We start from the raw sequence: 115343 nt of genomic DNA, 5'->3' as shown, positions 1-115343 counted from the left end.
GACATGTATAACATTTTTGAAAGATAAGCAAATGTTAGCAATTAGGCTTGATGCTGAAATAGAGCAAAGATTGAATAACCTTGCTGAAAAAACTCACCGGACTAAGTCTTTTTATGTCAAACAGGCACTAATAGAGTATTTGGATGATATGGAAGATATATATCTGGCGGAGAAAGAATTAGAGGATATCCGATCTGGGAATAGTACAACTATTTCGTGGGAAGAGCTAAAAAAACGGAATAACTTATAATGTGGGCTGTCCAGTTTTCTACAAAAGCAGCAAAGTTATTTGACAAGCTAGATAAACCAGTACAAAAACAAATAGCAGCAGAAATTGATAAAATAATAGCTTTGGAAAATCCTAGGCAGTCAGGCAAGGCACTAACCAGCGAACTTTCCCGATTATGGCGCTACAGAGCAGAAGATTATCGTCTAGTTTGTGAAATACAAGACAACATATTAATCATACTAGTACTGAGGATTGCACACCGTAAAGAAATATATAAATAGCATCAGAGTTCTTGAAACCACCCATAGCGAAAGTCTTAGTATCCAATGCTCTATTATGGACATAGACGCACTTTTCTATCAACATATTACCCTTTGTATTTTTGCATCTGTCACTTAGCACTTCTTCGTAAAGTAAACTAATAGTATCATCAGTAATGCTGAGCCTTTTCGAATAAATATATTACCAGACAAATCTAATGGACTGACCGTTATATCTCAAGCCATGGCGGATAAAATAACCACAATATTAAAAAGCGATGTTGGTGAAAAGATTGGGAGATTAGATGAACTGAGTATTCAAAAAGTGGACGAAGCTATAAAGTTATGGCTTGGCTTATTCTAAAAGTTCCATAATTCTCAAATGGCAAACTTTTCTACTTGCATAATTTTATCAATCATTATCTGTGATGCAAACTGTAAACCATTAGTTTTATTCAAAATAACAACATCACCACACATTATACAACAATTCACTTTTATAATTTCATACTGGATTAAAGACCAGACTGAAATAGTTATCACCTCATTTTTACATCAGAAAAAGAAAAAATAGTATTCTAGCAATTAGAATAAGCGACATTCGCCAAGCTTAGAAATAATCCGACACTATACCGAAGCTTTAGGGCGTGGGCTAAGGATACAGCTAGTGCACCAATATAAGCAACTAAAACATCAAGCCGCTTCTTGTTCGACTTATGACCTAACCTAGAAAAAGACTGAGTAAGAACTCAGTTTTTTTTCTGATAAATGTACCTCAATCAACTTTACACTTTGTTAAACTATCAATAACTTGCTTTTTAAAAGACTGAGTAAAGCCAGAGGACTAAAATTTCCTATCCTCGGGGCAGAGCCCACGAGGTATTAAGGAAATTTTTCCTACGGAACCGTCCGTTGGCAATCTCTGGTCTAACGCTGCAAGCCGTGGGGAGTTTATCTGCAGAGATTAAAAACTGCATAAAATGACATAAATAGAAACAACACCCAACCTTTTTGGGTGGTGTTTTATAGCGGCAAGAGTTATTTGCAGAATGTCCTCTTACTACAAAGCTGACCACTAGTAAAAATGATAACACCTGTATCTATTGCTCTGGTGGCAAGCCACAGTAAGGTGCAACAACGGATGCACCAGTACTAGAACTACTAATGGGAAAGAGAGGAATACAAAATCTCCCAACGTAAATAGTACCAGGTGGATTAGTACGTATATCTTGTCCATTTGGAATCAGTACCACATAGAAGGCAGCACCAACAGCAGCCGTTGTATATCCATTCTCAGTACGAATAGGGTTTCTAAAAAAAATTCCAGGATCAATTTCTCCTTGTGATGAATCAGGAAGGTTATTTAATGTCAGACAAAAACCAATCCCTAGCCCTACCACAGGCAATAAACAAGAGCTATTTCCATTAAACCGATTGAAACTTCTTATCACTGATTGATAACCAGGTGCAGAAATACCCGCCACACGAAAATAACAAGCTACAGCACCACTAGTATTGTACATCTTAGTACAAGAATATCCTTGTAAAAAATCATGAGTAATCCAGAAATCTGTAATGTGAGTAGCCGGGAGCTTACTCACTGAAACAGTCTGGCTATGAACTACCCGTAACTCACTTGGCTTACTTCCACTTGCTGGCACAATCGATAGTATCTGCTGCGGTAAGGTATGCTGGATAGTCCCACTACCTGTTAGTTGATTAGCTAATGGGATTTTATACTCAACTTCAATCCGGCAGCCATTGGTGGCAGTATTGCAATTATTACTAGTAATCGTATAACCAGACTGGGGATTAAAGCGATAGCGATTATTTGCGCTATATCTACTACTATCTAGGTTTATCGCAAACTTAATCGTATTGCCGGGTTTAAATGTCTGACTAGTATTAGTGATTGCGCTCACCCGTGGATTGCGGTGATGCCGCACAGTATAATAGTAATAACGCTCATTAATAGGCTTATTACCAATCAAACCAGTTGAGTTACCAAGCTGCGCGGTACGCATTTCAAAGATTGTGTCGCCTATCATATCACGCAAGTCTGTAGATTTTAATTTACAAGTTATTTTATCTGGTGTTAAATAAGTGTATCCCTCACAACCACTGTATTTGCCCCCAAAAAGTGCGCCCATGCCACCGTCATTCATATATAAACCACTCGCATTAACTGGCTGATCAAAGCTTACGGTAATATTTTCTAGCTCTTCTGGGAAATACTCTTTTTGTGCATCAATAGCTCTATGTGCAGGTAAAACGGTAGTATTATTCTGATTGGGAGCCTTAAGATTCGCAACTTTATTTATATATACCGGATATTTAGTACTAAACATCCGAGTATCCAGCCCATCATCGCCTTTATAGCTAACGCTCTGGGTGATAGTTGCAGTCTGGTTGTTACCCTTCGCTTGATACTGGACAACACATTGCTGATTATTCTCAAGCGATTTGCCCTCGCACGAGGCTTTATTAATATCAAACGAAGTCGTATCGCCAGTCTCACTGAGGCGGACATCTTTTGCTGTTTGTGTCCCGATATTTTTGATAGTTATCACTTTACTACTAGCATTAGTTAGTATTGCAGGGGCACCGATAATCACCAGCTCAGGATAATTACCATAAAGTACGCTGGATTTGATCTCTACCGTGCGGCTACTACCATGGGTATCGCTAAACGTCAATGCTAGCTCTGGATTAGCTTCATGACTATCCAGTTCGATCAATGCAGTACAGCTATTATTAGCGGCATATTTACGGCTATTATTAGTCTTGCCATCATTTGCTTGATTATTACAGATTATCTGATTATAGCCCGTTGGTGCTACTCCATGCTGGCGGATCGCGACTGATTCAAAATCATCGGTTAGCTGAAACGGTATTGCCAGCGTATATTTATCCGAATTTACCACTACCGACTCGATATACTGATTAGTCAGGATTACGCCATCATTTGCTACCATCCCAGCATTAAATACCACTAGCTTATCTACCGTGTATGCTTTAGCATTACTGTCAGTATATTGCAGGCTAAAATCAAAATAGCCGCTAGCAACTTGTTTAGGTAGCTCAATAGTCACGACACAGTTAGCTCCAGCCTTAATCATCTTACAAGCAGATAGATCAATAAGATCGGTTAGCTGGGTTGCTTTTAGCGATTTTGCTAGCTGTAGCTTAGTACTAATATCATCTGCGCTATCTTCATCACTGGGGCTGATCCCCTTTAGCTGACTATTAGTTAGCTGCATATCCTCTTTAGTATGATTGGATAATACCAGCGCATAAATATCGCCACTGCCACTATGCGGGAAGACTGGCGTATTACTGATAGTTAGTTTATTTTGCCGTACTTGGCTATTTTCGCTACCACCGCCGACATTATCGCAGCCAACAAGTGCCAGCGCACTAATCAAGCTTAGGTGGATTTTAGATAATTTTTGCATGATGTTATAATTCCCTTGGTTTATTAGTTTAACGTTATACTGCTACGAATCGAGTTATAGTAAGCATCTTCAGTTGAGGCATAAGCTACTGGTAGCTGTTTATTACCTGAAGTATTTTTTAAAGTAAAGCTAATATTACAGCTTGCCTTAGCTGCCGGAGTATTAATTACACAGCTAGTTGCACCTTTGATATTTGAGTTAGCTGCATAATCAGGTACTATTATGACTGGATAGTTATTCATCCCAGTTAATGAAGCCGCAGAATAATTCTGAATAGTAAAAGTTACACTCCGGCTAGAGCCTGAACCAGTTTGCGATGTTGTCATCGTGACAAAAGGCAGAGTCTGGTAATTAAATACTTGGCTTGGAATTACCCGGCGCCGCTCTTTATTTATCTCAAGCGAGTACGTTGGCGCTCTAAAAGCCTGACTAGCAGCATTAGCTGTTGCCAGTGTATAGCTATAACCATTACTAATATCCGGATTTAAAAACTCATAGACTGCCTTACATGATGTAGTCAGATCAGTCGGACTACTGCTTTTACTACTAGTCGGGCAGGTAGTCGAGCTTGCTACCACGCCATAACCATAAGGTAAATCGCTATCATCGATAATAAAGCCTTTGGCAGTGCCCCCCACCGGAGCATACTCGACTTCAAGTGTCAGCTTATTACCCCAAGTAAGCGGAAAACTGCCCCCACTAGTAAGTAAGCTACCAGCGGTATTTAATGTGCCAACTGCCTTTGGTGCAGTTACCCGGATCGGTGAAGTAGTAGTCGCATAGTCAACCTGAATTGGTACACCATAGCCATCATTGGCACGGATAATCTGTTGATAAAGTGTGCCAGCTTCAGCTGTAGTACTGCTATAATGATAACGTACTACCGCTTTTTGCCCTGGCTTTAATGTAACTACTTGTCCCTGTGCGTTAAACCCATTTATACCAAAGCTACTTAATGGATTAGCGATTGCAGTCGTGCTACCCGGTAAAGTAAAGTTAGCTGGTAATTCCATCCGTAAAAAACGCGACAAATTCGGGTTAGTTACTGCACTGATGCCACTAATCAGATAATCAGCCTTACCACTATTTTCGATAATCACATCTTCGCTAACATCTCCTGTTACACCTTGTTCTTTTTCGAGATACACCCGCCCATGACTTAATGTCAATGTACCGACATTCGGTGGGGTGCCTGTCGCACTATAAAGAATCCCGACACTTTTATTTGGTGCGATAAAATCAGTCGTACTATTATTATCCGCACGAACCGCTTTTATCTCGCCTATTACAGCACTATTATTCGTTACGGCGGCTGTTGGCGCATAGCTTACATAGATATTGCAAGCTTCAGCACTTTTTAGGGTTTTATTGCTACATTCATCATTACGCGTAGTCATCCCAGCCGGATAACTAACATTCCAGTTAGTAACCTTGATTGGCTCTTTCCCGGTATTTTGGATCTGGATATATTCGGTACGCGCGGTTGCTGGATTAGTTACTGGCGTATTTAAGAAGTTTAGGCTACCTCTAATAGTATAGGCATAGTTTACTAAGCCATCTGGACGATTGGGATCAATATCGGTAGAAAGCCCGGTATAGTAGATAAAGGTTGTCTTAGCTGTTGTTGTCCCAGTTTCTCCATCATAGCGAATAGTGTACTGATCATGTCCGGATTGTGGCTGCTGGATGTTATTTAGCGATAAGCGTATCTCACAAATATCACCAGCTTTAGCAGTTTTACCAACTGAGGTACCGACTCTACCATCAAAATTACAATTACCGATAGTCTTCACTAATGGTGAAGTTACACTAGTTTGATTGATACTACCATAAACTTCGCTCGATAATGGCTTATAGTCTTCACCCCAGATACTTACAGGTAATACTCCGTTATTAACTACCCGCAGGGTTACACGATTATTCGCACCGGTAGCATTAGTCGCAAGTAGCGCCAGTGGTCCACCACTTAATACCAGTGATGGCCTATCTTCGAAATATGCCCGATTATTGATCCGATATTGATTAATTTGCCCATTGGCTTTTTTACCAGTTAGGCGAATCTGATTACTATACCCTGCCCCGGTAGCAGCAGGCAGGGTTAGAGTTGCCGTACACTGCGAACCTTTAGTTACCTTGCCATTACAATCAAGGTGTTTATCGAGTACCATCACATCCGAGCTAATATCTAGCTCGTTATAATCATCATCGGCGATAAATGGTAGCGTCAGGCTATAGTCATTGGTCGAATAGATTTCGCCAAATTCACCCTCGCTAACGATAAAGCCGTCGCGGCTCATTACCGTCGCTGAATAATTAATCAATTGGGCAGTATTATAAATCTTACCAGCTTCATCTTGATAGCTTAGCCTGATTAGCGTTGTTTCCCTAGGATCTTTGGGTGCTACTACTATACTACATGCCGCATCGCGGTATAGAATATTGCAGTTGGCGGAGCTATCGTCAATCGTGTTATTGTCGATTTCGGCACTAATCAGGCGTAGATCGTGGTTAGTATGATTATCGATACGGATTACATGATTACCACTAACCCCATTATTTACCGGAATAGTTGCTACCCGGCTAATCACCACTGCCGGAGCACGTAGTGGAGCTGGTGGCTTTATACCAACTATCTGGTCATTATTGTTGCGATTGACAGCTTCATTACCATTATTGCAGCTACTTACTAGCGCACTTAGCATAAGTAGTAAACAGGTTTTTATCTGAGGGGTAGTTAGTTTCATAATATAAATTCTCCATATCGCATCATATCAACTTGAAAATTGCAACTTATTAAATTAAAATTTTCAAATTTATTAGTTTAATCAAAACCACTGGGTTAAGTCATCCCGAAGAAAGCCGACTAAAGTTACTTTAGCCGGCTATTCTTAATCAATCAAAGGGAAAAATTGATTAAGGGTTAGTTACAGTTGTTGTAGAATCTACATTAAGATTCTTAAGCACTGCATTGTAAAGACCATCAGTCGTAGATGAGTAACGGAAGTTAACTCGTCTATTTGGATTACCACCATTAGCAGCAGGATTTACTGTGAAGATAATCTTACAGAATTTGGCACCAGCAACTGGTTGGTTAGTAGCAGTATCAATTCCACCTGGACTAAGTGCAATAGTCTGGTTAATCTGGCATGGCTGACTTACCGTTACATCAGATGCAAAATTTTGGATCGGAGTAACCATAATACCAGCGTTGGTCATACCTGTCAGATTATGTGCTGCATATTCATTTACATAGAAGATTGCTTCATATGAATTGCTTGTACCGATACGATTTACATAAGTCTGCACATCAGCAAAAGGTTTCACGCGGAAAGTAAACTCACCCGCTGGCTGTACACGCTTTCTTCCATTTGCAGTACTGATCATATATGCTGGAGTTTTGAATACACGTAGTGCCTGATTTTGTGTAGCTATGGTATAAGTATTAGCTGCACCAATACTATCACCAACAAATTCATATCTAACAGTACAAGAACTACCAGCTGCAAGAGTTGTTGGCACGCTTCCTTTACTTACAGTAGGACATGCACCAGTAGCTGGTGTAGTAGTATTAACCATGAAACCATATGGAATACTTGCATCGTCAACAATGAAGCGATCCAAAGCTTTTCCACTAGGTGCAGCATAGTCTACATCTAGTATCAGTTTATTAGCCTTAGTCAGGGCAAATGTTCCACCATTTGTCAAACCACCATTATTTTCATCGATAGTACCGATAACAGTAGGCCCTGTAGTTACTGCAGCGTCATCACTTACTTCATAGCCAAGAGTGAATTTGGCAGGTGTAGTCGAACCAGCATAGCTAAATAAATGATCTAGCGTATTCGCATCTTCTGCCGCTATACCTTGAGAATTACCATACGCATAAGTAACAACACCAACTTCGACACCAGATAATGATACATTCTGACCTGGCAATGTATGCCAATTAGCTCGATCAAAGGTAAATCCACCAGCAAATTTATTAGTCAATTGAGCACCACCAGCAGGAGACTGAGCCGTTGCTGGAATTGAAATATTCAAGTTTGCTGAATGCGGCTTCAATGCAACCGGTGTAGTAATACCAGTTACTTCAGTAGCTGTTGCCGAACCATTTGACTGAACAAACAGATTATACGTTAGAATACGAGTATCGCCTGTTGCCAGCTCAAATTTCTCACCACTACTACTAAGAATCAAGCCAGGTCTTAATGTTGGGTTAGCACTTGCACTATAAAATACCGAAAGAGTTTTAGTACTACCACTGAAGCTTGAATCATCAGCTCTAGTTGCATTAACAGTTGCTATAGCTGAACCAAAAGGTACATTAGCAGTAGGACGGTAATGAACATCGATTGAACATGATTGTTTTGCCTGAAGGATATTATTCGCAAGAGTACCAGTATCACAACCATTACGGTCGATTGTAAGCCCAGCTACCACTGGTAATGTAAACGCTATATTATGTAGTGGCTGCATACCTGTATTACTAATAGTAATAGTCTGAGTTTTACCATTAGTATTAGTGTCAGTATCAGTGAAGTCAAGAGTACCAGTTATTTGATAATCATGCGGACGCTGACAGGTCGGACAGTTTGGATCATAGCCAGATAAACCAGTATAATAAATGGTTGTGGTTTTGACAGTATTAGCACCAGCTTCACCATTATAGGTAATTCGGTATTCATCATGTCCATTTTGTTCCAAGCTATTTGGGTTCATAGTGAAACTAGCTTCACAAGCACTACCAGTAGGAGCGGTATGCCCTATTTTATTAGCTGTTGCACCTGTAAAGTCACAAGTAGCAGGATCAAAAGTTCGCCTAAGCGAAGTCACCGGATTTTCACCAGCATTTGCCTGCAAAATTACACCTTCAAACTCGGTAGATAATGCGCTATGTTTATCATTTATACCTGTTGCAGGTAAGACTCCATTATTGACAATACCTATTGAAACGCTATTGTCTGCACCTGGTGTATTATCTGCCTGTAAATGCACCGGACCTCTCGTTAATTCGAGTGATGGTCTATCATCGAAGTAGGCACGAGTATTTATGGTATAAATATTTACTTTACCGCTGGTAGTCTTACCGCTAATAGTGATTTTATTAGCATAACCTGCTTTTGGTGCAGCTGGTAATTTAAGAGTTGCTGAACATGCCGAACCTTTAGTTACCTTACCATTACAATCAAAGCTTTTATTTAAAGCCATGATATCTGAACTTACTGTGATTGACTGATAATCATCATCAGCTATAAACGGAATAGTAACAGAATAATCATTAGTTGAATGGAATTCTCTCATATTATCAGTATTAACAATAAATCCATTCTGGCTTGATGAAGATGAAGAGTAATTTACCAACTGAGCTGTGTTATAGACTTCACCATTATCATCCTTAAATGACAACTGAATAACAGTAGAACCATCAGCAACATCAGGAGTAACTGATAAAGTACAAGAAGCATCACTTTCTAGAGTTTTACACTGATCCATACCTACGTATGAATTATAACCAGTGCCACCTACTGCACGGCTTGCTTTATCTAGCGCCCGAGATAGTATCCCTTGATTCTTGCTATTCATGATTCTTGAATCAACAAAAGTCAACTTCTCACCAGTATGATTTTCTACACTTAGTTGAATCGGATGAAGCACACCACCATTAGTAGGCACAGTTGGTACACGGCTAATTGTTACTGCCTGAGCACGCTCATCTTCTACATTTACTGAATATCCACCACCACTAGAGCTGGTTCCACCGCCACACGCCGTTAGCGTTAAGCTTGTCGCACCGGCAATCAGTACAACTATTTTTTTAGGATTAAACATAAGGACTCCTTAAAGTTAAATTTTCCATTGGTAAAGTTTGCAAGATTAAATTCTCTCAAAAAAATTTTGTGATTTACCCCTCCGTCTCCGGAAGATCTTAATCTTCTAAACTTTGTCAAACTTAAAATATGTGATACTAACAAGTATCGCTAGCTATTTATTGCTAATTTATTACTATACTTGCCCTTATCACGGGAGCTATTGTATAAAAACTATACCCCATTTTTAAACCCCGTTAAAATCACACAAATTGATTTACCACCCAAATATTTTGGCGGGGTAAATTACAGGTTTTGTGAAAAGATTAAGGAAAATTCAGGATTATTAAACCCCAATTAATATACTGATGCAGATTTATATTTTAAGCAGATCTATCTATTAACGAGAGTTTGTGAAGGCAAATTAGGAAATGTTCTGAGGGGTGATACTAGCTTTGATAAAATCAATATGTGGGCATTTATTTGCCATTCCGATACCAAGATGAGTGCCATAGACACCTTCATTGGCTACAGAATTTACTTGCCAGTTTATATTATCATAATGTAGCCGAGTATTACAGCCAAATGCCAATTCGGTAATGGCAAGTCCACGCTCGAGCGCAGCATAGTCCATCGCAGTTAAAAGCTCCGTTTGGTCTTTATCATCAAGAATAAGGCTCCTTATCTGGTTATCTTCTATTAGTAAATATTTTTGCGATGCATTATTAATCGCAGCGATTAGGCGGATAAGCCTATCATGGTTGCGCTCACGATTAGCCTGATTCCCGATAGTGTAGATAACCCCATCAAAGCTAAATCTACCATCGCAGCAGAAGCTTGATTTATCGTGTTTGATATTAACTATTGAAGCCTCACAGATCTCAGCAAATGAATATTGCCAGCCGGGCTTTAGTATTTCATCAAAATTTGCTGTCTCTAGCTTTTCACTTAACTTTACAGCTAGCCTGTTATTATCATCACTCTGGATGATTAACGATGAAGAATTAGCTATTTGTGTGTAAAAACCTTGCCGCTTTATTAATAAGTCAGGCAAATCAAGATTAAAAAATTGTTGCAGTGTATAATCAATTGATGTAATATTATTATCAAATTTGATTGCCGAAAAAAGTAATAATATGCTCGCGAATTTTTGTTGCCAGAGCTGATTTGATTGTTGCTGAAATTCATAACTAGTCGGGATTACAAATGCTTTAGTGGCGGAATTAATAAAATCAAAATTTTCACTAAAATGGCAATTATTAAATCCTCTTTTATCTAAAAGATTGAGCACTTGGGTGCTATCGCTATAAATTGGAAGCTGATTATTCAAAAGCTCATTATATAAGTCAGTTAATAGCATGTCCCAAACCCTATCTAGTTATATCAGATTATTATTAAAGAAGGAAATTATAAAAACTAGTCCCGAATTACGTGTATGAAACAGATTTTATATAAAAATTGAATTTAGTCCGGGACTAGCATTATTAAATGCTAACTACCAGTAAAGGTTACCAGCATCAGTACGATCATTAGCAGGAACATCTTGCAATCTGTCCATGACTTAACTCCGTTAAAATCGTTAAACATATATAAAACCACAAAGTAGTCTTACTCCCAAATAATTTCACATTAAGCTGTAAAATCACAATAAGTTTAACCTAGAATTTTAGGACCATGAAACCAAATATTTATCCCGCCCAAATAGCTCTAGGTAAATAATTACAAGGTAAGTCATATGGTACCCTGGCAAAAACAAGGTAGGCAGGGGAAATTGATTTCAATATAATCATGCCATCAATAATTTAGAATAGGCAACGTTATGAAATTTACTTCTAATACCATGCGTATATTTGGATTTATGTTAATTTGTTTTTATTTGACAAAGGGGTTTGCAATGGATATAAGTAATAAAGAAGTACTTATTTTGATAGATTCAAGTGGCGGAAATACCTATAAACTGGCAGAGTCAATCAAAGCTGGTGTAGTAAATAAAGGGCTTCACGCGGTGATTAAAAAAGTGCCAAACAAGGTTGATCCACAAAACGATTTAAATAAAATACCTATTGCTACTGCCGATGAATTAGTTAAATACCGAGGAATTGCGTTTGGAGCACCGATTTATTTTGGAAATATTAGTACCAATATGATGGACTTTATGGCACAAACACTTGATATCTGGAAAAAGCAGGAGTTATCAAACGTACCTGCAACTGTTTTTATGTCTGGATGTAGCGGTAGTGGAAGTGAAACAGCAATTATTTCATTCTGGAATATTTTAGCAAGCCATGGGATGACAATTGTAACATTAGGTAACCCTTCCCTTCCTGACATTAATAAAGCTATCCCGCAGGGTAATACTCCATATGGCGTTACTACTCGATCTTGTATGCCTGGCGATGTTCGTCCATCTAAAGATGAACTTAAATATGCCTATTTTCAAGGACAAAAGCTTGCGAGTGCAATAAATTCCACCAAAATTCAACAAGATCCACTAGCTGCGCCAGCTAAAAAAGAAATAACAACAAGCAAGGTAGAAGAAAGATTAAATAAATTAGGAATAGTATTACCGATTACACCTAAACCAGTTGGAAACTATGTTCCATATAAAATAGTTGGTAATCTGGTATATATCAATCAAGTCGCTCTTAATAATGGAAAGATACTCTACCCGGGGATGATTGAAAGCACTGTTACTGAAAAACAGGCTAAGCTTGCCACACAGCAAACGATACTAAATATTTTATCTGTTTTAAAAGTTGCCGCGAATGGTAATCTGGATAATGTTAAACAGGTGGTTCAGCTATCAGGAACATTTAATACTCAGCCTAATTATACTAACCATGCTGGGTTAATGAATGAAGCATCCAACCTTCTTGTCAGTATTTTTGGCGATAAAGGGATTCATACCAGAGCGACATTTGGCGCAAATTCCCTACCGCTTAACTCGCCAGTTGAGATTCAGGCAATCTTTGAAATTAACTCTTAAGTTAGCTTATAGGACTTACTATTAATCAAAAACGAGCAGCAAAACATCAAGAACGGTATAATTACACCCTTATAGAGGCTAATCTTAAATCAAATTTATATTTTGGCAGCCAATTTAATATGCCAAGCTACCGGCCAATAGACAGGGAGTTTCTAAAGCCATGCAAGAAAACCTAGAACACAAATTAAAAAACCGACATATTCAGATGATTGCCATTGGTGGTGCAATTGGGACTGGATTCTTCTTAGGCTCAGCCAGTGCAATTCAAATGACTGGACCATCAATTGCTCTTGCCTATCTGCTCGGTGGAGTGATAATCTATGCTGTAATGCGGGCATTAGGTGAAATGACAGTTGATCACCCAACCTCTGGTTCATTTGTAGAATATGCACACCGTAATCTCGGTACTGGGGCTGGTTTTGTAGCGGGCTGGAATGCTTGGCTCCTTTTTACTTGTGCCTGCATGCTTGAAGTAACTGCGGTTGGAACCTTACTTGATTACTGGATACAGATACCCCATTGGATTACTTGTATTGTATTACTAGTTACCTTTGGTGGGCTTAATCTGATTGGTGTCAAATACTTTGGCGAAACAGAATTTTGGTTTGCTGGGATTAAGGTTGCAGTTATTATTTTCATGATAGTAATGGGAGCATATTTACTTTTTGCTGATCATGAAGTGCATCAGATTGCTGCTAATAACATTCATAACTATAAGGATGGGAAAGTATTCTTTAGTCATGGGCTACTTGGCTTTTTAAATTCATTGGTCATAGTCTGTCTCTCATTCTGCGGCTCCGAATTTGTAAGTGTTGCTGCTGGTGAAGCAGAAAACCCAAAGAAATCAATTCCTAAGGCAATTAATGGTGTAATTATTAGAATTATCTTGTTTTATGTTCTAACCATAAGTATAATCGTCTTAATGTATCCATTTGAAAATATCAGTGCAAAAACCAACCCATTTACAGATGTATTTGCTAAGCTTGGATTTAATCACGCGGCTGATATTATTAATCTAGTTGCAATAACTGCATCATTATCGGCATTAAATAGCTGTATTTATGTAGCAGCAAGATTTTTATACCGCCTCTCATTAAATGGTCAAGCTCCAAAATCATTTGCTAAAGTAAGTAAAAACCATTTACCGCGCAATGCAACACTTTTTACAGTGGGAATGGCTTTCTTGGTTGTTATTGCCAATTATACCTTCCCAGCCAACATCTTGCAATATCTATTTGCATTGATAACGGTTGCCATTATAATTAACTGGTACATAATTCTACTTTCACATATGATGTTTCGCAAAGAGCAAATCATGAATGGTAAAAGCCTTGATTATTTTATGCCTGGCTATCCATATGTGAACATGCTTATCATGGGCATATTATTCATTGTGCTTGTTGTTATGTCAAAAAATGATGAGATGTCATTAAGTGTTTACATTGCTCCAGCTTGGCTTTTAATTTTATCAATGATTTATGCCGCCAGCAGTGGTAAAAAAAATATGTATCTGAATAAAAAGTAACTACTCATATTATGTAACCCCTTAACTGCCGTAATATTTAGCAAGAGCAAGTCGCAAAGCGACGCGGTTTACATGAGAAGTAAATGAGGAGCTTTGAAACACAGCTATTGCGAGATAGTACGAGCAGTTACAATAAAACAAATTAATTAACCCTTAGGTAATAAACAAAATGCTAGAAATTGAACAAATAAATGAAATAGGTAATCTTGCGACAACGCTTCATACTCAGTTAAATGACCTTCGGGGGTTTCTTTGATTATGCTGGGAAAAAATCAGCTTTAGAAAAAGTTAATCTGGAACTTGAAAATCCAGATATCTGGAATAATCAGGAGCGCGCGCAGGAATTAAGCAGACAAAAGAAACAACTAGAAGCTGTAGTTAGTAACTTGGATGCTCTGGATAGTACAATTACTGGATGCCAAGAATTGTTTGAATTGGCAACAGCTGAGAACGATGAAGAAACAATTTTATTGGTTCAGGTAGATTTAAATGCTGCCAAAGATGAACTCGATAAGCTTGAATTTAGACGAATGTTCTCGCACCCAATGGATCCAAATAACTGCTTTATTGACATTCAGGCAGGTAGTGGTGGTACTGAAGCTCAAGACTGGGCTGATATGCTATTACGTATGTATCTACGCTATTGTGATCGAAGAGAGTTTAGCGCCGAGATATTAGAAGAACAATCGGGTGAGGTTGCTGGGATAAAAAATGCAACGATCAAGGTAAGTGGCGAATATGCATTTGGCTATCTAAGAACTGAAACAGGTGTACACCGACTAGTACGTAACTCCCCTTTCGATTCAAATAATAAACGTCATACTTCATTTGCAAGCGTATTTGTCTATCCTGAAGTTGATGATAATATTCAGATTGAAATCAATCCAGCTGATTTACGGGTCGATACTTATCGTGCTTCTGGAGCTGGTGGACAGCACATTAATAAGACAGATTCAGCGGTCAGGATTACCCACTTACCAACCAATACCGTGGTACAGTGCCAAAATGATAGATCTCAGCATAAAAATCGTGATGAAGCGATGAAAATGCTAAAAGCCAAATTATATGAGCTTGAGTTACGCAAAAAAGAAGCAGAAAAACAGAAATTGGAAGACAGTAAAACCGATATTGGTTGGGGACATCAGATCCGTTCATATGTTTTTGATCAATCAAGAATCAAAGATTTACGTACCAACGTTGAAATAGGTAATATTCGTGGAGTTATGGATGGTGATTTAGATCCATTCATTGAAGCCAGCCTAAAACAGGGTGTGTAAGCAGAAAGATGAACAACTCTAGCAAATATCAAAAAATTGCTTCAGGTATATTTATAACTGCCAGTGCATTACTGCTGGCAGGATGCCCTTCTGTAGCCTCAGTGATCCCCTCGTTTCTCCCATCTTTGGTTCCTTCAGTTAATTATAATACTTTGTCATTAACTAATCCAAACCAAATCCAGTGCTACCCGGGAGGATGGTTTAGCTCTGAGTATTGTGCGATACCAATTAACCGCTTTGTTGCGATTTCAAGTCATTACGCCAGCCCTTATGAGTCAAATCAGCTAATCAATTTTACAAGCCAGTATCAATCATTTGTCTTTGATCGTCTTGATGAAAGTCAAATTCTCGAAAGCCTTAATGTAGTTTTTATAAAACAATATCCTAGTGCCGATAAGTTTGCAAAATTACCAACTGCTGTTCAAAGCCTGTATATAAAGATGAAAGAAGAATATATTGGCTCTCATCAATTTCAAAAACAAATGGAAACATATATCTATTTGTATGCTTTAAGTACGATTGATTATGCAAACCAGATTTGTAGTGAATCAGCAAACTCCATTTCAGCACCTGATTCGCAACAGCGAGCTTTATATAAGGTGTTTAGCATGATGTTTACTAATGACGTATTACATCACGTAGCATTAAATGTTACTGGCAAATATAAAAATGAGGTTGAGTTATATAATAAAGTATATGATGCTATTATTGATCTAAATCCTTATCAGCTGGCAAATATGGCACAAATGACCTACTCAAATGTCTATAATAACAAACCTAGAATGATTGAGTCCGATTTTTATACAACTGGGACATCATTTGGTGAAATCGGTAGCTTTAGTTGCAATACCAGTGGCACAATGTGGCAAAGGTTTGGTTACCCATATTTTGGTAGCAATGTTGCTGGGCTCCCTTATTATGTTAATTTTATCAATAAAGATAATTTTAGTAAATATGATGATGATGAAATTCCTGTACAATAAAAGCTGACAATATAGTTTTGCAGTAACAGGAACCATCATTATGACTCAAGTCACTACCAAAAAATCAAAATATATAGCAATGCCAGATACTTTAGTTATTTTATTTGGTGTTGTGCTTCTTGTTTATCTACTAAGTTTTTTTGTCCCCGCTGGGAAATTTGACACTCAGAAAGTAAGTTATCAGGCAGATGGTGTAACAAAAACCCGCACTGTTCTTGTAGCAAGTAGCTACCAAGTTCAGAAAGATTCTAATGGTAATATTGTAAAAAATCCGCCTAAAATATTTGCTACTGATGGTAACCCCGGATTTCTTAACTTCGTTTATGATGGTATTACATCTGGAGATCGCAATGGTGGCGCGGTTGGCGTTATGGCGTTCATCCTAATTATTGGCGGTGCATTCGGTATCATTATGCGGACAGGTGTTATCGAAGCGGGGATGATGAAATTAATCGTCAAAATGAGTAATCGCAAAATACTGATTCTACCAGTAATGACACTTATTTTTTCTATTGGTGGCGCTGTTTTTGGGATGGGAGAAGAAGCCATTGCTTTTGCCCTGATACTAGCACCGATGATGGTAGCAATGGGTTATGATGCAATTACTGGAGTTTTGGTTACCTACCTAGCAACTCAAGTTGGATTTGCTACCTCATGGATGAATCCTTTTTCCGTCGCGATTGCGCAGGGAATCGCCAATGTTCCAGTTCTATCTGGCTCGATGTACCGAATTATCATGTGGGCAGTATTTACTTTAGCGATAATGATTTATAGTGTTATATATGCGCGCTCTATTCATAAAAACCCACAAAAATCGCTAAGTTATGAAAGTGATAATTACTTTCGTCAACAGATGTCAGAAATTGATGCTACTGCCCATTTTGGGATTGCATCATGGTCAATTATTGCGGTCTTGGTACTTGGTATGGTATGGGTAGTCTATGGCGTAATTGAGAAAGCATATTATATACCAGAGATTGCCACTCAATTTTTTGCTATGGGCTTAGTCATTGGTGGAATTAGTGTAATTGGCCGTATTAATGGGATGAATGTAAATGTTATGGCTAAAGCCTTTAAATCAGGAGCAGCCGATTTATTGCCAGCTGCACTGATAGTTGGAATGGCACATGGAATCATCCTAATGATGGGCGGTGGCGATGCAACTCAATTTACAATGTTAAATACAGTTTTAAATGCATCCGCAAACTTGGTCAGCGGACTTAATGAATACGTCTCAGCTATTGCGATGTTTTTATTCCAGTCAATATTTAATATCTTTGTTACTTCAGGATCTGGACAGGCTGCATTAACTATGCCATTAATGGCGCCACTTGCTGATTTAGTCGGGGTTGGACGGCAGATTGCAGTATTAGCATTTCAGCTTGGTGATGGTTGGACCCATTGTATTATGCCGACCTCCGCGGCACTAATGGGAACACTTGGTGTTGCTAGGGTTGAATATAGCGCTTGGGTCAAATTTATTTTCAAATTCTATCTATTTCTAATGGCTTTAAGCGCAGTATTCATAATCATTGCAGTTATGATAAACTATCAATAAAATAATAGCTATTATAATCGAGTAAAAGACTATTTTATTGACATAAATGCGGAGCTACTTAATTTCCACTCCCAGTTGGGAGAACCGATCTTGCCCGGATAATTAATTCGGGCATTGTCATCTAGTTCAAGAATATCCTGCATAGCAAAAACAATATATTTTGCCTGACATTTAGCGATATAAGCTAAGATCTTACGGATCAGATTTTTTTCATTTGCACGGAAATAACGTTTCACCTGCTTACGCTGCCATTTTTTTAGACTTCGATACCAACCAAGCAAAGTACTATTATCATGCGTTCCACTATAGACAACGCAATTTTGCAATGTTTCAAAACGGCTATTGTCCCCAAGCGCATTAAAGACAAACTGGAATACTTGCATCCCCGGCAATTTATAATGATCTCTAAGTTCCAATACTTCTGGGCGTAAATCACCCAAATCTTCAACCACGATATTGATATCAGGTAATTCACGGTAAATAGTATCAAATAAGGCATAGCCCGGCGCTTCTACCCATTCACCCTCGATAGCAGTAGGACAGCTAGCAGGTATTTTCCAATAGGTATCAAATGCACGAAAATGATCAATTCGGATAATATCAAACATTTGCATATTACCCTGTAAGCGCTCAATCCAAAATTTAAAATTGGTTTTCTCTAGCTTTTCCCAATTATAAATCGGGTTACCCCAACGCTGCCCGGTTTTAGAAAAATAATCAGGTGGCACGCCAGCTATATAGGTAGGATTTTGATTTTCATCAAGTAAGAATAAGTCTTGATTTTGCCAAACATCAAGGGAATCAAAGCCAAGATAAATCGGAATATCACCCATTATCTCGATACCAAGCGAATTAGCGTATGCTTTTAACGCTTGCCACTGCTGATAAAAGATGAATTGAATAAATAACTCATAATCAATTTCTGACTGATATTGAGTAAGACTAATAGTAGGATTTTTTATCCAGTCTTTATGTTCTTGTTGCCATAAATTCCATGGCTTAAAATCATTGAGCTTTTTAAAAGTCAAGAATACTGCATAATTGTAAGCCCAGTTATGAGTCTTGATAAATTTATCATACTCGGCTTTTAGTATAGCACTTGCCGTGAAATTCGCATATGCTTTCGCCAAAAACTGAGCTTTATGCTTACGTACCCCGATATAATCAATCGTCGAAGAATACGGCTGATAATCAGTCAAATCAGATTCAGCAAGTAAACCATCTTTTACTAACTGTTCCGGACTGATATATAGCTCATCACCAGCAAAAGAGGAATACGGCTGATAGGGGGAATTACCAAAACCAAGCGGATTTAGCGGTAATACTTGCCAGAGGTTATATTTCTCTTTAATCAGCCAATTGGCAAATTTGTAGGCATTGGGACCGAAGTCACCAATACCAAACCTCGAAGGCAAGCTAGCTATACCAAGCAGTATTCCTATCCGCTTCATTTAGATTTTCCAGATATCCCGGTTATATTCACCAATAGTCCGATCAGAACTAAAGAAGCCTGCTTTAGCGATATTAATCAAACATTTACGCTGCCAAGCTGATTGATTTTCATAATCAGATAATACCTGATCTTTAACCTGGATATATTCTTCAAGATCAATCAGAGTCATAAACCAGTCTTTATTTAATAATTCAGCGTGAAGTCGGTTAAGTTTTTCTTCATTCCCTGCTTTAAGCATAGCTGGAGAAATAATAAAATCAACTGCGGCTTTGATAATTTGGCTATTTTCATAGTATGAACGCGAGTGATAACCACTAGTACGGTATAGCTCAATAATCGTATCACTATCCTTACCAAAAGTATAGATATTATCTTTACCTACCAGTTCAGCAATTTCTACATTTGCACCATCCATAGTACCAAGAGTAACCGCACCATTTAGCATGAATTTCATATTACCAGTACCGCTAGCTTCTTTAGAAGCCAGTGAAATTTGTTCAGAAATATCAGCTGCAGGAATCAAACGTTCAGCGACACTAACATTATAGTTTTCAACATAAACTACTTGCAAATATTTATTTGCTTCTGGATCATTATTGATAATTTCCTGCAAGCATAAGATAGTATGAATCACATGTTTAGCAATGATATATGCTGGTGCTGCCTTACCGCCAAAAACAAAAGTAATCGGACGAGTAGGTAGTTTACCTGCTTTCACTTCAAGATATTTATGAATAATATAAAGCATATTCATTTGCTGACGTTTATATTCATGAATCCGTTTGATCTGCACATCAAAGATAGAATCAGGATTAACCTCAATGCCCTGCCAGCCTTTGATAAATTCAGCAAACTGTTTTTTCTTAGTATGCTTGATTGTAGCCAATGTATCTAATACCTTAGCATCATCTTTAAATGGCAATAACTTCTCTAATTCGGTTGCATCATCCTTGAATTTACGTGTGATTAATTCACTGATATAATCGGTAAGTTCCGGATTGGTTTCTTGTAGCCAGCGACGGAAAGTGATTCCATTAGTTTTATTATTAAATTTTTCTGGATAGATTTTATAGAAATGATTTAATTCACTATTTTTTAGAATCTCGGTATGTAGCGCAGCAACTCCATTAACGCTAAAGCCATAATGAATCGCAATATGCGCCATATGCACACGACCGCTATCATCGATAACCGCTACTGAAAGGTCATTATATTTATCACGCACCTGTTTATCCAGATACTTAATAATATCAATCAGATGTGGCACTACTTTTTCTAGATAATGTAGTGGCCATTTTTCCAAAGCTTCAGCCAGAATTGTATGATTAGTATATGCGGTAGTATTTTTTACGATCTCGATTGCATCATCAAGCTTCATACCTCTAGCTACTAGCTGACGGATTAATTCAGGAATAACTAGCGTTGGATGAGTATCATTAATCTGGATAATTGCATGTTTATGTAATTCACTAAGTGCAATTCCATTATTCTTGATTTCATCAAGGATATAATTAACCCCATTTGCCACCATAAAATACTGCTGGTAAATCCGGAGCAAATGTCCGGCCTCATCACTATCATCTGGATATAAAAATAAGGTTAGATTTTTTGCGATCTCATTTTTATCAAAGTTAATCCCATCTTTTACGATTGATGGATCAAGAGTTTCGACATCGAATAAACATAGCTTATTTACCCGGTTATTATGGTAGCCGATTACATCGATTTCATATAGGCGTGAATTTACACTAAAGCCGCCAAATTCAACTGTATAAGTAGTATCTGTTTTACGTAACCAATCAAAACCTTCAAGCCAAGGATTTGGCTCTTCAAACTGTGAGTTTGCCTTAAATTTCTGACGAAATAAGCCGTACTGATATTTAAGACTGATGCCATCACCCGGAATATCAAGCGTAGCAATCGAATCAAGAAAACAAGCAGCCAGACGCCCTAGCCCACCGTTACCTAAAGATGGCTCTGGCTCAAGGTTTTCAATTTCAGTAAGATTTTTACCGTTTTCTGCCAGCATATCACGGGTATGATCATATAGAGAAAGGTTAATCAAGTTATTCGATAATAATTTACCAATCAGAAATTCGCTCGAAATATAATAAACTTTACGATTAGCAACTTCTTGCTTACGTCCAGCAATCTGATTGCGGATATGTGTCAGTAATGCATGATAGATCTGTTCATTAGTTGCCTGACTTACCGGGCATTTTAAAATAGTTTCTAATGCTGTCTTAACCTGTGCTTTTATATCCATAGTTGCTCTTTTCTCTTTATAATTTTATTTTTATTAGTTAATATTTTTCTTAGAAGATTACAGTTTTGTTGCCATTGACAAAAATCCGGTCTTCCAAAGCTAATTTTAATGCGCGTGCCAAAACTACTTTTTCAACATCGCGACCCGCCTGCTGCATATCTTGCCATTCGTAGGCATGATCAACATGTATCACATCCTGTTCAATAATCGGACCTTCATCAAGATTTTCATTGACAAAATGCGCTGTAGCTCCGATAATTTTTACACCACGCTGATGTGCTTGCTTATAAGGGTTAGCCCCGATAAATGCAGGTAAAAACGAATGATGAATATTAATCATTTTATTCGGATATTGTTTGGTAAATTCTGGGGTCAAAATCCGCATGTATTTGGCAAGAACGATATAATCAATCGAATCAAACATGGCAAGAGTACTTAAAACCTTAGCCTCATGTTCTTCACGGGTAATATTATCCGCAGAAATATGATAATACGGGATCTCAAAATGACTACATAACGGGCGTAGAGTATTGTAATTAGAAAGAATCCCAACGATATTAGCATCCAGCTGCCCTTCGGCATAGCGAATCAGGATATCACCCAAAACATGTGCTTCTTTGGTTGCCATTAGGACGATGTTTTTTTTGCGCGTAAGTTTAATCGTAATGCTGGTCTCTTCTGGCATCTCAGCAGCTAGCATCTCATTCAAACGCTTAGCATCAATATCACCAGCAACGACTGTCCGCATAAAAAACTGGTTTTGCTCGTTATCGACAAATTCATTATTGCTGATTATATTTAGATTATTTTCATAAAAGATCTTGGCGGCTTTATATACCAGACCGGAACGATCTGGAGCCTGAATTAGTATCCGGTATTGATTCAAAATTAAGTTTACCTGTTAAAAATTATTCTGGCATCCATGGCAAATCAGTTACACCATATTTTATGCCTGATTGCTGCAAAGCTGTTATTCTATGATTTATCACATCTACTATGCTCTTTACGAATTTCAAACATTAATTTCTTAGTTATCAACTGATTTGAGAACATATTTCTTTGGCAATCTTGCTACAGGTAGTAAAAATTCGGATATTATCTTAAGCTGAATCTTGTCTAAAGATCTTTAATATCAGAAGAATTGATGACTTACCTTTACCTGAAAGCAAAGGTAATATTTTATCAAATCAGAAGGTTTTAAACTCAGGAATATTAGGCTATTCACCAAGATTTGCGGCTTTTTGTATGAAAATGCTGCAATTAGTTCAAAATTTATTCATTCAGAGGCTAATCTTTTAATGAAATCAATTTCATCATAACTAACGCTTAGTTTTTTTGATAGTGTAGAGTTTGGTCCAATTATGCGCCAAAATGGAGTAATGCTTGCTAAAGGTTTTCCACTTTTGTATTCTTCTAAAGCAGCCTCAACTACAATTCGGAGGAAAATCCCAGTTGATACAGGGCATGTGGCATCTGCATGATGACGTTTGGCAAGTTTCTGCCTCATCTCTAACGGCTCTATTAGCTTACCTTTTGGGATGCTACGGATAAACTCATCAATTTCTGGTGGTGAGGAAATTAGTAACTTACTACCTGCAGGAATACCAGCAAAATCTTTGTCGATAACTTTTACATGAGGTGGCTTACTACAATTCCTCTTTTCTACCCAGCTTTTCTTCTTTGAAGTTCGATATTGATTCAAAATTAAGTTTACCTTTTAAAAATTATTCTGGCATCCATGGCAAATCGGTTACACCATATTTTATGCCTGATTGCTGCAAAGCTGTCGTCACTTGCGAGCGATGATGGGTTTGATGATTGAAAAAATGAGTAACAAAAAGCCAGTTTGGTTTAGTAATGTATTTCTGGTAAGCATTACTAAAAAAGCTATATTCGGAGTCAAGCCATTCATCAGAAACCTGATTCGCCCAGTCATTAATCTGCTGATCAAGGTTAGTCCGCGCCTTAATCCAATCAGCCCTTGCCGGGTAAATTATCTGCCGCGGATTAGTATAGGTTCGCTTTTTGCCCGTAAAAGTCTCAAGCCAAATTGTATCACCATAGATTAAATGGTTTAATGTCCCACCAATAGAATCAAAAAATAACCCTTTTGGCTGCAGCCATATTTCATCATCCATCTTAGCAACGATATCGATAATATTTGCGTTTTGCCAGTGATTATATTTTGCCATTAATTGACAATATTTGCTATCTATCATTTAGGACTCCTGATTTATCTATCGGCTATCATTTTGCCAGATTTCAAATCCGCAATTGACAGTCCTTCAGTATATTGGCAATGTGGCAAATCCCTAAATGATTTCCAGCTACCACCCCATTCAAGACCGCACTTCTCGGCAATCTTGCCACAAGTAGTAATATTGTTGTTATTCAAAATATAAGTTTATCTAAATATAAAGGAGATATTTTATCAAACTAATACCTTTCAAAGAAAGGAATCTTAGACTATTCTCCCAAATATATCCTGTCAATGGATTATCTTTATATTAAGATAAAAACAACTTACTCTTTATACACATTAAACTCTTTAACGTCTAGGCTCAAACTAACCTGCTTAAAAAAGCTCTCCCACGATTTATAACACCTTATTGATATTTTTTGAGGTTTAATTTTTAGTTGTTCATATTTTTTAAGGTTATTTGAAAGTAGAGATAATGTATTATTGATCTGAGATATATTTTTATACGAGTGGAGAGTTGGAACTTTATCTGAATTACTGATGTTACGCAGTAAGTCTAGTAAGTTGTGTAAAATTTAGTCAAATAAATATTAAGACGAATCACTAATGGATATTTTTGACCTTTACACAGATTATTTACAAATAACACCCGGTCTGGCAACAGCTACGGGATTATCCAGTATACTGGATAAAGCAGTATCCCATGATCAGGTAACCCGTATGTTAGCTAATCATGAATCTGACAGTAAAGCCTTATGGCACACTGTTAAATCACTGGTTAGAGCACATGAACATATTGACGGTTGCCTAATATTTGATGACACCATTTTACATAAGCCTCATACTGATGAGAATGAGGTTATATGCTGGCATCATGACCATGCTACTGGTAAAAGCGTAAAAGGTATAAACCTGCTTACAACTTTTTACTATAGCCAGAATGGTGAACAACCATTAAAAATACCTGTTGCCTTTGATATCATAGCTAAGGATAGCTACTGTGAGATCAAGAGCAAATCTGAAGTATGCAAAAGCCCAATAACCAAGAATGAGCTAATGCGTAAGCAGATATTACAGTCACTAAAGAATCAGATCAAGTTCAGTTATGTTCTTGCTGATTCCTGGTATTCTTCCGTTGAAAATATGAAGTTCATACACCAGAGGAAGAAATACTTTATATTTGATTTAAAATCCAATCGCCTAGCAACCTTTGGCGATAGGAATAAACCTAACTGGACAAATATCAGTCAATTAGATTTGCAAGCATTCAAGCCAGAACGTATTTGGTTAAAAGATGTTGAATTACCGATACTTTTAATTAAACAGGTCTTTACAAACAAAGACAACTCAACTGGCATCAGATACCTTGCTACTAATAATCTGAATTTAACTAGTGATGACTTCCTTAACATCTATAAAAAACGATGGAGTGTCGAGGAATACCATAAGAGTTTTAAACAGAATACTTCGATTACCAAATCACCGACAAAAACTGTTAAAACTCAATGTACACACATATTTGCTGCAATTGTTTCTTATACCAAACTGGAGAGATACAAATTCAGCACTAAACTAAATCATTTTGCTCTAAAGAGCAAGTTATTCCTAAATGCAGCCAAGGCCGCTTTTAGGGAATTAGAATTAATTAAAAAGCAGCATGCCGAATTTGAAAGATCCAGCATGGCTGCGTAACATCAGTCAATTAATAAATCCACGTTGAATGTTTTTAGGAATTCTCGCTGAGTTGTCAGACCAAAAAATCCTCTCATTATTATTACGAGGAATTACCATACCAGATAAGAAGCTACTGTTCCATATATTAAAATCTGACACCATCAATTCAAATAAGGTTTCAGAAACCACAAATAAGTCTAAATCAGAATTAATATCAAATGGTTTTCCTGCTTGATTTGGTTTCAACGATTGCCCAATCCTTGCACTACCCACAACCCCAATATTTTTAACATTAACTTTTAATTTCTCAGAGATATAACAACGGATTGCTTCATAAATATATGGGCATTCTTTAAATGCAAATGGAATTCCCTCCGATAACCATTGTTGTGCAATCTGTTTTCTAGTTGTTATATTACCCTTGCAGGATATTTCTAATATAGTACTCGCCTTAGGGTATTGCCCTTAATTTCCTGTAGAAAAGGTGCAATATATTTATCTAGCAAATGGCTCATCTATTAACAAACCTTTTATATAAGTAGTTTATTCTGTTGTATATTTTGAAAGATTGATTTTTATTTTCAAATCTAGGCTCTGGATATTTTAATCTTGAAACTAATAAAACAGCGTCTGAAATTTCAATATTATTTATATCAATTTTTAATTTAATACATGCCGACTCTAAGCCTTCCATATTCCAACCAAAATAAGCTATTCGCATATACATAATCAAAATATCATCTTTATTCAAATAGGACGTTAAAATTATTGCCAACACAATTTCTCTGACTTTCCTGAAGACGGTCTGTTCCCTATCATTAGTTATCGTTCTTACAAGTTGCATTGCAATGGTTGATCCACCTTGTTTTTCGCGAACAATTAAACTCTTATATATAGACCTTAATAATGCAATGAAATCAACACCAATATGGCGCCTAAAGCGGTGATCTTCGGCTAAAAGTAACACATCAAAAAAATGATTTGGCAAATTAAGAATCTCATTATCAAATTTTGCCTGTCTATACTCTTTGACTGATTTTTTTAGTTTTTTCCAATTATATAAGATTCTCAACAATAAATGCCCTCTAAAAATCTTAATTCACTCTTAACTTTAACTCTATTGTTTCCATTTTGTACTTTTATAACCAGCCCTTGGAGGCATATTATATGAAAGAATTAAATGAATGCAGAAATTAATAAATTATTAACAAGCTATAACAAATCACAAAGCGGTATTCCTTATTCTAGCTGACAATCGAATGATAATAACCAAGCTACAGAAAGCAGCAAAAGATAGCCATATGGCTGGAGCTGCCTTATTTTGTGTAAAATGAATCAATTGAGTAGCGATCGCAGGGGTAAACCACCATAGATGGCAGTTGCGATACTATACGCCAGTGAAAATTAATTTTAACCTAGAAACTACTTAGTATTAAAAATCAACTTTATTTAAACATCGTAGTTACCAATTCATTTATCCAGAATATAGCTCAATTCCGTTACACCACATGAAAACTGCCGGGTCGTCAGTAATTTTAGCCTAATCCTGTCTTTAATATTTTTAAATAGCGGAATTCCATTGCCAAGAATGACCGGATTAACAAATAACCAGTAACCATCAATTAGATTCTTTTCAATAAGTGAATGAGTTGCCTGAGGACTACCAAATAATAAAATATCTGCACCATTCTGTTGCTTTAACTCATTAACCTTTTCCAAAAGATTATCATTAATAATAGTAGTATTCGTTAAGCCTTCATCTTTCATTGTTTTCGATAAAACAATTTTATGAACTGTACTATACCACTTTGAATGTTCAATATCATGTCTGCTGGCATCTGGCTTACTAGCAGCAGTAGGCCAGTAACTCTCCATCATCTGATACGTTATCCGCCCATATAACGCTGTATCCCCTTCTTTTATCCGTTTACCGACATGATCAAAAATTTCTTCATTAACATTAATCCAATCCATTTCACCATTTGATCCAGCAACAAATCCATCTAGTGATATATGCATAAACGAAATAATTTTTCTCATCTAACTTTCCTTATTATGAATTTGCCCTAAATTTTTGGCAAAATAAACCCTATTGATATTTAAGACTGATACTATCACCCTAGATATAAAAAGTAGTAATCAAGCAGCAAATCGCCCTAACTCACCATTACCCAAAGATGGCTCTATTCTACCACTACTTAAATTGTTAACGAGCTATAACAGTAAGTTTTTTATTGTCATTGCTACAATAAATTTTACCATTACTTAAATGGCATTCCTTATTCTAGCTGACAATCGAAGAATAATAACCAAGCTACAAAAAGCAGCAAAAGATAGCCATATGGCTGGAGCTGCCTTATTTTGTGTAAAATGAATCAACTGAGTAGCGATCGCAGGGGTAAAGCCACCATAGATGGCGGTTGCGATGCTATACGCCAGCGAAAATGAAATTGATCTGATTTCTTTGGGTACAATCTCGACTAATGCTATTACCATCGCTCCATTATAGCCTGCATAAAGTATTGAGAACCACAATTCCCCCACAATCACTGAAGAGTATAGATTACTTTTAGTCACGAATAATAAGACTGGATAAGCAGTAAGGATGAATAATGCACTAAATAGTAGTAATTGTTTCGCCCGACCGATTTTATCAGATAATGCACCCATGAGAGGTAGGAGAATAAAATTAGATAGTGCGATTATCAAAGTTAAAATAAACGCCTTACTCTCAGATAAACCTAATTCAATTTTTGCAAAAGTTGGGGTATATGCGGTGATCATATAAAATGATACCGTCGTTAACATCACCATAAATGAACATGCAACTAGGAAACCACAATTTTTAATCGCCGAAGTAATGATAGCTTTAAATGACGGGTGAATTTTTCTAGTATCAAACTCTCTACTTTCCTCAAGCTTACTTCGTTGAAGAAATAGGACAGGCAAGATCAAACAGCCAAATATAAAGGGAATGCGCCAACCAAATGATTCCATAAATGGCTTAGCAAAAATCTCATTAAGGATATATCCAAATAATGCCGCAATCGCAATTGCCATTTGCTGTGATGCAGATTGCCAACTAACAAAGAAGCCTTTATTATGCTTATCCGCAATTTCAGCCAAATAAACGGATACTCCACCAAGCTCAGCTCCAGCAGAAAAGCCCTGTATCAGCCTACCTAGTAGAATAATAATCGGCGCAGCAACACCAATAGTTGCATAATCGGGAGTAAGCGCAATCGATATCGTACCTATTGCCATTAATGACAAGGTAAGCAATAAACCTTTTTTACGCCCATGTCTATCAATGTATGCCCCTAATATTATCGCCCCAAGTGGGCGCATCAGGAATCCAGCACCAAAAGTCAGAAAAGATAAAAGAAGGGAAATATAGACGTTATTATTCGGAAAAAATGATTTGGCAATATAACTAGCGTATAATCCAAATACCATGAAATCATACATTTCAAAGAAATTACCCACCGCTACATTAAATACGTTATGTGCTCTTCTCATCACTTTTTAACCCAAAACTATTTAGCTTTCAAAACTCAACTTTTTCCAATATCACAGATAGCAGTTTACCTATCCAGAATATAGCCTAACTATCACTCATATTCAAACTATCGGAAAGTCAATAATTTTAGCATTATCCTACCGCAAAATAAGTGCTTTTGAAAGAGATTTAGTATTTTATACACTCAAATGGTGGTAATAGATTACCCCACAAAATTACAGCCGGATTGATATCGGTAAATATTACCCTAAAAGATGGTCAATATCGCGTAAAATAGCTATCGAATATAAACTCTTTTAAAGAAGGTTAAAATGTATCAACAAGTAATTGATTTTTGGTTTAAAGAAATAAGTAGTAGCCAATGGTGGGCAAAGGATCAGGCTTTTGATAGCCAGATTAAAACACGCTTTGGTAATTTACATAACCAAGCAGTAAAAGGAGAATTATGGCAATGGCGAGAAACGCCACATGGAAGTCTCGCAGAAATAATAGTAATAGATCAATTTTCACGTAATATTTATCGTGATAAACCAGAGTCATTTCTTTATGATGGGATGGCACTAGTACTGGCACAAACTGCAGTTAACAAAAAATTTGATCAGCTGTTAAACACCATTGAACAATCCTTTCTTTACCTACCCTATATGCATAGTGAATCAGCATTAATCCATGAAGAGGCGGTGAAACTTTACTCGGCAAGCCCAGGGCTTGAATATAACTACGATTTTGAATTAAAGCATAAACTAATAATTGACCGTTTTGGGCGTTATCCGCACCGAAATCAGATTTTAGGCAGAGTGTCAACTCCTGAGGAAGAAAAATTTCTCCTTGAACCTGGTTCATCATTTTAACATTGATTAGGAACAATTAAATTGAATTATAAATTTGTGCAAAATGGTACTGCTGAAACCTATAACCTTGCTGGTGGTGAAATTACTCGTTTTTTACTTACAGGTTCAGATACCGAAAATCAAGTGTCTGTGTATGACAGCATTTTGCCTAAAGGTAACTTTGCGCCAATGCACTATCATGAAATAGATAGCGAGATTTTTTATATAATAAATGGCGAAGTTGAATTTCGTATCGAGGGTGAAACGATTATTGCTAAAAAAGGTGATATCGTAATGGCTGGTGCTTTTGTCAAACGCTCATTTAAGGCTTTAACTGATGCGCATTTAATAGTAATTAACACTCCTGGAGGACCCTCAGAAGGTTTTTTACGCGATATTGCTAGGCTACAACCTGGTGAAACACCTTCAGCTGAATTACGTCAGAAATTTGCCGAAATCTACAAAATTCATATTGTTGAAAATTAGTAAATATGGGGCTAGCCAATAATGGTTACCCTACTTGCTATTACTTTCTTCCGACCATTTGTACCTTTTTTTGATCTAAGTCTAGTTGTTACGCCATTAATAGTCTGATAAACTGGCAAGATAGATAAAAGCTCGTTTGCTATTTTCTGATATCTATCTGATTGTAAATAACCTTCCAAATAGCCAAGCTCAATGTCTTGAGTACCTCTTCTTAATATTTTACGTTCATTATTCATGATTTAGCTCCTTGATTAGCTTTAACTACTATATAATTTGATTTATAAAACCAAATTATAATCAACTAATTAGCTTAAAATCTACAGAGAAAAACACAGCCCAAATTTTTACCCGGCTTTATTTATGGGGAAGCATTAGCAAGTATAATTACTCTTTTTATAATCTATATTTAAAATAATCTTACAGACTTTTAATCTAGTTATTAAATTAATAAAGACAATTGTTATATCATCAGTTTGGTCTGCACAATATGCGATGAGCTTTAACTACCCCTGATTTAACAGCATTAATACCTATAAAAGATGGAAAATTAAAATAAAGCAGTCAGACAGGTTAAATGTATTTCATCAACCTATTAATGGTAAAATCCTGCCTTAAAGTATATTATCTGGAATATTTAAATGTATAAATTAGCTGTAGTAGGAAATCCTATAGCACATAGTCTTTCACCAGTAATTTTTGCTGAATTTGCCAAAGAAACTGGCATTTCTCTTGATTATCAAAGAATTTGTGCTCCGATCGATGAGTTTGAAAGCGTAGTAAAGAAGTTCTTTGAGTCTGGTGGGCATGCCCTTAATATAACAGCTCCATTTAAGGCACGCGCCTATACAATGGCGAATAAACATCTTGAGCATACAATAATTCCGCAAACTGCAAATGTATTAATTCAGGATAATGGTTTATTACTTGCGGATAATACTGATGGACTTGGTTTAGTAGCAGACCTTAAAAGAAATAATATTAATTTAAAAGCAAAAAACATACTGATACTGGGGAGTGGTAGTGTAATCTTTTCGGTATTGCGTAGTCTTGAACTTGAACATCCGGCGCGGATTGATTTATTAATGCGAAATGTGGATAAACTCGAAGAGTTTATGACTAAATCACCACTAGTTGATGAATATCAGCCAGAACTAACATATGACCTAGTTATAAATACGACGCCAAACACACTGGACAACCAGCTTTTTTCTCAAGTAACAAACCTTAGTCAGAATGCCTGCGCTTATGACATGATTTATACTGCTAATAAAACCATTTTTATGCAACAGATGGAAAAAATTAACCCTGAGATCATTCTACTAAATGGATTAGGAATGCTTATCCAACAGGCAAAATTTGGTTTTCAGCGAATGTTTGCTATCGAGCCATCAATTGATAGTTTATATCCACTACTACAAGGAATAATTAATGCTTAGTTTTATTCAGCTGTTCATTGGCATGATATTTATACTGGTTGCAGCAATGGTTTTTTGTAATGCTTTAGAACACCTGGGTGAAAAACTTGGTATATCTGAAGGTGTTACTGGCTCTATTTTTGTTGCTGTGGGCACCGCCCTTCCTGAAGCTATTGTTCCGCTAATCGCACTATTTATGGCACCTAAAGGTAGTAGTGGCGCAGGCGATGAAATTGGAGTTGGTGCAATCATGGGTCCTCCACTAATGTTATCAACACTGTCCATAGCATTAATGGCATTATCCGTGCTTGGTAAACGTGGCTTAAGTGGTGCAATCCGTCCTGAAAAAAGCGGACTCAACCGTGATTTACGCTTTTTTACCTTTGGTTACTTTTTGGCGATTTTGCTAGCTTTTAGTCATAATTATTTTAATAATCAATTAATTAATGTACTTGTCATAATAGTTCTTGCATTAAGCTACTTTATATATGTATTACAAACGATCAAGGCTTCAAGCGAGCTGGTAAAAGAAGGTCATGCTACTGAAGCTGAAGATGAGCTTTATCTGACAAAATTGGTGAAAATGCCAAATAATTTATTCAGTGTAATTTTTCAAGCAGCTCTAGGTTTTGCCGGGCTTATTTATTTTGCCCATGTGTTTATTGAAGGTATCATGGGTACAGCTAAAATCATTGGAATTTCAATGTTTTTGCTATCAGTAGTACTGATACCAGTGGCAACAGAGCTGCCAGAAAAAGTAAATAGCATTCTTTGGATTAGAAAAGGTAAGGATACTCTTGCTTTTGCCAATATTACTGGAGCAATGGTATTTCAGGGTTTACTGTTACCGATCTTAGGAATTATTCTGACAGATTGGAAACTACCGCCTGAAAAAGCTGTGAGCTGTATTACTACTTTTTTTGCTGTTGCATGGCTATTTGTTCATGCAGGCAAGAATACTCATTATAAAGTTAAACACTTTGCTGTTAATGGTGGACTGTACTTATTAAGCCTTCTAGTTAGCCTAATGGTGTTTAAATGATTAATGAACAATTTACCCGAACTAGTATTTTACTTGGTGAAGAAGGTGTAGCAAAATTAGCTAGTAAACATGTTCTTATTGCTGGAGTTGGTGGGGTTGGTGGTTATGCTGTTGAAGCTATAGTGCGGGCTGGAATTGGTAAAGTAACAATTATTGATAATGATGTAGTTGATATTACTAATATTAATCGCCAACTAATTACCAATCTAAATAATGTTGGCAAACCCAAGGTTACTGAATTTGAAAAAAGAATACTTGAAATTAACTCCAAAATAAATCTAATTGTAAAACAGACTTTTATTAATGAAGATAATCTTGAAGAATTACTGGCAGATAAACCGGACTACGTGATAGATTGCATAGATACGGTAAATTCAAAATTAGCCTTGCTGATTTATTGTCTAAAAAATAAAATCTCAGTAGTCTCAAGTATGGGAGCTGGGAATAGAATCGATGTAAGTAAAGCTAGATTAGCTGATATCAGTAAAACTAAAGTTTGTGCACTTGCCAGAAACATTCGTTTGCGGCTACGGGAAAATGGAATAAAAAAAGGGCTAACTGTCGTATATTCTGAGGAAGAAGCATATAATAAACCCAAACCTAATCCAGAAGGCGGGAGACCAATAAATGGAACAATCAGCTACTTGCCAGCACTCTTTGGGATAATGCTTTCAGGTAAAGTACTTCAGGATTTGATTACTCATGAATAATTCCTTATACGATGTGATTATTGTTGGTGCTGGACCATCTGGCACTAGCTGCGCCTACAATATTAAGCGTCTAAAGCCTGATGCTAAGATATTACTTATTGATAAAGCTACATTCCCAAGATATAAACCCTGTGGCGGGGGTGTGTCACCCGAAGTTGCCAATTATCTTGATTTTCCATTAGAATCCGCAATAAATTATAAATGTAATAATGTTGTAATGGTTGCTAATGGCAAAGAAATAGAAAGCAATCAGCATGAATTATGGATGGTTCGACGCGAAGTATTTGATAATTATCTACTTGAAAAAGCCAAATCTACTGGCGTAGAATTTATTGCTAATTGTGAAGTTAAGGATATAATTAATCAAAATGATGATAGTACACTAGTTATAGCAGAGAATCAGCAATTTAGCGGTAAGGTAATTGTCCTAGCTGAAGGTGGGCGTGGAAAGCTAGCAAAAAGGCTTGGGATAGCACCGGAAAATACGATACTGGCAGCAATGGAGTATGAGCATTACTCTAATGAAGACCTTAATGGAAAGCTATATATCGATTTTGATTATAACGATAGTGGTTATGCTTGGAACTTTCCAAAAGCTGAGGGACTTTCATTAGGCATTGGTGGATTAATCAAGGGGAAAGAAAAAGGCAAGGTAACTCTTCCCAAAAAACTATCGACATATGTAGCAAAATTTGGAGTTGAACAATTTGATAAAGCTAATCTGCATGGTCATCCGATTGAGCTTTATAAGAAAAAACATAAATTAGTATCTGGTAGAATAGTTCTAATTGGTGAGATTGCCGGGTGTGTTGACCCACTAACCGCTGAAGGAATCAGGCCTGCAATAAAATCAGGGTATTTAGCAGCAAAAAGAATTAGTGAAGTAATAAGCGCTAATAATATAAGCCTTCTTAAAAAATATACACAAGATTTTCACTTGAATATTGGCAAGGATTTGGGGCGTGCCAAAATCATGTCATTTTTCCTTAATCGGTATATGCATCAAATTTTACCAATGATAACAACAGAAAAGGCAATAAATGGTTTTATGGATGTCTTTAGTGGTAAATCAAGCTATATCGAGAAGATAAGCTTCAGAAGAATTGTTAAATTATGTTTGCGTAGTTTAAGATCACCTAGCTAACTGACACTAGCGAGATTATTTGATTTACGTTAGTATAAGCTATGATAAAATCAACTTAGTTTATAATTGGAAAAACTAATGGCACATACTGTTCTTGCGCGAAAATGGAGACCCAAAAGATTTACTGACCTGATTGGGCAACAAAATACTGTAACGATATTAAAAAATATACTAGCAACCAATCGCCTACATCATGCATATCTATTGACAGGAACTCGTGGAGTAGGAAAAACCACTATTGCAAGAATTATTGCCAAAGCCTTAAATTGCCTTAATTTAGAAGATAATGAACCATGTTGTGTCTGTCAAAATTGCCAGCAAATTGATAGTGGGCGCTATGTAGATGTAATCGAGATTGATGCAGCTTCAAATACGGGAGTAGATAATATCCGTGAAGTACTTGAAAATGCGCAGTATGCACCAAGCAGTGGTAAATATAAGATTTACATAATTGATGAAGTGCATATGCTGTCAAAATCAGCATTTAATGCAATGTTAAAAACCCTTGAAGAGCCACCTGCACACATAATATTTATCTTGGCAACTACTGACCCGCAAAAAGTACCAATAACGATACTTTCTCGCTGCTTACAATTGAAATTACGTAATCTTGCTGCCAATGAAATAGAAAATCATCTCGACTGGGTTTTATCACAAGAACAAATCAGCTTTCAAAAGCCAGCACTAACAATATTGGCTAGTGCCGCCAATGGTAGTATGCGTGATGCTTTATCACTTACCGATCAGGCAATTGCATTTTCAAATGGAAATATCACTGAGACTACGGTACAACAAATGTTAGGTCTTAGCGATAATAGCGTCTTAATTGCAATACTTGAAGCCATAATTAATAAAAATAGCCTAGCTCTTTTCTCAATTTGTGAGAATCTTAATCTCGAGGGGGCAAATCTTGAGAATTTACTAGCTCAGTTGAATCATATGCTTTTTCAGATTGGAATTGCACAATTAGTTCCCAATGAAGATATTAAGCTAGAACTCTTGAATTTGGCGCGGCAAATATCAATTCAGGATTGTCAGTTATATTTTGAGATTAGTAGCCTAGGCATGGAGCAACTAAAAAAAGTAAGTAATAAATATCCATGCTTTACAATGACTATAATGAGAATGCTCGCATTTAGTATTGGTAGTAGTGCAGAAAAAGAAATCATTGTTAGTAATGCAAACTTTAAAAGTCAGGTAGTTAATGTTTCGACAAAGCATGATTCTCTTGATGATAAAGAAGCAACTTTACCAGAAAAAATAATAAGCAAAGAAATTGAAAATAATATCACTCTTGAAGAAAATCTACCCATATCCGCTCCTGAAGAGGTATCGCCAGTATCCTCAGCATTAGATGCAAACCCTATACCGGAAAATACTCCCCCATGGGAAACGGAAAGTCAAACAACAAGTAATCATGAAGACAGAATAATTGAGCAATCACCTATCATTATCAATGATGTACAAAGTGAAATATTACCTACAAATATAGCATCAGTAGATGAATTTGATGGAGATTGGCTAAAATTCACCAGTAGCATTGATTACAATAAATACCCAACTCACACAAGGATAGGAATGATCCTAAAAAACTCCCAATTGGAGAAATTTAGTGGTCATACCATTACCATTTCTGTTGACAATAAATTTAGAGAAGCTGTTAATCATGAATGTGTTGATATACTTGAACAGTTATTAGCAGAACATTATAAGCAGGACTATGATCTTGAATTTAATTTTGTTGAGACTCTTAAAGAATCATTAACTATTCAAAATGAAAATATTAAACGGGAAAAACAGCTATTGGCAGAAGAGGCGATTAATAATGATCCAATAATTCAGGATTTAGTTAATAACTTTTCTGCTAAAATAATCCCTAATTCAATAAAACCACTAGACTGATTATTTAAAAAAGGAATAAATATGTTTGATAAAGGACAACTGGCCGGATTAATGAAAAAAGCTCAGGAAATGCAAAAGAATCTTGAAAAGGCTCAGGAAGAGGTTGCAAAGCTTGAAGTTGAAGGAGAATCTGGAGCTGGAATGGTTAAAGTAACAATGACAGGAAAACATGATATAAAAAAAGTAACTATTGATGATGCGGTTATGGATGACAAAGAAATGCTGGAAGATCTGATTGCTGCGGCAGTTAATGATGCCAACCGTAAAGTCGAAGAACAAAGCCAGTCAAAAATGGGAGCAGCTACAGCAGGTATGCCGTTTGGCGGACTACCAGGTGGAATGAAATTTCCATTTTAATAGAGTTTTTGTCCCGGGCATTATCCCGGGATTTTTAATCAGTGCTTCAAATAGTTTAAATATAGACAAATATTACTAATGAATTCAGAAGTTATCGACAAGTTACATAATACAGATTCACCATATAAAAATTACTGGTTAAACCAGCTAAAAAAGCATGAACATAATAGTCAAAGACAGGAAAAACTGCTTGCTATTATAAATCATGAGCTAGAGGCAATTGATAAGCGTAAAGCATCAATTGCCAGTATCAAAATAAATTATCCGAATGAGTTGCCAGTTAGTCAAGCAGTAGAAGAAATAAAAGCTGCGATTAGCCAGAACCAGATAACAATAGTTTGTGGTGAGACTGGCTCGGGAAAAACCACTCAATTGCCCAAAATCTTGCTAGAACTCGGTTATGGAATAAATGGATTAATCGGACATACTCAGCCACGAAGAATCGCTGCTAAATCATTAACTTCACGAATAAATTATGAGTTAGGCTTAGCCAGTCAAGAAAATGCTCTGGTTGCATGCAAGATGCGTTTTCATGATCGCACCACCCAAAGTACAGCCATAAAATTAATGACCGATGGAATTTTACTGCAAGAAATCCAAAATGATCGACTATTACTACAGTATTCTGCACTTATCATTGATGAAGTTCATGAACGAAGCTTAAATATTGATTTTATTTTGGGTTATCTAAAGAAATTGGTATTTAAACGCCCAGATCTAAAAATAATTGTTACCTCAGCAACATTAGAAACAGATAAGCTAGTTAAATTTTTCAATAATGCCCCATTAATCAATGTAAGCGGAAAAACTTATCCAGTAGATATCATCTATCAGCCCCTTGGCGAAGGTGAAGAAAATGAAGGTCTCAATCAAGGAATTTATCAGGCTATTTCTGCCGCTTTGAGTATTGAGCGTGGACATGGACTGGTATTTCTCCCGGGTGAGAGAGAGATAAAAGAGTGTCTTAATTATTTACGTAAGACAGAATTACGTAATTATGAATTATTAGCACTATTTGCAAGACAGAATAATGAGGCTCAGGCACAGATATTCAATGACACGGGACGAATCAAGATTATTTTGGCAACCAATATTGCTGAAACATCACTAACTATTCCCGGAATTAAATTTGTCATCGATAGTGGTCTTGCCAAAGTCAAACGCTATAGCATTAGAAATCGGGTAGAACAATTACAGATCGAAATGGCAAGTCAGGCTTCCAGCAATCAGCGTGCAGGACGAGTTGGTCGGGTTAGTCATGGTTTATGTGTCCGCCTTTTTAGCGAGAGTGAATTTAAACTCAGAAAACAGTTTACCGAACCAGAACTACTAAGAAGTAATCTGGCAAATGTAATTCTCAGGATGTTAGCACTAAATATTGGGGATCCCCATGAGTTTGAATTTCTCGATCAGCCTGAGCAAAAAGCATTTAATGACGGTTACCGGACATTATTTCAGGTTCAAGCAATTGATGAAAATAATCAAATCACCCCGCTTGGGCGTAAATTAGCCCAAATTCCAACTGATGTACAGCTAGCAAGAATCCTTGTGGCAGCAGCAGAAGACTATGCCTCTTTAAATGAAGCACTCATCATTGTTGCGTTTCTTGCGATTCAAGATCCACGTGAAACTCCCCTTGAGCACCAACAGTTAGCACGAGAAAGGCATCAGCTTTGGGCAGATAAAAATTCCGCCTTTATCCAGATTCTAAATATCTGGCGCTGGTACCACAACGAATTGGAGCATAAAAAATCTAATCGCAAACTACAGGAAGCATGTCATAAACAGTTTATTTCGCTGGTTCGTTTACGGGAATGGCATGAACTACATCGTCAGCTAAAAGAAATAATGATAGGTCTTGGCTATAAACTAAATGCAAATGAAGCTGCTTATCGTGAATTACATAGTGCTATCCTCCATGGTTTTATTACCAATATTGGGCAAAAAGATCTTGTAGATAATCATTATCTAGGTACCAATAGCAAAAAATTTTATATCCATCCGGGTGAATTATCTGATTCTGCGAAATGGATGGTGGCAGGATCTTTAGTTGAAACCAGTCGTCTTTATGCGCGAAATTGTGCCCAGATTGAACCACAATGGCTAAATCGGATCGCTAGTCATTTATACAAATACACTTATTCAAGCCAGCGCTGGGATAAAAAACGTGGCGAAGTAGTGGCTACCAAATCAAGCATGCTATATGGTTTATTGATTGATAGCACTAAAGTCTCCTATGGGCTAATTAACCCTAGTGAATCACGTGAGATTTTCATAAAAGAAGGTTTAGTTCCTGCAGAGCTTAATAAAAAATATAGCTTTATTACGCATAATCAGAATGTTATTAACGAGCTTGAAAAACTTGAAGATAAACTGCGCACTTATTTTATGCTTATTGATGATGAATTATTTAGTTTCTATATAGAAAAATTACCAGTAGAGATTATCGATCAAGTTACTCTGGATAATTACATCGCAGCAAATGGTGATAACAGCCTTAGACTTGATAAAAATGAATTTATTGCCCGCATCAATAAAGATGGTGAAAAGCTCGAATTATTCCCTGATTACATGCTAAATAATGGACAAAAGATAAAACTAAACTATATCTTTGATCATGAAAATCCTGAAGATGGTGTAATTGCTAATATTGATTTAAGCCAGCTGGAACAGATTGAGGATAAACAATTTGAGTGGCTAGTGCCGGGGATTATTCGTGATAAGGTTAGTTTTTTAATAAAGTCACTACCAAAAACAGTGCGCTTGGCATTTAATCCATTAAACGAGTCCATAACAGAATTTCTAGCAGGAAGTGATACTAATGATAGTCTGATTAATCAGCTGATAAACTATGCCCAGACCAAGAAAATTGAGCTTGATTACCAGAATCTGGCAAAGATCGCTTTCCCTCATCACCTATGTTGTCATTTCAGAATATTTGACAATAAAAAGCTAATAAAATCCGGCGATGATCTTTCTTTAATTAGAACAGAACTTAATCCAGTACTAGATAAGCTAGTGGTTAAACAATCAGCAGGCGTACAGATTAATAATCTTTCTGGCTTTATCCCAGAATTTGCCAACCTTGGCAACAAGATAGAATTAGGTAAGATTAATGGTTATTATAGCCTGATTGTGGAAAAGGATGGTTCAATAACTTATGGTGTAGTGAGTAAGGTAGAACAAGCGCGATTAAGTACCCGGCGCGGATTTATAAACTTGGTTAAATTGCAATTAAAAGATCAACTAAAATACCTACAAAGTCGTAAATTGCCAGACTTTATGAAAATTAGCCTTACATTTAGCCCATTTTATACTAAGGATAAACTATCGGAAACTATTGCAAATTATATCGTTAATCAAGCAATTAGTGATGCTTTAGCGGATGAATTACCTAAGACTGAGGCAGTATATAATCAGCTAATTAGTAATTCACGGCAAAATATTTCTAAGCTTACTTTAGAGTTAAATAATGCTCTAAGTAAAACTGCGGCATTTTACCAACAAGTAAAACAGCAAATTGAAAATCATCCCTTAGCCGAAGAAATAGAAATACAACTAGACGACCTATTTTATGATAATTTTCTTAATTATACCAAGTGGCAGCATTTAGTCAACTTCCCTCGATATTTGCAAGCAATTATAACGCGAATTGATAGATATACTAAATCAGCAACAAGAGATACAATTAATGCTAATGAGATTAGTTCAATATATGATAAATGGTATAATTATGTCGATAAATTGGAGTCCATGCATAAAGTTGTAAAATCAGAATTATATGACTTTAGATATAAAATAGAAGAATTAAGGATTTCCTTGTTTGCTGAGGGGTTGAAAACTTTATACCCGGTATCTGCCAAACGTCTTTTGGGAGAACTGGAACAATTATATCTGGAACATCTAACCGCTTAAAGGAAGGTAATTTATATGCGTTTACTAATTTCTAAACATAATCTTGGTATCTGGGCAGCGAACTATGTGGCAAAGAAAATTAATGATTTCAAACCTTCTAAAGAGAAACCGTTTGTCCTTGGTTTACCTACTGGGTCAACACCACTTGATATGTATAACGAGCTTATCCGCCTAAATAAAGAAGGTAAAGTTAGCTTTAAACATGTAGTTACTTTTAACATGGATGAGTATGTAGGACTTGCTGAAGATCATCCTGAGTCATACCATTACTATATGCACCATAACTTCTTCCGCCATATTGATATTAATAAGAAAAATATTAATATTTTAGATGGTAATGCTAAAGATCTTGATGCTGAATGTGAAAAATATGAAGAAAAAATTGCCAAAGTAGGTGGAATCCATATCCAGCTAGGAGGTGTTGGTGAAGATGGGCATTTGGCGTTTAATGAACCAGGCTCTTCCCTTGCCTCTAAAACACGCAGTAAAGATCTTAACCTATCAACAATCATTGCCAATTCAAGATTTTTTGGTGGGGATATAGAAAAAACTCCTAAACTTGCCTTAACCATTGGGATTGATACAGTAATGCAGGCAAAAGAAGTCATCGTAATGGCGAAAGGGTTTAATAAGGCACAGGCAGTTTGTCAGGCAATCGAAGGCGCAGTATCTAGCATGTGTCCAATTACCGCTTTACAATACCACAAAAAAGCATTGATTATCTGCGATGAGCACGCTGCTTATGAGTTAAAATTTAAAACCATAAAATACTTTGAGAATATGCAAGATGAATATTCAGAAATGGAAAATGCTTGCGACTATCTGGTATAAAATTTAGAGAATTATGCGTAATAAAACAATATTTTTAATTCTGCTATGCTGGTTTGGGATTGCCAATGCCAGCTTTTTTTCCAATCTATTCGGTAGTAGCCACCACAGAAAAAGTAAAAGTAAAGTAAGCCAGCAAGTAGTAGATCCCAGTCAGGATAATTACCAACAGTTTTGTACAAAAAACCAGACCCCATATGGTTTTCAAATTCGTTGTCAAGCCGCAGATCTTGTTACATCTTTCAAACCATCTGAATCAGCGATTATAAAATGTAGCCAGACTTATAGAGGAACCAGCAATAAATTCCCAAATAGTGTAGCTCTTAGTAACGACTTTATTTCTAGCCTTAATCTATGTCAAGGTGCAAGTTATGGTCCTTTTACAGTTCCTTCTATATCAGTACTAAATGAAAGTGGGATCTTCGTTCAGAAAAATAGCCTTGTTACTTATTATGATGTTGCCTGCCAAGGATTATCCGCATATGAGAGTAATACTTATACTCACATGGCTCAACAAAATGAAAGCAATCTCGAACAACAAATTAATCTATGTGTAGCTCAAGCCCAGCAACAGCCGCAGATGAGGAATTTTGTTATTATGTTCTATATTTGTGCAGGGATAGCCCTGATTTCATTGATAATTGTAATTGTCCGTAGATATAAGCAAAGAAACCATTAGCGTAAAAATAATAAAATTAAGTTGCTATATGCTGCCAGCTAGAAATTGAAATCATCCAAATTATGACACAAAAGAATAATACGCTACTTAGCGTAGTAATGCCAATTTATAAGACAGATGAGACTTATTTACGCGAAGCAATTGAGAGTGTCCTTGCTCAAACATATCCGGATTTTGAATTTCTAGTTATCAATGATAGCCCAGAAGATGAAGCAAGATTAAAATCAATTGTCGATAGTTACAATGATAAACGAATTAACTGGATAACTAACTCAAGTAATTTGGAAATCGCCGCTAGCTCAAATATTGGAATTGATCATGCACAGGGTTTATTTATCGCCATGATGGATCACGATGATATTTGTATGCCGATGAGATTTGAAACCCAAATTAGATTTCTAATAAATAATCCAAGTATTGGTTTTGTTGGCGGACAAGCGGAAGGATTTTACCCGGATAAATCTAGCGTTCGTCTGGATTACCAGATTTCCTCATCAGTCAAAGAATTAAAGCAAAGCTTTTTTGATGGCGTGCCATTTTTAAACCCAAGCGTCATGTTCCGTAAATCAGCATTGGGTAATTTGAGATATGATCCAAATTATAAAGTATGTGCTGATTATGATCTATTTGCAAGACTTATTTTTGGACAAAATATCTTAGCAAATAATCTACCAGAAGTAATATTACACTATCGCTTTCATAATGCGAGTACCTCATTAAATCAATACCTACTTGCAGAAGAAGAGACTAATAAAGTTCAAACATGGATTTCAGAGCTTACTTTTTCTTCATAATAATTCCTTTAGATGCTAAATCTGACTTTTAGAGTTGAAGAATTCTATCTAAACACTAGGTTAGGTAACTCATAAGCATTATTTTTATACCATGAAAATATCATAATGAAATGGCTATTAAACTCCCAATTATTAAAATAACAAATCCACAATACTCTGTGGATTTGTTATCTAAATGACCTACAACTACTCTAGTGAGTTAAGTGATGGAAATATAAGCTATCCATTAGACCATTTGCAGGTCCACGAAGAATACCTGTACCATCTGGTATAGCAGGCTTACTGCCATTTCCACCATAAACAGTATAATCTTCTTTATCTAGATAACTAAATGCTCCATAACCACCATTATTGTGGCGGTTAGCACGCCATAACTGCCATCCAGTAAAGCCACCTTTTTCTTGACCTGGCTGCCCCAAAGCATGTTCTTCAAGGTAACGGAACATATACTCTAAGTCAGTTTGACAAGTTGGGTTATCAGCTGCACCAAATTCAGATAGCATAACCTGCATCTCATTGTCATTCATCCATTTACCCATAGTAGATAAATCCAATGCCTGAACAAAATTTTCATAGTTGCTATAAACATTACACTGTTCATATTTACCACTATAATTACTATCAAAATATTGATGAACTTCTATGGCAATATCTTTTACATTAATACCAGCTTTTTCAAGATTAGCTTTAGTAAATACTACACCATTTGCTTGATCATTAGGTTTAACAGCATCATCTGTTGGTACAAAAGTAGGCCAACCATGTAATGGATCCCAGAAGTTACCACTAAAGATAATCCGATTTTTCAAACCAAGTACTTGAATTTCTTTAGCACCAGCGACCTCAATATCAAATACTTCTTGTGTAGTTAAATATTGATCTTTTTGAGAGAACGGTTCATTAGCTAGACTAAACATTAATTGAGCTTTACCTGATTTATCAGTACCATGCTGTGAAGCAATATCCTGCAATGCTATAGCCAGTGTTTTCCATGTATCTGCAAATTCTTTTGCAGTTACAATATTACAAGTAGTCTTACCTACTGGTTCTGTTGGCTCATTTGTTTGCCCAATACTAAGATCTTCATTATTTCCAGCCTTACAATAACGTAAGTAAGTGTGCATATCAATGATTACGTTCACATTTGCATTCAAATACTTGCTTATTGTATCTCTTAATCCGGCTAGATACATTTCATTAATATGAGATTTGGCTGGATCTAGAGTTGTACTACTGATCAGATTATTATATCCGGGCTTATTATCAGCTATTAAGTATTCCCAACGAATTGGCAGCCGAAGCGTATTCATACCTTTTTCAGCAAAAGATTTGAATTCAGGTAGATCTGGACGCTGGAACATTGCATCACCAATTGTACCGTTATATTCGTAACCAGAGATATTAATACCACGATATTGCAAACCTGGAGCAGTTTTATAACTTGTAGGAATAGTAGGTAAAGTAACTGGCTTATTAACATTTTGTCCTGCAGAATAAGTTTGAACTTTTGATTTAAAATCCACTTTAAAGTTCCCGCTAGCATCCATAGAACAAGCAAAGGTATTAGTTCCTGAATCATATCCAGGTAATGCACAAGCATGAGTTTCTGGATTAAGATTAATCCAAGCAATGTACCCTCCCTGATTCATTGTACCTTCTGGCGTTTTCTCTAGACACCCAGGTCCATCTTGATAATCTTTAGAAGAACATACCAAATAGTAACAAGAATTAGCCCAGCCACTTCCTTTGTTAATCATAGCATAAGTATGCTCACCTGGCTTAACAGTTGTTGGGCAGCCTGCATTTGGCGCGTTATTTTGCAGATGCAAGTAGAAACTACTATTATTATTAAATGCCACACCACCCGGTGGAATAATTACAGGTTCACTTTCAATCTTCTCAAGGTTAATGGAAATTTCGCCATTCTTAACTACACTATAAGAAATAGGAGCAACAGCTTTATATCCAGTTGGAGTATTAACATTCAATACAATGTTATCATTCTGAAGTAATTTAAGGGTATTGACCCCCTCATTTAAAGTTATGTCATTATATAAATAACTCACACCCGCAAGATTATCTGTAAGTTTAACACCTAAAGTCTCACCATTAGCTAACCCGGATACATTAACCTTGACATTTGCATTTGAAGCTTTAGCAACATATGATACAGAACCAATGTCAGTAGTATTTGCTGCGGTAACTTTAATTGAGCCTTTTTTTATTGGATTAGCATAAGTACCTAATTTAGCATCAGCAAGACCGTAAGGAGTACTCAAGGTATATGTGCCTTTTTCAACTTTAGTAAATTGATCTGAAGTATAGTTATGAGTAGATGAGTAAGATGTTATGCTATTCTTCAAATCTACTTGAGTTGTAGTATACTGACTGATAAATGTTGAGGGCTTAATAATTTGATAAGTCACATTGCCGGTACTAACTTTAACTTTGGTAAAAGCAGCGCTTTCATTAATTGTAGCTCCAGATGTCAGATTAAATAGAGCACTAGCTGTAAAGCCTACTGTATAACTTTCATTCTGCGGTAAATCTTTACTATTAACTGCAAAGCGATAATCACTAGATTTCATATCCTTAATCGTATATTTTATAGTGTTATTAGCTTTACTATTATCAATCACGTCGATGACCTGATCAAAGTTACCATTTTGACCAAGTAAATGAACCGGAATGCTACATGATGTTGGAGCGACACAAATAGTAGATAATGGCTTAGTATTTAAGGTCAAGACAATCGTCCCGGGCGTTTCTGGAGTCGCCGTACTGGTGGTACTAAATGTAACAGTACCGGGATTAACGCCATTTGGGCTATAACCAAAGTTAAGTCGGGTAGTTCCGCCCGGCAGTAAATAAGCAGCCTTGTTTGCAGTACTAAGGGTTAGTTCCAGATCTTTATACCCACTACTGGCATTTGCTATCTGAGCAGCTGCCATACTTGCAGAAACCCAATGTTCCTCCCAACCAGGCATTGGAACAATTAAAGTACTGCTCTGCTCTAAGTCCCAGAGATTAAATAGACTAGGGTTTAAATCAGATTTACTACTTGACATATAAACCTTAGTCTGATCAAGAGTCTGATTTGCCTCACATCCATTTTTAAGAGTTACAAATCCACCAATATTGTCTGAACTTGCACTAAACTGTTGCCCAGCAACTATGATGCATGATGCTGATGGTGTACTATACTGCGCTACATCGGCAAAACTTTTTACTACCTGTTGCGCATCAGATGATGTAGAACTACCAGAAGCACCTCCTGCTGATGAGCCACTCTGACACGCAGTTAGAGATAAAGAGCTTATCCCTAATAATAAACATATTTTCTTATATTTATGCGTCATCTATATATTTCCCTTTACAAATAATTTATATAAAACGATCTCATGTAGAAAATCTACAAGGAGTGATTCTACGATTACTGAAGTAAACTAAAATAGTGGGTTTTTGTTCAGGTGATATTGCGATGCAACAGGATGATAAACATAAGAGAATTAACTTCCTTTTTTCTCATAACAGAGTAACCAAAGCATTCTGAAAAATTCTCATTATATTGTAACATCCGTTGCTAAATAAAGCATTTTTGGCATAATTTCAAGACAATAATAAGTCATGAAATAAAGCTTATGTTTATGTATCTTTAAGCAATAAATAAACACTCATGCAGGTTGTTATTGTGGATAAAAGCTAACCGCAATACCTGACAAATATCCTCCAAACCAATAAACAGAGGATGAAATACCACCAATAAGGGTGGTACCACTATATTGCACATTATAAAGAGTATAATTTGGTGATGTTATGCGAAAATAATTATCATAATATACTATGCCATATGAAACAGTATTGAAAATTAGGTTGTTGACGCAATTATTCAAGCTACCATTGGCAGTTGAAATAGAGCATACCCAAAGTTTTCCAGAGGATGGAATATAAGCATATCCACTTTGGAAGGCGATACCATCTCCTAATACATTACTGGTATTACAAGATGCTATTGATCCATTGGCTGGATTCATCTGGCAGACTAGCCCGAAATCAGAACTGGTAATTATATAAGCATAAGTAACCCCACCGATAGCATTAAAACTAATAGCATTTGCCGAGCTAAAACCAGTTGCATTAGTCTCTTGTGAGCACCCAGTTAAATCACCGGTAGTAGAAGAAATATTACAACGGAACACTTTATTTGCAGTTGATAATATATATGCATAGCCATTATAAAATGCCAAATCAAGTGGATTAGAAAATTGTCCAGCATTATTGCTAGAGCAGTTAGTTAAATCACCACTGATATTATTAATAGTACATTTTGTAATATCATTACCCATAGTATTTAGCACATACAAATATCCATTATTAACTACTATATGTCTAGGTTCATTAAAACTAACATTGGCACTATTACAATTAGCAATTGATGAATTACACATTAGAAGATATTTATTACCAGCAGAATTATTGCCAAAGATATATGAATAGAATTTGGTAGTATATAATGGTCGATTAGAACTGTTAATCAAGGTATTGTCTGGCGCCGAGATTGCGGCATTCAGAATAGAGTTTCCTTCAGTCGCAGTTGAATTAATCATAAAGTTGCAATTACCACCACTCCCTATAAAATTGATTACACAAGGAGTAGAGGCAGTTGCCACACTGGAATTTGAAGAATTAATTGACACTTGTGGAGTAGCAGCACTAAACCAGTTAGAGATGGCTGCACTGCCAGTCTGAGCTACGTTTGTTAGCATGGTCTGATATGTCAAATTAAAGCTAATACTAGGCTTACTAGAAATTACCTGTAAATCATTTGACAATGGTTTAGATGCCCCACCAGATCCTGTAAATTGGCTTTGTATGCCATAATTATAACTATAACCATTATCTAATGGAGTCGCTACATTTACATTTAGACTTGGTGACGGATATGCACTGGGATTTGCAAGTATATAAACCAAAGTACAGCTATCATCCTTGCTCAATGTTATATTTGTACAGTTATTTTGCAATGTTGTATAGTTTGCTGGTGGATTTGCTGCCACCAAAAAATTATACGCCACGGCACTTGCTGTATTAGTATAAGTTATAACTAATTGTAAAGCACCAGCATTTCCTGTCATCATGGTATCATTTCCCGGATTAAGATAACAATTTGTGCCCAATAAACCATCTCCACCAGTGCGGCTACTGCAACCGCTAGTATTTACAGTCACTTGAATATTTGGTATATTTGCTGCTGTTACACTATAAGCAAAATTTGGCAATGCTACCAGTTGATTCGTAACATGATAGTTATCGGTAAAATAAGCTGTATTATCAGCAAAATTACCACTAAGTACCTCTGTAGTTGATAAACTAATTGTTATATCACAGCTAGCATGTGCTGCTAAGGTATTGCAACTTAATGGTACATTAAATAAAATTCCATTGATTGACGGCAAACTAAAGCTAGTTAACGCAGTATCACCAACATTAGTTACAGTTAGTACAGCTGTTGGATCTGGAGTTGTATTTTGCTCAGCCGAAAGTGTCGTCACACTGGTGCTAAAATCCAATGCAGAAGCAGGATTTTCAACCATTATCGTACCGCTTAATGGTGAAATAGCATTAGTTGTGCTGGATATACTAGGTATAGTTGAAGAATTACTATAGACATTATAAGTAAAGCTTGGGGTAATTGTTAACTGGGGATAAGTGGTATTGTTATCAGTTGTTCCACTTGCTGTTAATTCCATATTAATATTACAGCTAGCTCCAGATGCCAGCGTAATGATACCACTACTTGCACTACATGGATTTGAAAGACCGTTAATATTCAAGTGGCCAGATATCGTACCCCCTCCGCCATTACTCACATTAAAACCATCACCAATAAGATTATCTAGATTAACTTTGATTGTCGTATCACCACCATTAGTTGCCGTAGTCTCATTGGTCAGGGTTATTTCAATATCAGTTGGAATTGCTGGAACTAGACTAGAGGGTAAAGTTCCACTAATTAATAACCCAGGGGTAACTACTGGCTGCATAGCAAGAGTTGCATCTACATTTAATACTGTAGAATGATTATTTATGCCATCTGAATAGTTAACTGTAATGCTGCCACTATCCTCATAATTAGCTAATTTTATTGGATAATTACCAGATATGATTAAATTACAACTGTCACCACTAGCTAAACTACCACTACAGCCACTTGCCGACAAGTACGGATCTGATGAAACGGCTTGCTCAAAAGTAACTACTGAAGCACTCATATTGCTAACTTTAACTGAAGCACTATAACTTGTACTATTAGTCCAGTTTAAACTAGGCTTTAGTATTGCTTGGTCGAAAGATATTATTCGTGGTGAAATTGCAGTTAAATTAATATTATAATCATCTGAAATATAGCTGCCAGCATTGGCGGTAAATACCCCTAATGAAGTCAATTTTTGTGGGGTTGCCGTAGTAGGACTATATTGAAGAATTAAAGTACAACTCTGACCAGTAGCTAAATTCTGAGCATTTAATTGCTGTTCAAATAAACTGCATGGGTGAGCACCACCACTGATATATGTTAATGTTATTGGCAAAGCTGGTAATCTAATATCACTAAGCGCGATACCACCATTATTAATTAGGGTTATTGTTGTGGTTGCAACTCCATTTATCATCGTAGATAAATTATTATTAGGGTAAAATGCCACGATCAAACTTGGTGTTGCGGAACCAATTACCCAATTTACATTACTACCTGCTGTTGCACTGCTACCGTTATGATTATCATAGGTTAACTTCAATAAACTATTTCCACTACCAACAGTATTTGAATTACTCAGACCAACCATTATATCGCAATTATTTCCTGGCTTTAAATTCATTGATGAATTACAGCTGCCCCCAATAAGTTTACATTTCCACTGCTGATAGTAATATTGCTAATACTTGCATCGGCATTACCATCATTAGTTACTGTTAACATTTTAGTTGTTGCACTATCAGTCAATCTTGCTTCAGATATAATCAAGTGACCCGCAAATATGGAACTAACATTTGTACCTACAGTTGTAGCAAAGCTTACTGACTGGTTATTATAATATGCACTAACCCCTCCAAAAATTATACTGGTATCTTCGCTTGGTGCTACAGGAGTATAGGCTAATAGAAAATTACAACTTGCTCCAACTAATAAATCATTATTCACACATCCATTTGGATCACTAATTACAACTCGTGGGTTCTGTGGAGTCATTATTGGAACAGTTAAACCAGCCAATGGCACATTCCCCGTATTTTTCACAGTAACAATACCATTTGGTGCATTTTGTGTCAAGGCATTAGTTGCTGATAAACTAATGGCTGCAGCAGCCACTGGCAAATTCGTAGATTTTTTATAATCGTAGTTTAAAATTGCCGATGTTTGCAAAGAAGATATACCATTATTATAAGGAACGGTTATTGTAATATGACCCGCTTGACTAATGCCTGATACGTTTGCAGTTATTTTGTATGAACAAATCTCCTGAGGATTAAGGGAGTGATTACTACAATTATCATCACTAAGGGTAAAAAGAGAATTTACTATGGACAGATTACCAATACTGGCTGAGGCTGTACCATAATTTTTTATATAAGCTATTGTACTATTTCCTTTGGCTTGATTATCTCCATCCAGAACCAGACCTGAATAGCCAGCCTGGAGATTAGCCACTTTAGCCGTCATTACATTTATTGTAGCACTTGAATATTGATTTCCTAATGCTTCAAGTGAGCCATCTTGGTTTACTTTATTACCAGATAACTTAATATTTACTTGTGTATTCGTTATAATTTCTGGAGTATTATTAGTGTAATTGATTCTAACCTGACATACCCCATTACTTGGTAGCGGATTCTCACAATTAGTCAATTGCCAGCTTACTCCTGCTGGTAACGAATTTAATAAATTTGTTACCTCTATTAGTGAGTTCGAATTATTTATTACGGAAAAACTTGAAGCAGCCAAACCATTGTCTAATACAACAGAAGTAGATACAGGTGATAACACAAGACTGTTATTACCATTGTCATCCGTTGTAATATATGGGTAACTAGAAGGGATTTCACTGGTAACTACTATACCACTCTCTGTCCGCCCCTGTAGTATACCACTTCCAACTTCATTAGCCGATAACAAAATCCGGCAGTCTGAAGCAGACTCAATACTAGTACAAGCACTTGCATCAACTATGCTAACAGGAGCAATGCTTTTCTTCATTTCCTGATTTGAAGTATTCTTACTCATAAAACTAGAAAACCAGCTTGTCATTTTAGTAGCTAGGGTTTCGTTTTGGGATGTATCAGTTACAAGACTCCAGGTTAAACCATTCACTTTTGTAATAGAGTAATTATGAAAATAAATATAGAATTTGGTTGGCTTACCATTTACTATAGGAGTAGGAGAAATTTGATCTGCTCTTATCATATAAGAACTAGTTATTGTACCATCACCACCTGCATTGTTAGCAATAGAGGTATTACCACCACAGGAGTTTAATACGAATAACACCATTATAAAGCATAGTTTAGAAATAAATTTAATTGCTGATTTCACGTAAAAACTTTCAATTAGTATGTAATTAAAATAAAATTTTTTAGCATTTCAGGTTATGAAATAATTATCTAATATCATTGTATTATAATTATAACCTTGTAAATTGCATAGTCTTCTTTTGTTCAGGGAGCACTGATTTATATATATTGAGAATCACATTACCACAAAGTTCATCATATATTTGCATTTGCTATTGGCTTAGTCAACCTGTATTTTAATTATATGGTGGTATCATAAAAATATGATCTGATTGCGGAAGTAGTTAAATTACAATAACATTATGTCAGCAGAAGGTGGTATAGAAAAACCCCGGGATTACTTAAATACCCAGGGTAGATAAAATACATTCAATTAATTTAAATTTTTAGATACGCTTACTATTTTACTCACATCCAACAATTTCTTTAAACCCTACTGGACAAATTACCATACTACCATCATCTTGAGCAACAGTATCACCAAATGGAGATGTATTTAATAATACTCGCACCATTTGGATTTTGCCATCATGGGTTTTGACTGGAAAATCAAACTTACCACCTTGGTCTGTATCTATTGAGAAATTTGTTATATGACGATCAATTACCTTATTTGTCGTAGCATCATGGAACCAGTAGGTACCACGAAGTGTATTATAATTTTCTGGGTGATATGAATGTTCCATGCTTACCACCCCAGGTATCCAGCTATTTTTCCCGGGAGTAGTATCATGTATTGCCATTGGTATTGTAAAGTCCTTATATTCAGCACCAACAAATTGAGTGACATTACTACTTTCAGGTTTAACGGAGATGTCTCCTGCCTCAATCTCTGGTGTACCATGAATTAATGTAAATTTACCACCAGACACACTTCCCAAATCAAGAGTAATAGGCTCAGATACAAAGTTATAAATAGTTGAATTACGGGTAGTTGGCTGGGTTACTCCATAATTACCATGTCCACTAAGACCTTGAGTTATTGGAGCGTCAGAAACTAAAACTACATACCCATTGCCCCCTTTAACTGGCAACGGACCACCATTGTAACTTGATGAAGGCTTATCTGTATTTTGAACATTAAACCATGCGCCGCCAGCATCCTCTATTTTCTCTGCGCTTCCTCCAATGCTGTTTCGTGCAAGGATGCGGATATATTCATTAGTAGGAAGTATCGCATTTCCACTCACAACAAACGATTTTGGCGGATAATTATTAGGATTCACTCGTTGCTCTAGTGTTAAAGTTGAATTATTATACCCAGCACCTGTTGTCATCTTCGTTTTACACTGTGTATTAGCTTGTATAATTTTTTTATATGGGTTCTTTATAAATTCTGAGTCAGTATAGCATTTAACATATAAATTTCCATGACCTTCATAATAAGCAGAAACAAGATAATCCGTTGAAGATACATTATCAATACTTCGTTCCCAACTCGTTCCCACTGCATTAGCAATATTAGGGTATATACCAATACACAATAATAACGACATGTAACAAGAAATTTTCATTAATTTTCCTTTGTAATTTTGAAATATTTTATATTTTTATATATGATGAATTATATATAGACCATTTTAAATACTACATCTTGGTTGAACATTATTTTCCCAGAATATAATGTCACCTTTAGTTGCCCCAATCTTAAAGGGCTGCTTATCATAATTTGGAGTGGAGGGATAATGATTAAATATTATTGGTCCACAACTACCTAAGCTAGTTCCACCATTTTTCCATTCCAGCTGTGCACCACCAGACGAATATCCATCAAGCCGATATGTCCCACTTATATTTGATCCCCAAGTAAATTGCACATTTGCATCAAAATAGAAGAATTCCCTATCCTTAACACCTTCTGCTGTTAGTGAGCAGATAGTGTGTGCCGGAATAAAATTACTTGCATTTGGGCAACTTATTGTAGCTGATGTACCTTCATGTACAGTAATCTTGTAAGTAATTGGAACATCCAGAGCATTGTAGATATGCCGTATAGGTCCTGAGATTGCCTGAGCATGGGAGATAAATAAGTAACTACTCAATATAAGTAGTGTCTTAGAGTAAAAATTTTTCATTCATTATTTCCTTTATTTAATTGAAAAATTATTGCTTAATTCTTTTGTCTAAGCGGGTGTTCTCTAATTTAACCATATAGAATTTCGATGTTCTACAGCACATTCAACTAGATAACAACCTTCACACAAAGGTTGTGATTATAATCGGAGTATTCCCTTTTTTAAAGCTGGGTTTTTGTTCAGTGTAAATGATTTAATTTATAGACAAATGAATTACCATGATCTGATAATATCAAGCTGATTTAATTAATAAAACACCTCAAAAAATACGCCTAACAAATACCTAAATATCGTGTTCATCATTAAATTTCTTAGGTGAATTATTTTCCCTATAATTATATCCACCACCAAAAGTTTGATATAGTGTTATTAAAGCTTGCAATTGCTGTAATTTGGTTTTTATCAGTTGTATTTTGGAATTATCAAGAGTAATTTTCGTAGGCAAGGTATCAAGCTTACTCATATAGCCTGCCTTATAATTTCTATAATTATTCAAGTAATCCATTTCTGACGATATTAATAATTTACTTGTCAAATTAAAATTAACTTGTGATTTAGAATATGTTGAAATACTATTATCAGCATCAATAAATGATTGCCGCACCGTCTGAACATAATTATAATAAGCTATATAATACTGCCCTTTTTTTTGAGCAATTAAACCAGATATTCCCAGATTAAATATAGGCATTAAAGCTTCAGCCTGTAGAACCCAGAAATCACCTGTTGGGTTTAGTAGTTGCCCCGTATTGCTATTAAGAGTACCAACAGGCGTAGTTAAATATATATGAGGGAAAAAATTTGCCTGGGCTACTCCAATATCAGCATTAGCAGCCTTGAGATTCTCTTCTGCTTGCAAAATATCTGGTCGTTGAAGCAATACGGTAGAAGGTAAATTGGGAAATATCAAATTATTTAATGATATATTATCAAAATCCTTGCCTAAATCCAGTTTGTTTGGATTCTTGTTTAATAAAAGTTGTAAAGCATTTTCTGCTAGTACAATATTGTTATTAATATCGGCTATTTGTAGTTCTGCGCGTTCAAGTTGTTGTGTAGATGACTCCAATTGTGAACCCGATATAATCCCATTCGTATGTTGTAATTTATTTAACCTAATTAATTCTTTAATATCACTAATAATTTGCTCCTGAATATCTAATTCTTTCTTAAGCGCAATAATAGTAAAGTAGCTCCCTACTACTTGACTTATTACAGATAATTGAGCCGCATCCTTAGCATATTTAGCTGCAGATAAGTTTGCTTTAGCAATATCAGTTTCTCTAAACTGTTTGAATATATTTATCGAATAAGCAGGTACAAGTCCCGCATCATAATAATAAAAATTTGCGCTACTCGGGACAGAGGAACTAACTATAGGATTATTTGATCTAGTATCAGAATTAAAAGTCTGCCCGACCCCACCTGCCCCACCCAAATAGATTGCTGGAACCCAGTTTAACTTTATTTTTTTTAATACTCCCTGAGCAGCTAAAATATTACCAATCGCAATCTGAATTGAACTATTATTATCTAAAGCTTGATTAATCAAATTATCTAAAGCTGCATCATTAAATTTATGCCACCACATTACTTTAGAAAAATTACTTTCATTTAATGTTTGTGCTGCGCTTTCATTACTTCTCCAAGATTGAGGAGCCTCAATATGAGGTTTATTATAATTAGGCGTAAAGAAGCTACAACCAACAATTACAAACATTGTTGTAGTAGAAATTATTAAAATTTTTAAAGAGTTCATCTTATTTCTCGGGTAAAACTGTGACTTTACTACTTGCTCCTACTCTTAAAGGAAAGTTTAAATCATTATTTAATTTTATTTTTACTGTAAATCGCTGAGGTACTTTTATCCAATTTCCCGTTGCATTTTGCGTTGGTAATATAGCAAAGGTACTACCACTGGCATAACTAATACTAACTACCTGTCCACTATATATATGTTTATACATATCAAGCTCAATTTCAGCTTTTTGACCAATTCTTATTGAATTTAATTGATCTTCTTTGAAGTTAGCATCTACCCACCAGTTATTATCATTAACGATGCTAAATAATGGCTTACCTGTGGTTACATATTCGCCACTATTTAAAGTACCTAAATCTACAATATAGCCATTTACTGGCGCAGTATATTTAGACTGATTTAAAGTAGAGTTGTTAATTTTCACTTGAGAATAAAGTGCTTTTTGCTTTTGAATAGCAGAGTTTTTTTCATCAATATATTGTTGCAGCAGTCGATTATCGATATCTAATTGAGTTCTAGCTCCCTCATTTTCCACAATCGAGTTTTGATAACTTTGTTCGGAGATAGTTTCATTATCAAAAAGAAGTTTATATCGTTTTACTTTATCCAAAGTAAATTTATAAGTAGCCCTATCTTTGATAATTTGGGCCTTTTGAGCAAATATTTGACTATCTATTTTTTTCACTTGAGAGATTTGCCCTAAATAATTATTATTTGCTTCCTCTAAATAGTAATTAAGCTTATCTGGTCTGATAGTAAATAATAAATCACCCTCACTTACCTTAACCCCATCAGAAACTACTAAGCTTTCTATATAGCCATTTACTTCAGAAGTCACATTAACTATTCCCGCATTTACATATGCATTATTTGTTGACGGATATAATCTTTTATAATGGAAAAACACAGCTAAACTATAAGTGACGATCAAACATAAGGCTCCACCTAATACAAAATACTTAATTCTATTTCGGAAAATCATAATACTTTACTTTCGTGCCTCAATAAAAAAGAAGGAAATACAGATTAAAATTACTGTTCCAAATAAGGTTAAAACGAAAAAATTTATATTTGCGAGCAAATAAGATTGCCTTTTAATTTGCTGTATGATCAATAAAATATTCATATCCTCATTTGGGCTGATATTTTGAAAAGTTTTTACAGAAAGATTTGCATTAATTGCCATATTATGCCAATAGAGCTGTTGCTGATGTGTTAGTATGCTGGCGGTAAGCGATGTACCAATTGAGTTCCCTAAATTTCGAAAGAAATTATGTATTCCAGCCGCATCATTATTATCTACTTTAGATAACCCAAAATACGCTATTTCAAAAATATTAATGAATACTCCCGCAACTCCTATCCCTTGTATTATTAAAATAAGCAAAAAATAATTCAAATTATAATTTGGTGAAATTCTAGTTAGTAAATATGTTGATATGCTAAGAAAGGCTACCCCCAGTAACATTATTACTTTAAGTCCAAATATTTTATTTAATCGAAAAAAAACTAAAGCACCCAAAAGTGCTGAGATACCCCTAATCGCAATTATTTTTCCGGTTTCTGAAGCTGAGCAATCATATCCTAATTGTAGTAAGGCGGGGAAATACACGAATGATCCAATCATTACTATCATATAAATAAATATAGCTACACAAGATAATGTATAGTTATAATAACGAAAAATCCTGAAATTAATTATTGATTTACCAAGTAATGCACGCCAACTAAAAAATATTAATGCCAAAACTGATCCGACAAAAACTGAAATTAATAGATTAGATTCAAACCACCCATACCTATTTCCTTTATCCAGCAAAAACTCAAATAACCCTACGGCAATAGCTAGGAATACAAAACTTGGAAAATCTATCCTAGTTTGTATTACACTATCTTTAGTAGCAAAAATAATTATTAATATTCCTGAAATGATACAAATCGGAATATTAATAAAGAAAATCCATCGCCATGTAAGAGACTCTACCAAAAAGCCCCCAAGCGAGGGACCAATGATAGGACCAAGTATCAGAAATAAGGCATGAATATTAAGCATTCTCACACGCAACTTTCCACTAAAGTTACTGGCTGAATAAGCTTGCGCCAGAGTAGGCAAGAAGGCACCACCAAGCCCTTGAATAAAACGGGCTATGACTAGTCCAGTCATATTAGTCGAAAGACCACACCCTAGAGAAGCAAAACCAAATATGAAAGTAGAAATTAACGCTGTTTTTTTAATTCCAAATTTATTTATCACGCTTCCACTCAGCGGAATAACCATAGCTATAGCTACCATATAGTTTGTCATGGTTAATGATACATCTTGTAAATCAGCATTTAAACTTCCCATTATGTGAGGGATAGCTATGCCAATGATTGTTAAATCTATTAATTCAGATAAAGATAATAAATTTAGTGCACAGGCAACTAGTAGTTTTTTATTTATCTTCTTCATATGATCATCCCCCTTACATTTAATAGCAGTGCTTTGCAATTGATAAGTAATATCAATAATAAAACTAAGAAGAAAAATATTATATGAATAATGACTTCAGCAATTGCATTCTGAGATAGTTTGGAAACTTTACAGGTGGAGATTATATGTCAGCAATGATAAAATTAAGCAGTGTGTATTTGTTCAGGCATGTCTTAATCTTAGAACTAACTAATAATATAAATTACACTCAGTTAATCGTGTGATATATGAATAAGGGACAAAACTATTATGTAATTAGATATCCATTAGATTAGTAATTTCAATCGAACAGTTGCTTAGTAATCTTGGTGGTGGTGAATCGCTAAAACCATATGCAACCATTTTATCATAGAGGCTTTTACGGTCATTAACATTGAATTTTACATACAGTTGCTCTGCAAAGACCTTATCAATATAGCTTTTGGAAATATTTTTTCCCTCAATTTGATTAATAATATTTGCAATGTCAGCACTAGCAAAATTAGCTAAAAACAAAAATGTGACTTGTTGTTCCCGTGGGGATAAACGAGGTGGAGGAGTTAATTTAACTTTATGTCTGGGTACTCCCAAACGAATATGAAAGGCATGAATAATTTTCTGAGTTAAATTCATTGCTTTCAAATGGAATGCACGAATTGCGAGACCAACACTTGCACCGGTATCCTTATTAATTAATGGTGCTTTATTGAAAATAACAGGTTTAAGCCCGCTTGAAAAAGCATAAATTTTTAAAAAAGTAACCTGATCAGGGCTTGATAAAACCCGAAGATCTTCATCATGTGAAGCTTTACAAAAAGCTTCTAATTGAGGAAACTTTAAATCCAAATCTGATTTGTCAATAATGCTGTCTGGATTTGAACCAAATACATCTTTAGCAAATCTCTCAGAAACATATACGTAATTTAAATTCATATCTTTAATTGCAACAAGATTATTGTCATTAAAAGTATTAACAAGAACATCTACGTATTTGATTAGATTATTTAAAAACTCTTGATCACTACTCAGTTTCATAATGGCACTTTTTATAAAATAGGATTCCGTACCAATAAATTTGGCAAAGAAAACCTAGACAGTATTTATTGTATCATACCTATATAAAGTATAAATAAAATACTGCCATGTATGTGCCAAGTCCAGCAATGGAACAATATGCATAATAGTTTATTGGAATTTGATAGTTGTTAAATCGTCCAAATTCCAATTATCTTAACAATGCTTATTTACATGCTTCAATACCTTCATAGCCGACAGGACAAACTACTATACTGCCAGGAGCGTCTGCAATGCTGCCTTTTTCATAAGGTGCAACATTCAGTAAAACCCTCATTTTATGTGCCACCCCATCTGGAGAATGAATCCAGTAATCAAATTTCCCTCCTCCTGTTGAAATATCATATATTGAGAAATTTTTTACATCAAGATCTATTAGTTTATGTGTTTCTTCATTATAAACGTGATACCCCCCAAGAAGTGTATTATCTATATTATCTTTCTTATAGTCAACACTTACCACCCCAGGTATTAAATTGCCTTTTATATCTAGCTTTGCTGGATCAATCTGAAATTCCTTTGAATCATGATTTAACTCAATACTGCTACCATCAGGAATAATCTCAATTTCTTCACTTTCAAATATGGCGGAAGAATTACTATATGTGAGCTTAATACCTCCCTTACTTACAAAACCATCAATTGAAATTTTATAAGGTGCATAGTTGTAAACAATAGCAGCTTTACTAGCTTCTATAGGCCATATAAGTTCACCTCCTATAAGCGGTTCATTGCTATGAAACCAAATATCACCACCAGCATAACCTACGTGAGTAGCACCACTAAAGAGTTTTAAACCATCGCAGTTGTAATCGGAAGAACTACCAATCGGTTGGGTACCCTTCGGGTATCCATTTAATGCCATGCCTCCGGCATCAATAACAGGTTTTGTCTTTGTGTACAGATCATATTGACAATTAAACCCATATGCAGTAGGGTCACTACCAGCAAAGGTACCTTTCAAATTGTATTTATGCCATACTGTATCTTGCCGCCCAATAAAGGCAATATAAGTTGAGTGTCTTGTATCTGTTGTAGTGGATTTTGTCTTACAAGTTTGCCCTGGAGCTATTGTTAGCATAGAGGGGTTTTTATAAGTAATACCGTTACAGGTAACGTAGTAATTCCCCTGATAACTATTCTCCACCCATAAACCAAAAGAAGTATCACTAGTATTGTAAATATTCCGATACCAGCTATATCCTCCAGCTGTAGCTAGCATAGGAGCTAGCGCTAACATTATCCCAGCCACTTTCAATTTTGTAATATGTTTTCTATTCATACGTATAAATTCCTTTTAAACAAATTATGATTTTGTAGATTCAAACACTATTCCTAAACAAAAAATAGACCTTTAATAGTTGGTACATCAAATCAGCTATTCTGACAATTAAATTTTGCCATTATTATCAACTATTCTCTCTCTAACTGAAAAATAGTATTACTCACTAGCATTCCTATTGTTGACCCAATCAATGGGAATAACAAATAGAAGATACTCCATATGTGTCCAGCTATAGCAACTGCAGGATTTAGTACTCCCATAGAATAATGATGTGCAATTATTATTCCAATAAATAAAGACATTCCAACACTAATGCCACTTAATTCTCGACTAATACCTGAATTTAAAACTGAAGCAACCCCAAATCCAAAAAAAGCCATGCCAACGATTTCACCAATAGAAGAAGACAAGGTATAATCTAGGTTAATATTTTGCAATCCATCGCTTCCATAAGCACTTACAAACAAAAATGCTGTAACTCCTGCTGCTACTTGTACCAAAATGTAGCAACTGGCAGTTTTAAATGGTGTTTTCCTAGTTACCATCAAACCAAACGTTATAGCTGGATTAATCTGACACCCAGAAATACCACCCAAAAGATAAACTAGAAGTGTAAGTGTTAGCCCAGCAATGACAGGAGTTGCGATAGGAAATGCGGGTCCACTCATTGAATTTAATATAACACTAGCCAAAATAAAAGTGCCTGTAAATTCAGCAATTAATTGACGAATAATTAATTTACTCATTAGATCCTCCAAAATTTAAAATTAATAATAATTAAGTGTAATCCAAAATGGCTGAGTAATTCCAGTCACCGTATAAGTACAATTACTGAAAGTGCCATCAATTTCAACCTCACACATGGATACTCTATTAGCACTACGATCAGTTACATATGCTATTCCGTCTCCCATTGTAAAGGCTAGACTTGTAGCAGACATAAAACCACTACCAATAGTATTGCAACTATTAAAAGTACTATCTCCAGAAACCTGGCACATATTCAAATTACTACCAGCATACTGTCCAATATATGCTCGATCACCTGCGGAATTAAAAACTACACTACTTGGCTCTGTAGCACTGACTGCTGCAATACAGACTCCAAATGAACCATCTCCCTGCACTGGACATGCCTGAACTTTCCCATCCCCAAAGCCACTACCCCATGTTGAAACGTAGGCAGTTGTTGCCGTATTATCAAGAGTAATAGCTAATGGGAAAATAAAGTTAGCAGCCGATACCGAATTACACATACCTAATAAATTATTAACTATCGGGCAGGCGTAAATAACTGAACTAGGTGAAACACTGCCTAAATATACCATCGTTGCAGTGGAATTCACTGTCATAATGCTGGTTCCAGCAGGTACACTTCCAATACTGTTACAATTACCTAAGCTCTTGTCTGCATTAATATCACAACGATCCAGTTCTGGATTCCCTCCTGCTGCCAGAATATATACAGCAGATTTATCTGCATTAAAGAAAGCTTGACTACTTGGACTATTAATAGCGGCTGTAGCATGGCAATTATTGAGGCTATTATCAGGATAAATATCACAAAGGGTAATTTCATTATTATCACGACTAACAATATACGCAGCACCTAAAATATTTATAGTTGTAAAGCGAAAATTAGTAGGAGGTAGATTATTACCAAAATTATCCGTAATTTGATTATTTAGCACTACATAATAATTAATATTCGGAGACAATGGGGTGGTTGGTGTAAAACTATAGGTATTATTCCCCTCATCTGTAATCTGACTGATGGCTACGATATCTTCATCAGGACTACCACGCCGTAATGTAATTGTTGAAGAATTAATGTTTTGTACCGCTTCGCTAAATTTAATTTTAATTGTAGGGGCTAATTCAACATCAGTTGCATTATCTAAAGGTTCAAGTATAGTAACATCAGGAGCAGTATAATCGCCTGTTGTAAATACAAAACTAGTCGGATTTAGTGAGTTTCCTTTAGAATTGGTTATTCCATTACTTAAGACTATGTAATAGGTCGTATTGTCAAGTAATGTAGCTTGGGGATTAAAAAGATAGGTGTTATCAGCACCAGCAACAATTGATCCAATTTGCACTAGCGGACCATCAATGCTACCAGAATGAAGAGTTACCGTACTAGAATCTACATTAACTATAGCCTCACTAAACTTTATTTCAATGTTAGGAGTGGTAGTAACTTCAGTGGCATTGTTACTTGGACTAAGCAAACTCACTTCAGGTTTTGTGCCGCTATCTGCTTGCAGAGTAGTGAAATAAAAACTGGTTTCTTTTAAATGATTTCCAGCCAAATCGGTAATTTGATCAGTTAAAACTATATAGTAAGTAGAATCAGGAGCTAAAGAATCTGTCATGCTAAAGATATAAGTGTTATTTTCCCCTGCAATTATTGTGCTAATGGGTATGACAGTACCATCTAAACTATCTTTATGTATAAGAATAGTTTGATGATTCACATTCTCTACCGACTCACTAAACCTTAATTGTATATTTGGATTTAATCCAACTACATTGCTACCATTTGTTGGCGCGATAAGTCCGACAGTCGGTTTAGTAAAATCACCAGTGGTAAAACTAAACTGTCCACTAACCGAAAAACCATTTACTGTTTTATTATCATCGGTAACGGTTATATAATAAGTGGTATTGGGTAGTAACGCAGATTCAGTGCTGAAAGAAAACTCTGTATAGCCTGTATTTGCAATAATGTCACTTATCGCTATGTCTCCCTGATGATCCATGCTTTCAAATGAAGCAGAAGTTGATAACCACACAGTATTAGAAGATACTGTTTGTGGATTCATTGGCTGCGAATACTTCAATACGACTAAAGGCGTTAGTGAGACATCTGTTTCTCCATTACTTACACCGCCACTAGAACTATCTAAACTAACTGTAGCTTGATTTACCATACATGACTCACATGTGGCAGTAGATGTCGTTGTTCCGCTACAACTAACAACAAAAAATGATAATAATCCAACTAAAAAAGGAATTAATAATTTTCTTTTCATTCAACAAACAGAGCCTCATTAAATATATAAAGATTTATTGTACTTAGTCTTAAATAAAACCATAATAATCAGCTTGGTATCATTAGCTAAGCCTAAAGTTTCACATTTTAACTTCTGTATGCTACCTCTAAATCTCGCCTTTTGTTTACCCTACATAAAAACACACCTCAATCAGCTTGAGAAATTTTTAAAAGAAAAAGCCACAAGATAATCGCGTGGCTCTTTATTTCTAAATAACCTATTATTAGTGCCCTCCACTACAGTTTCCTGCAGATGATTGAATATTCTGCCCGGCAAAATCGCGAAGAAATAATTGAAAACTTCCGGCTGTATTAGGAGCCCAGATCTGGCATGCTCCAGAAGCGTGAATACAATAATGATGAGTCTGACTGCCTGCTGCGCCAGAATTCCAGTCATTAACTTGATACGTACATACTTTACTTAATGTGTGTGGTGACCTAAATAGATAAACATCATACCAACCATTTGCAAGATCCCGGTATTGTTACGTCCAGTTGGAGTAAATTTATTATAGCTATTCGGATCCTGAGATGGACCTGAAGGATTAACTACTATCGCTTCCGGAGGAAATGGGTTCACTATACTCATTGAATTTGGCATATCTTTATAAGTTACATCTGATCCCCATGCATAAACATTTATACAAGCAAAAACGGTAACAAAAGCTAATAATAACCTTTTCATATTAATTCCTAAAATAAAATTTATTTAAACTAAATACTTCAATTCGACTGTCTAAACTACTAATCAAATATACGGAATGAAATTTATTCCCACGGATATAATGTGGCAAATTCATTACTACTATAAATTAAGTTTCCAGACGCTTCTAGTGCCGGATCATAAGTATCAGTTATTTTTTGCTGGATTAAAGTTAATGGTGTATTATTGGCAAGTACTGCTGGGTCAAAATAGGTATTTACAGTATACATGCAACCACTACTAGCTACACCAAAAGGACTACAATTTTGAGTACCTACACCAGCAGCAGTTACACTATCTGAAATAGCAGATAACCAACGCCATTGCGTAGGAATCAATGTTTCATTGTACCCATATAACTCTCCAAGAGCACCCGAACTAGCCTGACTGTATAATGCAGCACTATTTCTATCATCAGTCATGGAGCTTAAATCATCCCAAAATATCTGATTTGGATTAGGTGATCTAAGTTGATAAGCGGCAGCATAAACTGGGTTTGTACCTGTTCCCAAGGTACGTGGAATCGTGACTAGCGTATAAGGTGAGAGGTTATTATTTGCATCAATATTTGCTGGCAAATAAACAATAAAAGAACCAATTTCACTAGGAACATATTTTGAGGTGGTTTTTACTATATCTTTATATACAAATGCTCGTAATGTTAGGTTAAGAGCTGATTTAAGATTGGTAATTGGCGTTGTCAAATTATAATATGCATCAAAAATATGAGTAACTGTTTCATGCTCATCCAGCTGTGAACACTGAGTATCAATGTCTGCGTCATTAGTTGCGTTTATACACTTATTTACTTTATCTGATAAAGCATTTAAAGGAGCAACCACCGCACCACTATAATTCTGTGATAATAAGCCTGGATTAGCGGCATATGGAGTCAAACCAGCAATAAAATCTTGTGGTAAATGACTTAATCCACTACCAATGATATGAAAATAATCATTTGCAGTAGCTAAATCGCGTAGAACATTTACATTTCTGATAATGGCATTTTGATAAGTACCAAACTTTGAATAATTTAGGATATTTGCGGCATTGGGTGCAATAATCTTTAATTCATTATCAGTAGAAATAAAAGTTGCTTTATTGGCAAAACGTCCATAATCTAAATTAAACCATGCCTGCCAATTATTCTCATTTACTGCACCTACTGCTGCATTATATGATTGCTGGGCAGCTTGGGCAAGCATTGAAACTCCAGTTGAACAACTAGCTAATGCAGTATTACCGACACTCTCAATACATGAAGATAAATAAGGTGCAGCATTGGTTAATACATCAGCCTCAATCAGATTTCCATTTACAATAGTATTATTGGTTATACTTCCAGCCATCCAAGTTTGCCCCATCGAGAAATACAATGAAGTACTTAAATCAACAGCAGTTTGTTCAAAAGCAGAACCACTTGATTGATGTGTACTTAGCATGGCACTAGTTGCTACATTATATCCTTCTGATTCAAAACTATATGTTTGCATATATTTAATACCAAGCGTCAAGGGCAAGGATTGTACTACCTTATCTCCACACTGGGTATAGAACTGATTTGGCTGATTTTGTAGCAGGTTTTGCCCAATAGAATTAAGCCCAGTTACCTGTACATTTCCCATTACATACAAAGAGGAGTCAACACCAAGAGTCAAACCTTGATTCTCTTTACCAAATAAACTCGACATACTATATGAAGCAGAAGCACTATCACCTAGGCTATCAATAACACTTACCGCTTCTTTTGTCGAATAGGTTAGTCCAGATTGAGTAAGCAACTGACTTGCTGATAACGAAGCCGAGCCACTAGCCTGCGAACTGCTAGTGGAGAGGTAAAAAGTATAATTCCAACAAGATTGTGGTGCTAGTGAGTTTGTCGAAGAAACCCAGCCTACTGTATTTTGGATAGAGGATTCACTAGACAGCATTTTAGTTGAAAGATTTGAGTGTAAGCCAGTCATACTACTAGCCCCACCTTTCAGTCCAGTTTTATGAAGATCATCTGCAGCACTTAAATAGATAACATTAGCATTTATAGGTGCTACTTTAAGGGCAGATGTTTGCGTACCTGAAGTAGGTGGACTACTTTCAGCCACTGGAGTAACAGCTTTAGTGTCTAAACTAGTAGCTGTTGAATTTGTTCCGCCTCCGGAATTACAAGCAGTTAAAAAAGTAGATAGCCCCATTAAGACTAGTAAAAGATGTTTCCTTTTCATTATTAGAACCTTCCTAAATTATACAAAAATATTAACAAGATTAAATTTATTGCTAGCGAGAAGAATTATGACAATTTATAAATTTTCAAACAAGTCCTAATTTTTGGACTATACCCTGGCAGCAATCTATACCTAACTGAATCTGAAAGCTCTAGATCCAATATTTTTAGAATAAAATGATTCTGGAATCTGGAATCTCAGATTTGTAGCCATTAAATACTCTGATAAGGCATAGCTACTATTTAACCTTAACCCAAGCTTCTGGCAAATATAGTTCCTCTTTTTTATAATCGTATCAGCAGTACGTGGTTTATCTACTGGTCTAAATGTATTCATAAATACCGCAATCTGATTAGGCGTCCATTGATGAATAATTAGAAAGCAAATTTCGCGTTCGTATTCATTTAGTAGCTCCAATTTATTATCAATCAACGAAGTAGCCAAACTATTATTTGTCTGACAAATTCCCCAGATTCCAGAATTAAAAGAATATTGCGGCAGAATGTTTAAGGCATCAAGCAGATCAATTTCCTGTAGGGTAAGAACAATACCTAAAATAGAGTTTGTCTCTTTATGATGCAATAAACTTTTTTTGCACCGCCTACTTTTTAGTCCATCACCATAATGGGTAGTGTTTATTGTTTCAATCGTTTTATTGACATCCATCGACTTAAGCAAAATTTGATCCTGAGCTACAAATTCATTTGGAAGTCGACTATTAATATAGCTCGGGAATTCAGCATCCAGTTTGCCAATTACCTCACTCACAGAATTAACCCCAACTATGTGAGCATAGGTATCTGTCGAAATAATATGCCTAGACTGAATATCCTTGGCACTAAAAATCAGGTGTAGCTGGGAAGAAAGTAGTTGCATTGATTGCGATACGGATTCAATAAAGTCAAGGTGGGCAGAAGAGTACTCCTCTGGTAAAACAAGGTTATAATTATTCATATCTCACTTTTAACAAAAATAGAAAACCAATGACACCTGATATCAGGCGTGAGTCGAATTATAATTATTAGGCTTTTTTTTAGAAAGTAGATTTTTATTCAGGGTATGAATATTGGTTTAACTCTACCAAATAAGTAGATCCAAGCATCATCAAGGGTGCACAAAAACACACTTAACATGGCATAAAAGCTATCAATATAATTACGTGAGCAAAAATATACCTTTACTTTTTTTGCTGTAATTGTTACAATTTTTATAATCAAGCAAGGTGATGTTAGGTAATCAATAATGAAAAAATATTTTATAAAAGATATGAGTATCTCGTTACTGGGCACCGTTATTTTAGCTGCATGCAACACTAATATCGGTAGTAGCTCCAATGATGGAAATATTAATTCGTTAGCGGTAATTGCTCCCAAAACAATCTATAGTAAGCCAGGTGAGATAGGCTCAGCTTATGTAGTAATTAATAACTCAACTACAGTAAACCACAACCAGCTGGAGTACTCTTTAGGTAATTTAATTGGTGGTGGGAATGGCGCTAGTATAGAAAGCACCAGTGCAAAAAATTGTGCTTCGGTCGCCGCTCATAGCCAATGTAATATAAAGCTAACCATTTCAGATGAAGCAATGGCAGGAAGCCTAAGGTTTAATATCATTAATAATGACAGCCTGATAAATAAAATAAGTGAATCTAATATTCTTTCTCCAACCATAGGAGTGGAGCAAGCAGCGTATAATAGCCTGAATGGAGCAGATGGAATAACCTTAAGCTACTATCAGACAGTAATTACGGGTACGCCATATATATTGGTTAGTGGATTAGTAGCATCAGCCAATGCGGGTAACTTTAACAAAATAGTTCTCGTAAATGAGAATGGTGTAGAACTACCCAATCAAATATTAATCGGTGACATTAGCAATAAACAAGGTTCTACTTTTAATATATTACTTCCAGTGCCATTGGTCAGTAATATCACTCAGGCAATCAGAGTACAAACTCAGCAATTTATTAATGGTAATACAACTATAGAGTCAACAGCCACAACAAGTACAACACTAGCTACAAAAGAAAATCTCGGTATAGCTGAATTATTACCAACAGCGATTTATTTAACAGAAAGTAACCCAGATCAGATCATAACCATAGTTAACATCGGTGATACTTCGCTACAACTTGAGCAAATAGCATCAAGTAATGATAATTTTGAAATCCTATTTACTCCGTCTGCTTTAGCCGCTAAAAAGACGACTATCGCAACATTCAAACTTAAAAATAAAACCGTCCCACCAACTACTGGGAAGATAACTGTAACATATGACAATGGACAAAACCAGACAAGCACTTCCGGTGTAGTGGATCAAAATATTAACCCAACCGGACCATCCCCAACGCCAGCTCCATCTCCGACACCTGTACCAACGCCAAGTTATGGAGTTACAATTAGTAATATAAATGGAAATACTCCAGCAAATGTAATGGGGACAGTTCCAATTACATTTACTGCCCAAATAAGCGGTACTGCAATAGGAGCTATCTCAACGGTAACCGCTACACTGGCAAACTCAGTAACTGGAACAGTAATATCGGATCCAAGTCCATGTACACTAACCGTTGGTGGGCTCACGACTAGCTGTAATTTCACAGTAATTCCATGGTACACTGGATTTGAGAATAGCACAGTTGGCTTGATTGACCATGATCCATTCATACCTTCAGATACTAGTATCAGTCTGGTAGCAAGCAATATTGATACGATATACGGAGTAAATAATAATCAGATAGATTATAGTATAACTACACCGTATGTGTACCTTCAGGCAGTAATGCCAGGTGATACAATAACAGCTGGGACTGGAATTACCTACGGTAGTGGTGGTTCAGTTAATCCACGCTTTGTTGACGGTAGCCAAAATGGTGGTGGCACCTGCACCGACTCCAAAAAAGATAATCTGACTGGTGTTGAATGGCTAACTAATGCCAATGAAGTTTGCCCCAATAGAGCCTGCACATGGAGTGATACCGCAGCAGTTGGTAGTGCGCAAGCAGCAGCAATAAATTTTAACGCAGGAGGTGGGAAGTGTGGTTATACGGACTGGAGATTACCCACTGAAAAAGAATTATTAAGCCTATTTAATTACTCAGCAGCAGACAATGACACCGCTGCATGGCTTGCAACCCAAGGATTTACTGGCAATGATAGTGGCGCTCCAAACGGTACTGGTTATTGGTCAGCCACTGCTGTTAATTCAGTTAATAATAACTTAGCTTGGCTTGTTTTTCTACACAGCAGCACATATACTCCAGGAGTGCCTAGAACTGGCACGAATAATGCTTGGCTAGTGCGTGGTAATGTCACCAAGGTAGCTAAAGATATGCCTGGAGACAGCTTAATGGCTGGCATCGGTAAAGAATGGCCGACTACAAGATTCATGGTAGATGTCAGTGGTAATTGTATGATTGATAATCTTAGCGGATTGATGTGGCCAAAAAATTTTAATATATTAGGTACTGGCACGTGGGATAGCAGTGCGCTTGCTGGTTCTGCCCAGTATAAAATAATCCAAATGAATACTAATAGCAATGCTACCGGGTATCAGCTATGTGGTTATACTGATTGGCGCTTGCCAAATATTAATGAAGTATTTAGCTTGCTAAATTATGGTGCAGCCGGATCCAATACTTCTTTATGGCTTGCAACACAGGGATTTACTGGAAGCGGAAACAGCGGTACTACTCCAGCAAGCAATGGTTCTTGGACATCTACGACAGGTAGTTCAGGTGCTTATGCGGTAGGGTTAGGTACTGGGTCGCCCAGACAGTTTAGCATACCTAGTAGTAGTAATTGGAATGTTTTAGCTGTACGTGGCGGGCAGTAGCTAAATTTTATTTGTGTGCAATGTCCATAAATCACACATTGCACAAAAATTATCAAGTCCATACTTTAGTATGATCCAATCAACTTTCTAATTATTGTATTTGATAAATTATCTACACCCATATCTGTATAAAACTGAATTAATCCAGCTAAAGAATTAATATTTAATTTACGGAATATTTGTCGCTTTAAATACATTAAGGCTTCAATGTCAATTACTATCCCCTGCCTGGATAGATATTCTCCGATATCTTTCAAGGGTTTTCCTAAAGTCAGTAGCAGAAAAATTTTACTTTCAAGCTCAGTTAATCCCAAATTTACATCTTTAGTATATAATTTATCGCCAAAATTTTCAAATATTGTACTGATATCTGGAGAAATATCCATAGATACACCCAATATTGCTATTACTTTATTCTTTTCATCCAAAATTGGACTTTTCTCAGTCTTAATCATCATATAAGTACCAGCTTCATTAAGTTGTGGCATTAGATATTTTGAAACATGTTTTTGTTGGCTTTGGATAATAAATAAGTCATTTTCTCTAAATTGCTCCGCCAATTCATCCCACCCCAAATCATAATCTGACTTACCTATCATTTGAATCGGATCTGAGAAGCCACATTCAAGAGCAAGTTTATTACTTACTGCCATATATTTAGAATTAGTATCTTTCAGATACATACTCCCTAAAAAGTGTTCAACTACATAGATATAATGATTTATTATTTCAGATTTATGAGTGTACATAACTTTATTATCTCCGCCTCGGTATGATTACTACAAATGCCAAATCTTATTAAACTTTGATGTTTCGGTGTAGAAGGATAAGTTGCAACAGTAGCCAAAATTCCATGTTCTTTAAGATATTCTCCTGCCGTTATTGCCTCAAATTCACCACCGATATACCATCCACGAATACTAACTGCTGAATTCCGGTTAATAATTCGAATGTTAGGACTTATAATCGTATCAAATAATAATAAATTATCTGATACTGCATCCTGAAGCTGATAGATTTCTTCACTTAAATGTATCTTGGCAGAAACAATTGATGCTTCAATTAATGGTGTTGCCAGTGAGCCTGAAAAAATATAAGTACTACAGAATTTTTTAATAAATTCAGCCGCCTTGGGATTTTTAACTATGGCTAACCCGCCGTAAGTACCAAATGCTTTTGACAGTGAAGTAGTTAAAATTATACGGTCATCAAGAACATCTTCAAGAACCATCATTGCATAACCATTACCATGTGTTCCAAATGTTGACATCCCATGTGCATCATCAAGATATAAATAGCCATCATATTGTTTTATAAGCTCTACCAGCAGCTTAATATTAGCGGTACTGCCCATAGAACCAACACTATCACAAATTAAAATCGGTGTATTTCCTTCACTACTAGTACTCTTAATAATTTTTAGCAAGCTATCAACTTCATTAAAATCTACTAGCGAAACATTGCCAAATTGCGTCATCAAGCCACGATTAATCTGAATTGATGCATGGACATACTTATCTAGAATAAAATGGGGGGCTGACCTAATTTTAAAACCAGGTATTTCGCCAGAGCCTAATAATGGAATCAGCCCAAGATGAACAAGATGTACAGTTGAAAAACACACTGTGCTTGCCATAAAAACCTGGTTTAAAAGATTTTCTAACTCATCAAGTCCAGAATACTTCATTCGTGTCCTTGCTGAAGAAAAAGAGAAGCCGGCTCGCTCAAGATTCCTCGATGCAGCAGTAAGGATCCGTACATCTTGATCTAACCCCAAGTAACTACATGAGATAAATTCAGTATATTCATCTCCATTAGTTAAAGTAATTCGTTTATCTTTTTTGCTGACATAGCTTTGATTATTCAATGAATCAAAAATTTTATTCTGATATTCTTCAGCATTACGAATTTTAGTTTGCTGCCATGTAACTTCTTTAATTTTTTGTTCCTCCATAAGGAAACTACTTATTAAATTTTCAAGAAGTATAACAACTATATTCGCCACTGTCAACTGAACAAAAACACACTATTTTACTTATTATTTTTAATGATAGAATCCACATCTGACTATTGTGGATAAAAAAGATAGCAGCCACTATTTCTTCTTTAACGCAGTAGTTTTTCCTCTAGTCCGCACCATTATCCCTCTTGGTGCGGCTTTTTTATATATTGCTACCCTCTAGACTCTTCTATCTAGTAAAATCACATCTGAAATTAAAATTTAGTAGTTCGATTTTAAAGAAATAATCATGACCAAAATTAATCTATTGACTTTTAGCGACCATTCACGACATTTTAAAGAATGTGTCTATGTTTACCCAGTTGTTTCACGGCGAGCTCAAGGTGTATCACTTGGGATTAACCTAAACATAAATAATGCTTGTAATTGGCGTTGTGTTTACTGTCAAGTTGAGGGTTTAGTGCGTGGTAAACCAGATAGTATTGATCTTGACAAACTTGAACATGAGCTAGATGTGATGCTCGAGTGGATCATTCATGGTGATTTTATAATTACTCATGCACCAGCTGGATTACAACGATTTAATGATATTTGTCTATCGGGAAATGGCGAATCAACATTATCCAAAGATTTTATGGCAGTTACACAAATTATTGCTAAACTTCGTAAAAAATACCAAATCGGATCAGATGTAAAAACAATTCTAATTAGTAATGGTAGCGAAATGCATTTAACTGCGACCCAGGAAGGGTTAAAAATCATTGCCGAAAATAACGGTGAATTATGGTTTAAAATTGACAGAGTTAGTACCAATGGAATCGCGGAAGTTAACCAAGTGAATTTACATCTGGATGGTATTCTGGAACGGCTAAAAATAGCCTCAGCTATATGTCCTACGTGGATACAAAGCTGTTGGTTCAAAACAGCAAATATTGATCCCGCAAAAGAAGAAGTAGATAATTTTATTGAACTGATTCATAATATTCACCGGATGATTAAAGGCGTTTTAATTTATTCAACAGCCCGCAATCCAGCACTTCCAGAAGGAGATAATATAAGTCAGGTTAGTCTGGATTTTCTTGCTGAAATGGCAAATCGAATCGAAAGTTTTGGTATCAAGGTCAAATACTATCAATAGATGAATTTTGTTCAACCAAAAAACATCAAACCAATAGCAAAACATAATAAGACATTAAGAATTTCTGTCATGATTAATCCTGTTAAAAAGGTGTGTTATACATAAATTAACACACCGGGAATAGTGGCAAGCAAGATTATAAAAATCTCTGCCAGCCTGAATTATGCAATATCATAAAAACTATTGTTAGTCCAATTTAGTGGAGTACAATACTATTAGAATATCAGATAAATCTAAAACATGGAGTATAAATTAAATGGCTCTAGAAATAACTCTATTTAATCCTGAACTTATTCAAACAGGATTATTAATCGATGGTAAATGGATCAACACAAACCGTGATTTATTCCCGGTATTTAATCCGGCAACCAATGAAGAAATTTGCAAAATCAGTATAGCAACTGAAGAGGATTTGTTATTTGCAATTGACTCAGCTCAACTAGCCATGAAAGAATGGCAAAAATATACAGCCAAAGAGCGGAGCAAAATCATCAAGACATGGTATGAGTTAATCATTGCCAATGCTGATGACTTAGCCAAAATTTTGACTTTTGAACAGGGAAAGCCATTAACTGAAGCTAAAGGCGAAATTCTCTATGGAGCTAGTTATTTTGAGTGGTATGCCGAAGAAGCAAAACGTATTTATGGTGAAACTATCCCAGCAAATCAGCCTAATCAAAAAATACTGGTAGAATACGAGCCAGTAGGAGTTTGTGCCGCAATAACTCCATGGAATTTCCCAAATGCAATGCTTGCCAGAAAAGTAGCACCAGCAGTTGCAGCTGGATGTGCCATGATTGCCAAACCAGCTAGCCAAACTCCGTTATCTGCAAATGCCCTCGCCTATCTTGGATTAAAAGCAGGCATACCCGCTGGACTATTAAATGTTATTCACGGACACAGTGGGCAAATTGGTGAATTTTTCTGTTCAAATCCAGCTATCCGTAAGTTAACTTTTACTGGCTCGACCGAGGTTGGTATTTGGCTTTATCAGAATTGCGCCAACACGATGAAAAAAATGTCACTGGAGTTAGGTGGCAATGCGCCATTAATTGTTTTTGAAGATGCAGATATTGATATTGCAGTTGATGGCATCATAAAAAGTAAATTTAGAAATAGTGGTCAAACCTGTGTCTGCTCAAACCGAATTTTCATTCATAATTCAATCAGAGATACAGTAATTGAAAAACTAGGTATCGAGATTGCTAAACTAAAATTAGGTAATGGATTTGATGCCACTACTCAGCTAGGTCCACTTATCGACAATAAAGCAGTGATACACGCAAAAAGTCTGGTAGAAGATGCCCTTACAAACAATGCTCAGTTGATTACGGGTGGCAATATAGATATAAATTTGGGTGAGCTTTTTTTTCAGCCGACACTAATTAATTGTGAAACTACAAATTTACGCCTCTTTAAAGAAGAGATTTTTGCACCAATCCTTGCTGTCTATGGTTTTGATAGCGATGATGAAGTTATCAAGCTTGCTAATAGTACTCCTTATGGCTTAGCCAGTTACTTCTTTAGTCAAAATATCAAACGGATATATCATGTGGCAGAAGCATTGCAATATGGGATGATTGGGGTTAATACCGGAATCATTTCTGCTGAAAATGTTCCCTTTGGTGGCGTAAAAATGTCTGGGCTCGGACGTGAAGGTGGACATCAGGGAATTGAAGAATACCTGCAAACCAAGTATGTCTGTATGTCGCTAGTTTAACCATTGATTAACTTACAAAATCTTAATCAGATTAAATAGCGTTTGATAAGTATTATAAATAAGATGGCCTAAACCATATTAAGTAAGAAGCAAAATCAATGCCCTAAAAGCTTTAATCTGGTTAAGTATATGATACAATCACAAATTAACTCCAAAATAAGCTAAAATCCTGCTTAGTACAATAAAATCAGTCCAATTTGGAATATAAATACATTATGAAAATCAATAAATTAATACATACCCTATGTTTCACTAGTCTTCTGATTCTTGGTAGCTGTACCAAAAAAGATGGCTCAACTTCCACTGAAAACACTCTAAGGGTCGATGTGGGTACAGAATTACCTACCTTTGATCCAGCTCTGGCTGAGGATGGAAATACCTACAGGGTTATTAATGACTTATTTGCTGGACTGGTTGATTTTGATCAGGCAAATCGTCCAATTCCCGGGATGGCTAAAAGTTGGGAAATAAGCTCGGATGGAAAAATTTATACGTTTCACCTGCGTGATAATCTGAAATTTTCTGATGGCTCACCAATTACCGCAGATGACTTTGTTTTTTCATGGCGGCGACTTATTGACCCTAAAACTGGCTCATCATATGCATTTTTATTAAAGGATGTATTAAATGGTCAGAAAATTATTGATGGCAAGGAAAAACCAGAAAGATTGGGCGTTATTGCACTAGACCCAGAAACTTTTGTTGTCCACCTTGAACATCCAACCAATGCTTTTTTATCATATATTACGACGCCTAATGTGTTTGTCGTTCCACGCAAGATTATTGAAAAATATGGTCAAAACTGGACAAAACCAGAGCACATGGTAACCTCCGGAGCATATATACTAAAGGAACACGTTGTTAACGGCTATATATTAGCTACTAAAAATCCAAATTTTTATGAAGAAAGCTCAGTCAAAATCAAGAACGTAAAATATTTCCCGTTCACTGATACTAATGCTTCTTTATCTAATTTTAAAACTGGAGCATTGGATACAACTTGGCAAAATGTTCCAATTGATCAATATAAACAATTACAAAAACAGTTTCCTAATGAATTGCATACCTTCAAATGGGAAAGGATGGATTATCTTAACTTGAATTTCCAATTGCCAAAATTTGCCAACAACCTCAAACTTCGTCAGGCTCTAGCGATGGCAATAAATAGGGAAGATTTGACACAGAAAGTACTTGGTGCTGGACAAACCCCGCTTTACTCAACCGTAACACCAACTATAGAAAATGGCAAATATGCTGATTTAAATTATAGCTGGAGTAAATTGCCTCATGACAAGCAAGTTCAGATGGCAAAGGAACTATATAAAGAAGCTGGCTATGGACCAAACAACCCATTAACTCTCACCATCAAATATCAGACTAACGATTTATATAAGAAAGTTATGATTTCGGTGATGTCAATGTGGCAAGAAACATTGGGGGTAAAAGTTAAATTGGTAAATGAAGAAATGAAAGTTCTTTTTCCTGAACTTAAAAATGGAAATTACGAAGTCGCTCAGGGACGCTGGGGAGCTGATTATAACTCAGTAACTACTTATACTCCGCTTTTTATCTGTAATAATGGTAATAACCGCTCCCACTACTGTAATAAAAATTATGACACACTTATTGCAAAAGCTGAAGCAACTTCAAATCCAGCACAGCAGCAACAGCTTTATAAGCAGGCGCTCCAACTGGCAATGAATGAATATGCAATAATCCCACTATACGAACCAACACATCAACGCTTAGTAAATAAACGTGTAAAAGGTTATGATATCGATAGCAATTACCTAGACAATGTACAAACAAAATGGTTTAATCTGGATTTAGCTAAATAGTGAGACCTATTTTTAGGTAAAAAAGGTAGTTAATGAGAACTACCTTTTTTCTACTATACTGCTTATTGATATTTGTTTACCAGCTTTCAGTATAGGGAGCAAAACCCATTATCCCACTTACCTGATCAAATAACACTTGGTAGGTATTAAATAACTGATTTCCTGGATTAACCACATTACCAGACCTGACTGGTTGGGTATATTTCATTGGTTGGGTAAGTGGTAATGGCAATACCCCACTAGAAGTATTAATTGTAGCTGTTAGCTGGTTAGTTATGATACCATTCCCAGTAAGCACCATCCAATAAGGTACAGATTCAAGATAAAAATTACCTATTGCTTCACCACTGTCAAATACAGTTGAATAATTACTACTGCCAAAACCAGAACTTTCAGAATAAGTATATGTTACAGAGCTCTCAGAAGTCCCCCAACAAATATTTGACTCAGTAGCAGGAACATTGTAATTATAGCATGGTATCTGCTTTTGGCTTATTGTAGCAAATTTCCCAAGTTGAGTATTATTTAGCAAACCAAATGTGACATAACTCTCAGATCTATTTAATACCATCATTTGATTATATGGATATGGCAAAAATAATCTTGAACTAACCTGATTATCCATACGCATTCCAAGAACAGCATTATTCCCACCGCCTTGATTAACACTCCCTTCAGTCACAACAACGATGGGCGCATTAGCAGAAGTAGAAAGTACAGTACCTGATGTAGTAGTAAATTGAATAGTCCCATAGGCAAGATAACCAGAGACCTGATTAGTTCCAGCTCCATATGTTACAGGAATAATCTGACTAGTCTTCTGAATATTATTACCAACGTAACTTTCATTGATGACGGTTAATTCAGAACCAGTATCAATTTCGGCAATAATCTCAGGACCCCCACCGATACTTGCTTGAACTGCGGTTTTATTACCCGGTTCATAATTTAAAGTGGGCACAAAAACAACATCCTGATTTAAAACTGAATTGGAGCCACCTGTACCAGATGAGCAGGCAACAACTAAGCCTTGACAGATAGACAAAATAAGTAATAATCTTTTATCTAGCATGATTAATCTCCTAATTAAAATACCATTATGTGAATAATACTGAGATACCAATCGCATCACATGGCTATTCACGGCTATAACTATGTAAAACCATAATAGAGTATGACTTCATCAAAGGAACTTCGGATGGTAAATAGCTACCAATAGAGGTAGTTCCTGCTTCCTCATGATTTACAACCATATGCCATAGCTGATGATTTCCTAAAGGAGGCAATAAATCATTTACCGGATAATTATCAATTGCTGAAGCATTATAAATTACCACTATATCTTTCCATGAGTCATTATTAACATGATCCTTAAAATGACTGACAATAACACCAGAACGATCATTTTTTGCAATAAACACATTTACATGATCTTCGATTGATCGCCTATCAGTTATTCGGAATGCCGGGTGTTCCTTACGCAATTTTATAAGCCCCCGGATATAGTCAAATACTGACTTGAATCTGACCTTATCCTGCCAGTAAAAGGCATTAACTATATCACCACTTTGGTAACTATTATGATCACCATTTTTTGTCCTTAAAATCTCTGCACCACCATGAATAAACGGTATTCCCTGTGCTGTCAGTATAATAGCCATCGCCAAAAGATTCTGGCGAACAAGGCTACTTTCAAAAATATTTTGTGGCAAACCTAAGCGATATTTACCATTTACTAAATTGTGGTTCTGACTTTTTTCTATATGATCCCAAAGAGTGTAATTGTCATGTGCATCTACATAATTTATACTTTCAGATGGTTTAAAAGTCAAGCTATAAATCGAGCCTTTTAATCCTTCAACCACTGCCCAAGTTTTATCGGCACTATGTGGGTCTCCATTAACATAACCAATCCCCGGATCATTACTCCCTCTAATTGCATTACGAAAAATATCATTAAATATTGCAAAATCCCTATTTCGCTGGCGTCCTCGATAAGTCCCATTTGACAAAGGAGAATCACCTCCTTTCCAAGGTTCACCATAGACAAGGATGGTCGGATCGATATCATGTAAAACTTTAACAATTTTTTGGATGGTATCAAAATCGATTAATTCCATTAAATCAAAACGAACACCATCAATATTATAGTTCTTTACCCAATGTAACACCGAATCAACAACAAATTTACTGACCATAGGTCGCTCGGTAGCAAGCTCATTACCACAGCCCGAACCATTAGTAAATTTCCCTAATGAATCTGTCCGAAAATAATACCCAGGAACAATATTATCCATATTTTTGGTATCATACATATGGTTATAAACCATATCCATAATAACTCTAATTCCTTTTTGGTGAAGACTATGAATCATACTTCGAACTTCTTTGATTCTGAGGCTTGGGTCATAGGGATCAACAGAGTAACTGCCATCTGGAGCATTAAAATTTTTGGGGTCATATCCCCAGTTTCGATTATCAGGGTCGGTTAACCGACTTTCATCAACAGTTGCAAAATCAAAAAAAGGCAATAAATGAACATGGGTTACCCCTAATTCAACCAAACTATCCACACCTGTTGCAACATTGCCATTACCTGATGAAATATGAGTTCCAGACTGGGACATCCCCATAAATTTACCACGATATTCTTCTTTTACTCCACTCTCAGGCATAATCGTAAAATCGCGAATATGAAGCTCATAAATGATGCTATCTTCTTTTTGTGCAAGATAAGGACGACAGTCACTAAGCCAACCACTAGTCATAGTTGCCCTAGCATTTATATCAATCAAATACCCCTTATTGCCATTTAAGCCTATAGCCGTTGCATACGGATCAACTGCAAAGGTAATTCTAGTACTTTGCTTACCATTCTGATCAATGTCGTGAAAATGAAGCTTATACAAATAAAAAAAATGTTCCAGTTTACGTTCAATTATCGTTGAATGAACCCCACTTCTCACATCATACTCAAGATTAAACTTATGGCTAAACTCTCCTGTAGGGCTGTCCCAATTTTTGAATAATAGCAATTCCACTCTTATCGCTGTTGGCGCCCAGAGTTTAAAAGAAATATTATGTGAGAAAAATCTAACCCCCATATCATTTCCTGAGTAAGAATAGCGATTTAAGTAATCACGCAAAATAACTCTAGTAGGAAGAAATGTATTAGTTGCCCGAATTTCAATTAACTGCTGAGAATTTACTGAAGAAGGAAGGTTAGTAAAAATTACCTGCTTACGCTCATATTTTATGATAGCAATCACCCCATCTTGCTTAATGCTATCAATAAATAGTTCAAATTGCGTTCCAATTAATGGCTCATGGGAAAGATATGCCGTAATTTTGTCACTATCATCCATGACAGCATATTCAATCTTAGGATTAGTATAAGTAACAACATCTTTAAGTGATGTATAAATCTTATCATCACCATAAATAACATAGAAATTCCGCGAAGGCTTTTTTAAATTAAAAGAAGGCGTTTGTTCAGACCATTCATTACACCACCCCTCCCCCAGACCTTTTTACGAACAATTATATTAGCCATATCGCAATCAGCCACTATGCCAAAATCACTATGCCCAGCAAAGTTTACAACTTTCGAAGGTTTATCCTCATCAAATGCCCAGATGTCCCAACAAAAATTATTACCACTATAGATGTTATCCATTTTGATAAAGTGAACCCTGCTAGTTTCACGTGCTTGAGTTATAACCTTAAAAATCCTCTCCGCTACAGTATTATTATGTTGGTCATAACATTTTATTTTTATTTCTTCAAGCTCATCTGGATTATCTAAAATAAGTAGTTGTCCATTTTCACTAATTGTTATATCATTTGTCTTGGGAAACACTGCCCACTTTACATCCACAACTTCCTTGCGATTATGTGAAGAATTTTGTATCGCTACAAGATCAAGGGGAAAACCAACAGTTACTACATCCTCAGATGATTTTATTTCAGTAGCATAATTAATGGCAAACCAAGTAAAGTAGAAAGGCTCAAACGATTGATCTGACAGGGATAACTTAACCTCATTACCCTCACTGTCAATTAAAATATAAGTATATTCATGCCGCCCTGAAGATAGTTTTTCCCTGAATGACACATCTTTTATCATCCTAAGAACACCATCATTGTAATCTGGCTTCCAATTTAACCGATAATCCTCATGCTTTTGCCAGTTATTGAAATCACCAACTACATAACCATATAAAAACCCTTTAAACCGCAATTTAAATCTGATGCTATTAGATTCCGGGCTTGGTTTTATCGACTGTAATCCATTTATTTGCCTAAAGTTACCAAACTTATCTTGTCCCCACATAAACTATAACCAATGCCTTATCAAAATTAATCTAAAAACTTGAATACCGCGGCTGCCATTGGCGGAATTTTTATAGTAAGTCGTTGATTGAAAGAATGAGATGCCTCAGGTACAGTAAATAATTCTTCCTCAATATTTTGTCCGGAACCACCGAATTCTATTAAGTCGGAATTGAATATCTCTTTGTACTTACCAGCCTTAGGCACTCCAAGACTATAATCAAAATAAGTCATTGGTGTAAAATTAATTACAAACAGCAAAACCTCAGAATGATCATGATTGTACCGAATAAATGATAAGATACTTTGCTGATTATTATCGGCATCAATCCACTGGAATCCATTATGATCATGATCGCACTCCCAGAGCGAAGAGTGTTCCAGATATAGTTTATTAAGTGCTTTAAAAAAGCTTTGTGTTTGCTGATGTACAGGAAATTCATTTAAAACGTGCCACTGAAGTGATTCATTTTCACGCCACTCTACGAATTGACCAAATTCACAGCCCATAAATAGTAGTTTCTTACCCGGGTGTCCCATCATATATGAAGCATAAAGGCGAAGTCCTGCGTATTTATTCCACAAGTCCCCCACATTTTATCAATCAGAGCCCCCTTACCATGGACAACCTCATCATGAGAAATAGCGAGAACAAATTTTTCGGAGTAATGGTATAACATTGAAAAATTTATCTGATGATGATGATATTTACGATAAATCGGATCAAGATTTACGTAACGTAAAGTATCATTCATCCACCCCATATTCCATTTAAAATCAAAACCAATCCCACCATACTCTACCGGAGTAGTAATTCCCGCCCAAGCAGTCGATTCCTCAGCAATTGTCAATACACCCTTAGCATGGTGTTTTACCTGATAATTGAACTCTTTCAGAAAACCAATTGCCTCAAGATTATGGTTATTTCCGTAAATATTAGCTTCCCATTCACCATGACTTCTATCATAATCAAGATATAAAATATTGGATACTGCATCAACTCTTAATCCATCAATATGAAATTCATTAATCCAGTACATTGCATTAGAAATCAAAAAACTTTTTACCTCATTACGGCCCAAATCAAAATTATGTGCTCCCCAGCCTTTATTATTAGCTTTACGATAATCCTGATATTCATAGCAAGCACCACCATCAAAATTTATCAGCCCATGCTCATCTTTACCAAAGTGTCCTGCAACCCAGTCAAGAATAACACCAATACCTTCTTTATGCAGCCTATCAACTAGCTGTTTAAGCCCACGTAAATCGCCATGCCGTGAAGTTACCGAATAATAACCTGTCGCCTGATATCCCCATGATTTATCTAAAGGGTGCTCATGTAATGGCATAAACTCTACATGGGTATAACCCATTTCTTTAATATAACCCGGCAAGACTTCACTTAACTCTTCATAACTAAGAAACTTGCCATTATTAGTACGCCATGAAGCAAGGTGTAATTCATAAATATTTATCGGACTAGCATAAGGATTAATGGTAAGTCTCTTTTCCAGCCAATCGCCATCCGTCCATTGATACTCGGTATGTGAATTTACAACTGAAGCGGTATTAGGTCTTAATTCAGAAGTAATAGCATATGGATCAGCTTTATAGACTGTGTGATTGCTATGTTGATTGGTTACCGCAAATTTATACTTCATTCCATGCTTAACGTTTGGGATAAATACACTCCAAGTACCAAAATCACTAATTCGCTGCATAGCATTTTCATCGCGCATTTCCCAATGGCAAAAATCACCAATCACAACTATTCGACTAGCATTAGGCGCCCAAGTAGTAAATCTAACCCCCTCTACGCCATCCTCTGTTCTAACATGAGCCCCCATAAATTTATAGGCATTTAAATGTTTTCCTTCATGAAAAAGATATAAATCTACATCACTGAAACTATTTTGCCAGCTAAAAGAACTCATTCTCAACCACTCCTAAAATTTATGCATAATTAGTTTGATATTCTACCACAATATTTACCTCGATTATTTACTGCTGAAGTTTAAACATCATAAATATCATTAATCAACATACATTTTGGAATACTAACTGTTGTAATTTGTAGCATAAAACTCATGGCTAAGACATCTGATTCCACAATAAGCACCTCTTCTCCAAAAACTGGACAAATCACAAATAAACAAAAAATCAAGAGTCTTTTTATAATAGGGAGGCTATACATGCTACAATTATAGTCCTAAGAAATTTACCATAAAGCATAACCAAAATATAGAATATAGCTACCAGAAGAAAATTAGGATTTTCAAAATATTCTTCCGTTACCTATAGTTTATGGCTTAAAATTAGCTGGGTTACATTATTTGGGGAGTTTTTATGGCTATTCGCAAAATCACAGTACAAGCATATTCCGGTCAAAAACCTGGGACTTCTGGCTTACGCAAAAAAGTAACCGTTTTCCAGCAGCCACACTATCTAGAAAACTTCGTTCAATCCATCTTTGATTCCGTAGGAAATATTTCTGGACAAACAATTGTAGTCGGAGGTGACGGCAGATTTTATAATAAAACAGCAGTTAAAACCATTATTAAAATGGCCGCAGCAGCTGGAGTAAAGTCAGTCCTTGTTGGACAAAATGGAATCCTTTCTACACCAGCTGTCAGTTGTGTCATCAGGAAATATAAAGCTTTTGGTGGCATTGTCCTATCTGCTAGCCACAATCCTGGAGGTGAAGATGGTGATTTTGGGATAAAATATAATGTTAGCAATGGTGGACCTGCCCCAGAAAAAATTACCGACGCAATCTATGCTAAATCCCAAACTATAGAGAGTTATAACATAAGTGATACTGATGATAGCAAAATAAATCTCGATAGCATAGGAACTTATCAAGTAGAAAACACCTTGATTCAGGTAATAGACTCAGTAGATGACTATGCCGAATTAATGGCAACCTTATTTGACTTTAGCCAAATAAAACAGCTCTTTGCCAGCGGATTTACCATGCGGTTTGATGCAATGCACGCTGTGTCAGGCCCCTATGCAAAAAAAATTATTGAAGATATTCTTAAAGCTCCAGCTGGAACAGTAGTCAACGGAGTTCCTCTTGAAGATTTTGGTGGACTACATCCAGACCCTAACCCAGTTAATGCTGAAGACCTTATTTTTCATATGAATAAGGCTGGAGGACCTGAGTTTGGAGCTGCGTCAGATGGTGATGCGGATAGAAATATGATTGTGGGACCCAATTTCCCGGTTGCACCATCAGATAGCCTAGCAATATTAGCAGCAAATGCGACACTTATCCCGGGATATAAAAATGGAATTAGTGGAATTGCCCGCTCCATGCCAACCTCAACGGCAGCAGATAAGGTAGCAACAGCCCTTGGCATAAATTGCTATGAAACACCAACAGGCTGGAAATTCTTCGGAAACCTTCTTGATGCAGACAAAGTTACTCTTTGTGGTGAAGAAAGTTATGGCACTGGCTCAAACCATGTTCGTGAAAAAGATGGATTATGGGCGGTATTATTTTGGTTAAATCTTATTGCTGCAACAAAAAAATCTGTTGTACAACTAGTAAATGAACATTGGCAACGGTTTGGTAGAAATTTTTATTCCCGTCATGACTATGAAGCAATAAATACGGATAAGGCAAACCAATTAATGGAAGGATTAAGACGCCAACTTCCGGAACTAAAAGGTAAAGTTTTTGCTAACTACACTGTTAAGCTAGCTGATGATTTTAGCTATCTTGACCCAATAGATGGCTCGACATCTAGTAAGCAGGGTATTAGAATCATATTTGAGGATGATTCTCGAATTATTTTCAGGCTTTCTGGTACTGGAACAGAAGGTGCTACTCTACGCCTATATCTTGAGAAATATGAAAAAAATCCTTCAAGTTATGGCAAAGCAACTCAGGAAGCACTATCCGAACTCATATCTATTGCGGACAAAGTTGCAAAAATTAAAGAACTGACAGGCATGAGTGAACCAACAGTCGTAACCTAAAATCAGCTATATGCTAAACAAGTTAATTATCCCTTATTTTTGAATTATGTTTTTTGAAAGAGTGTCATTATGAGTAATCTGAATTTTGATCCCAGTTTAAGCCATCAGCTTACCAAACGTACAATGGCTCTAGTCTTAGCTGGTGGACGAGGCTCTCGTCTAAAACAGCTAACCGATGTTAGAGCAAAACCAGCAGTATATTTTGGTGGAAAATTCAGGATTATTGATTTTGCCCTTTCTAACTGCCTTAATTCTGGAATCCGTAAAATTAGTGTTGTCACTCAATATAAATCGCATTCGCTACTTCGCCATTTACAACGTGGCTGGGGCTTTTTGCGTGGTGAATTAAATGAATTTATTGATTTGCTACCAGCTCAACAGCGAGTAAATGAAGAACATTGGTATCGTGGCACTGCTGATGCTGTTTATCAAAATATTGATATATTAAAATCATACAATCCAGAATATATTGTAATTTTGGCAGGTGATCACATTTATAAAATGGATTATTCAATTATGATTCAGGATCATGTGGCTAGTTGTGCAGGATGTACGGTTGGCTGTATTGAAGTGCCAAAAGAAGAAGCGACTGCTTTTGGTGTTATGGCTATTGACGACACTCGTAAAATCACCGCCTTCGTTGAAAAACCAGCCAATCCACCAACAGTTCCAGGAAACGATACAGTTTCATTAGCAAGTATGGGAATCTATGTTTTTAATGCTAACTATCTGTATAAACTGTTGGAAGAAGATCTTGCCAACCCGGATTCAGAGCACGATTTTGGTAAAAATATTATCCCACACGTGGTAAGTGAAGGTAAAGCATTAGCCCATCCATTTGGCTTATCCTGTGTTCCTCGTGGCGATGGCATAGAACCATACTGGCGCGATGTAGGAACTGTTGATGCATTTTGGGCAGCCAACCTTGATTTAGCCTCAAATTGGCCAGAACTAAACCTATATGATAAAGATTGGCCGATCTGGACCCATCAAGAACAATTACCTCCTGCCAAATTTGTACCGGATGATAAAGGAACCAATGGTGTTGCATCTAACACCATCATTTCTGGAGGATGCATAATTTCTGGATCTAATGTTTCTCACTCAGTTTTATTTTCAAATGTAAGAGTAAAATCTTTCTGTACCATAAAACAAGCAGTAATTTTGCCTAACACTTATATTGGCGAAAACTGTAAACTTAGTAAAGTAGTGATTGACCGTGGCTGTGTTATTCCAGCTGGAACAATAATTGGTGAAGATGCAGAACTAGATGCAAAAAGGTTTTATCGAACTGAAAATGGTATTGTTTTGGTTACAAAACAAATGCTGGCTGATTTATAAAAAATTAGCCGTAGCTATTTTGTTTTTTAATAAACTCTCTGGGCTTTCTAGCCCAGAATTTTACTTATAATGTATCATTTATTGAGGACTTCTAATGCGCATCCTTCATGTTTGTAGTGAATTATACCCTATCTTAAAAACTGGTGGACTGGCTGATGTTGCAGGTGCATTGCCACTAGCACTCGAATCTTTAGGCTCTGAAAATAGAGTTTTGGTTCCCGGATTCCCCGCATTTATGGAGGGAATTAATGAAAAAGAAATTATTGCTGATCTAACAGATGAATTTGGTGGACTTAATGTTAAACTTCTTATGGGGAAACTACCCGGTACAAATATTACCGCATATATAATTGAATCGCCTGATCTATATGATCGCTCAGGTAACCCATATGCAGATAGCAATAATCAACCATATTCAGACAACTACCGCCGTTTTGCTCTCCTTGGATGGATTGCGGCTAAAATTGCTAACGATCTAGATCCAAACTGGCGCCCGCAAGTCCTACATGGTCATGACTGGCATGCAGGATTAGCTCCAGCTTATATCAAAGCCATGGAATTAACTCAAGGCGTTCAACTCGCTGGTTCAGTATTTACGGTACATAATCTTGCTTATCAGGGAGTTTTTCCGGCATATACCTTCGCTGAATTAAATTTGCCAAATCACTTCTATAATGTAAATGGCCTAGAATTTTATAGTCAGATTTCATTCCTCAAGGCTGGACTTTTTTATGCAGATAAAATTACTACCGTTAGTCCAACTTATGCAAAAGAAATACAAACTGAAGAACAGGGATGTGGTTTACAGGGCTTATTAAACACGCGTAGAAACGATCTTAGTGGAATCTTAAATGGGGTTGATGAAAATGTCTGGAACCCAGCTAAAGACCCTATAATTGCAGCAAATTATACTGTAAAATCGCTAACAGGCAAACAAAAATGTCGAATAGCATTGCAAGAATATGCAAAGATCGCTGTTCAAGAGGACAAACCAATCTTTGTAGTTGTTAGTCGCTTAACGGAACAAAAGGGACTTAATCTAGTTCTTGCTGGAATTGATGAAATTATAGAAAAAGGTGGACAGTTAGTTATTCTTGGTTCTGGTGATAAAGAATTAGAAAAAGCTTATAAAGCAATTGCCAAAAAACATAAAGATCAGGTTTCAGTCCAGATTGGTTATGATGAAGAACACGCTCATCGTCTAATTGCCGGTGGGGATATTATTCTTGTTCCTTCGCGCTTTGAGCCATGTGGATTGACTCAACTTTACGGATTACTTTATGGAACATTGCCATTAGTTCATAATGTTGGTGGACTTCATGACACAGTAACCGACTCTTCTTTGGAAAATCTTGCAGAAGATACGGCTACAGGCTTTATTTTCAATGAGTTTGAGCTTGATGCCTATAAAGCAGCTGTAAAACGTGCATTTGCATTATATAGTCGGAAAGCAGATTGGAAGAAAACCCAGAAAAGAGCAATGCAAAGTAATTTTGGCTGGAGCAATTCAGCTACTGAATATCTGCAAATTTATAAGCAGATAGCCAGATAAAAAAAAGATGCCTAATCAAGGCATCTTTTTTAATTAACGTTTAATTGCTGAATTCCAGCCACTCTCCATTTGGTATTTTCACCTTGAATAGGTTTCGTAAAATGCCACATTTCATTAAAATCAACCGCAGGTGACGTCGGTGATTCACTCACTTTACCGTAAAAGCGAACCGAAGCTACATAGTTATTATTTTCAACAGTTGATTGCATTAATTGACTATCTAACTGGCTAAAATCAGCCACATAATCATTTCCTGAAATCATTTGTTTTAATTCCTGATATAACTCTGGTGTCATATATTTTTCTACTTCACCAACATTTTCTGGAGTATTCATACTTTGGATATGTAGAAACATACCTTTTGCTTGACGCAGAAAATATTGAGATTCAACACCATCAGCCATTCGCTCCATTCCTGCCGGAATTTGCGACTGGATATTTCCTTGCTGCTGCGTATTTCCACCAACTCCTGGCTGAGGTTGTTGACTTTGCGGTGTATAAGCAACATTATCTTTTCTTATCCCGGGGATCTCAAAATTATTATTTACTGGAGCTGAACCTGTAGCTGTACCAAATGGATTCGATGCACCCTGTCCTTGAGGCATTGTCTTACGACGAAATATCATTAACCCAATGAACAAAAGCATCCCAAGAATAGCTATTATACCCCAAGGAATATTTGAGGTCGAAGACGGTGCTGCTTCTCTTACCACTTGAGAACTATTTGATTTGTCACTATTCATAGCTTTACCAAGCATATAACCACCAACAGCTCCGGCTGCTGCACCAGCGACAACAGCTCCCATGCCTGGACCATTACGCTGCTGTCCCGTTGGTTGAGCGGCATAACCACCAGCATTTCCTGAATTGGCTCCACTCTGACTATTTGAGTACTGCTGCGTATTTACATTACGCTGCATACCACTATTTTTGCCACTCCCCATTCTGGCAGCAAAAGCATTTTGACTAAATAAAATACTTCCTGTCAATAATATAATTCCAACTTTTTTTAGATTCGTATTCATTGCAACCATTTCTTTTGATAATTAACTACTCATCCACTATTATATAGCGATGTATCCATTTATTTCAAGCTATCAAGCTATTTAATTCCATACCTTCTCCAGTAATTCAAGATGTTCAACGCTGGTTTTAGTGGCTATTCGCCCTCGTGGGGTTCTTTGTAGGAGACCAGTTTGCATCAAATATGGCTCAATAACATCCTCAATTGTATCTGTTGATTCACCAATAGTTGCCGACAGATTATCAAGACCAACCGGTCCACCATCAAATTTATTGACAATTGCATCCAGAAGCTTGCGATCCATTATATCAAGACCAAGATTATCAACATCTAGCATTTTTAAGGCAGCATCCGCTACTTCCTTACTCACAACGCCATTACTCTTGATATCAGCAAAATCACGTACCCGCCTTAGCAAACGGTTAGCTATGCGAGGAGTCCCTCTTGAGCGAGAGGCAATTTCAAATGCACCCTGACTATCAATCTGCATGTTTAATAACTGAGCGGATCGTTTTACAATAATCGCCAACTCATCATTAGTATAAAACTCCAGCCGAGAAATAATTCCAAATCTGTCTCGTAGTGGATTGGTCAGCATCCCAGCTCTTGTTGTAGCACCGATTAAGGTAAAGGGAGGTAAATCAATCTTTATTGATCTTGCGGAAGGACCCTCGCCAATCATGATATCTAACTGAAAATCTTCCAAAGCTGGGTATAAAACCTCTTCAATTATAGGTGACATCCGATGTATTTCATCTATAAATAACACATCGTGAGCTTCAAGATTGGTTAGTAATGCGGCTAAATCACCAGGTTTCTCAAGAACAGGACCTGATGTCTGTCTAAGATTCACCCCCATTTCACGAGAAATTATATGTGCAAGAGTTGTTTTGCCAAGTCCGGGGGGTCCAAACAGAAGAACATGATCCAACGTTTCATTACGGTTTCTTGAAGCTTGGATAAAAATACCTAACTGCTCCTTGATCTTCTCCTGACCAATATAATCAGATAGTGATTTTGGACGTAATGCACGTTCAAGAGCATCCTCTGCTGGCTCAAATTTTTTAGGAGTACTTATCCGAGGTTCTGTTATCAAATTATCAGTTTTAATCATTTATTCAAAAATTTAAAGATTATTGAAATTATAATATTATACATCATATTGACATATTTAATGATCTAAATAAAAAAAAGCCGGGAAAACCCGGCTTTTAATAAAAATCTGCTATTACACATGAGCCTTGATATAATCAATAGCTTTTTGTACAGTTGTAATTTTTTCAGCTTCTTCATCTGGTATTTCACAGCCAAACTCTTCTTCCAAAGCCATAACTAACTCTACAGTATCTAGTGAATCAGCACCTAAATCTTCAATAAAAGAAGCATCATCTTTAATTGTTGCTTCATCTATTCCTAGCTTGTCAGCAACAACCTTCTTAACTTTAGCTTCAATATTTTCCATGTTTTGACCTTTCAAAAAAATGCTAATTTGGCTGCATCAATATAAAACAATTAGTAAAACTTTGCCATAAATGCAATTACTATAAGTCAGTATAATAATAGATAAAAACTTATTTCGTCAACTAAAATTATCATTATTTTATGACGCCCTACAAAATGAATAAATCCTGGAGGTAGTTATAGGTTAAAATAATTCCCTAGAAAATTTATTTTAGCTTAATTTATGCGCAAAAGTACGTTTAATCTTAACGACCACTTGCTACAGAAGAAAGTACCTATGACTGATAATTTAGAAATATGTTATTTAGACGAAGTAATTATTGAAGGCCAAACTGCAGATGGCAAAAAATTTAGACCAAGCGACTGGGTTGATAGACTATGTGGAATGCTTGCTCAATTTGAGCGACACAAAGTATCATACTCCCCATATTTAAGGCCAATGATGTTTAAAGATATGCAATGCGTAGCAATCAAACGTGAACTTGAAGACAAAAGCCCATCGGCATTTAGTTTTTTGATGCAGTTTGCTAATGATAACAAGCTAGTCGTTACTGATTGTGCCAGCTTTAAAGACAAGGCAAAAGCCAGCTAATGAAGATCATGGTACTAAATGGTCCGAATTTGAACATGCTGGGAACTCGTGAACCCGGGATTTATGGTGTGGCAACTTTACAACAAATTGAATCAAACTTGAAAAATACTATTAGCAGTAGCAGATACGAACTTGAATTTTACCAAAGTAACCACGAGGGCAATATTATCGATAAAATTCAAAATGCCTTAGACAATGAAGTTAAATTCATAATAATTAACCCGGCAGCTTACACCCATACCAGTGTTGCAATCAGGGACGCACTTCTGGCTACTAAAATACCATTCATTGAAGTACATCTATCAAATGTGCATGCAAGAGAACCATTTCGGCATCACTCATACCTATCAGATGTAGCAATTGGTGTAATTTGTGGATTAGGAGCTTATGGCTATACAGCAGCCATGACTTATGCAGTAAAATACTTACAACAACAGGAAGGAAGATAATAATGGATATCAAAAAAATCAAAGCAATCGTTGATATGATCAAGGAATCAGGGATTGCCGAACTTGAAATAACTGAAGGTGAGGATAAATTACGCGTATCTTGCGTAAGTAGCGTTGTTGCGCCAGTGCAACCACTTGCTGCTGCTCCATCAATTCATCAGGTTTCTATCCCTACTTCATTGCCACAACAGACTACAGTAACCCATCAACCAGAAGAAAATAAACCAAAGCAAATTGAAGGCGAAACAATTAATTCACCTATGGTTGGAACTTTCTATCGTGCCTCTTCACCTAATTCTAACCCATTCATTCAAGTTGGGCAAGAAGTTAAGGTTGGACAAGTATTATGTATTATTGAAGCGATGAAGCTTATGAACCAGATTGAAGCTGATAAAGCTGGAACAATCAAAGAAATTTTGGCTGAAGATGGCAAGCCAGTTGAATATGGTCAACCTTTATTTGTAATTGCCTAATTAATTTATCCAAATAAGGGAACTAAAAATGTTTGAAAAAGTTCTGATAGCAAATCGTGGTGAAATAGCTTTACGTGTTCAGCGGGCATGTAGAGAATTAGGTATTAAGTCAGTAGTAATTTACTCTGAAGCGGATCGCGATGCTAAATACGTAAAACTAGCCGATGAAGCAGTTTGTGTTGGTCCTGCTCGCTCAGCACAAAGCTATTTAAATATCCCATCAATAATAGCAGCCTGTGAAATAACTAATGCTCAGGCAGTACATCCTGGCTTTGGTTTCTTGTCTGAAAATGCTGAATTTGCCCGTAGGGTTGAAGAAAGTGGTTTTGTCTTTATTGGTCCAAGAGCTGATGCAATTGCAACTATGGGAGATAAGGTAAAAGCCAAAGAAGCAATGATTAAAGCTGGCGTTCCTGTAGTACCTGGATCTGAAGGTGAATTACCTAATGATGATAAAGAAGTTATCAAAATTGCGAAAAAAGTTGGCTATCCGGTAATCATTAAAGCAGTTGCGGGTGGTGGTGGACGTGGAATGCGTGTTGTTCACGAAGAAAGCGAACTAATTAATGCATTACAGATTACACGTAGTGAAGCTGAGGCAGGTTTTGGGAATCCTGCGGTATATATGGAGCGCTATCTAACCAAACCTCGTCATATCGAGATTCAAGTATTAGCTGATGAGTATGGCAATGTTATCTATTTGGGCGAACGCGACTGCTCAATGCAGCGTCGTCATCAAAAAGTTATTGAAGAGGCTCCTGCTCCAGGTATAACTGCCGCTGAACGCAAAAAAATCGGTGAAGCTTGCGTTGCCGCTTGTAAATTAATCAAATATCGTGGTGCAGGTACATTCGAGTTCTTGTATGAAAATGGAGAGTTTTTCTTCATTGAAATGAATACTCGCGTTCAGGTTGAACATACGATTACCGAAATGATCACTGGTATTGATATTGTTAAAGAGCAGTTATATATTGCGAGTGGTGAAAAACTTCGTTATAAACAAGAAGATGTTGTTCTAAATGGACATGCCATTCAATGCCGTGTAAATGCTGAAGATCCATTTACCTTTGTACCGTCGCCAGGCAAAATTGAAATGTGTCATTTTGGTGGTGGTAACGGTGTTCGTGTTGATTCACATGTTTATGATGGTTATACTGTACCGCCATACTATGATTCAATGATAGCAAAGCTGATTGTTCACTCTGAAAACCGACTGCATGCAATTAATAAGATGCAAGGATTATTAAAAGAAACTAACTTTCAGGGAATAAAAACCAATATTCCATTACATCAAGAAATGTTGTCTGAACGTGGTTTTGTTGAAGGTGGACAATCAATCCACTACCTTGAGAACTATCTAAAACAACGTAAAGGCTAATTTAGCCTGATACATAGTTGATTAAGCACGGATTTGTCCGTGCTTTTAATTTTATAAAAGAATAATAAAAAATGAGTTTTAAACAATTAAAAATCAAGGTTGATTCAGAAAAAGCAGATTTATTAGGTGATGCTTTTTTTGCTGAAGATGCCCTATCGGTAAGTGTTGAGGATCAATTTGAAGGCACTGAATTTGAAGAACCTATCTTTAATGAACCGGGTATGGAAGTTGAGAAACTGTGGCAACATAGTTTGTTAGTTGTTTTATTAACAGAAGATTGTGATATTGATCAAATTGTAAGTAATGTACAGAAAAAAACTAAGCTTAATTTTGATTATGAAATTGAAAATATAGATGATCAAGACTGGGTTAGATTAACTCAGAGCCAATTTGAGCCAATTAAGATTACTAATAAGTTATTTATTGTTCCATCATGGCACGAGCTTCCGATTGCTGATGCAACTGGTATCATTCTTGATCCCGGGTTAGCATTTGGAACTGGTTCCCACCCTACTACATTCATGTGTCTTGAATGGCTTGCAAAAAATGTATCAATCACCAATAATATACTTGATTATGGTTGTGGTTCAGGTATTCTTGCAATTACTGCTGCAAAGCTGGGTGCAAAAGCAGTAACTGGGGTTGATATTGATAAACAAGCAATCGAGTCAAGTCTTTATAATGCGGAAGTAAATCAGACTCAGGTAAATTTCTTCCTACCAGATAAGTTTAAACCCACAACATATGATATTGTTGTTGCTAATATACTATCTAATCCACTTAGAATGCTAGCAAGTGCTCTTGCAGGATATGTACGTCCGGGGGTAAAATAGTTTTATCCGGTATTCTTGATAGCCAAATAGAAGAAATGAGTGGTATATATCAGGGGTGGTTTGACATGCAGGTTTATAAGATTATGGAGGGCTGGGTTTGTTTAGAAGGGATAAAACGCTAATGCAGCGTAAAAAAGCGTTTGTTATGGCGGAAGAATATCTGGACCAAAGCAGCGACCTTAGTAATATCCGCGCAATAGCAAGTGAATTGCAACAAATAAATAAGGCACTAGCGAATTACGCTACTAACTTCCTTGATTTCTGTCACGCTGGAGCAATAGATTATCCAAATGATACTTTAGTTTTATATTGCAAAAACAATGCTAGCTTCCATCAGATAAATCAGCAGATCCCATACATAAGAACATATCTTGAAAATAATGGAATAAATTTTCATAAAATTCTAGTCAAGGTAAGACCATCAGCCTATCAGCCAATTAATAACAGAAAAAAAGCTAAAAAAGAATTAACAGATAAACAAAAAGAAATGCTCGCCAAATTTGCAACAGCAATAAATCGACCTGATTTGCTAAAAGAGCATCATGAAGCTAAAGAAGAACTTGAAGAAGGATGGGAAATAAAACTTTAATTTTCATCTTCCATTAAACATAATTTGCATCTTTTAGCAACAGATGCTCCAAATTGTAGAACTATACATGCCAAAAAAGTAGCAATCAATAACAAGCTGGCATTTTCTATTAGGCACATGTGCTATAATTTTAAATTCTAATTTTTATTGAGTATCACCAATGGCTAAACAGCAAGGACATCCAAAAGGTCTAATCTTTCTCTTTCTTACAGAAATGTGGGAACGATTTAGTTTTTATGGTATCTCGGGAATCCTTGTTCTTTACCTCACTAAAGCCTTAAATGTAAGCGCTACTGATGCAAGTCTTATTTCTGGTGCATATATGGCATTTACTTTCCTCGCGCCAATACTTGGTGGTTGGGTAGCAGACAAATTAATTGGCTATACTTGGTCGGTTATAATTGGTGGAATCATTATTTTTGCCGGAAATGTTATTCTAGCACTACCAACAGGTATCGAGGGAGTTTATCTTGGACTGGCAACTGTAGCTATTGGAACGGGCTTTTTAAAATCAACGGTTTCAGTATTGGTTGGTCAGCTCTACACTAAAGATGATAATAGGCGTGATAGTGCTTATACAATATTCTATATGGGCATAAATCTTGGTTCAATTCTTGCCGGATTAATCATTTCTTATGTTGCAGAAATGATTAATTGGCATTATGCATTTGTATTAATTGCAATTGGTATGGGTTTTGGTCTGGCTATTTTCATAACTGGTTATAAAAAAGGTGTTTACTCGGAAACCTCAAACATCGTTAATCAGGCAAATCTGAAACGGAAAATCCTTCTTTTCAATGGTGCAATCTGGCTCATTATTGGCACCATTCTTTGTATAACTCTGATTTTTATATTATTAAGCTCACCTGGTAATACCAAGATTGTTATTACAGCGATAAGTATTGGCATGCTTTTATATATTGCAATTCTGGCTTTTCGCTGTGATACCAAACAGGAACGTAATCAGGTATTATCAATTCTTATCTTCATAATTACTGCGGTATTTTTCTGGTCATTATATAAACAAATGTTTAATTCAATGGCACTATTTATTGATAAAGACATTGATAGAAGCTTTATGGGTAACGTAATTCCGACAGGAATGTTTGTACTAGTTCCTAATTCAATTTTCATTATTCTACTAGCCTCAGTATTTGCCAAAATCTGGATGGTACTTGAAAGTAAAGGTAAGAATCCATCTAGTCCAACAAAATTTCTAATTGGATTACTCTTTACTTTGGCTTCATTTTCGGTACTAAGTTTTGGCGCATACCTTGCGCAATCCTCTGGACAACCAAGCTCAATGTTTTGGCCTATCTTTGGTATTTTTTTACTTACCTGTGCCGAATTATGCATTTCACCGGTTGGACTATCAATCGTTAGTAAAATGGCACCAGAAAAATTTGCAGCATTTTTAATGGGATCATGGTTCTTGGCAAGTTCAATCGGTTCTTATATATCTGGCTTACTCTCAAGTCTAGTTACATTACCTAAAGGTGAAATTACCGTAGCAATTAGCTCCGAGGCATATTTTAGCCTTTTTTCAAAATGCTCGATAGGTATGGCAATAATGATTACAGTTTATACTATATTTCTGCCGTTGATAAAAAAACTTACTGGAGATAAATTACCACATCAGATAAAAGAAGATATTGAGCATTAACTTTGAATCTATTAATTACTCTTCAAGAGAGATTAACACAGAAATAATCTGAGCTCCAAGAAGGAAAATAATAGAAATAATATATAACCATAAAAGAAAAATCGGAATAGCGGCCAATGATCCATAAAGTATATTTTGAGCATTACTAAAACTTCGAATATAAACAGCAAAGCCAAACTTTGCCAACTCAAAAAGCACTGCTGATGTAAGTCCAGCAATAAAAGCTAATCTGAATGGTATAGGTGTGTGGGGAACAAATTTATAGATGAGACTAAAGGCAAGAAAAGAACTTAAATATTGCAAAAAACTAATAATGAAAGAAAATCTGGTAAAAGAATAAAGTGGTAAATAATGAGTTAATACTTCGTGTGCACCAAATAAAATAATCCCACTTAAAATTAACCCAGCAAAAACAGCCAAAATTAGTATCAATTTTAAACCAATATTCAGATCACTTTCATTAAACCCTAATAACTGATCCATACAATAACGCAAAGTATTTATCATTAATAATGAAGTAATAAAAAGAACTGCTAGACTGATAATTGATAAATCTAGCGAATGTGCTTGAAAATTCTGCATATAACGAGCAACCTGCTTACCAATAACAGGCAAATAATTGGTAAAAATCTGATTTTCATATTGCGTGTATATTTTAGCCGGAATAAATAAAGTAATAATACTGGCAATTGAAATAAAAAAAGGCGCAAAAGACATTAGAAATGTATATGCCAAGGAACTCGCTTTTTGTAAACCATCTTTCTGATAAAATCCATAGAAAATCTCAATTAAGATATAAATTATTTTTTTCTGTTTTGTCATTCTTACTTTATCGTACCATTTTATATATAAAACTGATTGTTATGAGGAGAATTTTAACTGAATCCGCTCTGACATTATCAAAGACACTTCTGCCCAATCCTGATCAGTAACCGCAAATACCAACGAATCACGCACCCTGCCAGATTGAGTAATTGCATGGCGTCTTAGTATACCTTCATGGATAAAGCCTAATTTTAGCATGGCTTGCTTTGATTTTTCATTAAGCGCATCGGTTTTCCATTGCACTCGATTAAAGCCAAGCGTATTTATCAGATAATCAATTAGTAGATATTTATTTAATGGATTATAGCCACTACCCTGATATTCTTTAGCTAGCCAGCTTGACCCCATCTCTAGACGCTTATGCCTGAAGCTAATTTCATATAAAGAACTAGTACCAATGATCTTTTTTGTTTTATTATCAATAATTACTAGTAATGCGAGACTTTCCTTCGCTACCTCGGCGAGCTTTTCATTAACAAAATCATCGCAAGTTGGATATTGAGTGAAAAACCAAGTAAAAAACTCTGAATCAAATATTGCCCTCAAACCATCAAGATCACTATCACGATAATTACGGATAGTAACTAATTCATGCTGAATATGAATATTCTGTAAGTTTTCAAAAGTAATCATTTAACATCCTAAAAGTGAACTTTCACTTAATAATAATTGCCCTAGCCTCGCGTTGGCTCCAAATTCCTTAATACCAATTTCAATGCAATATAACCAATAAACGAAGAAAAAGCATACATAAAAACAACCGCAATTGCCGCACCATTGATTGAATAATACTTAACCATCAAATAGGTAACAATAATATTTACTACTAGTATAAATCCCGTTAAATAAAAGCTAAGTCTGGCTTTACCCATTGCTGCAAGAATGTTACCATTAATAGTCCTAAATGATGCGATTATCCAGTACCCAAAACTAATAATCTGAAATGGCAAGATACTATCCTGATAACTCTTACCAAAGATTAATAAAATTAATGGCTTGGCAAGCAAAATAAGAAAAAAGCTAGTACTAGCACTAAAAGCAAACATTCTTAAAAAGATATAACGTGATAACTGTCTTATCTTAGCTGGATCATGCGCATTTTTGGCAAATTCAGGGTAAAAATAATTTACCGCAATATTTGGAATAAAATTAATTGCAAACGGAATTATCGTGGCTACTCGGTAGCTCGCAATTAATTGCGGTTCCTTAACTATATAACTGATAATTATTATATCTAATACAAATAACAGTCCAGAAAAAGCATTAGCCAGTGTGGTAAAAAAAGAATAACTGATAAATTGTTTTCGATTAATCAAGCTAGTATCTTTTTTGGCAAAACCAATAATAGCAGGAAGCTTAAATTTCCAACTTGAAAATATCAGCATAATAACATAAGCAATATAAGTAAAATAGATCAGTCCATAGAGGTGAAATAGCATAATCCCAACTATATTCGCTAATAAGAGTAGACTATTATTTATAATAAGAAAATAACCTTGTATTCGGTTTTGTCCACTGGCACGCAAATATGCCTGAAAAATATCAATATATAATCTGCCAACCGGGAATAATGCCATCGTCAGTAAAATTGGTCTGGCTGCTGGAATCGGCAAGGGAAAAATTAATGCATAAGCAATAATAACAATAGCAATAAGGAGATTGAAAAAAATCCCAACTTTGAAAGCAAACTGAAGAACGGCAACTCTTTCAGATTGGTCTTTTGACCTACTTACATATTGAAGTACTCCGCTTGCTGCGCCAAAGCCATTTAATAAGAGGAATAATGAAATAATATTAAAAGCAAAGGTATAGACACCAAAATCATGTTTCCCTAATAGTCGAACATAGATAATTGAGCCACAGAAAGTAATTAAGTAAGAAAAGACATTGGCAAAGAGCGTAAAGAAAAATTCGCCTTTTAGTTTATTGACAATTTTTGGCAATGACATTTAAATAAACCTAAAATTTACTGATATAATTCAATAAATTTATTAATATTACATTTTAGCGTTGCCTTATTTTCTATCAACTGATAATTGAAATCGTATAAACTCTGATAGGCTTCAGGATTATCCGCTATTTTCGCAGCCTTAATAATCTCAAGCTGTAGCTCATTTAGATTAACAGAAATAAAGCCATTATAATCATTAATCACCCATTCCAGATTAGCAGGCAAATTTGATAAAACCGGGACACAGCCATACGCCATCGCTTCAAGAAGACTTGATGCAGTACCATCACTTTCTGGAACTGAAACAAATACTCTTGCTATTTTATAGTATTCAACCAGCTCTTTATATGGAATCATGCCAGTAAACTGGATATTATCTGCAACTCCAAGCTTCTGGGCTAATTTACGTAAATTATCACTTTCTTCGCCACCTGCGGCTACTATTAGTTGATAATCAGCATCCAGCAGTTGATTATTTATTAAGCCAGCAAAAGCACTAATAATCTTATCAATCCGATATAGTGGTTTATGTAATCGATTTGATAAAATTAGTTTCTTTTTATTACGAATCTCATGCTTTAATGGTAGCTCTTGGATTCCAAAATTAATCGTATGAATCGGCTTGGTAACTCCATTTAGTAATTGATTGATCACCCCCGACATATAAAGTGAGTCTGAGGTAATAACATCGGCATTTATTAGACTATATCTAACTATTCTAGCAAGAATCCGGTTCTCTTTGGGCAACAGAAGAACATCCGATCCCCAGGCGGTTAGGATTGTTTTTGGCTTAAATTTTAAGCTTCGGATGGCACGTAAGCTATGCCAAGCATAACTATTTGCTTGATGAATATGGACAATCTCCGGCTTTTCAATATTTAGTATCTCGGCAATCTGTTTTTTAGCTTTGATATTAGTTAAGGCAAAATTGACTGTATATTGTTTTAAATCAGCAAATTCTGGCATTTGCAGATTAGTAACAATTGCAACTTCATAATTACTATTATCAAGTATTCCTTGAATAAATCTTTTACAATGGATTGAATTAGAGCCAATTACTACGAGCTTACTAGTCATTTGCCCATTCCGCATAATACTCTGCTAATTCAGGATATTCATTGAGTAATTTACTGTCTTTTACCCGAGTATCACCAACAACCTGAGCCGGATTCCCGGCAATTATTGCAAAATCAGGAAACGCTCCTTTTACTAGGCTATAAGCAGTAACCAGTGAACCCTTGCCAATTTTACTTCCCGGCATTATTACTGAATGTGCACCAATGAAGGTATATTTACCGATTATTACCTCACCAGTAATGTATCCTTTATGGCGACCATTATGCGGAATATAGTGCTTACCGTAGAGTCGAACAGATTGATGCGATGAGTGAGTAAGAATGCTGATAAAATTAGAAATCTGGCACCCTTCACCAATCATAATGCGATTACTAGCATCAAGAATATTATAATGCCCAATAAAAACATTATCAGCAATATTAAGATTCTCAGGGTTTACAATATCCACTGTATTACTAATGCGAGTTTTTGCCAGATAGGTACCATCAAAAGAAGTATAGCCAAGCACCATTCTTGGCTTGGCTATATATTTGTTTAATAGGTTTAGAAATTGCCAAACAAACTTCTTCATTAACGAGACCTAAATCATCTCTGGAGTTATAACGACCTTCTCAGATTGAAGTTCTGGTAAATCATACATTTTTTCCAAAAGTAGATTTTCCATGATTGAACGTAAGCCACGAGCACCAGTTTTGCGAGCTAGAGCTTTTTTAGCAACCGCCTTGATTGCACCATCAGCAAATTCAAGATTTACATTATGTAAATTAAATATTTTCTGGTATTGTTTGACTAAGGCATTTTTTGGTTGAGTTAAGATTTCCACCAAAGCATCCTCATCTAATTCCTGTAAAATTGCATGAACAGGCAAGCGCCCGATAAACTCAGGAATCAAACCAAAACGTACCAGATCGGATGGCTCAGTATCTTTTAAAAACTGGTTTTTACTGATAACATCTGACTTGCTATTTACCTGTGCACCAAAGCCAATACCCGATTTTTCGGTACGCATTTGAATAATTTTTTCGAGTCCATCAAACGCACCACCACAGATAAATAGGATTTCGCTAGTATCCAGCTGAATCATTTCCTTACCGGGATGCTTACGTCCGCCTTGTGGTGGAACATTGGCAACTGTCCCCTCAACTAGCTTTAATAATGCTTGCTGTACCCCTTCACCGGATACATCACGAGTAATTGATGGATTTTCACTTTTTCGCGCAATTTTATCAATTTCATCGATATAAACAATCCCGTGCCGAGCTTTTTCAACATCATAATCACAATTTTGCAATAATCTGGTCAAGACATTTTCAACATCATCACCAACATAACCAGCTTCAGTTAAAGTGGTAGCATCGGCTATCGCAAATGGCACATCAAGAAACTTAGCCAGTGTCTGTGCCAATAATGTTTTTCCTGACCCTGTTGGACCAATTAGTAAAATATTACTTTTAGCTAGCTCAATATCATCTTCGCTTTGTTTATTGGAGCGCACTCGGTGAAAATGATTATATACCGCAACGGATAAAATCTTTTTGGCTTGTTCCTGTCCGATTACATATTTATCCAGCTCCGAATTTATTTCACGTGGCGTAGGAATTGGTTTTTCAACTTCAACTGCTTCTTGAGAATTTATATCCTTATCATCAGGTGCTGATTTTAAAATCTCACCACATTGTTTGATACACTCATCACAAATAAAGCCCTGTTGTCCGGCAATTAAATGCTTAACCTGATTTTCAAGTTTACCACAAAACGAACATTTTTTTACACTCATATCAATACTCACTATCTTTCACATTTTTAGCTGATAATAAGCTAATTCACAATCAACAACAAACCCAATACTCTCCGCAAGTTTATATGAACCTAGATTACCCTTCCGACATGCCCAAATTGGAGTTAGCCCGCAATCTAGCGCATAATCAATCAAGCGAATACAGGCTATTTTTGCCAAACCACACCCCCGAAAATCAGGGTTAGTTTCGATACCAAGTTCAAGTATTTCATCATTTTGACAAGAGGAGAAAGCTACACTGGCTAATTCACCTTTAACATAAACAGCATAAGCTTTTCCATTTTTTCTAAAGGTATCAGCATCTCGCCAAAATAAATTAGGTACTACACTACCGCTATAATTAGCAAAATCATCTATGCCAAACTCCCTTATATCATAATCATCAAGATTAACCTTTGTCCGCAATTGCGAATATTTTTTCGGATTAAAAGAAAAATTTACACGGGTGTGTAAAACATTCTTTGCTTGGATTATTTTTTCAGCAGAATCCACTCCCTCTATCAGTAAGTCATTGGTTAATAATGTTGGGATAATCTTGTCCCAAGACTCTGGATATGCTTGCAAAAACTCATTGTGGCTGCGCCTAGCTTTTGACCAGTATTCAATAAGAAACTGGTTAAACCCTGTATTTGTAGAATCCCCCAGAATAAGAGACATCCCATAGTTATGAATTATATATACCACTTCAGGATTTAGCAAATTATCAACAAAAACCTGACCGTTTGCCACACCATTAATAACAGCCTGAGCAAACCAGGTGTTGATCGGTACATTTTCAAATAAATGAGTGACTTTCCGATAGCTTCCAGTATCTAACTCATACATCTTTCAGTTCGCTATTCACTAATTTCTCGGCGATTACTTAAAACCTTATCAATCAAACCATAATCTACTGATTCTTGACTGGTCATAAAGTTATCCCGATCTGTATCTCGTTCAATTTCTTCGATACTTCGTCCAGTATGTTTCGCTAGCATTTCATTTAATTGGCGTTTCATAAAAAGGATATTTTTAGCATGAATCTCAATATCCGATGCCTGCCCTCTAAAGCCGCCAAGTGGCTGGTGTATCATAACCCGTGAATTAGGTAGTGCAAAACGTTTACCTTTAGTACCAGCAGACAATAAAAACGCTCCCATACTACAAGCCTGACCAATACATAAAGTACTTACATCGCACTTAATAAAATTCATAGTATCATAAATCGACATCCCAGCTGTTACTGATCCTCCTGGTGAATTTATATAAAAATAAATGTCTTTATCTGGATTTTCAGCTTCCAGAAATAGCATTTGCGCAACTACCAGATTAGCAGTATGATCATTTACTTCACCAACTAAAAATATAATCCGATCACGTAGTAAACGCGAATAAATATCAAAAGATCGTTCACCCCTAGCGCTTTGCTCTACTACTACTGGAACTAGATTATTCATTTCTATCATTACTACTTGCCTTTACTAAATATCTTACTTAATTCTGACTTATCTTGATAATGGAATGCCTGCATGGTTTGAACTACATCGGCAAAGGCTGGGTTAGAGCTCAGCTGTTTAATAAACTGTTCCTGATAATATGGATAAGCATGAACAAGTAAATTTGCATATTTATTTGCACCTTCATTATCCCCAAGCATTTTATGAATAATAACCTGTTTAAATAATGACCCAGGATATGGCAGATCAAATGCTAGAAGATCAATATACTTTAACTGATCTTGCGGTGTCATGGCACTACTCGTTGCCTGCGAACCTGGCATGATGTAATTATCAAGAACCATTATGGCTGGTAATGACCACATACTATTATTATCAATAAATTGACGTAAACCAGTAACATTAGCAACATAATCATCATAATCAGTTGGGGTCTGAGTATATGCTGTTAACTGATTATTAGCCTGATACGCATTATATGCAACCATCATTAAAGCTGCAACGATAATTCCACCAACAGTTTTTATCATACCATTGACATCAATCGAATATTTAGCTGGAGCAAAAGCCAGAAAGACTACCAATAGTACCTGAAAGTAAGCATACCACAATGGATACTCAAGGAAACTGTGAGTCAAAATAGGAACAGTCAAAAATACCACAAATAAACTCTGTGGAGTATTTACTTTTTTAAGTAATAGATATAAAGAATAACCAATACCATAAATTATAGTAATGAATGTTCCGATAATACCCGTTTCAGCCATTACATTAAAAAGACTATTATGACAATGAGTATATAACTTCATATTTTGTGGTATATACATGAACTGCTCAGTCAGCATAATATAAATACCCTCACGTGGATACTGATACCAGCCAACACCAAATAAAGGATGATGCATGAAAAGAACTATTGCTTTATACCACTCATAAAAGCGACGATAGGTGCTTTGCCCAATCGCATCCCCAGACAAACGTGCAATACCAGTAGTAACTGATTCTGGATGAGCTGAAAAAGCTGCGACAATTTTTGGTAACATAAACTGAACAGCGATTAATCCAATAAAGAACCCGACCAAAACAATTGCAATTTTTTTCATTGCCAGTTTGTTATCTTCATTATTACGATTACTAAATGCTTTCCAACCTGCAATAAACAAGATAATTACATAATATAATAAAACCCCGCGACGCGCCGTAAAGGTAATCGCTAAAGCAAATAATAACGCATATGCAATAAAGACAATTAGATTAATTTGCCCGATAAAGAATAAATAACATAAGGCAACAACACCGATTGACATAAAGTCAGTAAACTGATTTGGCTGCCCAATATTCCCAAAAATGTTTGAACCGTCACCCGGATTATCTGGTGAAACCAAAATCCAATCAGAGAAGCCTGCTGCTTTGCCAGTATATTGCATATAAGCTATAATCGCCTGTAAAGTAGCGGAAATAACCAACGACCAGCATAAAATTAAAAGGATTCGTCCTTGGATCAGCTCATCACCATCCACAACCGAAGTAATTCCAACGGCAACCAATCCCATAATAAAGAATAACATTGCAACATAGTAATTATTACCAGGAAAATAAATATGTACAAATAATGGCTGGATAAGGATAAAAACAGCAAATGCAAAGGAAGCTATTGCTACCGGAGAAATTTTTAGCTTTGCTCTAGTAAATACTGCAACTGCAAAAAGCAAAACCCCACCAATCAGACTTACCGATTCAGAATAAAATTTTGAAATTGGAAAGTAAGCATAGGGAATCGCAAATGGAACAATGCACAATACAGCTAGGATTACACCAACTGCAACCGTCATTATTTTATCGTTCATCAATAGCTCCAAAAATATAACACCGATTATAGATTATAAATAAAACCCCTGTAATTAACAATTATTGAACCCTGAAAGGCTATAATAAAACGTTAATCACGCCAAAAAGAATACCACGGCATATCCTGAAATTCCCATTCTTTTTGTATATATTTGCTTTTGGGAAAATTCATGGCTAATACCCGCTGTGTTTGCTGACTTAAAGTCAGTTCTCCCAAATTACGATATGCTGCTACCTGCATAGCAAGCGCTTCTTCAACATAAACTGTATTTGGATAGTTACGAATCAATGCCTGTGCCCGGTTTATAGCAGCAAGATAAGCTTTAATCTGCATATAATGCCTAGCTCTAAACAACTCACCACGTGCCAAGGCATTAACCAATCGGTTCATTTTATCTCTGGCATCCGGCGCATACTTAGAATTAGGATATTTTTTAACCAACTCTGAAAAAGCAAAATAAGCATCACGTAAGCCTTTTGGATCTCGTTCACTTAAATCCTGTTTACTAAAGCTAGACAATAAACCATTATCGTTGTAATAATTTATATATCCCTTTAAGTAAAGGGCATAATCCATGTTAGCATTAGTTGGATATGTTCTAATAAACAAATCAATTTCAGGAATCGCCAATTCAGGGGTATCACTATTATAATATGCATATGCCAGATCCAGCATACCCTGCTGTGCATAAATACCGTACGGATAAGTGGCTTCAAGTACTTCGTAAAGCTTGATTGCCTTACTCCAGCTATGTTTCGCCAACTGGGTACTTGCTTCATTATAAAGCTTCTCAACTGACCAGCCCTTTGTTTCTTCACGAATAGGATCCAGACTATCAGAAGAGCAGGATGCAACAAAAAGTGCTACAATAACTGGTATAAAAATTTTACGCAATGAACTTAGCATTATGAATCTTTACGCCCAATCAAATTTTAAAATTACTATCTCAGATATTGAATCGGAAAATATTGCTTTTAATATACCAAATAACTACATTGGCATACGTACCGATGCAGCATTAGCCGAGATTATAACAGATTTATCCAGAAGCAAATTAACAAATTGGCTAAAGGCTGGACACATCCTGATTAATGGAAAACAGGCACGCCCCAAAGACAAAGTGGCAGGAGATGAAGAGGTTGTCATTACCCCACCATTTGATGAAGAACAAAACGCATTTAGCCCGGAAAATATAGAGTTAAATATCATTTATGAAGATAAACAGGTCATAGTCATTAATAAACCAGCAGGATTAACCGTGCATCCGGGGAATGGCAACTGGTCTGGTACGCTGCTAAATGGACTACTCTACCATTTTCCTGAGTTATCAAACATTCCACGTGCTGGCATAGTTCACCGTTTAGACAAAGACACTACCGGATTAATGGTTGTTGCTAGAACATTAGGCGCACAGATTGATCTAGTAAAACAGCTTCAAGATAGAAGCGTTAGCCGGATTTATCGCGCCATCGTTGAAGGTAGCCCACATAAAGAAGGAATTATCAATAAGAATATTGGGCGCGACATGAATAACCGCTTGAGAATGACAACGCTTGAATTTGGCGGCAGAGAGGCGATTACTCGCTATCGAGTTTTAAAACAGTTTAAATCGATGAGCTATATCGAATGTAAACTTGAAACTGGACGCACCCACCAGATTCGGGTACACATGAAAGATCGTGGTCACCCATTAATTGGAGATCCTGTCTATGGTACCCGCAAAATAAACTATAGCCCAGAAGTGGTAAATGCAATAGAAGAATTGCAAAGGCAAGCACTACATGCAATCAAACTATCTTTTATCCATCCAGAAACCAGAGAACCCATTCACTTTAAAAGTAGATTAGCTGAAGACATCCGCAATTTATTAAAAGCATTAACCCTTGATGAAGAAATTGGCTTTACTGAGGATGACTGGGATAATGAAGATGATGGTAACTGGGAGGTAATCTATGCATACGACCATTAATAAACCAATGTTCTTACAAGCGACATGGAATGCACCAGCAAATATCCACACCTGCATCACGACCTCCGTAAACAACTTTAATATTGCAAGTCACGTTAACGATGACCCGCTAAAAGTTGCCAATAACCGCACCAAACTTGGTGAAATTTTGCCTGCATCCCCGTTATGGTTAAACCAAGTACATAGCACAGAAGTAGTTCAGTATAGCACCTCAAGTTCCATCACCCCAAATGCCGATGCAATATATAGTGAAGAAGTGGGGAAACCCTGTTTAGTAATGACAGCTGACTGCCTACCAATTCTATTAACTAATCAAAATGGTGATTTTGTAGCTGCAATTCATGCTGGTTGGCGTGGACTTATAAATGGAATAATAGAAAAAACAATAGCTCAATTAAGTAATTATCAAGCAAAGCAAATGGTTGCTTTTATTGGTCCAGCAATCTGTCAGAAATGTTTCGAAGTTGATAATATTGTATTTACTGAATTTAAGGAAAAAGACCCGGAAACATGTAAGTACTTCATATTAGGAGCCAGCCCCGATAAATATCAGGCAGATCTCAGGAAGATTGCAGAATTAAAACTAATTCGACTTGGACTACTAGAAAAAAACATCAGCAATCGCGACATCTGTACTAAATGTAACCCTCAGTGGTTTTACTCATACCGAACAAATCCTAAAACGGGAAGGATAGCCACCTTAATCTGGAAAGACTAATATTACGCCGGATTACCACCACCAGATGGCAGCATTATTTTTTGTCGATAGTAGCGTAACTCTTCTATTGATTCGTGTATATCTGCCAATGCTTCATGCTTATTATGCTTCTTAAATCCCTCAAGAATCTCTGGATACCAGCGTCTAGCAAGCTCTTTTATACTACTTACATCAACATTCCTATAATGTAAATACGCTTCTAACTCTGGCATATATTTAACAATAAATTTTCGATCTTGATAAATAGTATTTCCACACAATGGAGATTTATTCTTATAGGTATATTTTTTAATTAACTTTAGAAGCTCTTTTTCGGCAAGTGCAATTTCAATGCCTGCTGATTTCACTCGCTCTATAAGCCCTGATCTAGTATGAGTACTAACATTCCACTTATCCATTTTTGCGAGCTCTATTTCCGGTTGAGCTATAGCGTAGCTTTCACTTTCTGCAAGAACATTCAACTGACCATCAGTAATAACAACAGCAACTTCTAGTATCACATTATTTGCCGGATCAAGTCCCGTCATCTCCATATCTAACCAAACCAAATTATATTCATTTTTTATTACCGTCATCTGACACTTTCTAAAATTAAAATTCACCCGCGCACTATTAATTTTGCTATAACTTATATTAAATTTACATAGATGACTCAGTCACCCGATAAAAATTTTCAAAAGAAGATTCATTGCCAATTTGTAACTGAAGTAAATCCTGTTCTGGTTTAAAACTTAAAATAACTTTCATTGAAGATTCAGAACCATCACACACCAATGCATTTTTGGAAAGAGTAATCTCACCAGTACATGAATTAGATAGCTTTATTATGGCGGATTCGTAGGAGTTCAATTCAACACTAATTTTATAATCACCAGCTATTGATTCATCAATAACAAGAACATTTCCATTCTCATTTTGCCATCTATCAGCAATACTTTTATGTTCTTGATCAGAGCATGATAACTGCAATGTAATTAGCGCCGATAAGAAACACCAGTTACCAAGAGTTCTGAGCATGGAACATATTCCTTATTTACGTCGTTTATGACATTTTCCTGCGGTATCTTTTAATTCTATATATGAACGATCACACTTACGGCATTTATAAACAATCTGACTATCACTCTCATGCCGTTCCATTTCTTCTTCATGTACTTGGCAATAGCCATGATTTTTTGTTGACAGAGGAAATGATTGCTGTGAATCATTTAAAACACTCGAGTGAACATTATCTGAACGTAAGGTGCTATTGTTTGCTTGAAGCATAGTTTATACCCCCTTGAATATTATACGTCAATTATATTTTACTTTACCCAAAGCATCGATATGCCTTGATTGTAACATGTCATTTTCCTAGTATCAAACTTCAGCAGCATTTATTAAGTAAAGTACTTTAAATCTTGGAATTAACCGACCATAACTATAGACATACAAACGTAAACATATCAATGATTTAACTAACCACAATAAGATTTCACATTAAACCTCAAAAACATTTGCAAAATTACAACAATTCTACCAATTAAGAAGTATCGAAGCTGCTAAAATAATGGAATTAAATTCACTTAACCTTAGAGAGTAAAATGGGGAAATTACTTAAAATACTAATTGGAATATTAATTAGTATCGTCATACTATTTGCTACTGTAATTGTTAGTATTGTTACGTTAGTAGATCCAAACCAATATAAGAATACAATTTTGGCTGTAATTAAAAAGCAGACTGGTTCGGAATTTACCATGGGAAATGTAAAATGGGGGCTGGTTGGTTCAACTTTAGGACTAATAATTAACGATGTTTCACTAGTCACCAATCCAGAAATCAATCGCTCACCTATTTTTACAATAAATCGGATGGAATTGGGGCTTAACTTGTTGCCATTATTAGATAAAAAAGTAAGCATAAATAAAATGTTTATTGATAATGGCAAAATTAGCCTTGTTAGCAACGGAATTCAAAATAACTGGAGTTTTCCTTTAAATAATAAGCTTGATAATGTAAATTATAGCCTAGACCTTCATGAAATAAAGATTACAAATACTAGCTTTGCTTACACAAATTTTGCCAATAATCTTGCTATTGGTTTGCAAAGTATCAACCTAACATTATCACCAACCACAATTGGGAGTATAAACTACTATTCTCAATCAAATCTCCTTAGCCTAAATAAGGTAAAATTCAGCCTGAATAATATCGTGACAGGTACACTTGATTTAAGCTATGCAGATAATCTATTTAATCTAAACTATGTGACTGACTCTTTTTCATTAATTCCACTAGCGAATAGTGTCGGCATAGATAATTTACCGAAAATATTTTCAAGTAAGCAACTCCAGCAAATGAAGGTAAGTTCCAATATCAGTGGTACAGATAAAAATCTAAACATCAGCAGCATTCAAATTACTACTCCAGATAGTCAAATAATGGCTAAAGCAACCGTAAATTCATTTAATCCAATAAGTGGATATAATTCAATTCAGATTAATCATCTTGATATCGCTGATTACATAGACCTTAATGGTTATCGCCTAAAAGCTAGCAACCTTACATCTCAGGGTAACTTTGTTGAACGGGACAAGCAGATCTATGCAGACCAAGATCTAGCCATCCAGAATTTAATATTATATGGCTATAACCTACATAATCTGTCAGTAAAGATAGCAACCATTTTAAGTAATCCGGTAAAAATTATAAGTGTACCGTTAACCATAACACAAATTCAGAACTCAATTGCAGCCGCAAATACCAAAGGACAAAAAAACCTTGCAATAACAAGTACTCTTGGTCACCTCACAAGCAAGGTAACATATACAGGTAAGACTATTGAAAACCATAATTTGGTTTTATCCGGTCCTGATTTACGTGCCAATGCAAATGGAAAACTAGACATCAATAAGAACTATATGAACTATCAGGTAAATGCCCAGTTTGTTGCTGACCCAAATAGCCTTACTGGAAAAATCATCTACCCAGCAACCATTTCTGGACGTCCTGACAGCCCCGATGACTCAATAGACTGGACTAGCGTCAATAAACAGATTGTCCAAAATCTAGGAGGATCTCTGATCCAAACTGGTAAGGATGTAGGCAAGGCTACTGATTCAACTGTTAAGAAAATTAGTAACAAAATTAAAAGCTGGTTTTAAAAGCCCATTCATCACAATCAGGTAATACTTTGACTTAGGTTAAACACAAAAAAAGTCGCAATGGCTTTACCGTTGCGACTACAAATAAGCTAATGATTTACTAGTTTATAAATTTAACCAGATTCTCAATTGGACGCCGTGTTTTTGGTCGCACTGGCTCGTTAAGCCGATAGCCAAGAAAACAAAATACAGCAATCTGGTACTTCTCTGGATCAAGAACTTGATGCTCTAATAAAATCTGATTTATTTCATCCGAAATAAATCCCTCAACTGGGCATGAATCAATAGCTATCATAGCCGCAGCAGTCATCAGATTACCCAAAGCTATGTATGCCTGCTTTGCTGCCCACTCAACCAGATAACGTGAACTCTCTGATATTTTGACTTCCCTCAACTGGTGTTCTTTTACAAGTCCCGTATATAACTCGACAACTTCTGCTGGTGCCTGTTGAATATCACGCATCACATAATGAAAATAATCATCATCAACAGTCACATCTTTTCTGGCTGCAAACATTAATACATGACTAGCACTAAACAATTGTTTTTGCGCACCCCACATGTGTGGATGCAATTCTTTCAATAATTCCTGGTTAGATAGAACAAAAACATCATAGGGTTGCAAGCCAAACGATGATGGTGAAAGGCTGATAGTATCAAGAAGAAATTTTATTTCTTCTTCGCTGATTTTTTGCCCAGCAATAAATTCCTTGCATGCGTGACGCCATTTATACGCCTCGATTATGCTTTGTTTAGTAATCATAATAATCCTTTGCTGAAAATATTTTTACAGCCAGAAGTATAGCTGATAAGTAATAATAAATAGACAGGATAATTTCCCAGCCTAAATATTTACTATGGTTTGAATCACACTACTACAAGTAACGAATAAAAATCATTTATCAGACCACCTAAATTCTCTAAGAACCTGTTTAGAATCTTTTCAAAATTAAGCCTACAAAAGCAAGAGATACCATTTGTAGGCTAGTACCTAAGTATCTCTCACAATTTTTCCATAATCTACGGCATTTCTCAAGCCAGCTAAAGGAACGCTCAACAATCCATCTCTTGGGTAAAACCACAAACTGATGCAGCTCATTTCTTTTAACAACTTCAACTCTAGCATTTAATATTCGATGGACTTCGGTTGCAAAGCTATCGCCTCTATAACCTCCATCTACCAATATATTCTGTACCCCAGCCAGATTACGTTTGGCTCCTTCAAACATTAATATTGCTCCTGCGCGGTCAGTTACATTTGCAGTTGTAACATGAATAGCATGTGGTAGTCCCTGCGTGTCTACTGCAATGTGACGCTTTATTCCTGATACTTTTTTACCCGCATCATAGCCCTTATTCTCGGCTGTATTAGTATTCTTCACGCTTTGTGCGTCTACTATGCAGAAACTCGTCATTGCGTTCCTGCCATTTTCGGTACGTACTAAGCCTACCAATTTTTTTTAAGACTATCTCTATAATACTGTCTTCATTGCTTTCTGGCTTTTTTGCCCACATGTTAAAGTAAAAATAAACTGTTTCCCATTTTGGAAAATCACTTGGTAACATTCGCCATTGGCAACCACTTTTGAGAACATAGTAGACTGCGCAAAATACATCGTACAGATCTATTTTGCGAGGTTTTGTCTTTTTACGTGCTAATTCTAATTCTGGCAATATTAACTCAAATTGTTCTCTGCTTACGTCGCTTGGATATGATTTTCTCATTGTACTCGCTCTTTATTACTAACAGCCAGTAGTTTAATCCTTTTGGCAATTTAATTCCAAACAGGTTCTAAAACACCCTTCTTTTTACAACAAGACTTACCTTAGTTAAATATTGCAAATAAGAATCATTTGCATTTATAATAAGGGGCTAGATAAGAATATTTTATGGAAGTTGAATAATGACAAAAAAAATTCTCACTGCACTAATATCAGTAGGCAGTTTTTTTGCCTATGCAGATGAGCAACAAATATCTCAAGTGGTGATGCAAGAAAAAAAGGTTGAAAGCCAGCCAGAAATAGCAGATACAGGCTATATCTTTAGTGGTAATTATATCCAGAATCCATATATAGGTATGCCAAGTGGCGGTGGTACGCAAAATATTAATGAAAGTGAATTTGCTCGAGATAATGTAGCCCAAAAATGGTTTACTGATGGAACATGGAATATCTTTGGTGCTGCAAGCTATGTCAACCAAAATGGGGCGAACAATTATGGTTATGCAGTAAATATTTTTGCACAAACAGGTCAAGTTGCCGGGTTCTCTTTTGGTGGATTATTTACCATTGCCAATCCATTTTTTAGTAGTCAATGGAATCCTTCTGATCCAGCTGATCAGGCACAAGGCCTATCTGTTCTCAAGCAGGTTACACCGCAGGAACTATTTGCAGAATACCAGTTTTCTAACATTGTTCAAGCTGATGTAGGATGGATAGGTATTAATAATAGTCCTTGGATGACATATTACCAGAATAACGCCCTAAATATGGTTACTTACCAAGGTGCACTGGTAAATGTAAATCCAGGCGGGGGTGGCTACTAACCGGATTTGCGATTAATGGTGCACAATTACTTGGTGAACAAGGCTTTAGTCAGCAGACCATGTATAATAGTGAATGGGATAATGGCACTGGCACAGGTAAGATTGGCGACCAAGGTAGCTCAAGCACTTACGCAATGGGAGCAAGCTGGACTAGCCCAGGACAAATGGTTAATGCAAGATTATGGGGCTACTCTTTTGCTAACTATGCCAACATGGCATATGCAGATACGACAATTAAGCTGTCGGTAAATGACGAACTAGGTTTTACACTTGGGGCACAGGGCTCAATGCAAGGACAAAATGGTGAAGGAGACATTCTTAATAACGCAGGTTATGGAAACAATGTAAATAGTAACATGCTAGGTTTGCAACTAGGGTTTAATTACTCAATTTTTGGCTTGCAACTTGGTTATAATAACATTTGGGGTCCAGAGGATAGTTATGAAGGTGGTGGAATTATTTCTCCATATACCTATCAATATGCAACTGATCCCTTATATACCACTGGCTGGATTCAGGGGATGGTGGAACGCTCTGCGGGACAAGCATTCAAGATTGCCCCCTCAATATCACTGCTTGATAATAATCTGATAATAACCCCTAGCTACCAGTATTATGCTACAACATTCATGCCCGCAGGCATAGAATATGATATTCAGATCAGTTATTCAGTACCACAAGTAAAAGGGTTAACATTCTTTGGAGGCTACGGCTATCTTCAGCAACCAACTTATACCTCTTATGATGATGACCTAGGTGGTGATACTTATCAAGCACAATTAATGGTTAGCTACCTATATTAGTTCTAATTTATAATTTAAAAATCTCTTGAAAATAAAAAAACAGATAGTTCCCTAATTGCAATTTAGCAAAAGCAAAATCTATCTGTTTTTATAGTAGCTAAGAGCTAGGCAATTTGCAGTATTCCCCTACCCTTTAAATGATTAAAAGATTATTTAATTCGAGAGCGAATCAACTCTACCAAGAGTTTAAAAGGCCGTCCAGTAGCACCTTTTGCCTCAGGCGAGTTAGCAACTCCTGCAATATCAAGATGCGCCCACTTATAATCAATAAACTCTTTCAAAAAAGCCGCAGCAGTGGCGCTACCACCTTTACCACCCCAACCGCCAATATTTAGTAGGTCAGCATGATTACCTTGAATCATTTTCGTATATTCATCAAAAAGTGGCATCCGCCAAACTTTATCATTAGCTTTCAATGAAGCAGCCTCAATATCAACGTATAAATCTTCGTCGTTAACATATAAACCGCTGGCTACATTACCTAAGGCTATAACGCATGCACCAGTCAAGGTTGCCACATCGACTACAAATTCGGGCTTAAATTGTTTGGCATAATGAAGTGCATCACATAAA

General features: G+C 36.1%; 95 protein-coding genes and 1 pseudogene (1 of these 96 cut by a window edge). 40 read left to right on the top strand and 56 right to left on the bottom strand.

From position 1 onward, the window contains the following. Positions 1 to 31: 31 nt before the first annotated feature. The 3 genes from relB (at position 32) to CUN60_RS13440 (ending at position 853) form a co-directional block, all read left to right on the top strand. Complete coding sequence (gene relB / locus CUN60_RS06305; RefSeq protein ID WP_102952450.1) at positions 32 to 250, top strand: type II toxin-antitoxin system RelB family antitoxin; 219 nt, start codon at positions 32 to 34, stop codon at positions 248 to 250. Beyond that, positions 250 to 510, top strand: a complete 261-nt coding sequence (locus tag CUN60_RS06300; protein ID WP_102951219.1) for a type II toxin-antitoxin system RelE family toxin — start codon at positions 250 to 252, stop codon at positions 508 to 510. The genes relB and CUN60_RS06300 overlap by 1 nt, the downstream gene beginning before the upstream one ends. Before the next feature lie 145 nt (positions 511 to 655). Beyond that, the gene (locus tag CUN60_RS13440; protein ID WP_102951218.1) at positions 656 to 853 is read left to right on the top strand and encodes a type II toxin-antitoxin system PemK/MazF family toxin; all 198 of its coding nucleotides are present in this window, start codon (positions 656 to 658) and stop codon (positions 851 to 853) included. A gap of 736 nt (positions 854 to 1589) precedes the next feature. Here the strand turns inward: CUN60_RS13440 and CUN60_RS06290 are convergent. The 4 genes from CUN60_RS06290 to CUN60_RS06275 all read right to left on the bottom strand — a co-directional run bounded on the left by CUN60_RS06290 (position 1590) and on the right by CUN60_RS06275 (position 11111). Further along, complete coding sequence (locus CUN60_RS06290; RefSeq protein ID WP_102951217.1) at positions 1590 to 3944, bottom strand: hypothetical protein; 2355 nt, start codon at positions 3942 to 3944, stop codon at positions 1590 to 1592. A 23-nt stretch (positions 3945 to 3967) separates the two neighbouring features. Continuing rightward, on the bottom strand, positions 3968 to 6688 hold the full coding sequence (locus tag CUN60_RS06285) for a hypothetical protein (protein WP_102951216.1): 2721 nt from the start codon (positions 6686 to 6688) through the stop codon (positions 3968 to 3970). A 169-nt stretch (positions 6689 to 6857) separates the two neighbouring features. Then, the gene (locus tag CUN60_RS06280; protein WP_102951215.1) at positions 6858 to 9773 is read right to left on the bottom strand and encodes a COG1361 family protein; all 2916 of its coding nucleotides are present in this window, start codon (positions 9771 to 9773) and stop codon (positions 6858 to 6860) included. A gap of 402 nt (positions 9774 to 10175) precedes the next feature. Then, positions 10176 to 11111 carry a CgnE/CgnB domain-containing protein gene (locus CUN60_RS06275; RefSeq protein ID WP_102951214.1) on the bottom strand — a complete coding sequence of 312 codons (936 nt, stop codon included), beginning with the start codon at positions 11109 to 11111 and terminating at the stop codon, positions 10176 to 10178. 534 nt (positions 11112 to 11645) lie between these two features. Between CUN60_RS06275 and CUN60_RS06270 the strand changes: the two genes are divergently transcribed. The 5 genes from CUN60_RS06270 (at position 11646) to yfcC (ending at position 18080) form a co-directional block, all read left to right on the top strand. Continuing rightward, a complete protein-coding gene (locus CUN60_RS06270; protein WP_158649316.1) occupies positions 11646 to 12737 on the top strand; it encodes an Atu1372/SO_1960 family protein in 1092 nt (363 codons plus the stop codon). Between the two features lie 160 nt (positions 12738 to 12897). Beyond that, on the top strand, positions 12898 to 14262 hold the full coding sequence (locus CUN60_RS06265) for an amino acid permease (RefSeq protein WP_102951212.1): 1365 nt from the start codon (positions 12898 to 12900) through the stop codon (positions 14260 to 14262). A gap of 169 nt (positions 14263 to 14431) precedes the next feature. Beyond that, positions 14432 to 15539, top strand: a protein-coding gene (gene prfB / locus CUN60_RS06260; protein ID WP_222593310.1) for a peptide chain release factor 2 whose coding sequence is annotated in 2 segments (ribosomal slippage) — positions 14432 to 14515 and positions 14517 to 15539 — 1107 coding nt in all. Because the reading frame shifts where the segments join, the coding sequence is not laid out codon by codon here. Between the two features lie 8 nt (positions 15540 to 15547). After that, entirely contained in the window at positions 15548 to 16522 is a 975-nt protein-coding gene (locus CUN60_RS06255; protein ID WP_102951210.1) for a hypothetical protein, read from the top strand. A 40-nt stretch (positions 16523 to 16562) separates the two neighbouring features. Further along, on the top strand, positions 16563 to 18080 hold the full coding sequence (gene yfcC, locus CUN60_RS06250; protein ID WP_102951209.1) for a putative basic amino acid antiporter YfcC: 1518 nt from the start codon (positions 16563 to 16565) through the stop codon (positions 18078 to 18080). Positions 18081 to 18109: 29 nt separating this feature from the next. Here yfcC and malQ read toward each other — a convergent pair whose 3' ends face one another. From malQ to CUN60_RS06220, 6 genes are all read right to left on the bottom strand, one after another. Then, complete coding sequence (malQ, locus tag CUN60_RS06245) at positions 18110 to 19531, bottom strand: 4-alpha-glucanotransferase (protein ID WP_102951208.1); 1422 nt, start codon at positions 19529 to 19531, stop codon at positions 18110 to 18112. After that, a complete protein-coding gene (gene glgP, locus CUN60_RS06240) occupies positions 19532 to 21799 on the bottom strand; it encodes a glycogen/starch/alpha-glucan family phosphorylase (RefSeq protein WP_102951207.1) in 2268 nt (755 codons plus the stop codon). It abuts the gene before it with no gap. Positions 21800 to 21848: 49 nt separating this feature from the next. Continuing rightward, the gene (gene purU / locus CUN60_RS06235; RefSeq protein WP_102951206.1) at positions 21849 to 22685 is read right to left on the bottom strand and encodes a formyltetrahydrofolate deformylase; all 837 of its coding nucleotides are present in this window, start codon (positions 22683 to 22685) and stop codon (positions 21849 to 21851) included. A gap of 390 nt (positions 22686 to 23075) precedes the next feature. Next, positions 23076 to 23501 carry a hypothetical protein gene (locus tag CUN60_RS06230; protein ID WP_222593309.1) on the bottom strand — a complete coding sequence of 142 codons (426 nt, stop codon included), beginning with the start codon at positions 23499 to 23501 and terminating at the stop codon, positions 23076 to 23078. A gap of 22 nt (positions 23502 to 23523) precedes the next feature. Beyond that, complete coding sequence (locus CUN60_RS06225) at positions 23524 to 24018, bottom strand: DinB family protein (RefSeq protein ID WP_102951205.1); 495 nt, start codon at positions 24016 to 24018, stop codon at positions 23524 to 23526. 14 nt (positions 24019 to 24032) lie between these two features. Next, entirely contained in the window at positions 24033 to 24194 is a 162-nt protein-coding gene (locus CUN60_RS06220; protein WP_222593308.1) for a M15 family metallopeptidase, read from the bottom strand. A 411-nt stretch (positions 24195 to 24605) separates the two neighbouring features. Between CUN60_RS06220 and CUN60_RS06215 the strand changes: the two genes are divergently transcribed. Beyond that, positions 24606 to 25691, top strand: a complete 1086-nt coding sequence (locus CUN60_RS06215; RefSeq protein ID WP_102951203.1) for an IS701 family transposase — start codon at positions 24606 to 24608, stop codon at positions 25689 to 25691. A gap of 6 nt (positions 25692 to 25697) precedes the next feature. On the opposite strand, the gene CUN60_RS06210 is transcribed toward CUN60_RS06215, so the two are convergent. The 4 genes from CUN60_RS06210 to tcuC form a co-directional block, all read right to left on the bottom strand. Continuing rightward, the gene (locus CUN60_RS06210; protein WP_158649315.1) at positions 25698 to 25919 is read right to left on the bottom strand and encodes a hypothetical protein; all 222 of its coding nucleotides are present in this window, start codon (positions 25917 to 25919) and stop codon (positions 25698 to 25700) included. 265 nt (positions 25920 to 26184) lie between these two features. After that, positions 26185 to 26745: a biosynthetic peptidoglycan transglycosylase gene (locus CUN60_RS06205; RefSeq protein WP_158649314.1), complete on the bottom strand. Its 561-nt coding sequence runs from the start codon at positions 26743 to 26745 to the stop codon at positions 26185 to 26187. 398 nt (positions 26746 to 27143) lie between these two features. Then, entirely contained in the window at positions 27144 to 27713 is a 570-nt protein-coding gene (locus CUN60_RS06195) for a dihydrofolate reductase family protein (RefSeq protein ID WP_102951200.1), read from the bottom strand. A gap of 225 nt (positions 27714 to 27938) precedes the next feature. Beyond that, positions 27939 to 29192, bottom strand: coding sequence for a tricarballylate/proton symporter TcuC (gene tcuC / locus CUN60_RS06190; protein ID WP_102951199.1), 1254 nt, complete (start codon positions 29190 to 29192; stop codon positions 27939 to 27941). A gap of 312 nt (positions 29193 to 29504) precedes the next feature. Between tcuC and CUN60_RS06185 the strand changes: the two genes are divergently transcribed. Together CUN60_RS06185 and CUN60_RS06180 are read left to right on the top strand one after the other, a co-directional pair. After that, a complete protein-coding gene (locus CUN60_RS06185; protein ID WP_102951198.1) occupies positions 29505 to 30044 on the top strand; it encodes a DUF924 family protein in 540 nt (179 codons plus the stop codon). 21 nt (positions 30045 to 30065) lie between these two features. After that, complete coding sequence (locus CUN60_RS06180; protein ID WP_102951197.1) at positions 30066 to 30509, top strand: cupin domain-containing protein; 444 nt, start codon at positions 30066 to 30068, stop codon at positions 30507 to 30509. 11 nt (positions 30510 to 30520) lie between these two features. Here CUN60_RS06180 and CUN60_RS06175 read toward each other — a convergent pair whose 3' ends face one another. Beyond that, complete coding sequence (locus tag CUN60_RS06175) at positions 30521 to 30745, bottom strand: hypothetical protein (protein ID WP_102951196.1); 225 nt, start codon at positions 30743 to 30745, stop codon at positions 30521 to 30523. 402 nt (positions 30746 to 31147) lie between these two features. Between CUN60_RS06175 and CUN60_RS06170 the strand changes: the two genes are divergently transcribed. The 10 genes from CUN60_RS06170 (at position 31148) to CUN60_RS06125 (ending at position 43295) form a co-directional block, all read left to right on the top strand. After that, positions 31148 to 31945 carry a shikimate dehydrogenase gene (locus CUN60_RS06170; RefSeq protein ID WP_102951195.1) on the top strand — a complete coding sequence of 266 codons (798 nt, stop codon included), beginning with the start codon at positions 31148 to 31150 and terminating at the stop codon, positions 31943 to 31945. After that, on the top strand, positions 31938 to 32966 hold the full coding sequence (locus CUN60_RS06165) for a sodium:calcium antiporter (protein WP_102951194.1): 1029 nt from the start codon (positions 31938 to 31940) through the stop codon (positions 32964 to 32966). Before CUN60_RS06170 ends, CUN60_RS06165 begins: the two co-directional genes overlap by 8 nt. Next, a complete protein-coding gene (locus CUN60_RS06160; protein WP_102951193.1) occupies positions 32963 to 33676 on the top strand; it encodes a tRNA threonylcarbamoyladenosine dehydratase in 714 nt (237 codons plus the stop codon). The genes CUN60_RS06165 and CUN60_RS06160 overlap by 4 nt, the downstream gene beginning before the upstream one ends. Further along, positions 33669 to 34820, top strand: a complete 1152-nt coding sequence (locus tag CUN60_RS06155) for a geranylgeranyl reductase family protein (protein ID WP_102951192.1) — start codon at positions 33669 to 33671, stop codon at positions 34818 to 34820. The genes CUN60_RS06160 and CUN60_RS06155 overlap by 8 nt, the downstream gene beginning before the upstream one ends. A 78-nt stretch (positions 34821 to 34898) precedes the next feature. Further along, positions 34899 to 36722: a DNA polymerase III subunit gamma/tau gene (gene dnaX / locus CUN60_RS06150; protein ID WP_102951191.1), complete on the top strand. Its 1824-nt coding sequence runs from the start codon at positions 34899 to 34901 to the stop codon at positions 36720 to 36722. 21 nt (positions 36723 to 36743) lie between these two features. Beyond that, positions 36744 to 37079, top strand: a complete 336-nt coding sequence (locus CUN60_RS06145) for a YbaB/EbfC family nucleoid-associated protein (protein ID WP_102951190.1) — start codon at positions 36744 to 36746, stop codon at positions 37077 to 37079. A 78-nt stretch (positions 37080 to 37157) separates the two neighbouring features. After that, positions 37158 to 40994, top strand: a complete 3837-nt coding sequence (gene hrpA, locus CUN60_RS06140) for an ATP-dependent RNA helicase HrpA (protein ID WP_102951189.1) — start codon at positions 37158 to 37160, stop codon at positions 40992 to 40994. Positions 40995 to 41009: 15 nt separating this feature from the next. After that, complete coding sequence (gene nagB / locus CUN60_RS06135) at positions 41010 to 41825, top strand: glucosamine-6-phosphate deaminase (RefSeq protein WP_102951188.1); 816 nt, start codon at positions 41010 to 41012, stop codon at positions 41823 to 41825. A 13-nt stretch (positions 41826 to 41838) separates the two neighbouring features. Next, positions 41839 to 42501: a hypothetical protein gene (locus CUN60_RS06130; RefSeq protein WP_102951187.1), complete on the top strand. Its 663-nt coding sequence runs from the start codon at positions 41839 to 41841 to the stop codon at positions 42499 to 42501. Between the two features lie 62 nt (positions 42502 to 42563). Beyond that, entirely contained in the window at positions 42564 to 43295 is a 732-nt protein-coding gene (locus CUN60_RS06125) for a glycosyltransferase family 2 protein (protein ID WP_102951186.1), read from the top strand. Between the two features lie 191 nt (positions 43296 to 43486). Here CUN60_RS06125 and CUN60_RS06120 read toward each other — a convergent pair whose 3' ends face one another. The 15 genes from CUN60_RS06120 to CUN60_RS06050 form a co-directional block, all read right to left on the bottom strand. Next, positions 43487 to 46654 carry a glycoside hydrolase family 5 protein gene (locus tag CUN60_RS06120; RefSeq protein WP_102951185.1) on the bottom strand — a complete coding sequence of 1056 codons (3168 nt, stop codon included), beginning with the start codon at positions 46652 to 46654 and terminating at the stop codon, positions 43487 to 43489. 327 nt (positions 46655 to 46981) lie between these two features. Further along, complete coding sequence (locus CUN60_RS06115) at positions 46982 to 50173, bottom strand: NHL repeat-containing protein (protein ID WP_102951184.1); 3192 nt, start codon at positions 50171 to 50173, stop codon at positions 46982 to 46984. Continuing rightward, positions 50170 to 51885, bottom strand: coding sequence for a hypothetical protein (locus CUN60_RS06110; protein WP_158649313.1), 1716 nt, complete (start codon positions 51883 to 51885; stop codon positions 50170 to 50172). The genes CUN60_RS06115 and CUN60_RS06110 overlap by 4 nt, the downstream gene beginning before the upstream one ends. 382 nt (positions 51886 to 52267) lie before the next feature. Next, positions 52268 to 53377 (bottom strand): hypothetical protein, encoded by a 1110-nt coding sequence (locus CUN60_RS06105; protein ID WP_158649312.1) that lies wholly within the window; start codon positions 53375 to 53377, stop codon positions 52268 to 52270. Positions 53378 to 53443: 66 nt separating this feature from the next. Continuing rightward, a complete protein-coding gene (locus CUN60_RS06100) occupies positions 53444 to 53938 on the bottom strand; it encodes a hypothetical protein (RefSeq protein ID WP_102951181.1) in 495 nt (164 codons plus the stop codon). Between the two features lie 283 nt (positions 53939 to 54221). Next, positions 54222 to 55697, bottom strand: a complete 1476-nt coding sequence (locus tag CUN60_RS06095; RefSeq protein WP_102951180.1) for an efflux transporter outer membrane subunit — start codon at positions 55695 to 55697, stop codon at positions 54222 to 54224. Position 55698: 1 nt separating this feature from the next. Beyond that, positions 55699 to 56682 carry an HlyD family secretion protein gene (locus CUN60_RS06090; RefSeq protein WP_102951179.1) on the bottom strand — a complete coding sequence of 328 codons (984 nt, stop codon included), beginning with the start codon at positions 56680 to 56682 and terminating at the stop codon, positions 55699 to 55701. A 6-nt stretch (positions 56683 to 56688) separates the two neighbouring features. Further along, positions 56689 to 58152 (bottom strand): DHA2 family efflux MFS transporter permease subunit, encoded by a 1464-nt coding sequence (locus tag CUN60_RS06085; RefSeq protein ID WP_102951178.1) that lies wholly within the window; start codon positions 58150 to 58152, stop codon positions 56689 to 56691. A 276-nt stretch (positions 58153 to 58428) separates the two neighbouring features. Continuing rightward, entirely contained in the window at positions 58429 to 59187 is a 759-nt protein-coding gene (locus tag CUN60_RS06080) for a PAS domain-containing protein (RefSeq protein ID WP_102951177.1), read from the bottom strand. Positions 59188 to 59392: 205 nt separating this feature from the next. Beyond that, entirely contained in the window at positions 59393 to 60508 is a 1116-nt protein-coding gene (locus CUN60_RS06075; protein ID WP_102951176.1) for a hypothetical protein, read from the bottom strand. A 131-nt stretch (positions 60509 to 60639) separates the two neighbouring features. After that, positions 60640 to 61257: an aquaporin gene (locus CUN60_RS06070; protein ID WP_102951175.1), complete on the bottom strand. Its 618-nt coding sequence runs from the start codon at positions 61255 to 61257 to the stop codon at positions 60640 to 60642. Positions 61258 to 61278: 21 nt separating this feature from the next. Continuing rightward, on the bottom strand, positions 61279 to 63546 hold the full coding sequence (locus CUN60_RS06065; RefSeq protein WP_102951174.1) for an Ig-like domain-containing domain: 2268 nt from the start codon (positions 63544 to 63546) through the stop codon (positions 61279 to 61281). A gap of 441 nt (positions 63547 to 63987) precedes the next feature. Beyond that, positions 63988 to 64251 carry a hypothetical protein gene (locus CUN60_RS06060; RefSeq protein WP_102951173.1) on the bottom strand — a complete coding sequence of 88 codons (264 nt, stop codon included), beginning with the start codon at positions 64249 to 64251 and terminating at the stop codon, positions 63988 to 63990. Positions 64252 to 64334: 83 nt separating this feature from the next. Continuing rightward, positions 64335 to 66488, bottom strand: a complete 2154-nt coding sequence (locus CUN60_RS06055) for a hypothetical protein (protein ID WP_158649311.1) — start codon at positions 66486 to 66488, stop codon at positions 64335 to 64337. Positions 66489 to 66620: 132 nt separating this feature from the next. Next, complete coding sequence (locus CUN60_RS06050) at positions 66621 to 67442, bottom strand: hypothetical protein (RefSeq protein WP_102951171.1); 822 nt, start codon at positions 67440 to 67442, stop codon at positions 66621 to 66623. A gap of 288 nt (positions 67443 to 67730) precedes the next feature. Here CUN60_RS06050 and CUN60_RS06045 point away from each other — a divergent pair, with 288 nt between their 5' ends. Next, positions 67731 to 70322 carry an Lcl C-terminal domain-containing protein gene (locus CUN60_RS06045; RefSeq protein ID WP_102951170.1) on the top strand — a complete coding sequence of 864 codons (2592 nt, stop codon included), beginning with the start codon at positions 67731 to 67733 and terminating at the stop codon, positions 70320 to 70322. Between the two features lie 65 nt (positions 70323 to 70387). On the opposite strand, the gene CUN60_RS06040 is transcribed toward CUN60_RS06045, so the two are convergent. Both CUN60_RS06040 and CUN60_RS06035 read right to left on the bottom strand, forming a co-directional pair. Continuing rightward, positions 70388 to 71071 (bottom strand): helix-turn-helix domain-containing protein, encoded by a 684-nt coding sequence (locus tag CUN60_RS06040; protein WP_158649310.1) that lies wholly within the window; start codon positions 71069 to 71071, stop codon positions 70388 to 70390. Then, entirely contained in the window at positions 71047 to 72276 is a 1230-nt protein-coding gene (locus CUN60_RS06035) for an aminotransferase class I/II-fold pyridoxal phosphate-dependent enzyme (protein ID WP_102951168.1), read from the bottom strand. Before CUN60_RS06035 ends, CUN60_RS06040 begins: the two co-directional genes overlap by 25 nt. 295 nt (positions 72277 to 72571) lie before the next feature. On the opposite strand from CUN60_RS06035, the gene CUN60_RS06030 reads away from it, so the two are divergent. From CUN60_RS06030 to CUN60_RS06020, 3 genes are all read left to right on the top strand, one after another. Continuing rightward, complete coding sequence (locus CUN60_RS06030; protein ID WP_102951167.1) at positions 72572 to 73420, top strand: radical SAM protein; 849 nt, start codon at positions 72572 to 72574, stop codon at positions 73418 to 73420. Between the two features lie 256 nt (positions 73421 to 73676). Next, on the top strand, positions 73677 to 75140 hold the full coding sequence (locus CUN60_RS06025; protein WP_102951166.1) for an NAD-dependent succinate-semialdehyde dehydrogenase: 1464 nt from the start codon (positions 73677 to 73679) through the stop codon (positions 75138 to 75140). A 215-nt stretch (positions 75141 to 75355) separates the two neighbouring features. Continuing rightward, positions 75356 to 76978, top strand: a complete 1623-nt coding sequence (locus CUN60_RS06020; RefSeq protein ID WP_102951165.1) for a peptide ABC transporter substrate-binding protein — start codon at positions 75356 to 75358, stop codon at positions 76976 to 76978. 76 nt (positions 76979 to 77054) lie between these two features. Here the strand turns inward: CUN60_RS06020 and CUN60_RS06015 are convergent, their stop codons facing one another. The 5 genes from CUN60_RS06015 to glgB all read right to left on the bottom strand — a co-directional run bounded on the left by CUN60_RS06015 (position 77055) and on the right by glgB (position 83247). Continuing rightward, the gene (locus CUN60_RS06015) at positions 77055 to 78050 is read right to left on the bottom strand and encodes a hypothetical protein (protein WP_102951164.1); all 996 of its coding nucleotides are present in this window, start codon (positions 78048 to 78050) and stop codon (positions 77055 to 77057) included. A gap of 64 nt (positions 78051 to 78114) precedes the next feature. Beyond that, positions 78115 to 80343 (bottom strand): type I pullulanase, encoded by a 2229-nt coding sequence (gene pulA, locus CUN60_RS06010; RefSeq protein ID WP_222593307.1) that lies wholly within the window; start codon positions 80341 to 80343, stop codon positions 78115 to 78117. A gap of 104 nt (positions 80344 to 80447) precedes the next feature. After that, on the bottom strand, positions 80448 to 81311 hold the full coding sequence (locus CUN60_RS13070) for a hypothetical protein (RefSeq protein WP_222593306.1): 864 nt from the start codon (positions 81309 to 81311) through the stop codon (positions 80448 to 80450). A gap of 26 nt (positions 81312 to 81337) precedes the next feature. After that, positions 81338 to 81895 carry an alpha amylase C-terminal domain-containing protein gene (locus tag CUN60_RS13065; protein WP_222593305.1) on the bottom strand — a complete coding sequence of 186 codons (558 nt, stop codon included), beginning with the start codon at positions 81893 to 81895 and terminating at the stop codon, positions 81338 to 81340. Beyond that, positions 81850 to 83247 (bottom strand): 1,4-alpha-glucan branching protein GlgB, encoded by a 1398-nt coding sequence (gene glgB, locus CUN60_RS06005; RefSeq protein ID WP_222593304.1) that lies wholly within the window; start codon positions 83245 to 83247, stop codon positions 81850 to 81852. The genes CUN60_RS13065 and glgB overlap by 46 nt, the downstream gene beginning before the upstream one ends. Positions 83248 to 83659: 412 nt before the next feature. Here glgB and CUN60_RS06000 point away from each other — a divergent pair, with 412 nt between their 5' ends. The 3 genes from CUN60_RS06000 (at position 83660) to glgA (ending at position 88190) form a co-directional block, all read left to right on the top strand. After that, positions 83660 to 85297 carry an alpha-D-glucose phosphate-specific phosphoglucomutase gene (locus tag CUN60_RS06000; RefSeq protein WP_102951163.1) on the top strand — a complete coding sequence of 546 codons (1638 nt, stop codon included), beginning with the start codon at positions 83660 to 83662 and terminating at the stop codon, positions 85295 to 85297. Between the two features lie 69 nt (positions 85298 to 85366). Next, complete coding sequence (gene glgC, locus CUN60_RS05995) at positions 85367 to 86638, top strand: glucose-1-phosphate adenylyltransferase (RefSeq protein WP_102951162.1); 1272 nt, start codon at positions 85367 to 85369, stop codon at positions 86636 to 86638. Between the two features lie 94 nt (positions 86639 to 86732). Next, positions 86733 to 88190: a glycogen synthase GlgA gene (gene glgA, locus CUN60_RS05990; protein ID WP_102951161.1), complete on the top strand. Its 1458-nt coding sequence runs from the start codon at positions 86733 to 86735 to the stop codon at positions 88188 to 88190. A 29-nt stretch (positions 88191 to 88219) separates the two neighbouring features. On the opposite strand, the gene CUN60_RS05985 is transcribed toward glgA, so the two are convergent. From CUN60_RS05985 to acpP, 3 genes are all read right to left on the bottom strand, one after another. Continuing rightward, the gene (locus CUN60_RS05985; protein ID WP_158649309.1) at positions 88220 to 89215 is read right to left on the bottom strand and encodes a Tim44 domain-containing protein; all 996 of its coding nucleotides are present in this window, start codon (positions 89213 to 89215) and stop codon (positions 88220 to 88222) included. 81 nt (positions 89216 to 89296) lie between these two features. Next, positions 89297 to 90328, bottom strand: coding sequence for a Holliday junction branch migration DNA helicase RuvB (ruvB, locus tag CUN60_RS05980; protein WP_102951159.1), 1032 nt, complete (start codon positions 90326 to 90328; stop codon positions 89297 to 89299). A 114-nt stretch (positions 90329 to 90442) separates the two neighbouring features. Further along, entirely contained in the window at positions 90443 to 90676 is a 234-nt protein-coding gene (acpP, locus tag CUN60_RS05975; protein ID WP_102951158.1) for an acyl carrier protein, read from the bottom strand. Between the two features lie 276 nt (positions 90677 to 90952). Here acpP and CUN60_RS05970 point away from each other — a divergent pair, with 276 nt between their 5' ends. From CUN60_RS05970 to CUN60_RS05940, 7 genes and pseudogenes are all read left to right on the top strand, one after another. Next, positions 90953 to 91267, top strand: coding sequence for a DUF3579 domain-containing protein (locus CUN60_RS05970; RefSeq protein WP_102951157.1), 315 nt, complete (start codon positions 90953 to 90955; stop codon positions 91265 to 91267). Further along, positions 91267 to 91716, top strand: coding sequence for a type II 3-dehydroquinate dehydratase (gene aroQ, locus CUN60_RS05965; RefSeq protein ID WP_102951156.1), 450 nt, complete (start codon positions 91267 to 91269; stop codon positions 91714 to 91716). The genes CUN60_RS05970 and aroQ overlap by 1 nt, the downstream gene beginning before the upstream one ends. Positions 91717 to 91718: 2 nt before the next feature. Beyond that, complete coding sequence (gene accB, locus CUN60_RS05960; protein ID WP_102951155.1) at positions 91719 to 92189, top strand: acetyl-CoA carboxylase biotin carboxyl carrier protein; 471 nt, start codon at positions 91719 to 91721, stop codon at positions 92187 to 92189. Positions 92190 to 92217: 28 nt separating this feature from the next. Continuing rightward, a complete protein-coding gene (gene accC, locus CUN60_RS05955; RefSeq protein WP_102951154.1) occupies positions 92218 to 93567 on the top strand; it encodes an acetyl-CoA carboxylase biotin carboxylase subunit in 1350 nt (449 codons plus the stop codon). Between the two features lie 71 nt (positions 93568 to 93638). Then, positions 93639 to 94522, top strand: a pseudogene (prmA, locus tag CUN60_RS05950) (50S ribosomal protein L11 methyltransferase). Then, positions 94522 to 94989: a hypothetical protein gene (locus tag CUN60_RS05945; protein WP_102951153.1), complete on the top strand. Its 468-nt coding sequence runs from the start codon at positions 94522 to 94524 to the stop codon at positions 94987 to 94989. The pseudogene prmA and the gene CUN60_RS05945 overlap by 1 nt, the downstream one beginning before the upstream one ends. A gap of 160 nt (positions 94990 to 95149) precedes the next feature. Beyond that, the gene (locus CUN60_RS05940) at positions 95150 to 96652 is read left to right on the top strand and encodes a peptide MFS transporter (RefSeq protein ID WP_102951152.1); all 1503 of its coding nucleotides are present in this window, start codon (positions 95150 to 95152) and stop codon (positions 96650 to 96652) included. A 15-nt stretch (positions 96653 to 96667) separates the two neighbouring features. Here the strand turns inward: CUN60_RS05940 and CUN60_RS05935 are convergent, their stop codons facing one another. The 10 genes from CUN60_RS05935 to CUN60_RS05890 form a co-directional block, all read right to left on the bottom strand. Beyond that, on the bottom strand, positions 96668 to 97474 hold the full coding sequence (locus CUN60_RS05935) for a YihY/virulence factor BrkB family protein (protein ID WP_102951151.1): 807 nt from the start codon (positions 97472 to 97474) through the stop codon (positions 96668 to 96670). Positions 97475 to 97513: 39 nt separating this feature from the next. Continuing rightward, the gene (locus CUN60_RS05930; protein WP_102951150.1) at positions 97514 to 98110 is read right to left on the bottom strand and encodes a GNAT family N-acetyltransferase; all 597 of its coding nucleotides are present in this window, start codon (positions 98108 to 98110) and stop codon (positions 97514 to 97516) included. Positions 98111 to 98151: 41 nt separating this feature from the next. Next, on the bottom strand, positions 98152 to 99426 hold the full coding sequence (locus CUN60_RS05925; RefSeq protein WP_102951149.1) for an oligosaccharide flippase family protein: 1275 nt from the start codon (positions 99424 to 99426) through the stop codon (positions 98152 to 98154). A 17-nt stretch (positions 99427 to 99443) separates the two neighbouring features. Continuing rightward, positions 99444 to 100505: a glycosyltransferase family 4 protein gene (locus CUN60_RS05920; RefSeq protein WP_158649308.1), complete on the bottom strand. Its 1062-nt coding sequence runs from the start codon at positions 100503 to 100505 to the stop codon at positions 99444 to 99446. Continuing rightward, the gene (locus tag CUN60_RS05915) at positions 100498 to 101076 is read right to left on the bottom strand and encodes an acyltransferase (protein ID WP_102951147.1); all 579 of its coding nucleotides are present in this window, start codon (positions 101074 to 101076) and stop codon (positions 100498 to 100500) included. The genes CUN60_RS05920 and CUN60_RS05915 overlap by 8 nt, the downstream gene beginning before the upstream one ends. 9 nt (positions 101077 to 101085) lie before the next feature. Further along, positions 101086 to 102282 carry an ATP-dependent Clp protease ATP-binding subunit ClpX gene (gene clpX, locus CUN60_RS05910; RefSeq protein WP_102951146.1) on the bottom strand — a complete coding sequence of 399 codons (1197 nt, stop codon included), beginning with the start codon at positions 102280 to 102282 and terminating at the stop codon, positions 101086 to 101088. 18 nt (positions 102283 to 102300) lie between these two features. Further along, on the bottom strand, positions 102301 to 103128 hold the full coding sequence (locus tag CUN60_RS05905; RefSeq protein ID WP_102951145.1) for a GNAT family N-acetyltransferase: 828 nt from the start codon (positions 103126 to 103128) through the stop codon (positions 102301 to 102303). Positions 103129 to 103139: 11 nt separating this feature from the next. Continuing rightward, a complete protein-coding gene (gene clpP / locus CUN60_RS05900) occupies positions 103140 to 103748 on the bottom strand; it encodes an ATP-dependent Clp endopeptidase proteolytic subunit ClpP (protein ID WP_102951144.1) in 609 nt (202 codons plus the stop codon). Between the two features lie 2 nt (positions 103749 to 103750). Further along, entirely contained in the window at positions 103751 to 105586 is a 1836-nt protein-coding gene (locus tag CUN60_RS05895; protein WP_102951143.1) for a PglL family O-oligosaccharyltransferase, read from the bottom strand. 92 nt (positions 105587 to 105678) lie between these two features. Beyond that, a complete protein-coding gene (locus CUN60_RS05890; protein WP_245866374.1) occupies positions 105679 to 106494 on the bottom strand; it encodes an outer membrane protein assembly factor BamD in 816 nt (271 codons plus the stop codon). A gap of 1 nt (position 106495) precedes the next feature. Here CUN60_RS05890 and CUN60_RS05885 point away from each other — a divergent pair, with 1 nt between their 5' ends. Then, positions 106496 to 107557, top strand: a complete 1062-nt coding sequence (locus tag CUN60_RS05885; protein ID WP_102951142.1) for an RluA family pseudouridine synthase — start codon at positions 106496 to 106498, stop codon at positions 107555 to 107557. Continuing rightward, on the top strand, positions 107541 to 108275 hold the full coding sequence (gene pgeF, locus CUN60_RS05880; RefSeq protein ID WP_102951141.1) for a peptidoglycan editing factor PgeF: 735 nt from the start codon (positions 107541 to 107543) through the stop codon (positions 108273 to 108275). The genes CUN60_RS05885 and pgeF overlap by 17 nt, the downstream gene beginning before the upstream one ends. 2 nt (positions 108276 to 108277) lie before the next feature. On the opposite strand, the gene orn is transcribed toward pgeF, so the two are convergent. From orn to CUN60_RS05865, 3 genes are all read right to left on the bottom strand, one after another. Further along, positions 108278 to 108850 carry an oligoribonuclease gene (gene orn / locus CUN60_RS05875; protein ID WP_102951140.1) on the bottom strand — a complete coding sequence of 191 codons (573 nt, stop codon included), beginning with the start codon at positions 108848 to 108850 and terminating at the stop codon, positions 108278 to 108280. A gap of 64 nt (positions 108851 to 108914) precedes the next feature. Then, a complete protein-coding gene (locus CUN60_RS05870; RefSeq protein ID WP_102951139.1) occupies positions 108915 to 109292 on the bottom strand; it encodes a hypothetical protein in 378 nt (125 codons plus the stop codon). Positions 109293 to 109304: 12 nt separating this feature from the next. Further along, complete coding sequence (locus CUN60_RS05865; protein WP_102951138.1) at positions 109305 to 109541, bottom strand: hypothetical protein; 237 nt, start codon at positions 109539 to 109541, stop codon at positions 109305 to 109307. Positions 109542 to 109858: 317 nt separating this feature from the next. Here CUN60_RS05865 and CUN60_RS05860 point away from each other — a divergent pair, with 317 nt between their 5' ends. Beyond that, positions 109859 to 111421, top strand: coding sequence for an AsmA family protein (locus tag CUN60_RS05860; RefSeq protein ID WP_102951137.1), 1563 nt, complete (start codon positions 109859 to 109861; stop codon positions 111419 to 111421). Between the two features lie 100 nt (positions 111422 to 111521). Here CUN60_RS05860 and CUN60_RS05855 read toward each other — a convergent pair whose 3' ends face one another. Continuing rightward, positions 111522 to 112184: an NAD(P)H-dependent oxidoreductase gene (locus CUN60_RS05855; protein ID WP_102951136.1), complete on the bottom strand. Its 663-nt coding sequence runs from the start codon at positions 112182 to 112184 to the stop codon at positions 111522 to 111524. A 169-nt stretch (positions 112185 to 112353) separates the two neighbouring features. Further along, positions 112354 to 113146 (bottom strand): IS5 family transposase gene (locus tag CUN60_RS05850; RefSeq protein ID WP_425266149.1). Its coding sequence is split into 2 segments (ribosomal slippage): positions 112354 to 112852 and positions 112851 to 113146, totalling 795 coding nucleotides; the frame shifts between segments, so codons are not numbered across the junction. Between the two features lie 179 nt (positions 113147 to 113325). Here CUN60_RS05850 and CUN60_RS05845 point away from each other — a divergent pair. Both CUN60_RS05845 and CUN60_RS05840 read left to right on the top strand, forming a co-directional pair. After that, positions 113326 to 113967, top strand: coding sequence for a hypothetical protein (locus tag CUN60_RS05845; RefSeq protein WP_102951135.1), 642 nt, complete (start codon positions 113326 to 113328; stop codon positions 113965 to 113967). 59 nt (positions 113968 to 114026) lie between these two features. Beyond that, positions 114027 to 114770: a hypothetical protein gene (locus CUN60_RS05840; protein ID WP_102951134.1), complete on the top strand. Its 744-nt coding sequence runs from the start codon at positions 114027 to 114029 to the stop codon at positions 114768 to 114770. 149 nt (positions 114771 to 114919) lie between these two features. On the opposite strand, the gene CUN60_RS05835 is transcribed toward CUN60_RS05840, so the two are convergent. Then, positions 114920 to 115343, bottom strand: the 3' portion of a protein-coding gene (locus tag CUN60_RS05835; RefSeq protein ID WP_102951133.1) for a leucyl aminopeptidase. Its footprint extends 1025 nt past the window's final position; the window shows 424 of its 1449 coding nt (coding positions 1026-1449); the start codon falls outside the window, past its right edge — the gene reads right to left on this strand; its stop codon occupies positions 114920 to 114922.

Source organism: Aquella oligotrophica, assembly GCF_002892535.1.
Taxonomy (GTDB): Bacteria; Pseudomonadota; Gammaproteobacteria; order Burkholderiales; family UBA11063; genus Aquella; species Aquella oligotrophica.
This window is presented reverse-complemented; position numbering and strand designations above follow the sequence as displayed.

What these genes read in the sequence shown, in the direction of transcription:
- relB (WP_102952450.1), top strand. Translation starts at nt 32, where the DNA reads ATGTTAGCAATTAGGCTTGATGCTGAAATAGAGCAAAGATTGAATAAC.
- CUN60_RS06300 (WP_102951219.1), top strand. Translation starts at nt 250, where the DNA reads ATGTGGGCTGTCCAGTTTTCTACAAAAGCAGCAAAGTTATTTGACAAG.
- CUN60_RS06290 (WP_102951217.1), bottom strand. Translation starts at nt 3,944, where the DNA reads ATGCAAAAATTATCTAAAATCCACCTAAGCTTGATTAGTGCGCTGGCA.
- CUN60_RS06285 (WP_102951216.1), bottom strand. Translation starts at nt 6,688, where the DNA reads ATGAAACTAACTACCCCTCAGATAAAAACCTGTTTACTACTTATGCTA.
- CUN60_RS06280 (WP_102951215.1), bottom strand. Translation starts at nt 9,773, where the DNA reads ATGTTTAATCCTAAAAAAATAGTTGTACTGATTGCCGGTGCGACAAGC.
- CUN60_RS06275 (WP_102951214.1), bottom strand. Translation starts at nt 11,111, where the DNA reads ATGCTATTAACTGACTTATATAATGAGCTTTTGAATAATCAGCTTCCA.
- CUN60_RS06270 (WP_158649316.1), top strand. Translation starts at nt 11,646, where the DNA reads ATGGATATAAGTAATAAAGAAGTACTTATTTTGATAGATTCAAGTGGC.
- CUN60_RS06265 (WP_102951212.1), top strand. Translation starts at nt 12,898, where the DNA reads ATGCAAGAAAACCTAGAACACAAATTAAAAAACCGACATATTCAGATG.
- CUN60_RS06255 (WP_102951210.1), top strand. Translation starts at nt 15,548, where the DNA reads ATGAACAACTCTAGCAAATATCAAAAAATTGCTTCAGGTATATTTATA.
- yfcC (WP_102951209.1), top strand. Translation starts at nt 16,563, where the DNA reads ATGACTCAAGTCACTACCAAAAAATCAAAATATATAGCAATGCCAGAT.
- malQ (WP_102951208.1), bottom strand. Translation starts at nt 19,531, where the DNA reads ATGAAGCGGATAGGAATACTGCTTGGTATAGCTAGCTTGCCTTCGAGG.
- glgP (WP_102951207.1), bottom strand. Translation starts at nt 21,799, where the DNA reads ATGGATATAAAAGCACAGGTTAAGACAGCATTAGAAACTATTTTAAAA.
- CUN60_RS06225 (WP_102951205.1), bottom strand. Translation starts at nt 24,018, where the DNA reads ATGATAGATAGCAAATATTGTCAATTAATGGCAAAATATAATCACTGG.
- CUN60_RS06215 (WP_102951203.1), top strand. Translation starts at nt 24,606, where the DNA reads ATGGATATTTTTGACCTTTACACAGATTATTTACAAATAACACCCGGT.
- CUN60_RS06195 (WP_102951200.1), bottom strand. Translation starts at nt 27,713, where the DNA reads ATGAGAAAAATTATTTCGTTTATGCATATATCACTAGATGGATTTGTT.
- tcuC (WP_102951199.1), bottom strand. Translation starts at nt 29,192, where the DNA reads ATGAGAAGAGCACATAACGTATTTAATGTAGCGGTGGGTAATTTCTTT.
- CUN60_RS06185 (WP_102951198.1), top strand. Translation starts at nt 29,505, where the DNA reads ATGTATCAACAAGTAATTGATTTTTGGTTTAAAGAAATAAGTAGTAGC.
- CUN60_RS06175 (WP_102951196.1), bottom strand. Translation starts at nt 30,745, where the DNA reads ATGAATAATGAACGTAAAATATTAAGAAGAGGTACTCAAGACATTGAG.
- CUN60_RS06170 (WP_102951195.1), top strand. Translation starts at nt 31,148, where the DNA reads ATGTATAAATTAGCTGTAGTAGGAAATCCTATAGCACATAGTCTTTCA.
- CUN60_RS06165 (WP_102951194.1), top strand. Translation starts at nt 31,938, where the DNA reads ATGCTTAGTTTTATTCAGCTGTTCATTGGCATGATATTTATACTGGTT.
- CUN60_RS06160 (WP_102951193.1), top strand. Translation starts at nt 32,963, where the DNA reads ATGATTAATGAACAATTTACCCGAACTAGTATTTTACTTGGTGAAGAA.
- CUN60_RS06155 (WP_102951192.1), top strand. Translation starts at nt 33,669, where the DNA reads ATGAATAATTCCTTATACGATGTGATTATTGTTGGTGCTGGACCATCT.
- dnaX (WP_102951191.1), top strand. Translation starts at nt 34,899, where the DNA reads ATGGCACATACTGTTCTTGCGCGAAAATGGAGACCCAAAAGATTTACT.
- CUN60_RS06145 (WP_102951190.1), top strand. Translation starts at nt 36,744, where the DNA reads ATGTTTGATAAAGGACAACTGGCCGGATTAATGAAAAAAGCTCAGGAA.
- hrpA (WP_102951189.1), top strand. Translation starts at nt 37,158, where the DNA reads ATGAATTCAGAAGTTATCGACAAGTTACATAATACAGATTCACCATAT.
- nagB (WP_102951188.1), top strand. Translation starts at nt 41,010, where the DNA reads ATGCGTTTACTAATTTCTAAACATAATCTTGGTATCTGGGCAGCGAAC.
- CUN60_RS06130 (WP_102951187.1), top strand. Translation starts at nt 41,839, where the DNA reads ATGCGTAATAAAACAATATTTTTAATTCTGCTATGCTGGTTTGGGATT.
- CUN60_RS06125 (WP_102951186.1), top strand. Translation starts at nt 42,564, where the DNA reads ATGACACAAAAGAATAATACGCTACTTAGCGTAGTAATGCCAATTTAT.
- CUN60_RS06120 (WP_102951185.1), bottom strand. Translation starts at nt 46,654, where the DNA reads ATGACGCATAAATATAAGAAAATATGTTTATTATTAGGGATAAGCTCT.
- CUN60_RS06115 (WP_102951184.1), bottom strand. Translation starts at nt 50,173, where the DNA reads ATGAATTTAAAGCCAGGAAATAATTGCGATATAATGGTTGGTCTGAGT.
- CUN60_RS06105 (WP_158649312.1), bottom strand. Translation starts at nt 53,377, where the DNA reads ATGAAAATTTCTTGTTACATGTCGTTATTATTGTGTATTGGTATATAC.
- CUN60_RS06100 (WP_102951181.1), bottom strand. Translation starts at nt 53,938, where the DNA reads ATGAAAAATTTTTACTCTAAGACACTACTTATATTGAGTAGTTACTTA.
- CUN60_RS06095 (WP_102951180.1), bottom strand. Translation starts at nt 55,697, where the DNA reads ATGAACTCTTTAAAAATTTTAATAATTTCTACTACAACAATGTTTGTA.
- CUN60_RS06090 (WP_102951179.1), bottom strand. Translation starts at nt 56,682, where the DNA reads ATGATTTTCCGAAATAGAATTAAGTATTTTGTATTAGGTGGAGCCTTA.
- CUN60_RS06085 (WP_102951178.1), bottom strand. Translation starts at nt 58,152, where the DNA reads ATGAAGAAGATAAATAAAAAACTACTAGTTGCCTGTGCACTAAATTTA.
- CUN60_RS06080 (WP_102951177.1), bottom strand. Translation starts at nt 59,187, where the DNA reads ATGAAACTGAGTAGTGATCAAGAGTTTTTAAATAATCTAATCAAATAC.
- CUN60_RS06075 (WP_102951176.1), bottom strand. Translation starts at nt 60,508, where the DNA reads ATGAATAGAAAACATATTACAAAATTGAAAGTGGCTGGGATAATGTTA.
- CUN60_RS06070 (WP_102951175.1), bottom strand. Translation starts at nt 61,257, where the DNA reads ATGAGTAAATTAATTATTCGTCAATTAATTGCTGAATTTACAGGCACT.
- CUN60_RS06065 (WP_102951174.1), bottom strand. Translation starts at nt 63,546, where the DNA reads ATGAAAAGAAAATTATTAATTCCTTTTTTAGTTGGATTATTATCATTT.
- CUN60_RS06060 (WP_102951173.1), bottom strand. Translation starts at nt 64,251, where the DNA reads ATGAAAAGGTTATTATTAGCTTTTGTTACCGTTTTTGCTTGTATAAAT.
- CUN60_RS06055 (WP_158649311.1), bottom strand. Translation starts at nt 66,488, where the DNA reads ATGAAAAGGAAACATCTTTTACTAGTCTTAATGGGGCTATCTACTTTT.
- CUN60_RS06050 (WP_102951171.1), bottom strand. Translation starts at nt 67,442, where the DNA reads ATGAATAATTATAACCTTGTTTTACCAGAGGAGTACTCTTCTGCCCAC.
- CUN60_RS06045 (WP_102951170.1), top strand. Translation starts at nt 67,731, where the DNA reads ATGAAAAAATATTTTATAAAAGATATGAGTATCTCGTTACTGGGCACC.
- CUN60_RS06040 (WP_158649310.1), bottom strand. Translation starts at nt 71,071, where the DNA reads ATGTACACTCATAAATCTGAAATAATAAATCATTATATCTATGTAGTT.
- CUN60_RS06035 (WP_102951168.1), bottom strand. Translation starts at nt 72,276, where the DNA reads ATGGAGGAACAAAAAATTAAAGAAGTTACATGGCAGCAAACTAAAATT.
- CUN60_RS06030 (WP_102951167.1), top strand. Translation starts at nt 72,572, where the DNA reads ATGACCAAAATTAATCTATTGACTTTTAGCGACCATTCACGACATTTT.
- CUN60_RS06025 (WP_102951166.1), top strand. Translation starts at nt 73,677, where the DNA reads ATGGCTCTAGAAATAACTCTATTTAATCCTGAACTTATTCAAACAGGA.
- CUN60_RS06020 (WP_102951165.1), top strand. Translation starts at nt 75,356, where the DNA reads ATGAAAATCAATAAATTAATACATACCCTATGTTTCACTAGTCTTCTG.
- CUN60_RS06015 (WP_102951164.1), bottom strand. Translation starts at nt 78,050, where the DNA reads ATGCTAGATAAAAGATTATTACTTATTTTGTCTATCTGTCAAGGCTTA.
- pulA (WP_222593307.1), bottom strand. Translation starts at nt 80,343, where the DNA reads ATGGATGATAGTGACAAAATTACGGCATATCTTTCCCATGAGCCATTA.
- CUN60_RS13070 (WP_222593306.1), bottom strand. Translation starts at nt 81,311, where the DNA reads ATGTGGGGACAAGATAAGTTTGGTAACTTTAGGCAAATAAATGGATTA.
- glgB (WP_222593304.1), bottom strand. Translation starts at nt 83,247, where the DNA reads ATGAGTTCTTTTAGCTGGCAAAATAGTTTCAGTGATGTAGATTTATAT.
- CUN60_RS06000 (WP_102951163.1), top strand. Translation starts at nt 83,660, where the DNA reads ATGGCTATTCGCAAAATCACAGTACAAGCATATTCCGGTCAAAAACCT.
- glgC (WP_102951162.1), top strand. Translation starts at nt 85,367, where the DNA reads ATGAGTAATCTGAATTTTGATCCCAGTTTAAGCCATCAGCTTACCAAA.
- glgA (WP_102951161.1), top strand. Translation starts at nt 86,733, where the DNA reads ATGCGCATCCTTCATGTTTGTAGTGAATTATACCCTATCTTAAAAACT.
- CUN60_RS05985 (WP_158649309.1), bottom strand. Translation starts at nt 89,215, where the DNA reads ATGAATACGAATCTAAAAAAAGTTGGAATTATATTATTGACAGGAAGT.
- ruvB (WP_102951159.1), bottom strand. Translation starts at nt 90,328, where the DNA reads ATGATTAAAACTGATAATTTGATAACAGAACCTCGGATAAGTACTCCT.
- acpP (WP_102951158.1), bottom strand. Translation starts at nt 90,676, where the DNA reads ATGGAAAATATTGAAGCTAAAGTTAAGAAGGTTGTTGCTGACAAGCTA.
- CUN60_RS05970 (WP_102951157.1), top strand. Translation starts at nt 90,953, where the DNA reads ATGACTGATAATTTAGAAATATGTTATTTAGACGAAGTAATTATTGAA.
- aroQ (WP_102951156.1), top strand. Translation starts at nt 91,267, where the DNA reads ATGAAGATCATGGTACTAAATGGTCCGAATTTGAACATGCTGGGAACT.
- accB (WP_102951155.1), top strand. Translation starts at nt 91,719, where the DNA reads ATGGATATCAAAAAAATCAAAGCAATCGTTGATATGATCAAGGAATCA.
- accC (WP_102951154.1), top strand. Translation starts at nt 92,218, where the DNA reads ATGTTTGAAAAAGTTCTGATAGCAAATCGTGGTGAAATAGCTTTACGT.
- CUN60_RS05945 (WP_102951153.1), top strand. Translation starts at nt 94,522, where the DNA reads ATGCAGCGTAAAAAAGCGTTTGTTATGGCGGAAGAATATCTGGACCAA.
- CUN60_RS05940 (WP_102951152.1), top strand. Translation starts at nt 95,150, where the DNA reads ATGGCTAAACAGCAAGGACATCCAAAAGGTCTAATCTTTCTCTTTCTT.
- CUN60_RS05935 (WP_102951151.1), bottom strand. Translation starts at nt 97,474, where the DNA reads ATGACAAAACAGAAAAAAATAATTTATATCTTAATTGAGATTTTCTAT.
- CUN60_RS05930 (WP_102951150.1), bottom strand. Translation starts at nt 98,110, where the DNA reads ATGATTACTTTTGAAAACTTACAGAATATTCATATTCAGCATGAATTA.
- CUN60_RS05925 (WP_102951149.1), bottom strand. Translation starts at nt 99,426, where the DNA reads ATGTCATTGCCAAAAATTGTCAATAAACTAAAAGGCGAATTTTTCTTT.
- CUN60_RS05920 (WP_158649308.1), bottom strand. Translation starts at nt 100,505, where the DNA reads ATGACTAGTAAGCTCGTAGTAATTGGCTCTAATTCAATCCATTGTAAA.
- CUN60_RS05915 (WP_102951147.1), bottom strand. Translation starts at nt 101,076, where the DNA reads ATGAAGAAGTTTGTTTGGCAATTTCTAAACCTATTAAACAAATATATA.
- clpX (WP_102951146.1), bottom strand. Translation starts at nt 102,282, where the DNA reads ATGAGTGTAAAAAAATGTTCGTTTTGTGGTAAACTTGAAAATCAGGTT.
- CUN60_RS05905 (WP_102951145.1), bottom strand. Translation starts at nt 103,128, where the DNA reads ATGTATGAGTTAGATACTGGAAGCTATCGGAAAGTCACTCATTTATTT.
- clpP (WP_102951144.1), bottom strand. Translation starts at nt 103,748, where the DNA reads ATGATAGAAATGAATAATCTAGTTCCAGTAGTAGTAGAGCAAAGCGCT.
- CUN60_RS05895 (WP_102951143.1), bottom strand. Translation starts at nt 105,586, where the DNA reads ATGAACGATAAAATAATGACGGTTGCAGTTGGTGTAATCCTAGCTGTA.
- CUN60_RS05890 (WP_245866374.1), bottom strand. Translation starts at nt 106,494, where the DNA reads ATGCTAAGTTCATTGCGTAAAATTTTTATACCAGTTATTGTAGCACTT.
- CUN60_RS05885 (WP_102951142.1), top strand. Translation starts at nt 106,496, where the DNA reads ATGAATCTTTACGCCCAATCAAATTTTAAAATTACTATCTCAGATATT.
- pgeF (WP_102951141.1), top strand. Translation starts at nt 107,541, where the DNA reads ATGCATACGACCATTAATAAACCAATGTTCTTACAAGCGACATGGAAT.
- orn (WP_102951140.1), bottom strand. Translation starts at nt 108,850, where the DNA reads ATGACGGTAATAAAAAATGAATATAATTTGGTTTGGTTAGATATGGAG.
- CUN60_RS05870 (WP_102951139.1), bottom strand. Translation starts at nt 109,292, where the DNA reads ATGCTCAGAACTCTTGGTAACTGGTGTTTCTTATCGGCGCTAATTACA.
- CUN60_RS05865 (WP_102951138.1), bottom strand. Translation starts at nt 109,541, where the DNA reads ATGCTTCAAGCAAACAATAGCACCTTACGTTCAGATAATGTTCACTCG.
- CUN60_RS05860 (WP_102951137.1), top strand. Translation starts at nt 109,859, where the DNA reads ATGGGGAAATTACTTAAAATACTAATTGGAATATTAATTAGTATCGTC.
- CUN60_RS05855 (WP_102951136.1), bottom strand. Translation starts at nt 112,184, where the DNA reads ATGATTACTAAACAAAGCATAATCGAGGCGTATAAATGGCGTCACGCA.
- CUN60_RS05845 (WP_102951135.1), top strand. Translation starts at nt 113,326, where the DNA reads ATGACAAAAAAAATTCTCACTGCACTAATATCAGTAGGCAGTTTTTTT.
- CUN60_RS05840 (WP_102951134.1), top strand. Translation starts at nt 114,027, where the DNA reads ATGTATAATAGTGAATGGGATAATGGCACTGGCACAGGTAAGATTGGC.